Origin of the sequence: Ochrobactrum sp. WV_118_8, assembly GCF_039631535.1 — a bacterium.
GTDB classification, from domain to species: domain Bacteria; phylum Pseudomonadota; class Alphaproteobacteria; order Rhizobiales; family Rhizobiaceae; genus Brucella; species Brucella anthropi.
In genome coordinates, this window is sequence record NZ_JBDIUZ010000001.1 from 2,675,001 (window position 1) to 2,789,431 (window position 114,431).

Genomic DNA, 114,431 nt, shown 5'->3' on the forward strand with positions numbered 1-114,431 from the left:
GGTTCGGTCATCGGCACAGTTCCCTCTCTTTCTGTCGCGACCATCAAGGAAGCTATCGACGCTTCCGCAAAGGCTTTCCCGGCATGGGCCGCCAAGACCGCCAAGGAGCGCACAGCGATCCTGCGTAAATGGTTCGATCTCATCGTTGCCAATGCCGACGATATCGCTCTTATCATGACGTCGGAACAGGGCAAGCCGCTTGCTGAGGCACGCGGCGAAGTTCTCTATGCGGCATCATTCATCGAATGGTTCGCCGAAGAGGCAAAGCGCGTCTATGGAGACACTATCCCTGCCCCGCAGGCGGGACAGCGCCTGACGGTCATCCGCCAGCCGGTCGGCGTCACCGCTGCAATCACGCCATGGAACTTCCCGGCAGCGATGATTACCCGCAAGGCAGCCCCTGCCCTTGCGGCCGGTTGCACCATGATCGTGCGCCCCGCCGACCTCACGCCGCTGACGGCACTGGCGCTTGGCGTTCTTGCCGAAAAGGCAGGCATTCCGGCTGGCGTTCTCCAGATCGTTACCGGCAAGGCGCGTGAAATTGGTGCCGAACTGACAAGCAATGATATTGTGCGCAAGCTCTCCTTCACCGGCTCGACGGAAGTCGGACGCCTGCTGATGGCGCAATGCGCCCCGACCATCAAGCGCATCTCGCTGGAACTTGGCGGCAATGCGCCGTTCATCGTGTTCGACGATGCTGATCTGGACGCCGCCGTCGACGGTGCCATGATTTCCAAATACCGCAATGCGGGCCAGACCTGTGTCTGCGCCAACCGCATCTATGTGCAGCGCGGGATCTACGACAAGTTCGCCGAGAAGCTCGCGGCCAAGGTCAAGGAACTCAAGGTCGGCAATGGCACAGAACCGGGTGTCGTCATCGGCCCAATGATCGAACCGAAGGCCATCACCAAGGTCAAGGCACATATTGACGATGCCGTATCCAAGGGCGCGAAGCTCATCACCGGCGGTAAAGAACTGGGCGGCCTGTTCTTCGAACCGGGCGTGCTGACGGGCGTAACGCCTGACATGATCGTAGCCAAGGAAGAAACTTTCGGCCCGCTGGCCCCACTCTTCGCCTTCGACACGGAAGAAGAAGTCATCGCCATGGCCAATGATACGATCTTCGGTCTGGCGGCTTATTTCTATACGGAGAATTTCAGCCGCGCGATCCGCGTCAGCGAAGGACTGGAATACGGCATGGTTGGTCACAATACCGGGCTCATTTCCAACGAAGTCGCGCCCTTTGGCGGCGTGAAGCAGTCAGGCCTCGGTCGTGAAGGCTCCAAATACGGCATCGAGGAATATCTCGAGACCAAATATATCTGCAGCGCCTACAAGCGTTAAAAACCGCAGTTTTCCATACCGTTCCCTGGAAAGCAGTGTCAAAAAAGATGGCGCGCATTGTTCGCGCCATCTTTTTTATTTATAGACGGTGCAACTACTAATATGGCTTCCGCCAAAGATAATCCGGAAAATATATGCTGCGCCGCCTTTACGACTGGACGATTTCGCTTGCCGCAAGAAAATCCGCCGAATGGTGGCTCGCCATCATCGCCTTTGTAGAAAGCTCGGTCTTTCTTGTCCCCGCCGACGTCCTGTTTCTGCCGATGGCGCTTGCCCGCCCCGAACGCGCCTGGCGTTATGCCTTCATCGCAACAGTGGCTTCCGTCCTTGGCGGCATTGCGGGCTGGTATCTCGGCTATCATGCCTACGAGCAGATCGCCAAACCGGTACTCGAGATGTACGGCAAGCTCGACACGTTCGAGCAATTGCGCGGTACAACCAGCGCCGACACCATTCTATTGATGCTGATCACCTCCGGCCTTGCACATCTGCCGCCGATCAAGGTGGTGACGATCCTGTCCGGTGCAGCTGGCATCAATATCTGGCTCTTCATCGCATCGGCCATCGTTGCGCGCGGTGCACGTTTCTATTTTCTCGCCTGGCTGCTGCGCCGTTATGGCGAACCAATCCGCGATTTCATCGAAAAGCGCCTTGGCCTGATCGCAAGTCTCGTGGCTGTCGTCCTGATCGCGCTCTTTTTTGCTGTGAAATATCTTCACGCCTGAGCGGTTCGCCCAAACTCGGTCAAAATAAATTGCTTGGAGACAAGCAAGCAGTTTGCCTTAAGAATAAGAGAGCCTTTTCAAGGAATCCCATATGGCGTTTGCACTCAATAATCCGGTCGGCAAAACACAGGCATGGACCGCAGGCATCATGACCATCGGTCTTGCCGCAACTGTCGGCACGGCACTGGGCTTCGAGCATCTGGCTGGCTTCATGCCCTGCAAGCTCTGCCTCGAACAGCGCACGCCTTACTATATCGGCGTTCCGGTTCTGGCTGCAGCTTGGGTCTCCTACGGCCTGAAATGGCCCCCGATCCTGACGCGCGGTCTTATCCTGATCGGCGCACTCTTGATGACCTTCGGGCTGGCGCTTGCCATCTATCATACCGGCGTTGAACTGAAATACTGGCCGGGACCGGTTGATTGCAGTGCCGCGACAATGAAAGTCACGCTGGATGCAGGCAATCTCCTGAGCGACCTCAATTCGACGCGTCCGCCCGCATGCGACAGCGCGCCGGGCCACTTCCTCGGCCTGTCCTTTGCCGGATGGAACGTCGTCGCAAGCCTGCTCTTTGCAGCTATCGGCTACTACGGCGCTTTTGCGAAAAGTGGGAAGTAAAAGCGGGAAACTATAGGGATTAGGGCTCCAGTTCGACATCCCAGTATAGAAAATCGAGCCAGCTATCGTGCAGATGGTTGGGTGGGAAAAGGCGGCCGTTATTGTGCAAGTCCTGCACAGTCGGCATGGCTGGCTTCTGGCGCGGCCACATATGCGCGACGGCGGGCATCATTCCGCCCTTGCGCAGATTGCATGGTGAACAGGCGGCGACCACATTTTCCCACGTCGTCTCGCCGCCATGGCAACGCGGGGTAACGTGATCGAAGGTCAGGTCATGCGGCGAGCCGCAATACTGGCACTCGAAACGATCACGCAAAAAGACGTTGAAACGCGTGAACGCAGGATAGCGCGGCGGCTTCACATAATCCTTCAGGCAAATCACGCTCGGAACGCGCATGGAGAACGATGGTGAGGAAACGATGTGATCGTATTCCGCCACAATGTTCACGCGTTCGAGAAACACCGCCTTGATCGCATCCTGCCAGGACCAGAGCGACAGGGGATAATAGCTGAGCGGACGATAATCAGCGTTCAGAACCAGCGCGGGCAAGCCACTGGTCGAGACGGTTCTGGGCGAGACGGCAACAGTCAAGGGCGCACCTCCTTCAGAGCAACTCCGAAAAAGGGCGAAATGGCTCTCCATGCGGAATTGCGCTTTCATCGAAGCGCCGCGCGTCCATTTGGGCGCAACAACGACGCTCCAACCTTCCACGCATCGGTCCAAAAATCGAAATCGATTTTTGAAAAGCCCGATGCGTATTCTCAAATAATTAGAGCACCTTTGTGCGCCCCATAGGGCGCACGGCGCTCTAAGGACGGGACTGCAATCAGCAGAAAATCAAGCTTCCGCGAATCGAAATTCCGTCATCAGCCGATGCGGATAATGTAAGCCCGACGTGACAGGATTGTGAAGCGGAAACGCATTTATGCTTCGGGAAACACGCAAGTTTTACAGCAGCATCTATAAAAGTGGCGCCGCTTCACGTCCCTTGATCGCCGCATAATAAGCCCAGAACAATCGCGCCGCCACGCCGCGCCATGGCGCCCAGTCTTCCGTCAGCTTGCGAAGGGCAACAGCATCGGGCCGGATCTCATGGGCAAAGGCGTGGCCAACAGCCGTCTGCAACGCCACATCACCCGCCGGAAACACGTCCGGATGACCGGCAGCAAACAGAAGATAGACCTCCGCCGTCCACGGGCCGATGCCCTTGATGGCCGTCAGTGCCGCGATCGCTTCTTCGGCAGGCAGATCGCAAAGCCCATGCAGGTCGATTGCCCCTTCTGTCAAAGCTTCACTCAAGGCAAACAGCGTTCTCTGCTTGGGACGCGAGAGACCAGCAAAACGCCAAGCCTCCTCTCCGCCCGCAATATAGGTTTCGGGCGTCAGCGGATCGATGGTCTGTTTCAGCCGGGCCCAGATCGCGGCGGCACTGGCCGTCGAAACCTGTTGTGCGACAATGATGGATGCCAGACTTTCAAATCCGGGTTCGGACCGGCGCAGCGGCACCGCATGGGACCGGCTGCGAATATCGGCCAGCCGAATATCAGCGAGAACCAGAGCCTCCAGCCCCGCCTCAATATCGCTCAATGTATCGATCCGCCGCATCGCACAGCCTTTCATTCTCTCGGTGCACAACGTACCAATGGAATCAGATGACATTCAACTGACACCGGCAACTGACATTGAAAACACCATGACCGCACCTGTGTTCCGCTTTGCTCCGAGTCCCAATGGCCAGCTTCACCTTGGCCATGCCTATTCCGCTCTTCTGAACGCAGATATGGCCAAAAAGAGCAACGGGCGCTTCCTGCTGCGCATGGAAGATATCGACACAGCACGCTGTACGCCTGCGCTGGAACAAGGCATTTACGACGATCTCCGCTGGCTTGGCCTGACATGGGAAACCCCTGTGCGTCGCCAGTCGGAACATTTCGGCGAATATCGCAACGCCTTGACCAAACTTGCCGACAAGGGCCTTGTCTATCCGGCCTTCCTCAGCCGGGGCGAAGTTCGCGAGCGGATCGGCGAAGCTTTCGCCAAGGGCAAGGACTGGCCTTCCGACCCGGATGGAACACCGCTCTATCCGCAAAGCGAGCGCGATCTGACCGAAAAGGAACAAATGGAGCGTATCGCCTCGGGCATGTCCTATGCCTGGCGGCTCAATATGGAGAAAGCGCTTGGGGCGCTTGTCGCCGCAGGTGAATCATTGTTCTGGAACGAAAGCGGCGCGGGACCGGATGGCGAGACCGGTCGCGTGAACGCCGATCCAGCGCAATGGGGCGACGTGGTGATTGCCCGCAAGGACACGCCAACCAGCTATCACCTCTCCGTTGTCGTGGACGATGCCTTGCAGGGCATCACCCACGTTGTGCGCGGGCACGATCTGTTTCACGCGACATCCGTGCACCGGCTGCTGCAGAAGCTGCTCGGCCTGCCCGAGCCTCTTTATCACCATCACGATCTGGTGCTGGGCGACGACGGGATGAAACTGTCGAAAAGCCGCCAGGATACAGCGCTCGCATCATTGCGCGAACAAGGCTTTACGCCCGACGATATTCGCGCCAAGTTGTCCCTATAAAAGCTATTTTCGCCGCAGCGTCACAGATGATGTGCCCACGCACCGATTGACGAAAGCACACCAAAGCGGTTCAAAGGCAACATGATAGCTGGCACTGAAGAGTGCCGGCGGTAGATTTGTTTATTTTGAAGGAGGCATAGCCATGGTTTCTCAGAAAGCCGGTAATTACGTTGAGATAGAAGGCTTGCGCGTTGCCCCTGAACTGGTGGAATTTCTGGCCAAGGAAGCTGCTCCCGGAACCGGTGTGGAGCCGGAAAAGTTCTGGAAGGGCTTTGCCGCCATCATCCGCGATCTCGCACCGAAGAACCGCGCCCTCCTTGCCAAGCGTGACGAACTGCAGGCCAAGATCGATGCCTGGTACAAGCAGAACCGCGACGAGGGCTACAGCCAGGCGGATTACCAGCAGTTCCTGAAGGACATCGGCTATCTCCTGCCGGAAGGCGGTGAGTTCTCGGTTTCGACCACCAATGTCGATCCGGAAATCACCCATATCGCTGGCCCGCAGCTTGTCGTTCCGGTGATGAATGCCCGCTACGCGCTCAACGCCGCTAATGCGCGCTGGGGTTCGCTCTATGATGCGCTCTACGGCACCGACGCGATTTCCGATGCCGACGGCGCGGAAAAGGGCAAGGGCTACAATCCGAAGCGTGGCGAAAAGGTCATCGCCTGGGCGAAAAACTTCCTCGATGAAAGCGCGCCGCTTGCCACCGGCAACTGGGCCAATGTCGCCGGTCTCGCCGTCAAGGACGGCAAACTTGAAATCAAGCTGACCGACGGTTCGGCAACGGCGCTGAAGGATGCCAACCAGTTCAAGGGTTATAATGGCGACGCAGCCGCCCCGACCAATGTACTGCTGGCCAAGAACAACATGCATGTCGACATCGTCGTCAATGCGGACCATCCGATCGGCAAGACCGATCCGGCCCATATTGCCGATGTGGTTCTGGAATCTGCCGTCAGCACGATTCAGGATTGCGAAGATTCGATTGCTGCCGTCGATGCCGAAGACAAGGTTGCGGTTTATCGCAACTGGCTCGGCCTGATGAACGGCAAGCTGGAAGACACGTTCGAGAAGAACGGCAAGCAGATGACCCGCCGCCTCAATGGCGACCGCAGCTACAAGGCTGCGGACGGTTCCACGCTGTCGCTCAAGGGCCGCTCCCTGATGCTGGTGCGCAATGTCGGCCACCTCATGACCAATCCGGCGATCATTGATGCCGACGGCCATGAAGTGCCGGAAGGTATCATGGATGCAGCCTTCACCAGCCTGATCGCGCTGCACGATATCGGCCCCAATGGTCGCCACATGAATTCGCGCGAAGGCTCGGTCTATATCGTCAAGCCGAAGATGCACGGGCCGGAAGAAGTGGCTTTCGCCAACGAAATCTTCACCCGGACCGAAGAAATGCTCGGCATGAAGCCGAACACGCTCAAAATCGGCATCATGGACGAGGAACGCCGCACCACGGTTAACCTCAAGGAAGCGATCCGCGCTGCCAAGGAACGCGTCGTCTTCATCAATACCGGCTTCCTTGACCGCACCGGCGACGAGATCCATACCTCGATGGAAGCAGGCCCGATGATCCGCAAGGGCGATATGAAGCAGGCCGCTTGGATCGGTGCTTACGAACAGTGGAATGTCGATATCGGTCTCGAATGCGGCCTTTCCGGCCATGCGCAGATTGGCAAGGGCATGTGGGCCATGCCGGACCTGATGGCAGCCATGCTGGAACAGAAAATCGCCCATCCGAAGGCCGGAGCGAATACCGCATGGGTGCCGTCGCCGACCGCTGCCACCCTCCACGCGACCCACTATCATCAGGTGGATGTTGCTGCCGTTCAGGCAAAGCTGAAGAGCCGTCCGCGCGCCAAGCTCGACGACATTCTGTCGGTGCCGGTTGCAACCCGCCCGAACTGGACGCCGGAAGACATCCAGCACGAAATCGACAATAACGCGCAGGGCATTCTGGGTTACGTCGTACGCTGGGTCGATCAGGGCGTTGGCTGCTCGAAGGTTCCGGACATCAACAATGTCGGCCTGATGGAAGACCGCGCAACGCTGCGCATCTCCGCACAGCACATCGCCAACTGGCTCTATCATGGCGTCGTTTCGGAAGCCCAAGTGATGGAAACCATGAAGCGCATGGCAGCCGTCGTCGACAGGCAGAACGAAGGCGATGCCCTCTATCGCCCGATGGCCGCTGACTTCGACAAGTCGATTGCCTTCCAGGCCGCCTGCGATCTGGTCTTCAAGGGCCGCGAGCAGCCGAACGGCTACACCGAACCAGTCCTGCATCGCCGCCGTCTGGAGCTGAAAGCTCAAGGGTGATTCTTTTCACTTGCAAATGATCGGATACGGCGGGAGAAATCCCGCCGTTTTCTTGTTCAATAAGGTTCTGAAATGACCCTCCTCATCCGCCACGCGACGGAAACCGATCTCCCTGCCCTGCTCGCCATCTATAATGATGCAGTTCAGAACACGCTCGCCATCTGGAATGAAACGCTCGTCGATCTGGAAAACCGTCGCGAATGGCTCAAAGCCCGTAATCGCGATGGCTTTCCGGTGCTGGTTGCCGAGCGTGAAAGTCAGGTCGTTGGCTATGCGAGCTATGGCCCGTTTCGCCCGTTCGAGGGTTTCCGCCATTCCTCCGAACTTTCGATCTATGTGGCAAGCGATGCACGCGGCGGCAGCATCGGACGCGCCCTCCTGACCGAGCTTGTGGAAGAAGCGCGCGAGCGCAAGGTACATGTGCTGATTGCCGGTATCGAAGCGGGCAATGCCGCTTCCATCGCGCTGCATAAATCGCAGGGCTTTGAGGATTGCGGCACGCTGAAACAGGTCGGCCAGAAATTCGGGCGCTGGCTTGATCTTACCTTCATGCAGAAAATTCTTTGATTGAAAAAGGGCCGCTTTCGCGGCCCCTCTCATTAGTTCGGCTGTGGAACCGCAGTCCCGACCGACAGCTCCGTCAGACCGATTTCGCCTTCGACCTGATCGCTGCGGGCCATCAGGTAAAGACCAAGGCCACAGGTCAGGGCAGCGATGAACACCAGATACCAGGCGTGTGCCATCGGATTGACCGCCAGAAGCGACGTCACGATCACCGGCGTCAGACCACCAAAGACTGCATAGGAAACATTGTAGGAAAACGACAGACCCGAGAAGCGAACCGGCGCCGGGAATGCGCGTACCATCACATAAGGCACTGCACCAACCATGCCGACCGAAAGCCCCATCACCGCGTAAAGTGCAAACAGGACCGGCAGGGAAACCGCCGCATAGGTGTAGAACACGAAAGTCGCAACACCGAAGAAAATGCCTGCAACAGCAAAGAAGCGCCCGCTGCCAATGCGATCGACAATCGCGCCTGCGCTCACAGTTCCAAACATCAGGAACAGTGTGCCGAAGCTTGTGGCAGCAAGCGACTGCAAAGGCGTGTAGCCATAAAGTTTCTGCAGGAAAGTTGCGGTCATCAGCGTGGTGACCACGATGCCTGCCGACAATATCCATGTCAGCAGCACCGAAATGATAACGCCATGCATGTGGTTGCGCAGAACAGTGCCGAGCGGCAGCTTATCCTTGAGCAGATGGCTGTTCTTCATCTCGGTGAAGATCGGCGTTTCAGCCAGCCAGCGGCGCAGATAAACGGCAAACAGGCCGAAGATACCGCCAATGAAAAACGGAATGCGCCATGCATAAGCCGCCAGTTCTTCCGGCGTGAAAATCCAGTTGATGGCGGTCGCAATAAGCGAGCCGATCATGATGCCAAGCGTGAGGCCAGAGCACAGGAAACCGCACGCCATGCCGACACGATTGGCAGGCACATGCTCGGCCACGAAGGTCCATGCGCCCGGAACTTCACCGCCAATGGCGGCACCCTGCAACATGCGGAAGACGATCAGCAGGATCGGCGCGCCAACGCCCAGCGTTGCATAGGTCGGCAGGCAGGCCATGGCCAGTGTCGAGATCGACATCAGAAACACCGAGAAGGCGAAGACGCGCTTGCGGCCGAACTTGTCACCGAAATGCGCCAGTACAATGCCACCGATGGGCCGCACCAGATAACCGGCTGCGAAAATACCGAACGTCTGGATCAGCACCAGCCAGTCGGGCATATCAGGTGGAAAAAACAGATGGCCGATGACGCTCGCAAAGAACACGAAAATGATGAAATCATAAAACTCCAGCGCACCGCCAAGGGCCGAAAGGCCGAGCGTGCGGAAATCCTGCCGGTTAAGCGGACGGGGACTGTTGCTTGCGTGGAGATTCGTCGATGCCATCGATTCGATTCTTTTCTGGTGGTTTACGCAGTGGGGCCGATCTTTTCGGGTGGGTTTTAATGCGCCAATTGTGCATGCACTGCAAGGCTTGACTTCCAGATGTCGAAGCCTATTTTAGAACTATTCTAAACTTTGGATTCCCGAAATGCTCAGCCGATTCTTCCGCAACGACCGTCGCCCTTTCGATTCGCTTTCCGAACAGGAAATTCTGGCGCTTGCCATATCTTCCGAAGAGGACGATGCACGCATCTATCTCGCCTATGCCGACGGCTTGCGTGACGAGTTTCCGCAATCGGCGAAAATCTTCGAACAGATGGCGGCAGAAGAACACGGACATCGCGATGCGCTGATCGAACGCCACAAAGCCCGCTTTGGCGACCGGATTCCGCTGATCCGCCGCGAGCATGTCAGCGGCTATTACGATCGCAAGCCGGACTGGCTGGTGCGTCCGCTTGGCATCGACAAGGTGCGTGAAGCTGCATCGGAAATGGAGGAACAGGCCTATCGATTCTATGTCGAGGCGGCCAAGCGCGTCAGCGATGCAGACACCCGCAAATTGCTGGGCGACCTTGCCCAGCAGGAAAAGCAGCATGAAGCCAAGGCCGAGTCACTGGAACACACACTGACGCCGGACGATGTGCAGGATGAGGAGCGCGCCGCCGAGCGCAAGCAGTTCATCCTCACCTATGTCCAACCCGGGCTTGCTGGCCTGATGGACGGATCGGTTTCAACGCTTGCCCCGATCTTCGCCGCCGCCTTTGCGACCCAGGATACCTGGCAGACCTTTCTGGTCGGCCTGTCCGCCTCGGTCGGTGCCGGTATTTCGATGGGCTTCACCGAAGCCATCCACGATGACGGCAAGCTCTCGGGCCGAGGCTCGCCGATCAAGCGCGGCCTGTCCTGCGGCATCATGACGACGCTGGGCGGCCTTGGCCATACCCTGCCCTATCTGATCAAGGATTTCTGGACCGCCACAAGCATCGCAGCGATTCTGGTCTTCTTCGAACTCTGGGCCATCGCCTTCATCCAGAACCGCTATATGGAAACACCGTTCCTCCGCTCTGTGCTTCAGGTGGTTCTGGGCGGTGGCCTCGTGCTGGCGGCAGGTATATTGATCGGGAACGCCTAAACCGTCACAGCATCCTGCGGTCGGGAAATCGGTTCTTCGAAAGTCTCGATCGCAATGCGGCCTTGCCGGGAAACGGTGACAAAACTGTTTGCCGGCACCGCCATCCAGTTGGCGGCTTCACCGTCCAGCGGCTCCGACACCACGCATATGCCGGACGATCCGCCAAGTGTCGCGGTATAAAGCGTCGGCGCGAAAGCATCGGTGGCATAGCGGATCGCGTAAAGCTGATTCCCGTCGGAAAACGCCGCAGTCAGCCGCAGAAATGGCGGCACACCGCCGCGAACTGCTTCCTCGACAACCGTTGCCACCATGCGCTTCATGGCCAGCACTGGATCAGTGTCGAGGCCGAATTCCAGCATCAGCAGGAAGATCAGTTCCGAATCGGTTGCGCCATGCTTCTGGCCATAGACGTCGTCGCTCAGATGGCTTTCCAGCCTGCGACGCAGCCGGTCGAAATGACCGATCTGGCCGTTATGCATGAAGCTCCAGCGTCCGGAAACGAAGGGATGGCAGTTGGAACGGCTGGTCAGCCCGCCGGTCGAGGCCCGCACATGCGCAAGGAAAAGGCGCGACTGAATTTGCCGCGCAAGGCTGCGAAGATTCTGGTCGGACCATGCGGGCAGAATATCCCGATAAAGGCCCGGTTCATCGCGATTGCCATACCAGGCAACGCCGAAGCCGTCGCCATTGGTACGTGTTTTGGCTTCATGCGCATCGTGGCTTTGCGCCACGAGCGAATGGCAGGGAGACGATATGATGTCTTCCAGATAGGTTTCAGGTCCGAGATAGGCGGCCCAACGACACATTTGCGATCCGGTACTTACCGGCCCCGGTTATGCGTCCGCTCATAAAGCTGGCGAACGATTGTGCTCGCCGTCTTCTCGAACAAAAATGGCAAAATTGCATGGATCAGTGCCGCAAAGGCCGCACAAAAAAGCTTGAACGAAAAACGTCCGGCAAAGGCCATATGTTCGAAATAGGTCTCGTCAACCGACTGAGGGTGTTCGGTGAAGAGGCGCGTGATGCGAGTGGTCATTGGAAATACTCCCGTCAATGAGTAAGTTGTTCCCGTTATACGGCGCATATCGCGCCTTTCTGGAAAATCATTCTAGCAAATGCATCTGAGATGAAATCTCAAAATATCCTTGATAATTACTATCTATTGGGACAATCATCCCATCATGAAACCATCACTGGACGAAATTGATCGAAGAATCCTGGATCAGCTGCAAATCGATGGCACCCTGTCCGTTGATTCTCTCTCCGAGCGGGTACACTTATCGCGCAATGCCTGCTGGCGCCGGGTCAAGCGCATGGAGGATGAGGGGATCATCAAGGCGCGCGTCGCTTTGGTCGATGCCGAGATGGCCGGTTGCGGCCTGTCCGTCTTCATTCTCGTACGCACGTCGAGCCACGATCCCGACTGGCTGACGAAATTTCGCGGTGCCATGGGGCGCTTTCCGGAGATCGTCGGAGTTTATCGCATGACCGGCGATCTGGACTACGTGCTTAAGGCGCGTGTTTCCGACGTCAAGGCCTATGACCGGCTTTATCAGCGACTGATTGCCAGCGTTCCCCTGTCAGATGTTTCGGCTTCATTCGTCATGGAAGAGATCAAGGAAACGACCGCCGTGCCGTTGGAGCGGGATTAAATCCCTCGCGGAGGGCAACTCATCGTGTAAAAGCATGATCCTGTGCCGCACTATCATTGCAAAACAGCAAATAGACGGTACACCTTTCATTGGTTTTCACGTATGAGCGTCGCCAATTTAGAGCGCATCCTGAAAAGTGTGAAACGGTTTCAGACAAGATGCGCGATGAAACAATGTTCCGCAAGAAAGGCCCCCTCATGACCGTAGCATCCGCACAAGCGCCAACGCTCGGCATCATCCGCCTCGAACATGCGAAAGGCCTCGAACTCCCGGCCTATGAGACAACGGGTTCGGCTGGCATGGACCTGCGGGCAGCCGTTGCCGAAGATCGCCAGATCGTTCTCCTGCCGGGACGTCGCACGCTGGTGCCGACAGGGCTGATCTTCGAAATTCCCGAAGGTTTTGAAGTGCAGATTCGTCCGCGCTCGGGCCTTGCCTTCAAGAACGGCATCACCTGCCTCAATACGCCCGGCACCATCGATTCCGATTATCGTGGCGAGGTGAAGGTTCTTCTCATCAATCTGGGCGATGACGATTTCCGCATCGAACGCGGTATGCGTATTGCACAGGCTGTTTTCGCACCAGTCGTCCAGCCGAAGATTGAAGAGCGCGCCCAAGTAACCGAGACGGCGCGCGGCGCTGGCGGCTTCGGTTCGACCGGCACGGCATAAACGGACAAATCGCACGAAAAAGCCCGGCTCAGCCGGGCTTTTTTATTGCCGATTTCTTATTGCGTCAGAGCCGCGCGCTGGCAAAGTACGCCAGTAACCTGAACGTCGGCTTGTCCAATCTTGACCCCGAGCATATCCAGCACCCCGAAAAGCAGGCCATCCACCACCGGGCCCAAAGGCGTTAGCAAGGTGCCTAGGAGCTGGGTAAGCCCACTCAAGGGCAGAGGCAAAGGCAGCAATCCTATCAAAACGACCTCGAGATCAAGCCCCTTTACCAGCCCGACAAAAAGCGACCCCACGAGCTGGTTGGTCCCCACGGTTTTGATCCGTTTGGCGGCAATATCGGCAGGAGTAAAGGTCACAATTTCCTGCTTAGGATTGCCAAGCGGCAATTCAACACGTCCGCGAAGCTCGGCTATGTCCAGAGGTCCCAATTTCACTACGGCGATCGCCGTCTTCTTGACGGTCGGCGTTTTGCTGAAATTCTTCATCAAATCGATATCGGTATCGCCAAGATAGACACCGGCCACGCCCGGTTTAACACCAAGTTTTACCGTGGCACTTCCGGGTCCCTGCGGGCAGCTTATACTTTTGAGTTCGGCTTCACCGCTCGCCACGTCAATAAAGATCGGCACGTGAACATTGGCCAGATAGGAAACAATACCGTTATTGCCGACCTCAAGTTCCAGAAGCAGGCGTATCTGTGCAGTGCGGACCAAAGCACCTACCCCTCCAACAGTGAAGAACGGGGTCTTTTGTGCTGGCTCTCCAACGGCAATGTCCAGTTTAAGCGTAAGCACACCAGGCAAGCTTAGCCCAGGACCAAGCTTGATTTGATTGTTTCCCCCCAACATTGCCGCTGCGGTTATCATCTGCAGCACGTTAGCGGTGATATTGTAGTTATTAGATGATCCGAGCGATGCGTCGGCTATTGATCCAAGGCCTAGCAATTTTCCAACCGGTAGCTTCGTGTTAAGCGCACCGGCGTTCTACCCGAGAAGGGTCAGAGCAGCCTTTGCTGCTGGATTACTCGTTGTGACCTCCGCCATAACGCTTGCCAGCATCCCGACTGAAACATCCGTGTTTAGCAGCTGGTTATAGGTCCCGGCCGTCAATCCCACCTTTGGAGCCAGCTTGTCCAGAAAGCCGAGCAGATTGATATCGGTTGCCGCGAGTGCATTGTAATCAACAAGCTTCAGATTGAGGGTGGTCCCCAACAAGCCACCGAGAAGTCCGTTCAACACACTCTGATCGGTATTCAGGCTCAACAGTCGCGAACCGATCGAAAATGCCGCCTCCGCCTTTGTCGCCGCCATGCCGGTCGCGCCAAGTGCGGGCCGATTGATGAATGCCTGTCCGAAATAGAGATTGCCCGGACGCGCCAGCCGGACGCGAACCGCATCGGGACTGGTGCCGCCGGCGACAAAACGCTTCTCAACCGCACGACTTTTATCGGGGAAATAATTGCCCTTCTCCACCCAGACACGCGTCTTGTTGTCGGTCTTTCCGTTGACGACGGACGGATCGTAAGCGCCGGTCATCAGCACCGGATCAAGACCGTTCGCCCGTAATTGCCGCAGTACCGCATCATTAGCTTGCGAAAGGGAAGCCGCACCGGCAACGGCGGCAAAATCCGCCATGCTCTGCAGCTGGCGCCGCTCCAGAAACAGCGAACTTGTGTCCACGCTGAAAGCCGCCACCGCCAGAAATATGGGGGATACCAGCGCCGCCATTGTCGCCAGATTGCCGCCCCGCGCACGCAGGAAACGCGATACCAGACCCCGCATATCGAATACCCCCACCCTGTGTCAGATTCCGCCAAGCCTTATCGTCGATGCCCTTGTAATGGTCGTGTCTGGAAGCGGCAGCCCCGTCATCAGGTTCCAGATCGGCAGGTTTTGCACATTGTAGCGGATCGTCACCGTGAACTGGTTCGGATCGGACTGGGCATTGTCGACACTCACCTGCATCTTGGCTGGATCGATCAGTGAATATTTTGCCGCGTTTTTCTGGATGTAGGTTGTCGCCAGCGTCAACCGCTCCGGGGGATCGATACCCGCCAGCGCCGTCCGCGTGGCATCTGCCGCAAGCTGCTGGACGGCATTCGCCACGCCCAGATAAAGGCCGAAGGCGATCATACCCATCAGGATCAGAAGAAAAACCGGCGCCAATATTGCGAATTCGACCGCTGCCGTGCCGCTTTTATTTCGCTTGAAAAATAACAATGAAGGTATTCTTCGATGCAGGTTTGAAAACCTGTCCGATATGAATAAAAACCTTTTTCGCCCCATAATAAGGTAAGCCATTTGCCCTCCCGTCAAAGAGCATTGAAACCTTATTCCCATGTCAATTCGAAGCAACATGCATCATGCATGCGCCGACCATCCGCCTTTGCGGACAGGTCACGTTTTAAATTCTTCCATCTACTTTCAGATGTGATTTCCCGATCTTATTTAATCAGGAGATAATTTAAGAACACTTAATTACTTTAAGAATCCTGTTTTATTTTGCGACTTCCAAAAGAATAACTGCAAGTTGTATATTGGTGCCAACTTGGTTCTCTTCATCGCTTGCTTTCGCACCATGACCGGAAGGAACCAGAGGCATCCATCCCTTTGTGTCACCAACAATTATTGCATGACAAATAATTAAGATGAAATCCTGAGCGGAGAAGCATAGATATCCCGTTAGCAATCCATAGTGGGCAAGTATTGTCTCGCTTTGGTTGTATGCGACAGAGAATTGGCGGGACATATTGATAAATCTCCGGAGATCGGAGGTTCTGAAAGTTAGAGGGTTTGACGGTGCTTACATCTTCCGATTCTTCCAAAACCGGGCAGCGAACAGCACCTTCGCAGAAGCGCGCGCGCAGCAAGGCGCGCCGCTGGTGGCTCTGGCTTCCCGTCGCGGCAATCGTGGCCGGCGCGGGCTGGTATTTTTACGGCTCTGGTGAAGCTGGAGGCCAGAAAACGAGCTATCTCGCCGAAACGGTCACGCGCGGCGATATCGAAAACGCGATTACCGCTGTCGGCACACTCAGCGCGCTGCGCAGCATCAATGTCGGCGCGCAGGTTTCGGGCCAGCTCAAAAGCGTGAAAGTCGAAGTCGGCGATCAGGTCAAGCAGGGCGAGCTTATCGCCGAAATCGATCCATCGCCCTTTGAGAAGAAGGTGGAGATATCAAGCGCCCAGCTCGACAATCTCAAGGCACAGCTTCTCAGCAAGCAAGCTCAGCTTACCCTGAAAAAGGCCAATGCGGCACGCCAGCGCTCGCTTCTGGCCACACGCGGCGTATCGCAATCCACCGTCGATCAGGCTGATGCCGACCTCGCCATGGCCGATGCGGATGTGAAGGCGCTCGGCGCGCAAATCCGCCAGCAGGAAGCCCAACTTGCCAGCGACAAGGTCGATCTCGGCTACACCAAGATTTACAGCCCCATGGAAGGCACGGTCGTCGATCAGGCCGCCAAGGAAGGCGAAACGCTGAATGCCGTGCAGAGCGCGCCGACCATTGTTACCGTGGCCGATCTCAAGGTCATGACGGTGGAAGCGCAGGTTTCGGAAGCCGACATCGGCAGGCTGAAACCCGGAATGCCGGTCTATTTCACCCTGCTTGGCCAGCCGGAGAAGCGCTTTACCGGCACGCTGCGCCAGATCAAGCCGACGCCTGCGACCGAGAACAATGTCGTGCTCTATTATGCACTGTTCGACGTTCCGAACCCGACCGGCGAGCTGATGATCAACATGAGCACACAGGTCTATTTCATTCTCGATGAGGCGAAGGACGTGTTGATCGTCCCCTCGTCGGCGCTGAACTACAAGCGCAAAGGCCCCCAGAACCAGAGAGGCAAGCCGCAGATTTCGGTCAAGGTCGTCAGCGACAACGGTTCGATCACCGAACGCCAGGTTCAGATCGGCGTGCGCAATCGCGTGCAGACAGAGATCAAAAGCGGCCTTGAGGAAGGCGACAAGGTCGTCGTCACCAGCGCGTCCAGCGGAGCTGAAGCCGCGGCAGGACAGCGTGGCCGCAGGCCCGGCATGCGCCTGTTCTGATGAGCCGTCTCATGACCGAAAATCCCGTAACTGACACGCCCCTCATCAGACTGGATGATATCCGCAAGACCTATCACAATGGCGACCTTGCTGTTGAGGTGTTGCACGGCATCACGCTCGATATTCAGGCTGGAGAGTTCGTCGCGATCATGGGCGCGTCGGGCTCCGGCAAATCGACGCTGATGAACATTCTGGGCTGTCTCGACAGCCCGAGCGGCGGACAATATCTGCTCGACGGCGAAGACGTCTCGACACTGGATGCCGATGCGCTGGCAGCATTGCGTCGCCGAACCTTTGGCTTCGTCTTCCAGAGCTACAACCTCATCTCGACCTCGACCGCGCAGGAAAACGTCGAAGTGCCCGCGATCTATGCAGGCCTGCCCGCATCGGAGCGCCATGCGCGTGCCGCCGAACTGCTCAACTCGCTGAAACTCGGTGACCGCCTCGATCATCGCCCGAACCAGCTTTCCGGCGGCCAGCAGCAGCGCGTTTCCATCGCCCGTGCACTCATGAATGGCGGGCGCATCATTCTTGCCGACGAGCCGACAGGCGCACTCGACAGCCAGAGCGGCGAAGATGTGATGGAACTGCTGCGCTCCATGCACGCGCAGGGTCATACCGTCATCGTCATCACACATGCCCGCGAAGTGGCCGAACGCGCCGACCGGCTGATCGAAATCCGCGACGGCCAGATCCTTTCGGATACGGTAAAACGAGCTATTCCCGATACGCAGGCGCCGTTCCGGTTGCGGGAGAGCCTTGAAGGCAGTTCCGCCCGCATCGCCGATATTTCGGAAGCGGTGAAGATGGCGATGCGCGCCTTGCGGGCCAACATCTTCCGGACGATCCTTACCCTCCTCGGCATTATCATCGGCGTCAGTTCCGTGGTGACGATGCTCGCCATCGGCACCGGTGCGCAAAACTCGATTCTCGACCGCATCAATGCGATGGGCACCGATCTCATTCTGGTACGTCCGTCCATGGCAGGCTTCCGGGGAACAGGCTCGATAGCGACACTGGTTCCCGAAGATGCCACCGCCATTCTGGAACTGCCGAACATCAGAACCGCGGTCCCCGAAGTCACCGGCACCGTGACGCTGCGGCGTGGCAATGTCGACTACCAGTCACAGGCAAACGGCACTGTCCCTGCCTTTTCCGAAGCCAAATCGTGGAAGGTTGCCACCGGCGACTTCATCAGCCAGAGCGATCTGGACAACTATGCGCCGGTCGCAGTGCTGGGTAAAACGGTCGTCAACACCCTGTTCCCCGACGGCAGCAATCCCATCGGCCAATATATCCTGATTCAGAAGATTCCCTTTCAGGTGATCGGAACCCTGGAGCCAAAGGGTGCAGGCTTTGGCGGCTCGGATCAGGACGACGTGGTGATAGTGCCGCTTTCCACCGGCAATCTGCGGCTGTTCGGCCAGAAATACGTGCGCACCATCACGGTGCAGGTGAAGGATTCCGACCTCATCAACACGACGCAGGAACAGATTCAGGACCTGCTCGACCAGCGCCACAAGAAGCAGGACACGATGATAACCAACATGTCCTCCATCCGCGAGGATGCGACGGCGATGGGCAATACGATGACGCTGTTTCTGGGGTCGGTCGCAGCAATCTCGCTTCTGGTCGGCGGCATCGGCGTCATGAACATCATGCTGGTAAGCGTGACGGAGCGCACCCGCGAGATCGGCGTGCGGATGGCGACCGGCGCAAGACGGCGCGATATTCTGCTGCAGTTCATTACCGAAGCGCTGACCGTCTCGGCAATTGGCGGTGCATTTGGCGTCGTGATCGGACTGGGCGCTGCTGCCGTCGCAGGCTGGGCCGGGCTTTCAGTCGGCTACAGCTTGGGACCCGTCCTGCTGGCCTTCGCCTGTGCTTTCGCCACTGGCCTGATCTTCGGTTTCCTGCCTGCGCGCAAGGCTTCTCGCCTGCTCCCGGCTGTGGCACTGTCTTCTGAATAGAAAAACACTCATTGGGAGGCAGTGCAGCGATGATTCTCCTGAAGCGAGGCCTCTCCGTCGCAGCCATAGCGCTCGCTGCTATAGCTGCGCTGACGCAGCCCGGCCGCACGGAGACCTGCAACCGCCAAACCTTTGAAAGTACAAACTACATCATCTGCGATGCAAAGGCGGACGGCACAGGCTTGCATCTGTTCTGGAAAAATTCCGACGATGAGCCCTATCGCAATTTTTCGAAAATAGCCGACGCTGCCGCAAGCCGCGGTGAGACACTGGTTTTCGCGCTCAATGCCGGAATGTATCAGCCTGATTTTTCGCCGATGGGTCTCTACGTCGAAAATGGCCGTGAGCTTCGCCCGGCAAGCAAGACGACACCTGTTCGTGGGTCCGGGCCCGTACCGAACTTTTACAAGAAGCCGAACGGCATCTTCTACCTCGGCGACAAGGGTGCCGAAATCCTGCCGACAGGCCGTTTTCTGAAACAAAAGATCAAGCCGCAACTGGCCACCCAGTCCGGGCCGATGCTGGTTATCCGCAACCGGATCAATCCGATTTTCATCGTCGGCTCAACCGACAAGACCCGGCGCAGCGGTGTCGGCATTTGCAGTGGCGGCGCGATCCGATTCGCGGTCAGCGAAGACGCGGTCAATTTCCACGATTTCGCAAAATTGTTTCGAAACCATCTCCAATGCCCCAATGCCCTGTTTCTCGACGGCGGTGGCGGCGCTGGTATTTACGTTCCAGCGCTGGGACGGAATGATGTCTCGTGGCACGGCGGTTACGGCCCGATCTTCGGGTTGATCGAATGAGGGCGGTCAAATTTCCGAATCATCGAGAATGCGGGAGAGCGTGCTTCGTCCGAGCATGCTCATGGCCGGATTGCTGACACGATAATACCAGACCAGCCCCATCGCCTGTTGAAACGCCCAGGCCGCGCCGCGTTTCCATTCGAAATCACCAGATTGAAGATGCTTGCGCAGAATATTGCGTCGCTCCCTATCGAAAAGATGCCAGGCTGCGACAAGGTCCAGCGCCGGATCGGCGGGTCCGAAGCCACCGCTATCGAGCACACCGACCAAATGTCCGTCGCGCGCAAGGAGGTTTCCCGGAATGAGATCGCAATGGCTCATTACGTCAGCACCACTGGATGGCAATGCGCGCAGTTGCTTCCATTTCCAGCGAAGGCGCGCTACATCCAGCAGGCCTTCGCTGTTCCTGAAACACGTCTCAATCCACTCATCATGATCCGTCAGATCGCCGCCTCTGCCAGTTCCTGAAAAAGAACGGCCTTTGGTATCGGCCAGACGAAGTGAAGCAATGAGATTTGCAATATCCAGCGCAAAATTGTTGGAAGTGGAAAGCCCATCAGGCGTGGCAACATCCCCTTCAATCCAGCTCTGCATCATCCAGGGCATGGGATAGTTGCGAGCGGGGTGGCCGATGCCCATTGGCTGAGGCGCCGGTACGGGCGAATGTTGTGCAAATTCCGCCATGGCAGCAGCTTCGTTCCGCAATATCTTTGCATATTCAGCCGGGTTCGTTGCCTGTAGGGGAAATCTTGCAGCGATATTCGATCCGACGCGGAAAATTGCGTTGACCGTACCCGTCATCTCCAGCTTCTCCACCTTCTCGCGACCATATTGTGGGAACTGGTCGGCGATCAGCACACGCACGAGGTCGGCATCAATATGAAGTTGGTCTGGATGCATCATGTCCCATCGATAGGACCGTGGGGCGGCAAAGGCAATGCGATCCATAGTTTGCCATGGACAAAACAAAGGCCGATCTGATTTTCAGACCGGCCTTTCAGATAACACATTCTGCATTGCTTACTTGAACAGCAGCGGCAAGGTGATTGGCATACGCGCCTTGGCAATGGCTGCCGGCGGGGCAGGCACAGGCGAAGCTCGACGCGCTGCTTCAAGTGCAAGCTGATCAACCTCCGAATTACCGGACGAACCGGCCAGCTTGACCGAAAGCACGTTGCCAGACGGATCAATCACAAAGTTGATGACCACGCGTCCTTTGGCGTTGCGTGCCTTGCGCTGCATGAAACGCGTGTTACGCGCCATATGAGCATTCATCTTCGCCTGCCATTTGTTGGAGGCGACGCCCGCCGACGCAGAATTCTCGCCACGACGGTTCGCAGCAGCCTTCTCGCCCGCATCTGCATCCATGCGCGGCGCAGCAGCCTGACGGGTTTCTGGCGCCTTCTCGGCCTTCTTGGGCTTGGGCTTCTCGACCTTGGGTTGCTTCGGCTTTTCCGGTTTCGGCTTCTCAACCTTTTTCGGTTCTGGCTTCGGCTCCGGCTTGGGTTCCGGTTTCACTTCCGGCTTTTCGACCGGCAACGGAACAGCCACTTCGGGCTTTTCTGCCTCGACCACATCCGGAATGACTTCTTCCGGTTCCTGAACGGCCTGTGGTTCCGGCTCAGGTTCGGGCGGTTTCACCTCTTCCGGTTCAGGTGGTGTCGGTTCTTCCTGCACCGGTTCTGGCTGCGGGGCCGGTTCCGGCTCTGCCTGTTCCTGCGGTGCTTCAGCCGTTTCCGGCTGGGCTTCTTCCGCAACCTGTTCTTCCATCGGCGCTTCCGGCTCCGGCGCAAGTTCCACCACCATGGCGGCAACCTGCGAACCGTCAGGCTGATCCTGCTCCTGCGCCATATGGATGGCATAGGCACCGGCAGCATGAACGGTCAGAACGAGAATACCCGCACCGAGCCAGCGCCCCGCATCATGCCAAAAGGAATGATGATGAGTGTCAGCCGAAGCCACCTTTACAGGAGGATGGTCGGGCGGAAGTGCGTTCATTGCGCTGCTCCCTGCGCTGCGGGAGTTTGCGAGGTGGGGGCCGGTTGCGCAGGCACACTGGCAGGTGCGGCTCCGCTCTGATCCGCACCGACGGTTTCAAGACCGACCAGTGCAATCTTCAGATAACCGGCTTCCCGCAGAAGATTCATCACACGCATCAATTCGCCATAGCCGACATTCTTGTCGGCGCGCAGGAAGATACGCGCTTCCTTGTTTTTTTCGGACAGACCGTCCAGCGCCACACCAAGGCGCTCGCGGGCAACGGTGTCATTGCCGACACTGATGCTGAGATCGTCCTTCAGGGTCACATAAAGCGGCTTGTCGGGACGGGGTGCAGGCGCTGCCGTCGAGGCAGGCAGATCCACCTTCACATCCACAGTCGCCAGAGGCGCTGCCACCATGAAAATGATGAGCAGAACCAACATGACGTCGATGAATGGCGTCACATTGATCTCGTGGTTCAGCTCGAGATCGTCACCGCCGCCTTCGCGAACTTTACCAGCCATGGCGCCTACTCCGCTGCGTGCAGCGTGCCTTCACGCACACCGGCCGTTCTGAAATCCAGATCGCGGCTGACAAGGCGCTCGACCCCTGCCGAAGCATCGGCCAGCAGCGACCGGTAGCCGGTGATGGAACGGGCGAACACATTGTAGATAACCACAGCAGGGATAGCTGCGACGAGACCGATGGCAGTTGCAAGCAAGGCTTCGGCAATACCCGGCGCCACGACGGCGAGGTTCGTCGTCTGCGCCTGGCTGATATTGATGAACGAATTCATGATGCCCCAGACCGTGCCGAACAGACCGACAAACGGCGCAACCGAACCGATGGTCGCAAGAATGCCAGTACCCTTGGAAAGACGGCGTCCGGCCTTGGCCTCGATACGCGACAGGCGCGAGGAAACACGCTCCTTGAGGCCTTCGCCACCGGCGCGCGCCAGCGCAGGACCCGACAAGCGCACCTCATCTTCTGCAGCACGGACCAAAACTGCACCCGGTCCCTTTGCACCGTCCAACGCATGGACTGCTTCGGCAAGCGTTGCCGAATGACCGATAACTTTCAATGCCTTGGTAGCACGGCGGCGCGCACCGGCCAGTTCAAGCGTCTTAGCGACCCAGACCGTCCATGTGGCAAGCGAAGCGATCGCGAGACCAATCATCACAGCCTTCACGACCCAGTCGGCAGCCATGAACATGCCCCATGGCGAAAGATCGTGCGGGAGGATCAAACCGTTCTCGCTTTCGACAGGTGCAGCAGCAGGCGCAGCTGTCTGGGACTGGATCAGTTCAGGCGAAGGTGCCGTAGCCGGTGTGGTTGCTGCCGGGGCAGACGCTCCCGGTTCGTTCGCAGGCGCCGGAGCAGCGACAGGCGCTGTATTGGCTGGTGCGGAACTGGAAGGCGCCTCTGCGGCGGGGGCGGCCGGGGCATTCGTCGATGGGGTTACGTCCTGGGCCAATGCAGAAGCCGCACCCAGCAAGCCGATGCCCATCGCCGCAGCCATGAAGCCTTTTCGCCAGAAACCAGTCATTTTGATCGCCTTTTGATTGTTCAAATCCGCGAGCACATGACTAAACCCTCATGCAGGCCGTCGCGCCGCTTGTTGGGCCTCTTCTTAACTCCCAATAACATGATGGCGCAAGTCATGTTTTCATTTTAAGGGCATTTTCGTCTTGCAATCCAAGGATTAGCGAACATTTTTCGCCTCTCGGCTTTTTGCCAGTTGCACATTCGTGCCAAATCAGACCTGATATGGTTAACCGCAGCGCTTGAGGATTGGATTTAAGAACAAATTCCGGGTGCTCGGGAGGAAATGCAATTTCGGCCAAGCCGGAATCCGGAGGACACGCCTATGATGCTCAAGGATATCCAGACACTTGAACATGCGGCCCGTACTGCAATGGCAGGAAATGATGATCCGCTGCCGGTACAACAGCGTTCGCTGAAGCCATCACATGTAGGACTGGCCTTTATCATGCTGGCCGGTGCGGCTTACCTGATACTGGCCTGATGCTGGCTTGAGCCAGAAATTTTCAACTCAAAAGCGTTGTTTGCCCCATTTTTGCCACTGAAAAGACGCGGGTTTCACAATTTTGACGTTTGAATAACACAGATTTTGAGCGGAACGGAAACCGTTTCCCCTCGTTTTTTCTCCTGTAGACGGTGAGATTGCCTCTCGCCTTCGGTTTGCCTTAATTACCGACAGGAGTTTCCATGAAAAGACTTCTCGCCTCGACGGCTCTTGCCGCGCTGATTGCCTTGCCCGCCTTCGCGCAGGGTGGTTCACCGATCTTCTCCGACGAGAAACAGGAAAAGCCGATTGCCAGCGAGAACGGATATTTCGTGGCGTCCCCCGGCCAGCTTCTGGTGTCAGGTTTCATCGGACAGGCGGTTTATAACGGCCCATCCAACGATGCCGCGAATATCGGGACGGTCAATGACATGATCCTCGGTGCCGATGGCAGTCCGCAGGCGGTGGTGATCGGGGTCGGCGGCTTTCTCGGTGTCGGGGAGAAGAATGTCGCAATCGGCTTCGATCACGTGTCATGGGTGGTTCGTGAAGACGGCAAGCGCTGGCTGATCGTGGACGCCACCAAGGAACAGCTCGAAAAGGCGCCGGCATTCGACCGCAGCGCAGCTTTCGAAGCAGATGGCGTACCGCGCGCCGAACCGCCAGCCGCCGAAAAGACCATTACCACGCAGAAGGCGGACAGGATCATGCCTGATGGCATGAAGCCGGTTCCCTCCGAGGGACTAAGTGCGGACAAGCTCATCGGAGCCACGGTTTTCGGTGCGGATGAAACGAAGATCGGAACGGTCGGCGATGTCCTGATGACCGCCGACGGGCAGACAGAGGCATTCGTTGTCGACGTGGGCGGTTTCCTTGGCATCAATTCCAAGCCGGTGGCCGTTTCCATCGCCAATCTCGACGTTGCGACCGGCAAGGACGACAAGCTGAACGTCTTCACGCAGTTCACCAAGGAACAGCTGCAGGCACAGTCCGCCTATTCGGACGAAGCCTACAAGAAGGACCCGGAAGGCACGATCCTTCATGGCGAAGCGGAGTAAGGCTTCACGATATTTGCGGAGGCATTATCTGTAGTGCTTCCGCACTTTCCCGCCATTTACCCTGCCATTTACCATGACTTGCAACAACCGGCTGGTCTTGTTGCCGCTGATGGCTTGGCATGCAACCATTAAGCCAGCCGCACGTTATCCAAACGATAACCAGAGACTGAACAGGAGAGCTGATATGGCGCGTGCATCCGCGAAAACGAGCAAGATCGAAGAAAAGATCGAGGAAGCGCTGACCGATGCCAGCACGGAAGACCTGCAGGCCCAGGTCGAGCAGCTGAAGGAAGATATCGCTGCCATTGCGGCAACACTTGCCAATCTCGGTTCGCAGACCGTCCGCGACGCAAAACGCAGCGCGAAGGAAACCTACAAGAGCGCTTATATTCAGGGCGAGGACGCCATCGACGATTTGCGCAACAAGGCGCAGGATGTTGAAGCCCATCTGACGGCAACGGTGCGCGAACGCCCGATTGCCGCACTCGCCACTGCACTCGGCGTCGGCTATCTGCTGGCCCTGCTCTCGCGCCGCTGAGGCGGATCATGCTGAAAGCTCTCATGCCCCTATTGTCTGCGATGGCAGGCGAAGAACTGAAATTCGTCGCGGGTCAAACGAAACGTGCAGCGATTTTCGGTGCGGCCATCGCCGTCTTCGCAATCATCGCGATCACCTTTTTCTGCGTCGCCGCCTTTCTGGCGCTGGCGCAGAACTATGGCGGGCCGCTGGCGGCTCTCATTCTGGCTGCATTGTCGCTGATCGTGGCGCTTCTCATTCTCGCAGTCCTGAAAATTCAGGCTGCGTCCGAGGCCAAAAAGCGCAAGCAGAAAATGGAAGCGGACAAATCGGCGATGGTTGCAGCCGCAGCAATCGCGACCGTGCCTGCCATCCTCAAACGACCCATACTCGCTGCCGCCCTGCCGCTTGCAGGCATTGCTCTGGTCTCGCTGCTTTCTGACAAGAAAAAGCGCCCGCCGCAGAGCTGATAGCTTCACGCAAACGCAAAAACGCCGGCTTCAAGCCGGCGTTTTGTTTTCCGCCTTCACCACCAGCTTTATTTGCCAACCGGCATTTCGCCTTCTTCGGCTAGTGCTCTCATGAATCTAGTGGATTTTTCGAGTTTGACGTTTGAAACGAGATTCGTATCGGACGGGTATCAAACGTCAAATTCAATCCACTAGCGACGACAAGCGGACAATCACTCTGGTTCCGACACCATCATCGGTCTTGCAGTAGACGGGCTTTTCGCCGAACTGCATGCAAAGCTGTTCGATCACCAGCGTACCGAGACCGTTCTTCTCGCCGGATTTCTGCTGGTTCTTGTCGAAGCCCACACCGTCATCTTCCACGACCAGCACCGGGATAGCATCTTCACCCGGCTTCAGGCTGATCCGGATATGCCCTTCCGGACGTCCCTTGAAAGCATGCTTGATCGCGTTGGTGACAAGCTCGCCCAGAATGATGCCAATTGTCGTCACATCGCGCGCCTTCAGATCAAGCGGCGCGAAATCGGTCGAAAATTCGATCTTGCGATCCTGACCGATAGCGGTTCGGATATCGTTGATGACGGTTCCGAGAAAATCGTCGACGCGGGCCGATTCCATATCCTCGCCGAGACGCAAGCGCCGGTGCGCTGTCGATACCGTCTGGACGCGATCGCGAGCGGCGGCGAGAGCCGCGCGAGCATCCTCGCTGCGCGTCTGCCGCATCTGAAGGCCAAGCAGGGATGAAACGGTGGCCAATGAATTGCCGATGCGATGATTGGTGTCCTGCAGCAGAAGCTCGACCCGCTGGCGCTCCCGCTCGGCGATGCGGCGCTCGTGCTCAAGCTCGGCGGTCCGTTCCTGTACACGCTGTTCCAGCAATTGCTTTTCCGAACGCAGCGCCGTTTGCCCCTCGAACATCGACCGCGCATAACGCTGAACCCGGCTGAACAGCAGAAGCGCCAGCATGGCAGCTGAAGCCAGTGCCACGATAGACGTCGCCGTCATCCAGTAGCGCATGCGGTTGATCCGCTTGTTGCGTTCAAGAAGCTGTTGTTCTTCCGCATCGATGAACTGTGTGACTGTATTGGCAAGCTGATCCATCAGCACCTTGCCCTCATCGCCGCGCACTTTTTCAACCGCTGCCGCCACATCACCCGACTGGGCAAGATTGACCGTCTCGCGCACATCTTCCTGTTCGCGTTCGACCAGCGCGCGGATCTGCTGAACCCGCGCATCCTGCAGCGGGCTCTGGTCTGTCAGGGCTTCGAGGTCGGCAAGCGTCTTGTCGACGCTCAGAATCGTGTTGCGATACAGATCGAGATAAGTCTCATCCAGCGTCAGAAGATAGCCGCGACGGCTCATCTCGATATTGCTGGCAAGGCGCGCAACCTTGTCGACCTGCTGGCGCAAGGCATAATTGCGGGAAATATCGACGACCTGATGATTGACCCCGGACGACAGAAACAACGTCATGATGGCCGACAGCAGCACAAGGCCGAGCGAAACGATAACCGCAACCGGCTTCGATGACGATTGAAGCAGTTTTTGCAACAAGGCTGATGGCAAGAACGCAACCCACAAACAAACGATCACTTTGCCGACAGGAAATATCAGCAGCTGCTAACCTACAAGTGGCAGGATAAAAAGCAATCGTTGTGGGCGAAAACAGGCGAAGGTTTGAGGTTTTAGCGCGATAAGCCCCCCTTTCATGGGAAAGAGGGGCAATTGATCAAGTGTTATGCAAAGCTTCTCAAGGTCGCCCGCGATGAATCGGCATCCGGACCGTAGTCGCCTTCGCCTTCGATCTTGAGGATTTCCTGCAAGCGCGTGCGAGCACGGCTGACACGGCTCTTGATCGTGCCGACAGCACAGCCGCAGATTTCCGCAGCTTCCTCATAGGCAAAGCCCGAAGCGCCGATCAGAATGATCGCTTCGCGCTGATCGTCGGGCAATTGCTCTAATGCTGCGCGGAAATCCTGCAGATCAAGCGTACCATATTGCGAAGGATGCACGGCGAGCTGTTCGCTGAACACGCCATCCGTGTCCTGCACTTCGCGGCCACGCTTGCGCATCTGCGTGTAGAATTCATTGCGCAGGATGGTGAAAAGCCAGGCCTTCATATTGGTCCCCATTTCAAAGGACTCCTGCTTGGCCCATGCTTTCATGATCGTATCTTGTACGAGATCATCCGCCTTGTCGTGCTGTCCAATCAGCGACACCGCAAAGGCGCGCAGGCTCGGCAGCGATGACAGAAGCTCTCGCTTGAACTGTGCATTACTCTCAACCGACGGACCGGGTGCTGTGTTCACGCATACTCTCCTGTTCAGCCTGATCGAGTTTTTGGAGAAGATCGAGGAAGCGATCCGGGATCGTCTCATCCTGTATCGAGGTGTACAGTGCCTTTAGTTTCAATCCGACTTCACAATTTGGTCCTAGTATATCCTTCTGAACGCGACGGGACGACCTGACCCCGGCTCCGTTCATGTGAAGGTTCTCTTTTTCTGCCATATCTTGATCGTTCCGGGCTAAATGCCCTACCCTAGTAATCTAAGCCCCTGCTTGTCCGGGAAATGCGCGGCTTACCAAAAAGTTCCCTAATATATCTCCCAATCTCGGAACTTTTTTCAAAACGCCCCGTTTAGAGTACCATAATGCTGCGCTCAAAGCATGGGCGGGAGGGTTCTAGAACCGTGTCCGCCAATGTGCATTCAATGAACGAAAGCGGCAGTTGAGGAGTTGCAATACCATGACGTTATCGACGCGTATCGCGCCGCATCTTCCCTATCTCCGTCGTTTTTCTCGTGCTCTTACCGGCTCCCAGGCTTCCGGCGACGCTTATGTTGCGGCTGCCCTTGAAGCCCTGATTGCCGATGTGAGCATTTTTCCGGACGCCTCGTCCGACCGGATCGGCCTCTATCGCCTTTTCTGCGATCTTTATAAGACGGCCTCGGTTCGCGTACCGGAACCAGCATCGGAATTTGCATGGGAACAGCAGGCTGCAAGAAATCTTTCGCATATCGCGCCCCTTCCGCGACAGGCATTCCTGCTTGTGGCGGTGGAAGGTTTTTCCGACAAGGAAGCCGCCGAAATTCTCGAACTGGACGATGCTGAACTGAGCCGTGTTCTCTCGGCTGCATCGACCGAGATTTCGCGTCAGGTGGCAACGCGCATCATGATTATCGAGGACGAACCGCTGATCGCGATGGATATCGAGCAGATGGTAGAAAGTCTCGGCCATGAAGTCGTCGGCATTGCGCGCACCAAGGATGAGGCCCTGGCGCTCTACAAACAGGAAAAGCCGCGTATGGTTCTGGCTGATATCCAGCTGGCCGATGGAAGCTCGGGCATCGATGCAGTGAATGAAATCCTGCAGAACGACACGATCCCGGTCATTTTCATCACCGCTTTCCCGGAACGTCTGCTGACGGGCGAGCGCCCGGAACCGACCTTCCTCGTCACCAAGCCGTTCAATCCGGATATGGTGAAGGCGCTGATCAGCCAGGCACTCTTCTTCGAAGAAGCCTCGCAGGTCGCAGCTTAAATCCAAAGGTCATAAACTCCCGAAAGGCGGCAGCTTTCGGGAGTTTAATGTTGGCGCTTCAATACACCGCCAAATCACACCGCCTTAGGTCCTGACATGAGTATTTAGAGTTGTGAGCGCCTTAATTTACCCGGAAGCACGGAACCAACCTGGCCTGGATGTCGTTTCTCCTTCACACAATAAAAAGGAGACCGGACATGCTTTATTATGCGCTCGTATTTCTTGTGGTGGCACTCGTAGCAGGTGCGCTCGGTTTCGGCGGCATCGCTGGTGCGTCAGCCGGTATAGCGCAGATTCTGTTCTTCGTGTTCCTTGCTCTGCTCGTTATTTCGCTCATCGCTTCGGCGATCCGCAAGGCGTAACAGATATAAAATCAAAGGCTGTTTTTGACCTTCTGACTCACCAGCCTATATTGCTTCTTAATGAAATTAGCCGCCGCATCACGTCATGCGGCGGTTTATCGGTTCCAGAATTCGGGCCAGTTCAAGGATCACAAGACGATCACTCGATCGAGACCCGCCGGCCAGTCGATGAAATGGATGCCATGGCACGCAAATTTCCGCATAACTTTTCCGGAGCTTTTGCCGCTTTGCCAATGCGCGACCCAAATATTTGTTTCGTCGCATTCTCCTACGCAAAACCGCTTCGCACTTTTGCTGGAAATGCTCTGAATTCGGTTGCGGGATAATCGGGGCAGACATGACCGCTGGCGCAAAAGTTACCCTGCAAGAAACGGAACCTGACGCAGCCCGGCTGCGAGCCTTGCTGAGGGCCGTGCGCAACAGCAATGTCTGCGTTCTCTACCAGACACCCGATCTGATCTATTCCTGGGGGGAAAACATCCCGCTCTACTGGCAGGAAAAGTGGAAAATCGGTGGAAGTGACTGCGATTTCATTTTCTCCGTCACCTTGCACAAACTCGACGGCGCGAAACGCGCGGCGCTGGATACCGGCGAAGCGCAGAATGTGGAGATCGCCATCAATGATGGCGACAAGCTGCGCTGGATCGAATTTCACATCGACTGCGATCGTGACGATAACGGCAATATACTGGGCCTTGTCACCACGGCTATTGAAATCAGCGAACTGAAGCGACGCGAGCAGGTGCTGAAGACCCTCTTGCGTGAAGTCAGTCATCGCTCCAAGAACCTTCTGGCCATCGTGCAAAGCATTGCCAGCCAGACGGCACGCTTCACCGATTCCATCGACGACTTTCTGTTGAAGTTCCGCGGACGCATCCAGTCCCTATCCTATTCACAGGATCTGGTGACCGATTCGAACTGGCGCGGCGCACTGTTTCGCGATCTCGTGCATTCACAGGTCGAAAAATATATCGACGTCAGCGACGAACGCCTGAGCATCGATGGCGACAATCCCTATCTTTTCCCCGGTGCCGCACTGCATGTCGGCCTTGCACTGCATGAGCTGGTGGTCAATGCGACCTCCTTCGGCGGTCTTTCGATCCCTTATGGCCGGGTAAAGATTTCGGCGAAGGTCATCCATGTCGCCAGCGGCGATGACAGGCTGGAATTCCGCTGGGAAGAAACCAATCCAGCGATGCCCGAGGTTTTCGAGCACGATCCGCGCTTCGGCAGCGCCGTGCTGCAACGCATCGTCCCCGCCTCCGTCAATGGTCACGCCGATTATCGTATCGACGGAACCGGGGCCGTTTACTCGCTCGTCATCCCGACCGAACAGTTCGACGCCTGATCAGGCGATAGCTCCTCAACAGCCACAAAAAAAGCCGCCATGGTCAGACCTGGGCCTGAACCACGGCGGCTTGCTCTGAATTTGCGGAACGCCAGCTGCATAACGTTTGACGGTTAGCGCGGCATTCTCGCCGCTCGCCTCGTGCGGGGAGGTTGAGGCGAACTCTGAAGGCCGCGTTGTGGGGGCGGGGTCACGACCTTCATGCGCGCTTAACGCCGCAGAAGAAACTTGGTTCCGTCAGTTTCGTATTTTTTTGCAATAAAGTTCCAGCCGGTGATGCACAATCTCGTAACCGAGCGATCGGGCGATCTCTTCCTGCAGTTTTTCGATCTTGTCGGAGCGGAATTCCACCACATCGCCGGAATCCATATCGATGATGTGATCATGATGCGCGCCACTCGCCTGTTCGAAACGCGAAGGCCCTCCGGCGAAGGCGTGCCGGTGGATGGCACCGCGCTCTTCGAGAAGCTTCATCGTGCGATAGACAGTCGAAAGCGAGATGCTGCTGTCGATCTCGACCGCGCGGCGAAAAATCTCCAGCGCGTCGGGATGATCTTCCGTCTCGGTCAATATGTTCAGGATGATCCGGCGTGGTCGCGTGATGCGGACACCTGCCTGGCGCAGTTCCTGTTCATAATCGGGTTTCTTGTATGATTCACTCATGCCCCGATTATGCACCGTCGCACCGCCAGTTGCAAATTTTTGCAACTGGACCGACCGCGATCTCCCCAACCCATTCCTGTGAATGTACTTTAGTGACTAAGATCCACTAACCGTTCGAAATCGAACCCGACAGCCTTGTCGTTCAGATGGTATTGTCCCCTGCCCACCCGCACGAAAAGCGCGTTGCCTTCCGGTTGGTTGTCTGTGCAGTTTTCGGCAAGGAACGAGAAGTATCTGGAATAAGGCCAGCCTGGAGCAACCCGGCGCACATCTCTAGGCGAGAAAGGTTCGGAAAGAATACCTTTCACCCGGACAGCATTATGGATTTGAGGATAAATATTCGATCCATTTTTCCACATGCATTAACTTTATCACCAGCACACGCAACATTCATATCCCGCGAACACGGGATAATTGCAGATTTTTCGAATGTAACGTCCAGACTTCGCCACCAAAACGCTCATGTAATCATCTGTGATCTAGCGCTACTTTTTGTCTCCCGTTCTATTGCGAATGCGCTGTTTCGGATTGTGAAATACGCTTATCCGGTAACTATGGAGAAATTCATGAAAGCAAAAATCTTATTCTTTGGAATGGCAATTGCAGCTCTCACGTCTTTCGGTGCGATGGCCCAATCCAACGACAGCATCACTCAAAACCAAACGAAATTGCCGACACCATACAAGACCGCAAGTCTGCTGATAGCACCCGGGCAGTCCGGCCAATGCTATTATACCAGCGGTTCTGACTGCACAAAGCAATGTGACATGGGCATGTGTGTGAAATGCAAGAATGGCTATTACGCATGTACTAAATTTGATCCGCCTCCCCGCAAGAAGTGATCCCCTGTTTAGAGTTCCGCCATTGCGGAACTCTTCTCCCAAATCCACGAATGAAGGGCATGGAAAAATCAGAAAATGCTCAGATAGATGAGCGGGGACAGACAGAGGAAGAGGGCGATGAACGCAACAAAACTGCGCCGATAAAACAGACCCCAAAGGCCGAAGACTATCGCCACAGGCGCAGTATAGATGCTGAATATGACAAGATATCCATCATCGCCGACGCCGAAAAGCACGATATAGAAGAATATGAGTGCCGTCGCAGCACCAAAAGCCAGCGACACCACAGCAGAAAAACACCAGTCCCGCTTGCGCACTAATCGGTGCGTACCCGCTTTATTCAGAGCCATTGCCAGTGATTGTCAGTCGGCTGGAGCAAGCACGGTAAAGAGCGCTGCTCCGTCGCGATCCAGCTCTTCGACTGCTACCGGATAGATGTCGCCTTCATGTGATTGGAGGCCGACCGTCGATGCCCCCATCGCATCGGATATTGCATCCTTGCTGCCCCAGAACTTGCCGCGCTTTGTGAGGTCCACGCCGTCATCGGGAATAGCGACGCTATATTCCACCGCACCTTTATCGATACCATCACAGATGAGGTTCGCCGATCCGGTCTTGATTGAAACGCTCATCGTTCCTCCGCGCCTGATTGATCTCTTGTCGGGATCGACCCTAACGCGCATCCGCAAAAGTGTAAAATACTGTCTCCGGAAGAAGTGATGGTACGCCCAAGGGGAATCGAACCCCTGTTTGCGCCGTGAGAGGGCGCCGTCCTGACCGCTAGACGATGGGCGCTTAAGCCATGTCGCTGATATAATCGCCAAAGAGAAAAAGTGCAATCCTCGAAGGGAGAAACAAACAAGGCGGCAATCATGCCGCCCTGATCAGCCTCTATCCGCTTCATAGCAGGGCGCTAAGATGCTAACGCTATCCACGCCCTGAAAATGTTCAATCGCCGCACGGGCTTAACCAAGTCTCGGTGAGTCAAACTCAACGCGACTTGGTATTATTCGACATTGCCGAGCTTGATGCGGCCGATGATGCGCGACTCGCGATAGTCATAGATGATGAGTTCCGTACCGCCATCCGGCAGCAGGGTTTCCAGCGAAAGTTCATTGCCGGAAAGGCTTTGCGAGAGAAGACGGGTGCCCGGCGTCAGGTTGATCTGCGATTCGATCAGCTTCGGCGGTTCCGGCTTTACCGGAGCGGAAGCGGCCTGTCCGGGAATATCGGAACGGGCTTCTTCCGCTGGCGGGGTTTCCGGCGCGCGATTGATCTTGTAGACAACGGCGACAAGCACGGCCATAAGACCGATCAGCATGACACCGATGGAGACGGCCAGAAGCCGGATCATTTTGCGGCGCACACGTTCCATGGCTGGATCAAGCGCGGGCTCAGCCTGTTCATCCGGGTAATAGCCCTGCTGATAGTCCTGATAGCCTGAATCCTGATGATTCTGGTATCTCGGATAGTGTGGATCCTGCATTCAACGACTCCGGTTCGAACTTCGCCATGTTATGGCGTGTGGCGCGTGATAGAGCATTTTGCAGCCAAATGGAAACATTTGACGTCGCATAATGCGGTAAAACCAAGAGATAGAGCAGTTCTGACGATTTCGTTAAAACAGGCTCGCTCTCATAGAGGCCCATTCTCTTAAAGGAAAGACACGAGTGAAAGAGCTTACGACCGACTCCGACGCCACAGGCAAGCGTCTCGACCAGTGGCTGGCCGCAGCATTGGGGCCGGAACTCTCGCGCAGCCGCGTTCAATCCCTTATTGCCGATGGCCATGTGACCATCGACGGCGCACCCGCCCGTGAAGCCAAGCAGAAGCTGCGCGAGGGCATGACAATCGCCATCGTACTGCCTGAGCCGGAACCAGCCGAACCGATCGCCGAGAACATACCGCTCGATATTCTTTACGAGGATGATGATCTCATCGTGATCAACAAACCCGCCGGGCTTGTCGTTCACCCAGGCAACGGCAACTGGACGGGAACACTCGTCAATGCCCTTATATATCATTGTGGCGATAGCTTGTCGGGCATCGGTGGAATTCGCCGCCCCGGCATCGTTCATCGTCTCGACAAGGACACGAGCGGCGTCATGGTCGTGGCCAAGAATGACCGTTCACATCGGCATTTGAGCGAACAATTTGCCGACCATGGCCGCACCGGCGATCTGGAACGCGCCTATCTCGCACTCGTCTGGGGCATGACAGAGCGCCCGCAGGGCTTCATCGATGCGCATCTTGGACGCTCGCATCGCGACCGCACCAAGCAGGCCGTGGTCAATGAAGAGCGCGAGGATGCCCGACACGCCATCACCCATTATGTGACGGTCGAAAAATTCGCCCCCCTTGAAGATGCAACCGCACTGGCCTCGCTCGTCGAATGCCGCCTTGAGACCGGTCGCACCCACCAGATCCGCGTGCACATGGCGCATATCGGCCATCCGCTTGTCGGCGACATGGACTATGGCAGCGCTTACAAGACCAAGGCCAACAAGCTGCCGGAACCGTTGAAAGAGGCCGTGCGCGGTTTCCACCGGCAGGCACTGCATGCCTGGCTGCTCGCCTTCACCCATCCGGCCACGGAGGAACTGATGCGTTTCGAAGCGCCGGTACCGGAAGATATGGAGCACCTTCTGGAAAATTTCCGGAAGCATTCTATATAATACTGGCAACTATCGTGGTTGGCCGAAAGGATGGATAGCTGATAAACAACAGGCTGTTTCCATCGTCAAGATCGGGGGCGCGGCTGCAGTGAAAGCCGCTCTCTTGCCGCAAAAAACAATTCATTTCAGACCAAAGCGCATCCCGAAAAGTGGGAACCGGTTTTCGGGACAAGATGCGCGCAAAATAAAAAGACAGGGTATTTTCTGTGTTTCGGGAAATGCAGAAGATACTCCAGCCACGCAACCTTTGGCCCCGAGCAGCGTTCACATTGTAGTGACAGATTGTTTCATGAGTTAAAGGATCGTGTTTTCGCCAAAATCATGCCTATATATGAGGGCTCGCGAGAGGGAAGTGCAGGAGGCAGCCCCCGCGACAGGTTCGCCAAACGGGAACCTGAAATTATAAAGGAGGGTGCTCTATGGCCCAGATGAATCTCCCAAGCATCACGTCCGGTGACGGTGGCCTTACCCGTTATCTGGAAGAAATTCGTCGCTTTCCCATGCTTGAGCCGCAGGAAGAATACATGCTGGCCAAGCGCTACCACGAACATACCGATCCCAAGGCCGCCCACAGGCTGGTGACAAGCCACCTGCGTCTCGTGGCCAAGATCGCCATGGGCTATCGCGGCTACGGCCTGCCGATTGGTGAAGTAATTTCCGAAGGCAATGTCGGCCTCATGCAGGCCGTGAAGCGTTTCGAACCTGAACGCGGTTTCCGTCTTGCCACCTATGCCATGTGGTGGATCAAGGCCTCGATCCAGGAATATATCCTGCGCTCGTGGAGCCTTGTGAAGATGGGCACGACCGCCAATCAGAAGCGCCTGTTCTTCAATCTGCGCAAGATGAAGAGCAAGATTCAGGCGCTCGATGATGGCGATCTTAACCCGGATCAGGTCAAGCAGATCGCGACCAAGCTCAAGGTCAGCGAAGACGAAGTGGTTTCCATGAACCGCCGTCTGTCCGGTGACGCGTCGCTGAATGCGCCCCTGCGCGCTTCGGAAGGCGAATCCGGCGAATGGCAGGACTGGCTGGTCGATGACAGCAGCAGCCAGGAGCAGGTTCTGATCGAGCAGGACGAGCTGGAAAACCGCCGCTCCATGCTCGAACAGGCGATGGATACGCTGAATGACCGTGAACGCCGCATTTTCGAGGCGCGCCGCCTCTCGGACGACCCGATGACGCTGGAAGACCTTTCCAGCGAGTTCGGTATCAGCCGCGAACGCGTGCGCCAGATCGAAGTGCGTGCGTTTGAAAAGGTGCAGGCTGCGGTGAAGGCCGCTGCCTACAAGCAGCAGAAGGCGCTGAACCATGTCGAGGAAGCGCACGCCTAAAGTCACAAGGCACCAAACCGACGCTGACAAGTTCTTTCTGCCGCAGACGGACAACCGTTCTGCGGCAGAATTATTTGGGCGTTACTGAGCCCCCTCGCCTTTGGCGAGTTCAAATCCTTCATCTATCCAGCCTGTCAGCCCGCCCGCCATGATCTTGACCGGCCGGTCGAGATTGGCGAGCCGCAAGGCGCCACGCGCCGCGCCATTGCAATGCGGTCCTGCACAATAAGTGACGAAAATCGTTTCCTGCGACCATTCCGCCATCTTGGACGCTATAATCTTGCCGTGCGGCAGATTGATTGCGCCCGGAATATGCGCCTCTGCAAAATGCACAGGGCTACGCACGTCGAGAAGCACGAAATCGGCTCCTTTGGACAAGGCATCGTGCACGTCCCAGCAATCCGTCTCGAATGTGAATTCGGCTGCGAAATGATCCCGCGCCAATGCGCTAGGCGCTGGCGGGATGGCAGTTACGGCTGATTTCCTGTCGGTCTTTGTCACACTATCCATGGGCGATCTCCTTTGTCTTCGGAAAGATTGTCGCCCATTTTCCAATTCACTTGCAATTGGCGTGATTGACAATATACGTAAAGATAATGACAAACCAGATACCAGACCTTAAAGGCCCACTCGTCGTAGCGCTTCTCTATGACCGGCTTTGCACCTTTGAATTCGGCATAGTCGCCGAAATCTTTGGCCTGCCCCGCCCGGAAATGGGACCGGGATGGTATCGCTTCGCCAGTTGCCCAATTGAAGACGGCCCGTTGCGTGCACATGGCGGGTTCGTCATCACGCCCGATGGCGGTCCCGATCTCATTGACGAGGCCGACATCATCATTATTCCGGGCTGGAAAGGTGCAGACGTTCCGGTGCCGGAAGCCATCAGCGAAAGGCTGCGACACGCGCACCAGCGCGGAGCGCGCCTCGCCTCCATCTGTTCAGGGGCTTTCGTCCTGGCTGCGACGGGACTGCTCGACGGTGGCACCGCCACCACGCACTGGCGCTATGCCGACGCGCTGCGTAACAAACATCCCGCAATAGATGTCGATGATGCGTCGCTCTATCGCGAACATGATCGCATCTTCACTTCGGCCGGCAGCGCAGCCGGAATAGACCTCCTCATCGAAATCGTTCGACAGGATTTCGGAGCCGCCGCCGCAAATTCCGTTGCCCGGCGGCTGGTCATGCCCGCTCACCGCACGGGTGGACAGGCACAGTTTCTCGAACGTCCGGTCACAAGGCGCGAAGGCACCACAATCAGCCCGGTTCTGGACAGGATGCGTGCCGATCTTGCCGCGGAATGGACAATCGAGCGCATGGCGGCTGCGTGCCGGATGAGCCCACGCACATTCCTGCGGCGCTTTACTGAGGCAACCGGCGCCACGCCCGGCGACTGGCTCACCATGGAGCGTATTGCGGCTGCCAGGGAATTGCTCTCTCAGGGACAGGCGAGCATTGACGATGTTGCTGCTTCAGTCGGCTTTGGAAGCGCGCACACGCTTCGCCATCATTTCCGTCAGAAGATCGGGATCAGTCCGGCGGAATATCGCAGGCGGTTCCTCGCGGAAACTGTCATCCAAGCAATATAAAACCGTCAAACAACTGTAATGGATTGGCTTTAGGGACGAGGGCGTGTTTCACCCTGGAGCGGGCCAGTTGAAACGGATTCGTCGGAACCGCTCCAGCCTTTTGTTTTTACGCATGTCTTGTCCCGAAACCGGTTCCCACTTTCGGGAGACATGCTCTAGCCCGAAGGTCATCCCATGAAAAAGCTCCTGCTCGCCGCAGCTCTTGCGCTTACCGCTGCCACCGCCGCATCTGCTTCCGAATATGTCTCCTTCCTCGATTATCCGCAGAAGGAACAGGACGGGACGGAGTTCTTCACAGCCATCGAAATCCCGCAAGGCAGCTTCACCAAATATGAAATCGATGACAAGACCGGTCACATCATCGTCGATCGCTACCAGTCCATGCCTGTCATCTATCCGGCCAATTACGGCTCGATCACCAGCACGCTTGCTGGCGATGGCGATCCGCTCGACGCGCTCATCTATACGCGTGAGCCGATCGTTCCCGGCGCGATCATCAAGGTTCGTCCCATCGGCGTCCTGAAGATGATCGATGGTGGCGACCAGGACGACAAGATCGTCGCCGTCCCGACCACGGACATCGATCCGACCTATGACAACATCAAGGAAATCACCGATCTGCCGAAGATCGAACAGCAGCGTCTCGAAGCTTTCTTCCGCGTCTACAAGCAGTTGCCGGAAGGCCGTAAGGTCGTTGAACTGGGCGGTTTCGACAGCGCCGAAGCAGCCCGAAACGAAATCGCCAAGGCCATCAAGGCTTTCGCTGAAAAGAAGTAACCGGCACTATCTCGGCTTGCGTCAAAATAAAAAAGGCCGCTCAAAGCGGCCTTTTTCTGTTTCGATATGTAAGACTAGTTCGTGCCGAGCACGTCGTTGAACGCCTTCTCGCCCGGCACGCCCTTTTCAAGGCTGATAAGGGCGCGGCGACCGTTGCGGTAGGAGATCGGAATATCGATCCACTGCAGGCGGCGCATCAGTGAAAGATTGGTGTCCTGCGCCGTGCGGGCGTCGTTCAGCCACACGATAAAGAAGTTGTCGCCGATCTTCGACGGCACGGCGATCAGCGGATTGCCTGCCGCCTGTTCCGTGTCCTTGAAGGTAATGCGCTGTACATTGTCCACGACGCCACCGGTAAACCCTTCTGGCACGGTGAAGACCAGCTCGATCAGATGGCTCGCCGGGATGGACTGATCCGTATTCTTGCGGATGGTCATCTTCAGCTCGACCTTGCTGGTCGGCATTGTAACGGTCGCGCGGACTGCCGGTTCAGCAGGCTTGCCGTCTTCCGGGCTTTCCTCGATCGTCGACCAGACCACATTGCCGCGCTCGACCGAATCCGAACCGGCGCCACCGCGTTCTTCATAAAGAAGCGCCTGCTGGCCGACGGCAACGGTCTGGTTCTGTCCGGGCTGCGCTCCGTTCTGCGTATTCGTTTCAGCGGGCGCAGGCGTGGAAGCAGCGGTCGACGTACCCTCGCCGATTCCGTTTGCAGCACCGGCAGATCCACTATCGGTTTCGCTGCCATCCGGCATCAGCCGCTGCGTCATTTTCGGTTCGCCTGCAGGCTGCTGCGGCTGTTCCGGTGTCTGCTCGCCACCCGTTGTCGCCGTGTTGGTGTCGGCTGGCGGAGTCGTCGAATCTTCGGGATGCGTCCCGGTATCGGAACCGGTCACAGGCGCATCGCTGCGTCCAAGGCTCGACGCCAGTTCCTGAATCTTGTCCTTGTTGGCCCAGACCGCATAGCCAGCACCGCCGAGAACCAGAACGGCGACCAGAGCTGCAATCAGCCCCTTATAGGAACGCTGCTCCTTCTTGGAGGTGCGTTCGATATATTCGCTGCGACGGGCCTGCGCCTTTTCCTTGGCGCGGTCCAGTTTCCAGTCGTCGCTGCGCTCGGCTGCAAAGGCCGGTGCGTCATCATCTTCACTGGAGAAATTGTCGCGACGCTCATCGCGCGGTGCACTGGAGAATGCGGGTTCGTCATCATCTTCATGCGACTGCGCGCGCTCTGCTGCGTCCTGATTCGCCTCCTGCAGGAAATCTTCCAGCGCATCCTCGACCGGCTCTTCCGGTACGGCGGCTGGCGGCGCATAAAAGGCTTCAACCTCGGCAATGGCATCTTCGAGAATATTGCGCTGGCGGACAGCGACAGCCTGCGAGGCATTTGCCGTAACAAGCTTTTGCTCGATCGTTGCGCGCGCTTTCGCGTAAACGCGCTGGCGCAATTCGGGCGATTTGTCCGCCTGCGCATCGATCGTCTTTTTCAGTACCGCTACAAAATCCGCCATTCCGTCTTACCCGGTTTCCGCCCGTCCAGATGAACAATAAGCACAGGATGCAATAAATGTCCCAATAATCACAATAATCAAGGGAAAGCAAAGTCTCTGGCTACGATTTAGCGAAGACTTTCAAAATGATGCGGTGAAATAGTGGCAAAATTCACCCTGATGCGAAGCTTTGTACGGCCCATTGCGTTCTTTGTACAACGGTCGAAACAAAATCGGAGCAGCTTCCGGAAAAGCTGCTCCGAACATATCGCTCATTGACTGCAAACAATCAGTCGTGGAACGGATCAGTGACGAGGATCGTGTCCTCGCGTTCCGGGCTGGTGGAGAGCATCGCCACCGGCGCGCCGATCAGTTCTTCGATGTGACGGACGTATTTGACAGCCTGCGCCGGAAGATCATTCCACGAACGCGCACCGGCGGTCGTTTCGGACCAGCCCGGCAGCGTTTCATAGATCGGCTTGACGCGTGCCTGCGCGCCCATGGAGGACGGCAGATAGTCGATGCGCTTGCCGTCGAGTTCATAGGCGACGCAGATCTTGATTTCGTCCAGACCATCGAGAACATCGAGCTTGGTGAGCGCAATGCCGGTGATGCCGGAAGTACGAACCGTCTGGCGCACAATGACGGCATCGAACCAGCCGCAGCGGCGCTTGCGACCCGTCACCACGCCAAATTCATGGCCCTTGGTACCGAGGAATTCGCCGATCTCGTCGTTCAGTTCGGTCGGGAACGGACCTTCGCCAACGCGGGTCGTGTAAGCCTTGGTGATGCCGAGCACATAACCGATGGCCGTCGGGCCGAGGCCCGAACCGGCGGCAGCCTGACCGGCAACCGTGTTGGAGGACGTCACGAACGGATACGTGCCGTGGTCGTTGTCGAGCAGTGCGCCCTGCGCGCCTTCGAACAGGATGCGGTCGCCCGCCTTGCGACGTTCGTCGAGAACGCGCCAGACCTGATCGATATAGGGCAGAATCTGATCGGCAACCGAGGTCAGTTCGGTCAAAATGGTTTCAACCGCAATTTCCTCAAGACCCATGCCGCGACGCAGCAGATTGTGGTGCGCGAGCAGACGTTCGACCTTTGGCTGCAGCGTTTCCGGCTCGGCCAGATCGATCACGCGGATGGCGCGACGGCCGACCTTGTCTTCGTAGGCTGGGCCAATGCCGCGCTTGGTCGTGCCGATCTTGAGACCCGAATTGGAGCCTTCGCGCATGGCGTCGAGATCGCGATGGATGGAAAGGATGAGCGGAGCGTTTTCAGCAATACGCAGCACATCCGGGTTGATGTCGATACCCTGTGCGCGCAGCTTCTCGGTTTCAGCAACGAAATGATGCGGATCGACAACGACACCGTTGCCAATGACGCTCAGCTTGCCGCGCACGAGGCCGGATGGCAGCAGCGAAAGCTTGTAGCTGACGCCGTCGATAACAAGCGTATGACCTGCGTTATGACCACCCTGGTAGCGCACGATGACATCGGCGCGTTCGGACAGCCAGTCAACGATCTTACCCTTGCCCTCATCGCCCCATTGCGATCCGACGACAACCACATTTGCCATTGAAGAAACTCCTTGGCTTCTATTTGAAAATCCAAGGATCGAAGCGGCCCGGTCATCGCCAGTTGAGGCTACAGGGTGCTGATCCCTCGTCTCTATACAGATTGAAACGGGATTGCGCGACTCTTTCGTGCAAGAATTTGCTATTTTTGAACAGCCGTCGGAAACGGAGGGCGCTTAGGTCGCTTGAGATTCCGTTTATTGCGTGGCGAAAATGGTGGGATTTGAGACCCGGAGCGGAATGTACATTCAAGCATAGTCCCGAAAAGTTGCAGATTTTTCGGACAAGACTATGCGTCCAGGAGATGTACATGAGCACCGGAAGCGAAAAATCACGCCATTTGCAGACCGTCAGAAACGGAATATCCGCGACCTAGCCGGCGCGGACCATATAGAGTGCATCATCCGAATAGCTCTTGAGCTTTTCCTCAAGCGCCGGAAGATCGCGGACGACAAAGCCCTTCTTTTCCCAGAAGCCTTGCGAGCCGTTGACTGCAACGAGAGACATGGTAACGAAGCCGTCGCGTTCGGCTTGCGTGGCCATCAGTTCCACGACACGTGTGGCAGCACCGCTGGAACGGGCATCAGGCAGAAGCGCGATATCGTGGATATAGTAGGTGTTGGTATCATCCGGCAGTTCGCCCAGAACGGCGTTGAGAGCCGGAACCGTATCGAGCTTCCACGGATGGCTGATACCATAACCAAGGATTTCAGTATCACGGGCGAGCACGAAGCAGCCCGCCGGATAGAGTTTGAAGCGGTCCCGGAAGACCGCCTCATCTTCAAAGAAGTCGAGATGGACAACATTAGCAACCGCAGTCACGCCCGCAATATCCTGCTCGTGCATGCGCCGCCATTCCGGCTGTACCATCTCTTCAACCATTTTCTCAAACTTCTCCGACGTTGAACTCAAGCGGTGTTGCCGCCTTGATTGCCTCTTGAGCCGTCAGTTCGTCAAGTGCTGCCTGTGGAATCTGTTCATCCACATAGAGCATGGCGATCGCATCGCCACCCGGATGGTCACGTCCGAGCGAGAAGTTTGCGATGTTGATATTGTGCTTGCCGCAGATCGTGCCAAGCAGGCCGATCATGCCCGGAACGTCCTTGTTGGTGACGTAAAGCATGTGCGGGCCGACCTCGGCATCGAGATTGATTCCCTTGATCTGGATGAAACGCGCCTTGCCGTCCGAGAAGCAGGTTCCGGCGATGGAGCGTTCACGCAAGGTGGTCTTCACCGTCAGCTTGATATAGCCGTCGAAGATACCGGACTTGTCGCGCTTGACTTCCGAAACGATGATGCCGCGTTCCTTCACCATGATCGGTGCGGAAACCATGTTGACGTCGGCGACCTGCGGACGGATGAGACCGGCCAGAGCCGCACTCAGCAATGCGCGCGTGTTCATCGTGGCGGTGGAACCGTCGAACAGCACTTCCACTTCCTGGATCGGCTCATCCGTGACCTGACCGACGAAAGCGCCAAGCACATCGGCAAGTTTTACGAACGGCTTGAGGCGCGGCGCTTCTTCCGCCGTGATCGACGGCATGTTGATCGCGTTGGAAACGGCGCCCTTCACGAGATAGTCCGACATCTGTTCGGCCACCTGAAGCGCAACATTTTCCTGCGCTTCCGAGGTCGATGCACCGAGATGCGGCGTGCAGACGACATTGGGCAGCGAGAAAAGTTCGTTTTCCGTCGCCGGTTCCGTTTCGTAAACGTCTATACCGGCACCGGCCACATGGCCGGATTTCAGCGCTGCCACCAGATCCTTTTCCACGATCAGGCCACCGCGGGCGCAATTGACGATACGCACACCCGGCTTTGTCTTGGCAAGGTTTTCCGCATTGATGATATTGCGGGTCTTGTCGGTCAATGGCGTGTGCAGCGTGATGAAATCGGCGCGGGCAAGCAGTTCGTCAAGCTCGACCTTTTCAACGCCCAGTTCCTGCGCACGAGATTCGGACAGGAACGGATCGAAAGCCACCACATGCATCTTCAGGCCGATGGCCCGGGTCGCGACAATCGAACCGATATTGCCGCAACCGACGACACCCAGCGTCTTGCCGGTGATTTCCACGCCCATGAAGCGGTTCTTTTCCCACTTGCCTGCGCGGGTGGATGTGTCGGCTTCCGGCAATTGCCGCGCCACGGCGAACATCAGCGCAATGGCATGTTCGGCAGTGGTGATCGAATTGCCGAAGGGCGTGTTCATCACGATGATACCGCGGCGCGAAGCCGCCGGAATATCGACATTGTCCACGCCGATACCGGCGCGACCGACGACCTTGAGTTTCTTGGCAGCTGCAATCAGCTTTTCCGTGACCTTGGTGGCCGAACGGATCGCCAGACCGTCATAATCGCCGATGACTTCGAGAAGCTTGTCCTTGTCCTTGCCGAGATCAGGCAGGTAATCGACTTCCACGCCGCGATCCTTGAAAATCTGGACGGCAGTGGGCGAAAGCTTATCGGATACGAGAACGCGAGGTGCCATGGAGGCCTCCTTCAAACATTTTCAGACCAAACATTTCCTGTAAACACAGACCGATCTGCTTCAGGAAATGCTATGAATAATGGGGGATGCGGACCGTGGCCGCCCCAACGCGGACCACGGCGTCATGCACGAAATGCTCAGGCAGCAGCTTTCAGCGCAGCCTTCTGCGTTGCAAAAGCCCAATCCAGCCAATGCGTCAGCGCTTCCAGATCGGAAGTTTCCACCGTGGCACCGGCCCAGATGCGCAGACCCGAAGGTGCATCGCGATAGGCGCCGATGTCATAGGCAACGCCCTCCTTGTCGAGCGCAGTGACAATGCCCTTGGCAAAAGCGGCCTGCTCGTCGGCAGACAAGGCCGTCACTTCCGGATCAACAATCGTAAGGCAGACGGAAGTGTTCGAACGCGTTTCCGGCTTCACGGCCAGATTGGCAATCCACGGCGTCTTTGCGACAAAGCCGTCGAGAACTGCAAAATTCGCATCGGCGCGCGCAACCAGTGCATCGAGACCGCCAAGCGATTTCGCCCATTTCAGCGCATCGAGATAGTCTTCCACACAGAGCATGGACGGCGTGTTGATGGTTTCGCCGACGAAGATGCCTTCGATCAGCTTGCCGCCCTTGGTCATGCGGAAAATCTTCGGCAACGGCCAAGCAGGCTTGTAGCTTTCCAGACGTTCGACAGCACGCGGGCTGAGGATCAGGATGCCGTGTGCACCCTCACCGCCCAGAACCTTCTGCCAGGAGAAGGTTACGACGTCGAGTTTCGGAAAATCGAGGCGTTGCGCGAAAGCGGCAGATGTTGCATCGCAGAAGGTCAGGCCCTTGCGGTCTGCCGGAATGAAATCGCCATTCGGGACGCGCGCACCGGACGTGGTGCCGTTCCAGGTGAAGACCACATCGCGGTCGAAATCGACCTGCGAAAAATCGACAATCTCACCATAAGGCGCGTCGAAGGTGCGAACATCTTCGAGCTTGAGCTGTTTGGTCACATCCGTGACCCAGCCCGAACCGAAGCTTTCCCACGCGACCATATCGACGCCGCGTGCGCCGAGCATGGACCACAGCGCCATCTCGACAGCGCCGGTGTCGGAAGCAGGCACGATACCGATACGGTAATCGGCAGGCACCTGCAGCACTTCGCGGGTAAGATCGATGGCCTCTTTGAGCTTTGTCTTGCCGATTTTCGCACGGTGCGAACGGCCAAGCGCCGCATCGACCAGCGCATTCAGCGACCAGCCGGGACGTTTTGCACAGGGACCGGATGAAAAATTAGGATTAGCCGGGCGAACTGCCGGCTTCGCAATCGTCGTCATGTTGTTTCTATCCTCTCAGATAGCACGCGTCTCGTTGGGGAGACGTGGCCCACTTACTGGGATAGCTGAAAGCGCATTTTTCATCAATACGCCTTTCTGGGAATATTTTTATCCAACCCGCCCGAATTGCTTCGGGCGGGTAGAATTTCGTTATCGCGTCGCTGTCTTCGTTTCAGACGGCTCTTCTTCCATGCGCGCATAATAGCTCGCAATCAGCGCACCGGAGATATTGTGCCAGACACTGAAAACGGCGCTCGGCACAGCCGCCAGCGGCGAGAAATGCGCATTGGCGAGCGCCGCGCCAAGGCCACTGTTCTGCATCCCGACCTCGATGCTGATCGCCTTGCGCTTGGCAAGCGACAGACCCGCGAAACGCGCTGCGAAATAGCCTAGAACCAGACCGAAGCTGTTATGCAGAACGACAACCGCGAAGATCAGCAGGCCGGACTGGGCGATAGCGGCCTTGTTGACAGCCACGACGGCGGAAACGATGAGCACAATGCCGATGACTGACACGAGCGGCAACATGGGCACAGCCGCCTTGACCAAACCCGGCACCAGCTTTTGCAGGATGAAACCCAGCGCCAGAGGCAGGAGAATCACCTTCACGATGCTGATGAACATGCTCATCGCATCGACCGGCAGATATTGGCTGGCGAAGAACCAGACCAGGAAAGGCGTCACGAGAGGCGCCAGCAAGGTCGTGACGCTCGTGCAGGCCACGCTTAATGCCACGTCGCCCTTCGACAGATAGGTCATGACGTTGCTGGCCGTTCCACCGGGGCAGCAACCGACCAGAATAACGCCCGCAGCCACTTCCGGTGACATCGGGATGATACGCGTCAGCAACACGGCGAGAAGCGGCATGATGATGAACTGGGCCAGCACACCGATGGCGACCTCGAAAGGTCGTTTGGCGACTTCCGCAAAATCCTTGCCGGAAATGGTCAGACCCATCCCGAACATGATGATGCCGAGCAGAACCACGATCCATGGCGCAAATACGCTGAACGTAGACGGCAGAACAAAGCCGAGAATGGCAAAGACAATGACCCAGATGGCAAAAGTCCGGCCTACGAAATCTGAAAATGCTGCAATTGCTTTCATAACCCTCCCCTTTTCAGGAAACGCGCTCGACGCGTTCTTTCACCTGTAAGGATTCGGGTCGCATATGAAAACGAAAAATTCGACGCAACTAAAACAATAAACTGCAAAGCGGGCCGAAAGGCCCGCTGCAATTATAGCGGGGCGCTAAGATGCTAACACATCACGCCCTAAAAATGCTCAATTACCGCACGGGCTTAGCCAAGTCTCGATGAGTCAAACTCAATGAGACTTGGTATTACCAGGTCGTGAAGCGCACACCGGCGCGCAGCTGATGGGACTGAATATCCTTGTCGCTGAGCGTGAGGCCTGCAGCACTTGCAATATCAGCACCCTCGATGACCCCATAACGATAGCCGATATCAAGCTTGATGTTGGATGCCACGTCGATGCCCACACCCGCCATCAGCGCCCAGGCGAGACGATAATCATCGTCGGTCTTGTAGTTACCATAGGCCGTATCAATGGAATAGCGCACATTGGCGAACCCAAGGCCTGCACCGAGATAAGGTGTGAAGCCGTAATAATTGCCGAGATCGACATAGGCGTTGGCCATCATGTCCCAGCTACGAACATCGACGTCCAGATCGTCGAAGCTCTGCTTGGAATAGCCGAGCGTCACGTCGCCGCGCAGATTATCCGTGAACTGATAACCGACACCGACGGACGGCACGACATTCTTGTCCAGATCATAGCTTTGCGATGCGCTCCAGAAAGATGTCTCTGTCTGAACCTTGACCTTGGAGGAGAGATTGTAGCCGATATCGCCGCGCAGATACCAACCGGACCCGACCTCGACCGGCTGCTGCACCGGAGCGCCCGGTTCGTAGCTGATCATATCAAGATCGGCGGCAAAAGACTGCGATGCGACGCATAATCCGGCCAGCAAAGCAGCCGACGAACAGAAAGCACGCCATTGCATAGACATGATGATATCCCCGCTTATGAATGTATCATCATGTATGAATGAACATGGTTAAGATCGCATAAATACAGGGATATGTTTACTGTACTTCTAAACAAATAAGGCCCGGATGACCGGGCCTTATTTTCATCGCGCGATTTGCAATTACTTGTAAACGGGACCGTCTACGATGGTCGAAACCTGCTGCGGAGCATAGGCCGGGCCTGCACCGCCGAACATATAGCGCAGGCCGACGCGCACATCATGCACGTTCATGCCGTTGTCGTATCCGTCACCGATCCACTGATTGCCTTCAAACATCTTGCCGCCATTGATATGGCGATAGCGATAGCCCGCATCGAGCTTGAGGTTCTGTGTGAGATCGACCGACGCACCGGCCATGAGCGCGTAGGTAAAGCGCCAGTTGGCAGCACCTTCCTGCGTACCACCATAGCGAACATCGTCCAGATCGCCCCACTTCACCCGCGTTCCACCAATGCCAGCGCCGACATAAGGCGTGAAGCCGGCAAAATTGCCGAGATCAACATAGGCATTGGCCAGAATGGAGAGAGCCGAGAAGCGACCGCGCTCGTCGGAAGCGCAGTTGATGTCACCGTTACAGGCCGAACCATAAGTGTGGCCATCAAACTTGGCGCGGGTCATGTAGTCTACCGTCAGATCGGTACGGAAATAATCCGTCACCTGATAACCGACACCGCCGCCCACGAGGAACGACCCCTTGAGATCGCCATAAAGCGTGTTGCTGCCGAAGGTCGGCGAGCCGCCGCCGCAAGTCGCGCAATTATCGATGGTCGCGTAGTCGGCATCCTTGAACTTGGCCTTGGAGTAACCGATATCGCCACGCAAATACCAGCCACCAACGGCAGGCGGAACGACAACGACTTCCGGAACTTCAGGAACTGGCTCCAGTATGTCGGCCGCAAAAGCGACGGGCGCTGCAGCCATCAGGGCAACCGATGCCGCCACACCGGCAAAAAGAGCTTTCGTAAAACTTTTCATATGTCTGCCCCATCGGAGAATCGCGCCGCTGAAAGCGACGGGTACGGATGTTTGAGGGGAGACTATTCGGCAAAAGTTAAATACAACTTAACCTTGTTTTTTTACCAAGTTCATTAACACTCGCTAATGTATAAAATGCACTCCAAACGCAAAAGGCGCGGGACAAAACCCGCGCCTTTGCTCGCATTATCTTTAAAGTCATCAGGCCGCAGCGCTGCCCTCGGACGAGATCACGTCGATGATATCGTTGACGACCTTTTCCACCAGACCACGATCATCGCCTTCTGCCATGACGCGGATAAGTGGCTCCGTGCCGGATGGGCGGATAACCAGACGGCCCTGAACGCCAAGACGCTCGGTAGCTTCGTCAATTGCGCTTTTCACGCGCTTGTTCTCCAGCGGCTTGCCGCCCGAGGTACGAACATTCTTCAAAAGCTGCGGCACCGGATCAAACTTGCGGCAGATTTCACTGATCGGCTTGCCCTGCTCCTGCGCGACGGCAAGGATCTGCAATGCCGAGATGAGACCATCGCCCGTCGTCGCATAATCGGACAGAACGATATGGCCGGACTGCTCGCCACCGACGTTGAAGCCATGTTCGCGCATGTGTTCGACCACATAGCGGTCGCCCACCTTGGTGCGGGCCAGCGTCAGATGACGGTCGGCAAGGAAGCGCTCCAGTCCAAGGTTGGACATGACGGTTGCCACGATGCCGCCGCCTTCGAGACGATCGCTTGCAGCCCAGCTTTCAGCGATCACGGCCATCAGCTGGTCGCCATCAATGACGGTACCGTTTTCATCGACCAACAGCACACGGTCCGCATCGCCATCCAGCGCGATGCCGACATCGGCGCGCACTTCGTGAACCTTCTTCATCAGGCCGATCGGATGCGTCGAACCGCAATCCTCGTTGATGTTGATGCCGTTTGGCTCGTTGTTGATGGTGATGACTTCCGCACCCAGCTCCCACAGGGCAGCAGGGGCAACCTTGTAACCAGCGCCATTGGCACAATCGACAACAATGCGCAGGCCGTTCAGGTCGATATTGCGCGGCAGTGTACGCTTCGCGAATTCGATATAGCGATAGATGTCGCCGTCGACGCGCTTGGCGCGGCCGACATCACCGTGGCTGGCCAGATAAGGGGTCAGATCACCATCGATCATCGCCTCGATCTTCAGCTCGATCTCGTCAGAAAGCTTGAAACCATCCGGACCAAAAAGCTTGATGCCATTGTCATAAAATGGATTGTGCGATGCGGAAATCATAACGCCGATATCGGCACGCAGCGAGCGGCAGAGCATTGCAACGGCAGGTGTCGGGATCGGGCCAAGCAGGAAAACATCCATACCGGCAGCGGTAAAACCGGCCACCAGCGCGTTTTCGAGCATATAGCCCGAACGTCGCGTATCCTTGCCGATCACAACGCGCGAAGTCTGGCCCTTGCGGCGGAAGATGTGACCGACAGCCATACCGACTTTCATGGCAACTTCCGGTGTCATCGGGAAGCTGTTTGCCTGTCCGCGAATGCCATCGGTTCCAAAATATTTCCGTGTCATCTGTTTCGCCTTGCGCTGAGCCATGAACCGCTCTCTATCTTCAAATATATGCCGCCTGAATTGATCGGCGAGCAATGGCTGCCGGTTGCCGGACAGCATATTTTCGCTGTTCTTAACGCGAAAACACCCACAAATGCAATTTCGCCTTTTGCGGCAGGTTTAACGTTCCCACGTCCTAAGTCGTAATCTGACGCAATATGATGCGCCGAAATCCTTAATGAGCCTTTGCGGTAAGCCCAAACAAAGCCAGATAACAAGAAAGCCGGGACAAGCCCGGCTTTCTTGGTTTCGCTTTCAGGCAGCTTATTGCGGCTGCGGCTCCATACCCGGTTCGTTGCCAGGCTCGCTGCCCTTGCGCTTGCGCGGGCTTCCAGCCTTCGGCACACCCGAACCACGCGACGGCGTATCGTTGCCCTGATCGCGCGACGGCTTGTTGCCCGCAATCAGTTCCTTGATCTCGTCGCCGGACAGCGTTTCATATTCGAGCAGACCCTCGGCAAGCGCGATCCAGTCCTTCTTCTTCTTGGTCAGGATGCGGGTCGCCTCGGCATAAGCCTCGTCGATCAGACGGCGCACTTCGGCGTCGATGATCTGCGCGGTTTCTTCCGAAATATTCTGCGTACGGGACACCGAATGGCCAAGGAAGACTTCTTCCTGATTGTCGCCATAGGCCACGCGGCCAAGCTTGTCGGAATAGCCCCACTGGGTCACCATCGAGCGGGCAAGCTTGGTGGCCTGCTGGATATCGGAGGAAGCACCGGAAGTGATGTTTTCCTTGCCGAACTTCAGCTCTTCGGCCACACGACCGCCCATCATGATGGCAAGACGCGATACCATCCAGGTATAGGTGGCCGAATAACGGTCGCCTTCCGGAAGCTGCATCACCATGCCGAGCGCACGACCGCGCGGAATGATCGTTGCCTTGTGGACCGGATCAGCCTTCGGCACGTTGATCGCAACGATGGCATGACCGGCTTCATGATAGGCCGTATTGGCCTTTTCTTCCTGCGTCATGGCGGAGCGGCGTTCCGCACCCATCATGATCTTGTCCTTGGCGTCTTCGAATTCCTGCATGGTCACAAGGCGCTTGTTGCGGCGCGCGGCCATGAGGGCAGCTTCGTTGACGAGGTTGGCGAGATCGGCACCGGAGAAGCCCGGCGTGCCACGTGCGACAACCCTGAGATCGACATTGGGTGCAAGCGGCACATTGCGCACATGCACTTTGAGGATCTGTTCGCGACCGACGATATCCGGATTCGGAACCACAACCTGACGGTCGAAACGGCCCGGACGCAAGAGCGCGGGATCGAGAACGTCGGGTCGGTTGGTCGCCGCGATCAGGATGATCGATTCGTTGGCTTCAAAACCGTCCATCTCGACCAGCAACTGGTTGAGGGTCTGTTCGCGTTCGTCATTACCGCCGCCGAGACCAGCGCCGCGATGACGACCGACGGCATCGATTTCGTCGATGAAGATGATGCAAGGCGCATTCTTCTTGGCCTGTTCGAACATGTCACGGACACGGCTCGCGCCGACGCCGACGAACATTTCAACGAAGTCCGAACCGGAAATGGTGAAGAACGGCACATTCGCTTCGCCTGCAACAGAGCGCGCCAGAAGCGTCTTACCGGTGCCGGGAGGGCCCACGAGCAGCACGCCACGCGGAATCTTGCCGCCGAGACGCTGGAACTTCTGCGGATCGCGCAGGAATTCGACGATTTCTTCAAGATCCTGCTTGGCTTCGTCCACACCGGCGACGTCCTGGAAAGTCACGCGGCCATGTGCTTCCGTCAGAAGCTTGGCCTTGGACTTGCCGAAGCCCATCGCACCGCGCGAGCCACCCTGCATCTGGCGCATGAAGAAAATCCATACGCCGAGGATCAGGATCATCGGAAGCCACGACAGGAGAATGCCGATCAGCGAGCTGGAACCGTCGGTTTCAGGGCGCGCAGTAATCGCGACATCCTTGCTTTCAAGGCGCGAAACAAGACCCGTATCGCCCGGCGAATAGGTCTGGAAGGTCGAGCCATTATCAGCAAACGTACCGCTGATCCGCTGGCCGGTAATCGTGACCGATTTCACGCGACCGTTGGAAACGTCGTCAATAAACTGCGAATAGGAAACTTCACGGGAATTGGAGCGCTGACCTGGGCTTTGGAACAGGTTGAACAGCGCGATCAAAAGAAGAGCAATGATCGCCCAAAGGGCGAAGTTGCGATAGTTCGGATTCATATCGGGTCCAATCGATACCACGGCCATTCCGCGGGCACGGAACGATGTTTCGGTCTAACATAGGATCGAAGGATGGCCTTGCCAAGGCGCGTTCGACCCCGCATCCTCGATTCTTCTCACTCTGGTTTACAAAAATTAGGACATTTCCGCGCAGATACGTCCGATGCGGGCTTCCATGGCCCTTGCAAGGTCGAAATCATGCCCCGGCAATACGTGATCGAAGATCGCAAAATGCCGTTCGATATGAATGTCTTGCAGAAAGTTTCCGTCGGATAGGAAAGGTAAAGCGAAAAGCCTGCCATCTCTGTAAAGAGCCGGCGAAACCAGCAAGGCCTCACGTTTTCGAGATTCGATTTCGATATTCTGCGACTTCAGGAAGTCGGCAAGTTCCTGCCGTCCCGGTGCAGCGAGCTCAAAATCCATCATGCCTTCGTTCAAGAAACGGAATCGGCCGTCCCAGACAATTGGCTTGTCCGGCTCCAGATGGAGCTTTGGCAGATTGCGTTTTTCACGAAGAAACCGATGCGATGAGCCACTGTCGCCGCGCTCGATGAGGGCGCCGAATACGGTCAGGCGATGCGTGTCATCATCTCCAGACAGAACCCGTTCAATGCGCGACCGCTCGCTATCGCCCGGCAGGAAACGGCGTCCGCCAGCGATGGCCGCAAGCAATCCTGCGAAGAGACGTCTCACATTGTCAGGAAGCACGGCGTAGAGCTGCGGATCGACAAGCAGGGTCCCGGCAGCATCTACACGCAAGCTCGCCGGATCGCCCAGCGCAGCAATCAAGGCAGCATTGTCCCGCTCACGCGCCGCTCCAGCCTCGGCAATCTGATCGAGAACCACCTGTCTGTCAGCCTCGGCGGCAATGCCCAGACGAATTCTCGGTCGTTCATATTCGGTGTTGGCATTGCTGGGATCATCCACCCAATTGATACCCCTGCTCCGCAATTCATCGCGCAGTGTCTGCCGGGAAACGGAAAGCAGAGGACGATCAAGTTCAACCGAGCCTTCGAGCCCAAGACCGTCCAGCAACGAGCGCAACGACATGGCCGCAAGCCCCCGCGCCTCGGCGTGGGCGCTACGCTCCTTGCGCATCAGAAAGGTCTCGATCTGGTCGTCCTGCGTATGGCCGGTGACAATGAAGGCTCCGCCAACATCCCGCGCGGCCTGCACCAGCAACCGGTAGCGCGCCGTCCGCGCAGCAGCGGCAAGCCCGCTTGTGGGCTTGGCCTCGTCCCAGACGAGAATGCGGTGTTCAATCCCGTATTGCCGGCAAAGCAGCCCGACATTTTCGGCTTCGGCCTTCGATTCGGCGCGCAGTTGATGATCCACCGTCACAGCAATCAGCCGGGGTGGGTTCTGGAGCATGACCATATAATCCCGGAGGAGGAAAAGCAGGCCGAGAGAATCGCTGCCGCCCGAAACGGCGGCTATGACGGCCTTGGCCTGCTCAAATCCGAATGGCTCGAATAATTTGGAAATATTGCTTGGGCTAAGCCCCACGAAATAACTCCGCAATCAGCACTTTGCGCGGCTGCGCTCATCGGCAACGCGCTTCAATATCGCGGGCGCTGCCTTGGGGTAACGTTCTGGAATCTGCGCGAAGGTGGCGCAGGCGACATCGCGATTGTCCATCTTTTCAAGCGTCATGCCGAGCTTGAACATGTTTTCCGGCGCGCGTTTCGAATCGGGATAATCGCGCTGCGTATCAATGAATACCGTCGCCGCTTCCGGATAACGGCCCTGACCGTAAAGCGATTCTCCGAGCCAGAAGCGTGCTTCCGCCGTATTGGGATCAGCCGGATAACGCTTCACATGCTCGCGGAAGCCGGTTTCGGCTGCCTTGTAATCGCCCGACATCAGATACTGATAGGAAGCCTGATAGAGCGAACTGGGATTATCGTCCGTCGGAAGGGATGCGACCGTATCGCCTGCAGCATTTCCTCCCGACGTGGCGCCGGGTGCTGCACCCGGCTGTGCCGTGCGCGGTGTGGCATCAAACGTTTCGCCGATTACATTGCCATTGGCGTCGAACCGGATGGAACCCAACGACTGCGGCGGCTCGCCACGTTCCGGTCCACCCTGTGCGGGTGCGTTCGAACCAATAGCCATGGAATCGGCGCCAGAAGACTGGTTGGCCGCAGTCTGCGAAGAAGCGTTGTATCCACCGTTCTTGGGGGCGCTTCCGGAAACCCCGCCATCGAGGTTTCCGTTATTGCCCTGACTAGTCCCTTGGCTGGAACCGGCATCGGCGAGCGACGTGTCGCCGCCAGCCTGCTGCACTTCCGCATCGGCGCGTTTGCCGGTTTCCAGAAACTGGAAGCGGCCTTCGTTTGCTTCCTGCATCTTCTGCATCTGATCCTGCATTTCGAGGATCTGGAAGTTCATGGCTTCCGCGCGCGCACCCAGCGCATCTGCTATCGCAGCGGGGTTGCCCATGCCCTGCGCGCAGAGATCGGCGCCCGGCGATGCTGCCGCGGGAGCCGCTTGAGCTGCACCACTGGAAGCAGGCGAGGTTACGCCGTTCTTCTTTTCCAGTTCTTCAAACCGGAATTCATTGTCTTCCTGCGTCTTTTGCAACTGATTATCGGTGAACGAAATCTGGGCATCCACGTCCTCGACCTTTCCGGTCAGGTTGCGCACCAGTTCCTGCTGCAGGCCGGGGCTTTGATAGCCGCCGCCCTGACCGCCGCCGCTGCCATTATCACGCATGGCATCATCGAGAATTGCCGTCGAACCGATGCTGACATCATTCTGGGCGCCGCCACGCCCCTTCTCCAAGGCCTGAAAACGCGCTTCGTTGTCGCGCTGGATTTTCAGCATCTTGTCGCGAAGCTGCAAGATCCGCGCATAGGACTGGGCGTTTTGATGTGCCAGATTGCAGACCTGCTGCGAAAACTGATCGCCGCCGGGAGCACCTGCCTGCGCGAGCTGAATCCCCCCTTGCGAAGAAACAGATGCCGCCAGAACCGGAGCACTCACCAAAAGCGGCAGCATGGCAATTGCCAGCGTCACTTTCCTCATTGGTTTCCTCATTCCCTTTTGCCCCTGCTAATTCATCCATCCGATTCACCCATCCAATTCGGGGCGAACACGATGATCGAGTGCCGCGCCTGAACAGACGCTGAACATGATTGCCGCACGATCAGCTCCGCTTTTAGAGCATTTCCCGCAAAAGTGCGAAGCGGTTTTGCGTCGGATAATGCGAAAAGCGAAGGCCTTTTGACGCTCACTATGACAAGTGCGACTTCGGCCAAAGTTTGTCGAAACGACCAAACAGGCGGTCAAAAACGAAAAAAGCGGCTCGAAAGCCGCTTTTCCGTAACACTGTCAGGTGCCCGCAGATTAGCTGCCTGCACCGTTGAGAACGGTGACGGCACGACGGTTCTGCGACCAGCACGAGTCGGCATCGCAAACTGCGACCGGACGTTCGTTACCGTAGGAGATGGTGCGCATACGGTTGGTCGGGACGCCACGCGAAGCGAGGAAGTCGCGGGTAGCAGCTGCACGGCGCTGGCCGAGAGCAAGGTTATATTCACGCGTACCGCGTTCGTCGGCATGGCCTTCGACCGTGATCGAGTACTGCGGATAACGCTGCAGCCACTGGGCCTGCTTGGAAAGCGTCTGCTGTGCATCGGCGCGGATCAGCGAAGAATCGAGATCGAAGAAGATGCGGTCGCCAACATTGACCGTGAAGTCCTGCGAGGAACCCGGCGTTGCAGCGCCTGCACCGAGACCCAGATCACCGGCATTGTTCGGAAGGTTCTTCTTGGACGCACAACCGGCAACGGCGAGCGACATGAAAAGGGCAATAGCGATCGGGCTACGTGCAATCGACTGGATACGGCGCATGGGCCGGAGCTCCTTAAGATTTGATGTTCCTGCGTAACCATCCAATAATCATATTGAGGTTAAGACAGGCTCAAGAAGTATGGTTAATATTTTCTTGCGGCCAGATGCAACCGGCGATTTCCGGCAGCAGTTCTGGTGTTAGCCCTTGGGGGCAAAATACGGCAGAAACACGGCTTCCTGGCAATGATTGTGGCAATTTGAGCATTTCCTGCAAAAGTGCGAAGCGGTTTTGCGTGAGGATAATGCGATAAAACAAGGAGATAGAACGGTTTCCCGTTTCCGCTTGAACCGGAACCGTTCTATCCATGAAAAAGGCGCGAAACCGGAGTTTCGCGCCTTCACTTTCCATAACTATCCGCGAATCCGCTATTCGAGCAGCGGCGACCAGGCCGGATCGGATGCGAAGTTCGGCGTCTGGATCTGGCGCTCGTTGCGACCGGTCAGGTCGATGGTGAAGAGCTTCGGACCGCCTGCACCCGCCGCCTTGCGGAAGAACATCAGCACGCGACCGTTCGGAGCCCAGGTCGGGCCTTCATTGTGGAAGCCCGAGGTCAGCAGGCGTTCGCCCGAACCGTCAGTTTTCATCACACCAATGGAGAACTGGCCCTGTGACTGCTTGGTGAAGGCGATGAGATCACCGCGCGGAGACCAAACCGGCGTGGAATAGCTGCCGTCACCGGCCGAGATACGGCGCGGATTGGAGCCATCAGCACCCATGACATAGAGCTGCGGACGTCCACCACGGTCGGAGGAGAAAACAATCTGCGATCCGTCCGGTGAATAGGACGCGCTCGTATCGATAGCCTGGCTGTTGGTCAGGCGCGTGGTCGAACGATTGCGCAGGTCCATCGTATAGATATTGGCACTGCCGTCGTCCTGAAGCAGGCTCATCACAACCTTCTGGCCATCGGGCGAGAAACGCGGAGCAATGGTCATGCCGGGGAAATTGCCGACGAGTTCACGCTGGCCGGTTTCGAGCTGCAGCAGATACACCTTCGGCGAACCGCCTTCGAACGACATATAGGTGACTTCCTGACGGTTCGGCGAGAAACGCGGCGTCAGCGAAATGGCGCGACCGTCGGAAATGTAACGCACATTGGCGCCGTCCTGATCCATGATGGCAAGACGCTTCACACGCTTCTGTGCCGGGCCGGATTCATCGACGAAAACAACACGCGTATCGAAGTAGCCCTTTTCACCGGTCAGGCGCTCATAGATGGCGTCAGCGATGATATGGGCGACGCGGCGCCAGTTGTCCGGCGTGGTGAAGAACTGCTGGCCGATCATCTGCTGGCCACCAAACGTATCCCACAGGCGGAACTCAGCCTTGAGACGGCCATCCGGCTGTTTGGTGATGCGGCCCGTGACAAGCGCCTGCGCATTGATGACCTTCCAGTCCTCGAAACGCGGAGCCGCGTCCGGATTGGAGATCTTCTCGATGAAGGCGCCCTTGTCGATCGGTGCAAAAAGACCAGACCGCTCAAGATCGGCCGCGATGACCGACGTGATATTCGGTCCGAGCTGATCAGCCGAAAGGAAATCGGTGATGGCGATCGGCAACGGCTCGATCACCCCCTTGTTGATGTTGATTTCCACGACGGCGCGCGCCGGCATGGTGCAGACAAGGCTTGCGGCAATCATACACGCGAAAGCCGAAAAGACCGTCCGGATCTTTGTATTGATGATGCCGATTTTCATGTCTTCTGGGACCTCTTTGTCCTTGCAGTAAGTTGGTTGGCGACCGGAAACCCGGTCAGAACATTTCGCTCGGGTCGAAGTTGACGATCACTTCCGACCATGAATCATATTTGTCGACTGGCAGATTGTACGGCGCGCAGCGTGCGACAGCGCGCTTGGCGCTCTCGGCTGCTGCACGACCAACACCATCGCCGCCCCCACCCGATGTCACTTCCGGAGAGCCCTGAATGGAGCCATCCTGATTCAGCTTCATCTTGACGGTCACGACCAGTCCCGGCGCGTCGGCCACACCGGCAGGCACGTTCCAGCATTTGGAAATCGCACCGCGCAACGCATCCATTTCGCTCTGGCTGAGCTTGGAGCCGCCAGTATTCTTCTTGCCGCCCAGCGATGCCTGATCGGTGGAACGCTTGGCTCCGCCGCCTGCCGCCTTCTGCTTGTTCAGAAGGGCAGCAACCTCATCGGCAATCGCATCATTCTTCGATTTCGAAGTCTGAGCGGCGTTCTGCGTCGGCTTCTTGTCTTCCGTCGGTTTGCGGTCCGGCGTCTTTGCTGTCTGCGCCTGCGGCGGCTTCGGCTTGGCGTCGGGCGCTGGCACCTTGTCCGGCAGCTTCGGCGTTTCAGCGTCAGGGGTTTCCGCCTGTTTTTCGATGGCTTCAGCCACCGGATCAGGCTTCACTTCCTGCTTTTCTTCCGGCTTGGCCTGAACTTCCGTCGCCGGAACCGGCGTTGGCTTGGTCTCAGGCTTCTGTTCCGGTTTCGGATCAGGCTTCGGTTCCGGCTTTTTTACCGGTTCCGGTTGCGCCTTGGGTTCTTCCGCCGCCTCGATTGGCTTCGCCTTTGCATCGGGCTTTGGCGGTGTCTGGGTATCGATATCCTGATCGCCAAAATTCTCGGCGTTTGGAACAGTCTGCGGTTTGGTTGTCGGCACAGGAGCCGACTTTTCCTTCATGGGCGCAGTCTTTTCGCCCTGCTGGATTTGCGTCATCGACTCGATCGGTACGATATCAACCGGGAACGATTCCGAATCCTGCACGTCGAAAGCCTTCGGCGAGGAAAACGAAACCACTGCCAGCGCGACCGCAACGGCATGCAAGGCAACAGAAGATGTCAGGCCAGCCTTCATGATGGCGTCAGCTATCCTGCTCCTGGAGGGTCACAAGGCCGATATTCTTGAAACCGGCGGCGGAAATGCGGGCCATGACTTTCATGACGGTGCCGTAATCGGCAGCCTTGTCACCACGCACGAAAATGCGCTCTTCATAGCCCGTCTTGGCGATAGCCTGGAGTTTCGGCACCACTTCATCAATCGGAATTTCGGTTTCCTGCAGGAAGATCTTGCCTTCGCTGTTGACCGAAACAGTGATCGGCTGCGTATCGGCATTCATCGCCTTGGCCTGCGTATCGGGCAGGTCAATCGGCACGCCAACCGTCAGCAGCGGCGCGGAGACCATAAAGATGATGAGGAGAACGAGCATCACGTCGACGAATGGCGTCACGTTGATTTCGCTCATCAATGCCTTCTTGCGGCCGCGCCTGCGGCGCCCGCCCGACTGCATTCCCTGATTTCCTACCGACATGCCCATTGCAAGATTCCCGAAGGCTGAAACTACACTCGATGCTTGAAGCCGCTTAATTACGCGGCGTCAGCTTCTCATCAATTTGGCGCGACAGTATGGCGGAAAATTCATCCGCAAAACCTTCCAGCCGTCCGCCGATCTTACCTGCATCCGCCGACAGCTTGTTGTAGGCAATAACGGCAGGAATAGCGGCGAGAAGACCGATTGCCGTTGCCAGAAGCGCTTCGGCAATACCCGGCGCCACAACGGCAAGACTGGTGTTCTTGGAAGCGGCGATTGCCTGGAACGAGGTCATGATACCGACAACCGTACCAAACAGACCGATGAAGGGGGCTGCAGAGCCGATGGTCGCCAGAAAGCCCAGACGCGAGTCGAGCTTTTCACTTTCGCGCGCCAGCGCGACATCCATGGCCTTGTCGATACGCATCTGCAGGCCAATGGGCGAGCGAGCGCCCTTCTCGAATGATTTCTTCCACTCACGCATCGCGGCCATGAAGATGGACGCCATGCCGGTGGTACGGCGTTCGCCGAGATTGCGATAGAGTTCCTCCAGCGACTGGCCGGACCAGAACGTCTGCTCGAAGCGATCAATCGCGCGCCGTGCCCGTCCGTAAGCAATCGTCTTGTCCACGATGATAGCCCAAGTCCAGATCGAGGCGAACAACAGGCCAAGCATAACCAGCTTGACGACCCAGTTCGCCTGCATGAACAGGCCCCAGAGGGTAACATCGGCGGCGGGGGCCGCTAACGCAACATTTTCCATCGATCTACCGTCCTCGAATCCAAACGCCCGGCCACATGACCGGGCGGTATCGCAAATCCGTTACTCAACGTCTGAAAACAGACGCTCCAAACCTGCGCAGCTTTTCAACTTGAAGCCGTACCTGCCCGACGAGCGGCCGACACTTCGCACCGCAACCGCCATTCCGGATTTCAACTTTAAATCCATCACGCGCTTGTTACGGTTAATTTTGGTGAAAGGAAGGCGCTGCGCTTCAAGCCTGCCTCTCCACCGATTCCGTCAGGGTGATTAATGGAATATTATGGTTAAAGATGCGTTAGCATTCGCCCAAATAGGTATATTTGCCGCTAGCGCATCGAATTCCGCACGAACATGCCAGTGAAGACCGTCATTGGAGCGGTCCTGGGACTCAGTTCTTGCGGTTGTTGGTGAAAGCTTCCCGCCATTCGTCGGGAATGCGGCGCGGATGGCCTTCTTTGGTTATCATCACGGCCTCTACCTTCGCCTCCGAAAGCAGACGCTCCCCGCAGGTAATTTTCTGCGCCATGATGACCCGCGCGCCGCGAATTTCGCTGACGCGGGTTTCAATCAGAATAAGATCATCCATCTTCGCGGGCGATTTGTAATCGATCTCCATGCGGCGAACGACCCAGACCATTTCTTCACCGAGCGCGCCCTCAGCCAATTCGATATGATGAACGTCCTGCAAACGCAGGAAATCCGTGCGTCCGCGTTCGTAGAATTCCAGATAGCGACCGTGATAGACGAAGCCGGAAAAATCCGTATCGGCATAATAGATGCGCGCATAGAGCAGATGCACGCCGTCTTTCAGTTCGCCAGCCACAGCAGCCTGCGCCGATTGTTCCTGTCGTTCCGTCATTCGTCTTCCATGAAGAGGCCGTATTGCGACTGCTGGATGATTTCGGCAGGCGCGGGCAATCCGAGATGCTGCCATGCGATGGCCGTCAAAACGCGGCCGCGTGGCGTGCGCTGCAGGAAACCCTGCTGGATCAGATAGGGTTCGATAATGTCTTCAATTGCGTCACGCGGCTCAGACAGGCCGGCGGCAATGGTTTCGATCCCCACCGGACCGCCCCCGAAATTGCGTGCGATAATATTGAGGTAACGCCGGTCGAGCTGATCCAGCCCGCGGTTGTCCACTTCAAGGCGTGACAGCGCCTCATCAGCGATCTTGCGATCGATGACATCGGCGCCGGCGACCAGCGCGAAATCGCGCACGCGACGCAACAACCGTCCGGCAATACGTGGTGTGCCGCGTGAACGGCGGGCGACTTCCAGCGCACCATCCGGCGAAATACCCATCTGCATGATGCGCGCACCACGCCGCACGATATATTCCAGTTCCTCGACCGTATAGAAATTGAGCCGTGTCGGAATGCCGAAGCGATCCCGTAACGGCGTGGTCAGAAGCCCGAGACGGGTCGTTGCCGCAACCAGCGTAAATTTCGCAAGATCGATCTTCACCGAACGTGCCGCCGGTCCCTCGCCGATAATCAAGTCGAGCTGGAAATCCTCCATGGCTGGATAGAGGATTTCCTCCACTGCCGGGCTGAGACGATGGATTTCATCGATGAACAGAACGTCGCGCTCTTCCAGATTGGTTAGCAGAGCCGCAAGATCGCCCGCCTTGGCAATAACCGGGCCGGATGTGGAGCGGAAATTGACGCCCAGTTCCTTGGCCATGATCTGCGCCAGCGTCGTCTTGCCGAGACCCGGAGGGCCAACGAACAGGACGTGGTCAAGCGCCTCGCCACGCACTTTGGCGGCCTCGATAAAGACTTTCAGATTTGCGCGCGCTGCCGCCTGCCCGACAAAATCATCAAGCGTCTGCGGGCGCAGCGTATTGTCTTCGTCTACGCGTCTGTCAGCATCAATGAGAGGGTTGCGGTCGCTCATGCCATCCTCCTCGCATGAACATATCGCTCAGGCAAGTAAATCACCGCGACAATTCCTTCAGACCCAGGCGGATGAGCTTGGCCGAATCGGCATTCTCCCCCGCTTCCTTCAAGGCCGCGGCGACAGCATTGGCGGCCTGATCACGCGAGTAGCCGAGATTGGAAAGCGCCGACACCGCATCGGCAACCGGCGCCGGGGCAGCGCCCGCGCCAAGTTCCTGTTTGAGCCCGATCGTGCCGCTCGCATCACCGGCGAAGGCAGGCGCCTTGTTCTTGAGTTCGGTCACGATGCGCTCAGCAACCTTCTTGCCGACACCCGGCGCGCGCGAAACCATGGCGATGTCGCGCAGTGCAATTGCATTGGCGAGTTCCGACGGCGACAACGTGCCGAGCACGGCGAGAGCCACCTTGGCGCCAACGCCCTGCACATTCTGCAACAGGCGGAACCATTCGCGCTCAAGCTGATTGGCAAAGCCATAAAGGCGGATCATGTCTTCGCGAACATAGGTTTCGATAAACAGGATGGCCGCCTCGCCCGCACCGCCCAGATTGCCGAGCGTGCGCGCCGAACAAAACGCAACATAGCCGACACCATGCACGTCGATGACGGCATGATCCTCGGCAATTTCATCGATCACACCCTTGAGCTTACCGATCATGGCCACCTACGCGATAAGTTGTTGCAACCGGCGCGCACTTGCGATGCTTTGCCGGTGATGCGCATGACAAATGGCAATGGCCAAAGCATCGGCGGCATCGCTCGTATCGAACGATGCGCGCGGCATCAGCACTTTCACCATCATATGGATTTGCTGTTTTTCACCGTGTCCAACGCCGATTACAGCCTTCTTCACGGCATTCGGCGCATATTCGGCAACGGGCAGTCCAGCCTGCGCGGGAGCCAACAAGGCAATGCCGCGCGCCTGACCGAGCTTCAGCGTCGCCGTTGCATCCTTGTTGACGAAGGTGTGTTCAACCGCCGCCTCATGCGGCATATATTCATGCAGGACTTTGGAAAGACCTTCATGCAGCTGGCAGAGGCGCGATGCAAGATCCATCTCGGCATTCGAGGTCACAGTCCCCGAACCGATGAAATGCAGTGAATTGCCCAACGATTCGACAATGCCCCAGCCGGTACGGCGCAGGCCCGGATCGATACCAATGATGCGAATCGTTTCTTTCATAAGCGAACCCTATCCTCAGACGGATTCACTTGACAGCAGAAAAGTGAACAAAAGAGAAACATGCGCCACGAAGGGCGCACATGATCGATCGTTATGAAGCGCCAAAAGCAGTTTTGAGCAATACGATCTGTTCGGAAACCGGATTGCCACGTGGGACGCCCTGCAGCGAGACCACTTCACCGTAAACTTCGCGGTCCATACGGCGCACACGCGCCTGAAGGCGCATGGAACGTTCGACCAGCTCCATGAATGCTGCAGGCAGTTCGGACCAGCCTTGTGCGATTTCACCCGCCGATGGCGTATCAAGACGCACCTTGGCTTTCTCGGCTGCAACCTGCTGACGGGTCATTTCACCGTTCCGCGCCGCGCGCTGGAGCAGCAACCACGAAGCAACCTGCATCAGGCGCGTGGTCAGACGCATCGATTCGGCGGCATAGAGCGTCGCAGCCACACGCGAAAGATTGCGCGCATCCTCACGGCCTTCGCCGTCGAGATAGCTTGCCGCTTCCTCGACCATATCCATGCCTTCTGCATAGATCGGCTTGAACGAATCCGAGAAAACCATGCGCTCTGCGAGGCTGATCATATTGCTCGGCATCTGGCTCTGTTCGCTAATCACTGCTCTGCCACCTTGCATGACCGCCTGTATCGGCGGCCCATTCCGTTGCCGTATTCGTCCAGTGGGATATGCCAGACGGATACGAATGAAACCATTGAACCGCTGTTCGACCATGGGGGAGGCTGAGACGGAACAGCTGTGCTAAACAAGTCCACGATAAACTGCACCTTCATACACCGTCGCGCAAGTTTATGTTTAACATTCGGTTAACATTTTCAGAGGCTTTTGACGAAAGCTTGTAAATAGAACGGATTGGGCAGTTGTTCCGTTCCGCGCGCCTGCATGTGGAAATCGATATTCCCCCGATATGCAGCAAAAAGCGCACAAAAAAAGAGCCGCAATGGCGGCTCTCAGGAGTTTAACAGGGAGGCGTCAAACAGAGTGGCTAAACCACTCGGTAAGAATCCAGCCGAACTGGATGTAAACCATTTAACATTCTTAAGATTAATGAATGGTTAATTTCTGCGTAGCGCTGTGGATAATCTCACGCAATCCGGCACTTTTCACTCAAAGAAAAGCCGCCCGAAATGGGCGGCTGATCAGTAGTGGTTAATAGCGCTGCATCGCAGGCTTGGAGTTTGACGCAACCTGCATCTTGACGGGTTCGGCAGCAGGAACAGCGGGCTTTGCCGAAACGGGAGACCCCTTCTTGCCCCAACCGATGGTTGGCAGCCATTCCAGATAATAGGCCAGTGCGAACTGCATCACGATACCGGTTGCGATCAGCAAAGTGTCATAAGGCAGGCCGCCCGGGTTCACGAGCTTCATCACCTGCGCAACCATTGCCAGCAGCGTACCGGCAATGAAGACCGGCAGCGAATGCTTGCCGAGAACGGCGAGAGGATTATCCGGCGCCGTCCGGGCAATATTGTTCAGCGTCGGAACGACGGCGATGAGATAGGCAATCGCCAGCACGTGCAGCAGACGCGGACCCGACAGGAAAGTCTTGTCGAAGCCGGTAAGAACCATGGGCAGGCCCATCGACGCGTCGATGCCCCAAAGCGGAATACGCACCCATGCCAGCGCCAGCACCAGATAGCCAACGGCAAGGCCGATCAGCAGCGGATGCTTCGGCAGCTCGCCACCGCGACGTACATGAATCACGCCTGCAATACCGATTGCAAACAGGAACTGCCACGACAGCGGATTGAGGAACCAGACGCCTTCGGTCGGATAATTTACCGGCGCAACGTGATAGAGGCCTGACAGGAACCAGACCGTGCCGGAAACACCGAGCATGAGCGGCAGGCTGATGCGCGCCAGCAGAAGCAGGATCGGAGTCAAAACCAGCATCACGGCATACATCGACAAAATGTTGTTATAGCCGAGCTGGTGACCCATCGTGACGATGCCGAACAGCGCTTCGACCGGGTGCTTGACCAGCGGCGCGATGTTGATCTGCGTAAGCAACTCCGAACGCTTCAGGAAGATAGCGGCAGCGGCGAAAATGGCGATGGTCGCCATGGTCGTCATGATGTGCGTCGTATAGAGCACACCAGCGCGGCGCCACATTTTCAGCGACAGAAGCAGGCGATTGCCGGGAGCGAATTTAGATCCATAGGCAAGCGCCACAGCCATGCCGGAAATCAGCACGAAAGCTTCAGCCGAATCGGAGAAGCCCAGATTCTTGTGCGTGAAATGCTCGTAGATCGTGCCGGGCACATGGTTGATGAAGATCGTTAGCAGCGCGAGCGCACGAAACACGTCGATGCGCGTGTCGCGCATTTTCGTCGGTTGTGCGGGCATCGCTTCTCTAGCGGTCGCAATATTCATTTACCAGCCTGCCTATCTTTGAAGGAAAGTGCCTGCACTTGGGATTGCGAGCCTTTCCACTTTTCTTCGTGTCATTCCGGATGGGTGCCGGAACAGTTTCACACGTTCTGCCGGAGCGTTCAGCGCCCGGTCTTGGTGTGGCTTATATACGCGTTAATCCCGGCAGAACCGGGTTGGTTCCGATCAACTTTCGTTCCAGTGGATAACATTATGCCAGCCCGGACAGGCGCGGGCCCGAGAAGGTTTCGCCAATGAATACTTGCCGAAGCCCGGTTGCGTCGCATAAATGCGACAAAACAAATAGATAGAGCCTCGCTTCCGTTTCCGGTAAACAGAACGCCTCTATTGCCCGAATTCCATCACGTTTTTCCCGTTAGGCTTGGCTCATGAACACGCCCGCTCACCAGACTGAAACCGAACGCTGCCGCATCGTGCTGGTTGCGCCTCCACTTGCCGACGGCGCGGCCCTCGCAAAGCTTTTGACGGCTGCGCTCTCGGGCGGCGACGTTGCAAGCGTCATTCTCGACACCGGCGATCTCGACGAAGCCACTTTTCAGGCCGCAGCTGAAAAGGTCATCCCCGTCATTCAGGAAAAAGGCGCCGCCGCGCTTATCCTGAACGATACGCGCATCGCGGGTCGCGTCGGTGCAGATGGCGTTCATATCGAAGGCAAGGCTGCCGATCTGGCAGATGCGATCGAAAAACATACGCCGAAGATGATCGTCGGCACCGGCAATCTGCGCGACCGCCATGGCGCAATGGAAATCGGCGAGTTGCAGCCCGATTATGTTTTCTTCGGCAAGATCGGTGCGGATAACAAGCCGGATGCCCATCCGCGCAACCTGTCGCTGGCCGAATGGTGGTCGCAGATGGTGGAAATTCCCAGCATCGCGCAAGCCGGAAGCACGCTGGAAAGCATCATCCCCGCAGCCGAAACCGGAGCGGATTTCGTTGCGCTCGGTCGGGCGGTCTTCGACGCCGAAGACCCTGCAAAAGCTGTCGCGGAAGCCAACCGGCTTCTCGATGAGAACGCGCCACGCTTTGAAAACTGATCCCTTCATCAAGGTCTTGCCGATGCCCATGAAGAACAAATTTCTTCTCGCTGCCATTTTGACAATCGCGCTGCCGGTCCTGCCTGCTCTGGCAGCGGGCGAGCCGGTGCGCGGTCAAAAGAACAGCCATCAGGGCGATCGTCAGGATAAGAAAGCCGACAAGCCTGCCAAGCCGGTGATGCTGCCGCAACCGGCAACGACCGAACCGATGCCCCACATCGACCCAAGCCGTTTCGGCGACAAACCGGCAGACGAGGCTTTCGGTGCATTTCAGCGTGGCCTTTATCTGACCGCTTTCAATCTGGCCAAGCCACAGGCTGAAAAGGGCGATCCGGCATCGCAGACACTCATTGCAGAAATTTATGCGCGCGGCCTTGGCATCCCCGCCAACCAGAAACTGGCGGCGGAATGGTACGAGAAAGCAGCCAATAACGGTGTTGTAGAAGCGCAGTTCCGCTATGCCGCACTTCTGCTTCAGGGCACCTACGCCAGGAAAGACCCCGTCAAGGCAGAGGAACTGATGAAGAAGGCTGCCGAGGGTGGCAATGCCATGGCGCAGTTCAACTACGGCCAGATGCTGATGGAAAAAACGCCGGGCAAGCCGGGCATCGATCTCGCCTTCCCGTGGTTCGAGAAGGCGGCCGGGGCCACGCTGGCCGATGCACAATATGCACTCAGCCAGATTTATGCCAACGGTACCCCGACCATCCCCCGCGACGACAAGAAAGCGCGCGTCTATCTCCTGCTTGCTGCCGCACAGGGTTATGATACGGCGCAGTTCGATCTGGGCCGCTGGCTGATTGAGGGCCGCGGTGGCGACCGCGACTACGAACAGGGGTTTGGCTGGATGCGTCTTGGCGCACAGCGCGGCATGGTGATGGCACAGGCCTGGCTCGCCCGCCTCTATCGCGATGGCATCGGCACAGAAGGCGATCTCGTCAAAGCAGCGGCCTGGTATATTGTTGCCCAGCGCGCCGGTTTTCGCTCACCAGACCTCAACGACATGATGGACGGACTGGCTGATGACCAGATTAAACAGGCCATAGAAACCGCCAACAATCTGCGCGTCCGCTGATTTTTGGGCGAATTTTGAGGCTGGATTGGCTCTCTTTTCGCGCTCAGGCTTGCGCCAAGCGCCTTTTTATGGTCTTGAGACGCCGATTATCGTGGTTCGAGTATAAGGCAGGTGCGCAATCTCCGGAATAATGCCGGACGGTTGCCTTTTCGTCGTCATGCGTCGAACCGCACATGGTTTCACATTTTCATTCCGGATCAAGCTCATGAAGATCAATGGTAACGAAATCCGCCCCGGCAATGTCATCGAACATGCTGGCGGCCTGTGGGTTGCGGTCAAGACCAACGCCGTCAAGCCTGGCAAGGGCGGCGCTTATAATCAGGTCGAACTGAAGAACCTCATCAACGGCACCAAGCTCAACGAACGTTTCCGCGCTGCAGAAACCGTCGAGCGCGTTCGTCTGGAACAGAAGGATTTCTCGTTCCTCTACGAACAGGGCGAAGCGCTGATCTTCATGGACACCGAATCCTACGAACAGCTTGAGCTGGCCAAGGATTTCGTCGGTGACCGTGCCGCTTTCCTGCAGGACGGCATGATGGTTACTGTCGAACTATATGAAGAAAAGCCGATCGGTATCCGCCTTCCGGATCAGGTCACGCTTGCCATCACCGAAGCCGATCCGGTCGTCAAGGGCCAGACCGCTGCTTCGTCCTACAAGCCGGCTGTGCTTGAAAACGGTATCCGCATCCTCGTTCCACCGTTCATCGCATCCGGCGAACGCGTGATCGTTGATACCAACGAACTTACCTACGTCAGCCGCGCTTAATACGAAAAACGAGATTTGTGGTGCCTGGATCAGGCACCACTTTATCCATGTCGCAAAGATTGCGACCGTTCTTTCTCAGATCGCTCAATTCCTCGACCTCCACCGAATGTGTTTCGGTTCGGATGTTCGACATTCTGTTTATGATTAACTGCTTGATCCCTTTCAAAAATCCACGCTTCGGGATCGTGCTTACAAGGACAATGAAATGGCCCGCTCAGCCCTTCTCAACGTTATGGTACAGGCCGCTATGAAGGCCGGCCGCAGCCTCGCTCGCGATTTTGGTGAAGTCCAGAATCTTCAGGTTTCTCTCAAGGGCCCCGGCGACTATGTCAGCCAGGCAGACCGCCGCGCCGAACAGATCATCTATACGGAATTGAGCCGCGCCCGCCCGGATTATGGCTTCCTGATGGAAGAATCCGGCGAGGTTGAATCCAAGGACGGACAGCACCGCTGGCTGATCGATCCTCTCGACGGCACCACAAATTTCCTGCACGGCATTCCAGTTTTCGCAGTCTCCATCGCTCTCGAGCGTCAGGGGCAGATCGTCGCCGGCGTCATCTACAATCCGGCCATGGATGAGCTTTACACCGCAGAGCGCGGCGGCGGCGCATTCCTCAATGACCGTCGCCTGCGCGTCGCATCGCGCAACAAGCTGGTCGATTCCGTTATCGGCACGGGTATCCCGCATCTGGGTCGCGGCCATCACGGGCATTATCTGGTCGAACTGCGCAATGTCATGGCCGAAACCGCAGGCATTCGCCGCATGGGCGCTGTTGCACTCGACCTCGCCTATGTTGCAGGCGGCCGTCTGGATGGTTTCTGGGAAGATGGCATGCATCCGTGGGATCTCGGCGCAGGCATTCTTATGATCCGCGAAGCCGGTGGTTTCGTCTCGGACAAGAATGGCGGTCAGGACATTTTCGGCACCAAGACCATCGTTGCAGGCAATGAAATCATTCAGAAGGCATTGCTGAAAACGATCAACAAACCGATCTAAAAAAGACCTGCTGCTTTGTCGATCCAATGGTTTGTTTCACCTGGGTCATCTCCAGCAGTCTAAAAACAAGGCCGAGCGCTTAAATGGCTCGGCCTTTTTATTGATTTAGAGCGTATCTATAGAAAATTATGCTACAGTTGGCCGAGAAACTTGCCCAGAGCCTCAAGTATATTCCCAAGAATATTCCACCAATTCATGCTTAGTCCCTCTCACAAAGTTGAGTGTACGAAGCAATAATTATCAAAATTAGAAAACTTAAAAATAGCAACTTATAATTTATTTATTACCATCAATTATATAGGTATATATAAGAAATAAATTATATTAAGATCACGGGATTTAATATTATAAACTTTCTGCTCTACGATATTCAGACCATCCCGCGAGCCTGACAGCACACTCCACAAATCCGCGTAATTTTCTTGTTCCAATGATTCCGCTTCACGAATTAATGAAGTAGGCTTCTTTTCAAACACGCGACCATGGAGCGGAACGCATGAGCGATTTGAGAGTTTCCCGGGACCGTCTGGACGAGGGACGCGATTACGACCCCTACCGCCTGTCGAGCCCGCGCATTGTCATTCTCTCCATGGCGATCTTCCTTATTATCGTGGCTTTTCTGGCCGCGATCCTGATGCGACAGATCCATACGTTCTTCGTCACCAATCCCGGCCTTAACGGCCTGATACTCCTGGTGCTTCTCATCGGTATTCTGCTGGCCTTCGGACAGGTGCTGCGGCTTCTGCCAGAGATTCGCTGGGTCAACTCATTCCGCGACGGTGACCGCGACGGCACCACGCGACCGCCCGTCCTGCTTGCACCGATGCGGGCTTTGATCGGCCGCCGCCAGTCGATGGCGCTTTCCACTGCCTCCATGCGTTCGATCCTCGATTCCATCGCGACACGTCTTGATGAAAGCCGGGATATATCGCGCTATCTGATCGGGCTTCTGGTCTTTCTCGGCCTGCTCGGAACCTTCTGGGGCCTTCTGGAGACGGTTGGTTCCATCGGGCGCACCATCCAGACCCTCGACCCGAATTCAGGAAGCACCGGCGACGTTCTCGATGCGTTGAAGGCAGGCTTGCAGGCTCCGCTTTCCGGTATGGGCACAGCCTTCTCGTCTTCGCTGTTCGGTCTTTCCGGCTCGCTGATTCTCGGCTTCCTCGACCTTCAGGCGGGCCGCGCGCAAAATCGTTTCTATACAGAACTGGAAAACTGGCTTTCCTCCGTCACCGATCTCGGTTCCGATATCGGTGCCGACCAGAACGGAGGCACGGAAGAAATCCGCGTTCTGGCCGACCGATTGCAGAACCTGCATGGCGGCGACGCATCCACGCAGCGCACCACGGCAGCGCTGGCCAATCTTGCCGAAGGCATACAGGGCCTCGTCAAGAACATGCGCAGCGAGCAGCAGATCATGCGCGACTGGGTGGAAAAACAAGCGGACGAGCAGAAGGCTATCCGCCAGACGCTTGATCGTCTCACCAAGGCCATCGGCGAGCGCTCGCACGACCGCAAATCCGATCGCACGGACAAGGCGGAGTAAGCAGCCATGTCCCTCGCCCGCAACCGCCGCTCCCAGAGGCATGTCGATTACTGGCCGGGCTTCGTCGATGCCCTGACGACGCTGCTGCTCGCAATCATGTTCCTGCTTACCGTCTTCGTGCTGGCGCAATTCCTGCTCAGCCGCGAGGTGAACAACAAGGATAGCGTTCTCGCACGACTCAATAGCCAGATACAGGAACTGACACAGCTTCTGTCGCTGGAGCGCAGCAATTCGCAGGATATGCAGGACACCATCGCCAATCTGCAGGCTTCGCTGTCCAGCACGGAAAGCGAGCGTTCACGTCTGCAAAGCCTTTTGAACGAAGGCAGCGGCGCAGGTGCTGCCGCTGAAAAGCGCGCTGGCGAACTGTCCGAAAGCCTTGATGCCGAAAAGCAGGTCAGCGCTCGTGCACTCAGTCAGGTGGAACTGCTGAACCAGCAGATTTCAGCCCTTCGCCGCCAGATCGCAGCACTTGAAGATGCGCTCAACGCTTCAGAAAGTCGCGACCGCGAATCGAACGCCAAGATCGCCGATCTCGGTCGCCGCCTGAATGTCGCATTGGCGCAGCGTGTGCAGGAGCTGAACCGCTATCGTTCCGACTTCTTCGGACGCCTGCGTGAAATCCTGTCGGACAAGGAGAATATCCGTATCGTCGGCGACCGCTTCGTCTTCCAGTCGGAAGTTCTTTTCCCGACAGGCTCGGCGGATATCAATCCTGCCGGTCAGGACGAGATGAAGAAACTTGCCGACGCGGTGATCCAGCTTAATCAGGAAATCCCGGATGACATCAACTGGGTACTGCGTGTCGACGGTCACACAGATAATGTGCCTCTGACTGGCACGGGACGCTTCCGCGACAACTGGGAGCTTTCGTCAGCCCGCGCAACCGCAGTGGTCAAATTCCTGATCGCCAATGGCGTCCCCGCCAACCGGCTCGTTGCAGCAGGTTTCGGGGAATATCAGCCTCTCGACGCCTCCGACACAGCCGATGCCCGATCCAAGAACCGGCGCATCGAGCTGAAGCTGACCGAACGATAAGAAGGAATAACGGGGGCAACGCCCCCCGTTTCACTTCGCAGCGAAGGCTCCAGCGCCCGCCTCGAATTGCAGCTTGGCGAGACGGGCATAGATGCCGCCCTTCTCGACAAGGCTTTGATGTGTGCCTTCTTCGACAATATGGCCATGGTCGAGCACCAGAATGCGGTCGGCCTTGAGCACGGTCGCAAGCCGGTGCGCGACGACAAGCGTCGTGCGATCAGCCATCAGACTGTCCAGGGCCTTTTGCACAAGCATCTCGCTTTCAGCATCAAGCGCCGATGTCGCTTCATCAAGAAGAAGGATGGGCGCAGCACGCAAGATTGCCCGCGCAATGGCGATGCGCTGGCGCTGCCCCCCTGAAAGCGTCACACCGCGTTCGCCGACTTCCGTGTCATAGCCCTTGTCGAGCGCCATGATGAAATCATGCGCAAGGGCTGCCTTTGCCGCTGCCACAATCTCCTCGTCGCTCGCTCCGGGTCTACCGAAGGCGATGTTTTCGCGCACGCTGGTGGCGAAAATCGCCACATCCTGCGGCACGGTTGAGATGCGCGCCCGAACGGCCTGCGGGTCAGCATCAGGCAAAGCCACGCCGTCGATCAGGATCTTGCCTGACTGCGGATCGTAATAGCGCATGACGAGCGCGAAGATCGTGCTCTTGCCTGCACCCGAGGGACCGACAATCGCAACAGTCTCGCCGGGCTTCACGGTGAAGCTGACGCCATTGAGCGACGGTGCATCTGGCCGCGTCGGATAGGAAAAATGCACGGAATCGAACACGACCTCACCGCGTGGCGGCACCGGCATGGCAACAGGTTTCAAAGGCGCGGCAATACCCGGCTGCTCGTCCAGAATTTCGACAAGCCGCTCCGTAGCCCCTGCTGCCTGCGCCAGTTCCCCACCCACTTCTGACAAGGCACCGAAGGAGCTGCCTGCGAACACGGCATAAAGCACGAATTGACCGAGCGTACCGGCAGACATCGTGCCGGCCAGCACATCACGCGAACCGAACCAGAGCACCGCAACAATGCTGGAGAAGATCAGGAAAATGGCAAAAGCCGTCAGGATTGCACGCGCCTGAATGGAGGAACGCGCCGCCTGAAAGGCTTTTTCTACCGCGCTGCCAAAACGCCCGACCACCATATTCTCGTTGGTGAAAGCCTGCAGCGTGCGCATCGCGCCGATCTGTTCGCTGGCATAGGCATTGGCCTTCGCCAGCATGTCCTGCGTCATACGGGAACGGCGACGCACCGAGCGTCCGAAGGCGATCAGGGGCACAACGATGATCGGGATGGCAGCAATGACCAGCGCAGAAAGCTTCGGGCTGGTCACGACCATCATCGCCAGCGCGCCGACACCCAGAATCATGTTGCGCAGCGCGACAGAGGCCGTAGCGCCCACCACCGACTTGATCTGCGTCGTGTCGGACGACAGGCGCGAAACGATTTCACCCGACTGTGACCGGTCGAAGAATTCCGGCGAAAGCGCCGTCACATGCGAAAAGACCGCATTGCGCAAATCCGCGACCACTCGCTCGCCGAGCGAGATCACGAAGAAATAGCGCAGGCCCGATGCCAGCGCGAGAATGAGCGCCAGCAACACGAGCATGCCGAAGTAATTATTAACGAAGATCGCATTCGATCCCGTAAAGCCATGGTCGATCATGCGACGCAGCGCGACGGGCACGGCAAGGGTCGTTACAGCGGCCAGCACCAGCGAAAAGAGCGCGCCTGCAACCAGGACCTTATAGGGTGCCAGAAACGGCAAAACTCTCTTCAGCGGCTTCAGCGTGCGGCGTTTGCGGCCATCTTCTGCAGTCAATTCGTGATTCATATCAATTTCAGTATCCCGGTCGGCCATTCTTGTGTTTGCGCCCTTGTTATTGCCGTGCGCCTGATGTATAGGCTCGCCAACCCTTTTGGAAGCCGTTGCCTGTAGGTAATGGGTCTTCATATCTGCCATTGGGCGAAAGTGCCGCAGTTTCGATAGTCAAGGCTGCGCTTTTCACCCCAGACTTTCAGGATTGAGAAGATGAAAGCCAATATCCATCCCGACTACCACACCATCAAGGTCGTGATGACCGATGGCACCGAATACATGACCCGTTCGACCTGGGGCAAAGAAGGCGATACGATGAACCTCGATATCGACCCGACCACCCATCCAGCCTGGACGGGCGGTTCGCAGACCCTGCTCGATCGCGGTGGTCGCGTTACGAAGTTCAAGAACCGTTTCGGCAATCTCGGCATCTAATCCGATATTGCATCTGGTTGAAAAGCCCCGCCTCGGCGGGGTTTTTTTATGCCTGAATTTCATTCATCAGGGCACAAAAAAACTCCCGGATAACCGGGAGTTTTGCATCATTGTTGTGAGCACGAGAAATCAGGCGCTCAGCTTTTCCATCACTTCGTCGCTGACTTCGAAGTTCGTGTAGACGTTCTGCACGTCGTCATCGTCTTCGAGCACGTTGAGAAGCTTGAGAACCGAACGCGCCTTTTCCTCGTCCAGCTCGGTATTGGTCTGCGGCTTCCAGATCGTCTTGATCGATTCGGCTTCACCGAGAGCAGCTTCCAGAGCCTTCGACACTTCGCCGATATCTTCGAACGCGCAGATGATGACGTGTTCTTCTTCACCGGACTGCACATCGTCAGCACCGGCTTCGATGGCCGCTTCCATAACCTTGTCGGCGTCGCCGACGGAGGACTTGTAGACGATTTCGCCAACACGGTCGAACATGAAGGACACCGAACCGGTTTCGCCCAGCGCACCGCCCGACTTCGTGAAGGCTGCACGCACATTCGATGCCGTGCGGTTACGATTGTCCGTCAGTGCTTCCACGATAACCGATACGCCGCCGGGGCCACGGCCCTCGTAGCGCACTTCATCATAATTCTCGCCGTCATTACCGGCAGCCTTCTTGATGGCGCGCTCGATATTGTCCTTCGGCATGGACTGCGCCTTGGCGTTCTGGATCGCCAGACGCAGGCGCGGGTTCATCGTCGGGTCAGGCAGACCCTGCTTGGCAGCGACGGTGATTTCGCGTCCGAGCTTGGAAAACATTTTCGACCGCACCGCATCCTGACGACCCTTGCGGTGCATGATATTCTTAAACTGTGAATGGCCGGCCATGGCACCCCTGTTCTGTTTAAAATGCTGTGCACGGAGAAAGCGTCACGCATGAAACAGAGATCAAGCAGAGAAGGGCCGCAGGTTGGGCCACAGTGCTTTCCGTGCAGAATGGCGGCGTTATAAGGAATTCAGGCCCATTCGTCCAGCAAAAGCGCCGCTGCCCCCCGAATCTCTGTCAACAAAAGCAATATTGCTCGACCCGTCAGGCAAAGCGGATTATCTATAAATTCATGATTCAGCCCGTCCAGAACACCCCCAGCGAAACCATCGCAGCCCGTATCAGCCGCATTCTCGCCGACCGCATCATCGCCGGTGAGATCGAGCCCGGCACGAAACTGCGACAGGATCACATTGCCGAAGAGTTCGAGACCAGCCATGTGCCGGTGCGCGAAGCATTCCGGCGACTGGAGGCTCAGGGGCTTGCCGTTTCCGAACCTCGGCGTGGCGTTCGGGTTGCATCGTTCGACATCGGCGAAATCAGGGAAGTGGCGGAAATGCGGGCCGCTCTGGAAGTCCTGGCGCTACGCCATGCCGCGCCCCATATCACGCAGGCAACGCTCGATGCCGCAGAGCAGGCCACGCTGGAAGGCGACAAGTCACGCGATGTCAGAAGCTGGGAAGACGCCAACCGCCGTTTCCACCGGCTCATCCTCGAACCGTGCAAGATGCCGCGCCTGCTTGCGGCTATCGATGATCTTCACGCTGCCAGCGCCCGGTTTCTCTTCGCCACCTGGCGGTCGGAGTGGGAAACCCGCACCGACCACGACCATCGTGCCATATTGCGGGCGCTGCGCCAGAACGATGTCGAGAGCGCAGTCACTATCCTCGCCCGGCATGTGCAATGGATCGGGCACCGTCCGGTCAAGACCGCATCGGGCAAGACGCGCGATTCGTTTGCGATTGTCGGCTGATCAGGCGATTGCACAGATAAGCATCTTATTTTCGGCGTCCCCATTCCAGGCTGTAGTGACGGATTATTCGCACAGATTTTCATCTGCACGACCGGGTCTCTGCCGCGACTCCCACAGCAACACGCCATGCTGCCTGTTCCGCCTCTTGCGTTTATCGTCAGGAGCTTTAAGAAGATATAGATCGAATCTCAATTTTATCTATAATTTGAGGAAGCCATGACGACCATCACCCAGACGCGCCCATCCTTCAGCCCGCTCAATCTGGAATCCCGTTCCCCTGCAATGCGCCTTGCAGCCGTTGCGCTTGGCACGCTGGTTCTCGCCGTCTCGTCGCAGATCGAAGTTCCGATGATTCCGGTCCCGATCACACTGCAGACCCTGATCGTTCCGCTGATCGGCGCGCTTTATGGCTGGCGTCTTGGCATGGCCACGGTTCTGGCCTGGCTCGGCGAAGCCATGCTCGGACTTCCGGTCCTTGCAGGCGGCGCTGGTGGTCTTCCGCATTTCGCAGGCCCGACCGCAGGCTATCTCGTTTCCTTCCCGATCATCGCGGCGCTGACCGGCTATCTGGCCGAACGCGGCTGGAACGGTAACCGCGTCGGCCTCGCCTTCGTTTCGTTCCTTGCCGCCAATGTGGTCTGCCTTGCTCTTGGCGCAGCCTGGCTGTCCAGCATCATTGGCGTTGAAAAGGCCGTTGCCTTCGGCGTGACGCCGTTCCTCGTCGGCGCCCTCATCAAGTCGGCTCTCGGCGCTGCGATCCTCAAGGCCATCGCCCGCGACGGCAAGGCCTGATCTGCCAGGTGACAGTACGCCTGCGCGGCCATCATCTCCTGTGCATGCTGACTTATGTCGGCAAAGGCTACAGCCCGGCTTTCGTCGAAAACTACGACAGGATTGCCGGGCGGCTCAGCAAAGGTGAAGAGATTTTTCTGGTCGATGGCCCTGACGACATTTGTGCGCCCCTGCTCTGCGGGGGCGATTGCCATTGTTACGAAGCGAGTGTTCGCGAGCGCGACCGGCTGGCATTGGAGGCCGTAGGCGAACTTCTCGGCCAGACGCTTTCCACGCAGAACCGTTTCGGGCTCGACGCAGAGCGGCTTGCCGTAATGCGCAGCGCTTTTGCAGAAGGCACATTACGCAAAGCCTGCGAGCGTTGCGAATGGTCGAACCTCTGCACGAGAATTGCCACAACAGACCAGTTTCACGGCGTTAAAATAACAAGGCCACCCGCCTCAGGATGAAATGGGTGGCCTTGTTGTATCTGGCTTTTACTGTTGGTTTTTGCGCTTTCGCCGCGCCAGCATGTTGAGCGCTTCGACCAGCGCTGAGAAGCCCATAGCAGCGTAGATATAGCCCTTCGGCACGTGGAAGCCGAAACCATCAGCAATCAGCGTCATACCGATCATCAGCAGGAAGCCCAGCGCCAGCATGACGATGGTTGGGTTCGCCGCGATGAACCGCGAAAGCGGATCGGCTGCAAGCAGCATGACAGTAACGGCTGCGACCACGGCAATGACCATAATGGCGATCTCGTCGGTCATGCCGACGGCGGTGATGATCGAATCGACCGAGAAAACCAGATCAAGGATCAGGATCTGCACGATGGCGGCACCCATGGTGAGCTGAGCCACCTTGCCGCCGATGTTTTCCTTGCCATCATCGGGATCGACCGTGTGGTGAATTTCCTTGGTCGCCTTCCAAACAAGAAACAGGCCACCGGCAATCAGGATGATGTCACGCCAGGAGAAGCCATGGCCAAACGCCTCGAAGATCGGATCCTTGAGCTGGACGATGATCGAGATCGTGAAAAGAAGCGCCAGGCGCAGGATGAGCGCCGCGCCAATGCCGATGCGGCGGGCGCGCGCCTGCTGCGAGGCGGGCAGCTTGTTGGTAAGGATCGAGATGAAGATCAGATTGTCGATACCTAGGACGACTTCCATCGTCACCAGCGTAACCAGCGCGGCCCAGCCGGCGGGGGTCGAAAGAAATCCCAGATACTCGGCAAAAAAATCCATTGAGTTGCGTCCCCTTGCAAAAAAACTCGTTGCAAGGAGATAGTAGTCTGGAAAATCCATTCAACTGGCAGAAAGCTGCCAGATTAAAATAGCGGCCTAATTATAGATAACATCATACTTCAAGCTAAAATAAGACGTTATCGCCAGAATGCCGGAATGGTTTCCTCCAGATGCGCACCGATGCGCAAGGGAGCGGCCTTTTCTGCAAGCCCCGTGCGATCCGAAATCTCTATGCCCACACCGCAGACGGTAGCCGGACCATTCGCCGCTTCGAACCGTCCTTTGGGCACTTTCGACAGGAAGCGGTTGAGTGGTTCCTCCTTATCCATGCCCAGTGAGGAATCATAATCACCGCACATGCCTGCATCAGACATATAGGCTGTGCCATTGCGTAATATCTGGCAGTCGGCGGTCGGGACATGCGTGTGAGTCCCGACAACAGCGCTGGCGCGACCATCGACAAAATGACCGAAACACTGCTTTTCGCTCGTCGCTTCAGCATGGAAATCGAAGAACACGGCATCGGCTTGTTCCCCAAGGGGACAGGCTTCCAGAATTTTCTCGGCCGCGATGAACGGATCATCGAGATCGGGATGCATGAACACCCGGCCCATGACGTTTGACACGAGAACGCGGGCGCCATTTTTGGCGATATAAAGCCCCTCACCTTTTCCGGCTGTGCCTTTCGGGAAGTTTGCCGGGCGCAGAAAGCGGTCTTCGCGCTTGGAGAAATCCAGCGCCTCGCGCTGATCCCACACGTGGTTGCCGGTCGTGACAACGTCGGCGCCAGCACGAATGGTATCGTGGAAAATCTCTTCCGTAATGCCAAAACCGCCCGCGGCGTTCTCGCCGTTGACGATTACGAAGTCCAGCTTCAGATCGGAAATCAGCCCCGGCAGTTTTTCATATACCGCGGTGCGGCCCGACCGGCCCACCATATCACCAAGAAAAAGCAATCTCATGAGAATGCCTTATAAACTTGCGCCAAGCGAACGCAAGCCGATCAGGGCATTTTGCAGTCAGGCGGAATTGCCTGACCTCGCATAAATGCAGGAGAAAAAACTAATGCATGTCCCCCAAAAGCGCGAACCGGTTTTGGGAGACATGCATGAAAACAAAATTTAGAGCGGCAGCTCGGTTCCAACCGGGCGCAAGCCGCTCTCGGTCAGGATCTGGTTGAGCGCGATATCATGCGGCTCATTTGGCACATGCTCGACTTCCTGGCAGTCGAAAGCCATGCCGATCAAAAGCGGCTGCAGACCGCGTTCGGTGAACCGCGCCAGCGCGCGGTCGTAGTGTCCTGCACCATAGCCAAGTCGATGCCCACGCTGATCAAAACCTGCAAGTGGCATCAACAGGATCGCAGGATCGACAATCGGCGCATCTGCTCCCGGCCCCATCGTGCCGAAACCCGTCTGACGCAATCTGGCATCAGGCAGATATTCACGAAAGGCAATCGTTTCCTTGTCCAGAACAACGGGGAGGCAAAGCCGGGCACCCTTGGCGCGAAGCGCCGATAATAATGGGCGTGGGTCGATTTCGGAACGGATCGGCCAATAACCAGCAATCAAGGTGCCTTTGGGAACGTCAATTGCAGCTTCACCTTTTTTGGCTGCCGCCAGCGAAGCCTCGTAATGAAAACGCGGATCAAGCGCATCACGGACCGCCAGAACCTTGCGTCTAAGCTCCTGCTTTTCCAGACCGGGGCTGCGCTCCGTTGCCGTCATTCCAAGCCACTCCCTGCTGCCGTTTTTCACCATGCAGTGGAACCGCAAAGAGCCAATCCGTCAAGTGATCCCGCCCGCGCCATACGCGATCTTCTCCGAGCGGTCACGAATGACATTCAAAACAACGCCGTGGAAGTCATTGAGGAACAGTTTGCCCCACAGGTCACAGTAAAAATCGATCGGCGTGGCGATCTGATAATGGGTCGTCAGCGTGAGACGTGTGTGACCATTCGTGAGAGGCTCAAGACGATAATCACCCTGCGCAAGCTTCAGATAGGTGCTGTCGACCTTGATATGCGCTTCCACCTCGGGCGGTATGGAGCCAGGGCCGAAGCGGAAATCCCACGCCAGAAGCCGATTTTCTTCCCATTGCGTGACGATTTCCTGAAAGTTGACGCCATGCGTCCACTGCAAGTCGCGTACCGCTCCAACACCAGTGCCGTTCAGCCTTGCATCCACCGGCTGCGGCACGCCAAGAACGCCATGGCTGAATGTCCACGACAGTTCGTCCGGTCGCACATTGCGGATTTCAACCGTCTGCTGCCAGACGACTTCCGGCGGCGCTGCGATCTCGATCACCGTGGTTACAGCGCCATCATGCGGGGTGTAGGACATCTGAAGTTCGGCTGGCAGAACGAGCAGCGGCAGCGCAATCACCAGCGTCGTGGTGCGACGCGAACGAAATTGCCGGATGATCCACAAGGTCACCGTCGAACCGAGCGCCGAGAACACCATGAAAAACGGAGCGGCCATGGCCACGCAAATTCCTGCTTCATGGAAAAAGACCATGCTGATAACGACAAGCCCGGCGATGATAGCCCATCCCATACGGACATGCCGCCACAGGCTTTTTTGCGCACGCGGGTCGGAAAGGCTCGAAGCAAGGCTGGCAACAGCCATCGGTAACAGCATCAGGCCCGCAATGACGGGCATCGCATCCGCATATTGGCCCGACCAGATCATGACATAGAGCAGAAGGCCGTAGACGAATGCGATGGGTACCGCGACGGCCAGTCTTTCCGATGAATCGGGCGATGCAGTTTCAGGAGATTTCATCAAGATACGCAAATCGTTGGAGCTTTGCGCATGTTTACGAACAAATTGTCCGTTAGATCAAGCTCATAGCTATCCTGCGACAGCCAGAGGAAAAGAAAGCGGCGACCACGACGACCGATGGTAGTGATTGATCCCGGGAACCTACAAAGTAGGTGGGCGCCATATGCGAAAGCCCGCAAGCCTTCACAGGGACAGCTCCCTTAGAGATCAATAAGGCCCCGGGGATGCTGTTACACCTGTCGGGAAGCGCAGTTCGCCAAGGCCCAATATAGTACCTGCCCGATGGGAACGCCAGTGGCTTACACCGGCTTAACAGGAAAACTTTTCAGAAAAATCTGGACGAAGTTCAGCTGTTCCGTGGCGCAATGCGCGAAGCCACCTGCTCGATGCGCGACGCCACATCCGACAGCATGCCTGTCAAGGCGGCATCGTTGCTATCAGCGCGACCAAGCGCTTCATCACGTGCACGGCGCAGCGTTTCAACTTCGCTTTCCAGACCGTTGATACGTTTCTGCATCTCGGCCATTTCGTCCATCACCATGATCCCGGCCATGACGGTCAGGCGCAGATCGCCTATCTCCCCGAAGGACGTTTTGAGATGCGTGACATATTGATCGAAACGGTCGGCAAGCCCGGACAGATGTTCTTCCTGTCCTTCGTCGCAGGCCATGCGGTAGGCCTTGCCATCAATGGTAACGGTTACGGTCGCTATGGTAGCCTCCTATCGGTCCAGAACGGCGCGGATTGTCTCCATCGCAGTCACAAGGCGGCGTGAAACCTCGCGATTAGCAGCTTCCAGCCGCTCGGCGCGCGCTTCCGACTGATCGAGTTCCTGGGCGAGACGGCTGCGATCCGCATTCATACGCTGCACCTCCTCCTCGGCCTCGGCGAAGTCGCCTTCTTTGTCCAGCCGCAGATCGACCGCTTGTTCAAGCGTATTGAGTGCCTTTTCCAGCCGTTCCAAGACTTGCCTGAGGGTCGTTTCGGGTGCCATCCATATCCTTTCCAATGCCAATTCGCGGGCCAACTTATGGGGATCGAATCGCGCCTGCGGGACGGGCATCTTTGAAAAGATTGTAATAATCACCCGCCCGATAAGCAACAAATGAGGGGCGCATCTAAACGTTCATGCACCGTTATCGGTGCAAAAACGGCTTTTCGGTGATTGTTCTACAGCTTTCCACACAACTCAATCGATTAGTCGCGGACAGTTTATTGCCCAAAAGTCATCGGTTTATTGACTCCTTATACGCAGGTGCTATGTGTCCCGATGCCTTCTGGAGCGTGATCCCGAAACGCATGAAGCCGTTTTGGACACGGATCGTGCTCAGGCAAAAGGCATCGCCGCAACCCCGTTAACCCCTCCCAAGGAAAGACGGCTGAGACCATGACCAATTCCGACAAACAAAACCAGATGGCCAACGCGATCCGCTTCCTCTCTATGGACGCGGTAGAGAAAGCCAATTCGGGCCATCCCGGCCTGCCGATGGGTGCAGCCGATATAGCGACGACGCTTTATACCCGTTTTCTCTCGCACGACCCGCAGAACCCGCACTGGCCGGATCGCGACCGTTTCGTGCTCTCCGCAGGCCACGGCTCGATGCTGCTCTATTCGCTGCTCTATCTTTCGGGCTACGAAGACATCACCATCGACGAGATCAAGAATTTCCGTCAGCTCGGTTCGCGCACCGCAGGCCATCCGGAATATGGTCACGCCGCCGGTATCGAGACGACGACCGGCCCGCTCGGACAGGGCATCGCCAATGCCGTCGGCATGGCACTTTCCGAACGTATCCTCAATGCACAGTTCGGCGACAGCCTCGTCAACCATTACACCTATGTGATTGCCGGTGACGGCTGCCTCATGGAAGGCATCAGCCAGGAAGCCATCGCGCTTGCCGGTCATCTGAAGCTGAACAAGCTGATCGTGTTCTGGGATGACAACAACATCTCGATCGACGGCCCGGTCACGCTTTCCGACAATACCAATCAGCCAGCCCGTTTTGCCGCTTCCGGCTGGAACACCATGGCTGTTGATGGTCACGATCAGGATGCGATTGCCAAGGCAATCGAACTGGCCAAGGTTTCCGACAAGCCGACGCTCATCGCCTGCAAGACGACCATCGGCTTCGGCGCACCAAACAAGGCTGGCACCAACAAGGTGCATGGCTCGCCGCTCGGTGCTGAAGAAATCGCTGCAACCCGCAAGGCGCTCGGCTGGAGTGCTGAACCCTTCGTCGTTCCGGCAGAAGTGCTGGACGGCTGGCGCGTTGCCGGTCTGAATGCCGCCAGGAAGCGTCAGGAATGGGAAAAGCGCTTTGCTGCCGTCGACGCGGACACCCGCGCTGAATTCGAACGCCGGATGCGTGGCGACCTGCCTTCCAACTTCGATGCAACCATCATCGAATACAAGAAGAAGCTGTCCGCAGACAAGCCGAAGGTCGCAACCCGCAAGTCTTCGGAAATGGCACTGGAAGTCATCAATGGTGTCGTGCCGGAAACCATCGGCGGCTCCGCCGATCTCACCGGTTCGAACAACACCAAGACGAGCCAGACCAAGGCCATAACGCCGGAAGACTACGGCCAGCGTTACGTCCATTACGGTATCCGTGAGCACGGCATGGCAGCAGCCATGAACGGCATGACGCTGCATGGCGGGCTGATCCCTTACGGCGGCACCTTCCTGACCTTCTCGGATTATTGCCGTCCGGCCATGCGCCTTTCCTCGCTGATGGGCATCCGCGTCGTTTACGTGATGACGCATGACTCCATCGGTCTTGGTGAAGACGGCCCGACCCACCAGCCGGTAGAACAGCTTGCCGCCTTGCGCGCCATTCCGAACCATAATGTGTTCCGCCCTGCCGACGCTGTCGAAGCGGCTGAATGCTGGCAGATTGCCCTGCAATCGAAGAAGACGCCATCGACGATGGCTCTGACTCGCCAGAACCTGCCAACGGTTCGTACCGAGCATCGCGACGAAAACCTTTCGGCTTTCGGCGCCTATGAACTTGCTGCGGCAAGCAAGGATGCCAAGGTGACGATCTTCGCGACCGGTTCGGAAGTGGAAATCGCACTCAAGGCCCGCGACCTGCTGGAAAGCAAAGGCATTGCCACCCGTGTCGTTTCGGTTCCTTGCTTCGAGCTTTTCGAACAGCAGAGCGATGCCTACAAGACCGCGACCATCGGCAATGCGCCGGTCAAGGTGGCGATCGAAGCGGCAATCTCACTCGGCTGGGAACGCTTCATCGGCGAGAACGGCATATTCATCGGCATGAAGGGCTTCGGCGCTTCGGGCGAGATCAACGATCTTTACAAGCATTTCGGCATCACGGCAGAACATGCCGCCGAAGCTGCGGAGAAGAAGCTCAACGCCGCATGATTTTAAGAACGCCGGCGTCGTAAAAACGCCGGCGTTTGAGTTTCCATTCCAGTCCGGTCGGACGAATCCTGTTCGATTTGTCCGTTCCGACGGAGTTTTGAAGCACTGCATGTGCAGTACCCTATCGGGAGATTAAGAGAAAATGGCAGTTCGCGTCGCAATTAACGGTTTTGGCCGCATCGGCCGCAACATCCTTCGCGCCATCGTCGAGTCGGGCCGCACCGATATTCAGGTCGTGGCTATCAACGACCTCGGCCCGGTCGAAACCAACGCACATCTTCTGCGTTATGACAGCGTTCATGGCCGTTTCCCCAAGGAAGTTAAGGTTGCAGGCGACACCATCGACGTCGGCTACGGCCCGATCAAGGTTCATGCTGTCCGCAACCCGGCTGAACTGCCGTGGAAGGAAGAAGGCGTCGACATCGCTCTGGAATGCACCGGCATCTTCACCTCGCGCGACAAGGCTGCGCTTCATCTTGAAGCTGGTGCAAAGCGCGTCATCGTTTCGGCTCCTGCCGACGGCGCGGACCTGACTGTCGTCTATGGCGTCAACCATGACAAGCTGACCAAGGACCATCTGGTCATTTCGAACGCTTCGTGCACCACCAACTGCCTTGCACCGGTGGCTCAGGTTCTCAACGATGCTATCGGCATCGAAAAGGGCTTCATGACCACGATCCACTCCTACACGGGCGACCAGCCGACGCTGGACACCATGCATAAGGATCTCTACCGCGCGCGCGCAGCAGCTCTTTCGATGATCCCGACCTCGACGGGCGCAGCCAAGGCTGTCGGCCTCGTTCTGCCGGAACTGAAGGGCAAGCTCGACGGCGTTGCCATCCGCGTTCCGACCCCGAACGTCTCGGTTGTCGACCTGACCTTCATCGCCAAGCGCGCAACGACCGTCGATGAAGTCAACAACGCGATCCGTGAAGCCGCCAATGGCCGCCTCAAGGGTATCCTCGGCTACACAGATGAGCCACTCGTCTCGCACGACTTCAACCACGACTCCCATTCCTCGGTCTTCCACACGGACCAGACCAAGGTCATGGAAGGCACCATGGTGCGCATCCTGTCGTGGTACGACAATGAGTGGGGCTTCTCCAGCCGCATGGGCGATACCGCTGTCGCCTTTGGCAAGCTGATCTAAGCTCCGACCATGTTTCGCGCCCTTCTCCCCACCGTTGCGCGCTGGCGTCCGCTGGAAGGAGAAGGGCTCGAACATCTCAATATCGGCCCTGCAGGCCGCACGATCCGTGCTGAAAGCGTGGTGATTGGCGACCGCGGAGACAATCCCTACGGCGTGCGCTACAGCATCGACTGCAACAGCGTCTGGCATGTCCTCCATTTCCTGATCGAAACTACAGCCGGGCACCGGCTGGAGCTTGTTTCCGACGGCGACGGTCGCTGGAGCACGATGGCTGGCGATGCCTTGCCCGAGTTCGATGGCTGCATCGATATCGATCTGGCAGGAACGCCCTTCACCAACACGCTGCCCATCCGCCGCCTTGGCCTCACACCGGAAAGCGGCACCGTTCAGCTCGACATGCTTTACGTGCCGTTCGACAGTTTCCGTCCGCTGCGCGACCAGCAGCGTTATACCTGCCTTGAGGAAGGGCGGCGCTATCGCTACGAGGCTGCCGACCGCACCTTCACCGCCGAATTGCCCGTCGACGAGGACGGGCTTGTCACCGATTATCCAACCCTTTTCCGGCGCCTGCCTGTTTGAGCTCTCCTGCTCCACCGGCACCCGAAAGACAGTTCTGGGAGAAAGATCATGAGTTTCCGCACTCTCGACGATGCTGACGTCAAGTCCAAGCGCGTACTGGTCCGCGTTGACCTCAACGTGCCGATGGCAAATGGCGAAGTCACCGACCTGACCCGTATCGAGCGTATCGTTCCAACCATTGCCGAGCTTTCCAGGAAAGGCGCAAAGGTAATTCTGCTCGCTCATTTCGGTCGCCCCAAGGGCGTTGCTTCGGACGAAAATTCGCTGAAGCATGTCGTGAAGCCGCTCTCCAAGGTGCTTGGACACGGTGTCCATTTTGCCGAAGACTGCATCGGCGAGCACGCCAAGGCCGCCGTCGATGCACTGAAGGACGGCGATGTCCTGCTTCTGGAAAACACCCGTTTCCACAAGGGCGAGGAAAAGAACGATCCGGAATTCGTCGCGGCTCTGGCAGCCAATGGCGATCTTTATGTGAACGACGCGTTTTCGGCTGCCCACCGCGCCCATGCTTCGACCGAAGGCCTCGCACACGTCCTGCCCGCCTATGCGGGTCGCGGCATGCAGGCCGAGCTTGAAGCGCTGGAAAAGGGCCTTGGCAATCCGGCTCGTCCGGTTGTCGCCATCGTCGGTGGCGCAAAGGTTTCGACCAAGCTCGACCTCTTGTCCAACCTGATCGAAAAGGTTGATGCGCTCGTTATCGGCGGCGGCATGGCCAATACTTTCCTGGCAGCACAGGGACACGATGTCGGCAAATCGCTCTGCGAGCATGAGCTGGCCCACACCGCCCGCGAAATCATGGCCAAGGCCGAAACCACCAAATGCGCGATCATCCTTCCGGTCGATGCTGTCGTGGGCTGGCACTTTGTAGCCGACACGCCGAACAAGACCTATGGAGTCGATGCAGTTCCAAGCGACGGCATGATTCTCGATGCCGGAGCACTCTCGACCGATCTGATCGCCTCGGCCATCGATGATGCGGCCACGCTTGTCTGGAACGGTCCGCTCGGTGCGTTCGAACTGCGTCCGTTCGACGCCGCGACGGTCAAGACCGCAAAACACGTCGCCGCCCGCACCAAGGCTGGCAAGCTGGTTTCGGTCGGCGGCGGCGGCGATACGGTCGCAGCCCTCAATCATGCTGGCGTGGCCGACGACTTCACCTATATCTCGACCGCAGGCGGCGCCTTCCTCGAATGGATGGAAGGCAAGCCCCTCCCCGGCGTTGATGTGCTGAAGAAGTAGAGCATTTCCAGCAAAAGCGTGAAGCGGTTTTGCACGGAAGAATGTATAAGAACAAATAAAGCCCCGAATTTCCGGGGCTTTTTCTTTCATGCTTTGGGGGTTAGCTTCAGGAGACGTCCCGGATTGTCATCCTCTATCAGCCAGATGGCCCCGTCGGGACCGACAGCCACATCGCGGATACGGTTTTCCATTTCAAAGCGCTCGGCTTCGTCCGCCTTGCCATCCTTGTCGATCACGACACGCACCAGCGACATGACCGAAAGCCCTCCGATCAAAGCCGAGCCGCGCCATTCGGGGAACATGTCTCCCTCGTAAAAGGCAAGCCCGGCCGGAGCGATAACCGGCGTCCAGTACACCAATGGCGGCTCGAATTCCGGACGTGTGCTATGGCGCGGGATCGGTCTGCCGCTATAATTGTCGCCATTGGAAACAACAGGCCAGCCATAATTAAGACCGGGCTTGATGAGATTGAACTCGTCACCGCCACGCGGGCCCATCTCGTGCTCCCAGAGCTTTCCATCGGGGCCGAAGGCCAGTCCGTACGGGTTGCGATGGCCGGTTGACCAGGTCAATGCCCGTACACCTCCCGCATCCGCGTGCGGATTATCCTTCGGTACGGAACCATCGAGATTCATGCGGAGAATTTTCCCCATGGGAGCCTCATCGTCCTGCGCGGTTGCAGGCAACATGCGGTCGCCGACGGAAAGGAACAGGTGCTTGCCGTCCGGCGCAAATGCAATAATGCCACCCGGCTGTCCGCCGCGAGCCACCGCACCCTGTTTCCAGATCGTGGTCTTGCCCTGCAGCGCTGCCTTGCCGTCACCTTCATCCAGCACAGCGCGCACCAGAACGACACTGCTGCCGTTCTTCGCCGGTTCGTTATAGGAGAAGTAGACTGCCTTACCCTTTTCGAAATCCGGGGCAGGCGCAATATCGAGCAGGCCATTCTGGCCACTGAATGCCACTTCCGGCACACCATCGACAGCAGTTTTGTCACCCGATTGCGTGACGATGAAAATCTTGCCGCCCTTCTCCGTCAATAAAAGTCTGCCATCGGGCAGAAAGGCGATAGCCCAGGGCGTATCGAATTCGGCAACCGACGTTCCAGTAAACGGAGCACTTGCTTCGGCCTTCCTGCCACCGGCATTGATGCTCTCAGCCGAAACATCCAGCACCGGCAGGGCAACCATTGATGCTGCCAGAACAAACGGCAGGCTCAAAACGGCGCGTCGCATATCTCCTCCTCAAATCTGGACAATGGAAAACAGGCGAGGTTTTTCTCACTGGTTTCTTACATGGGGGTTGAGAGGCGGATATCAAAACGAGTTTCGGGAAAAACCTGAGATAACCAATCTGACCGCTCGTAAGATAACTTGTCTCATCTAAACCGTTTGAAAAATCTTTCAAACGTTTCAATGACTTGCGCTCTTCATAGTTTTAACCAACACTCCCTCATCGCTTTGATAGAAGGAGCATTGCATATGACTGAACGTCTTGAGGATATTGCGATTGCACTGGTGGCGGCAGGAAAAGGCATTCTCGCTGCCGACGAAAGTTCGGGCACCATCAAGAAGCGCTTTGACACAATCCATCTCGCATCGACGGAAGACACGCGCCGCGACTATCGCGAGATGCTGTTCCGCTCGGACGAAGCGATGAAGAACTATATTTCGGGCGTCATTCTCTATGACGAAACCATAAGACAGAAGGCCAAGGACGGTACACCGCTTGTCGAAATCATCCGAAGGGCGGGGTCGATTCCGGGCATCAAGGTCGATGCGGGTTCGAAGCCGCTAGCGGGCTTCGAAGGTGAAACGATCACAGAGGGGCTGGACGGTCTGCGCGAACGGCTCAATGAATATTACGCACTTGGCGCCCGTTTCGCCAAATGGCGCGCAGTGATCTCAATTTCCGATGGCCTGCCCAGCTGGGGCGCGGTGAAACAGAATGCACAGGCGCTCGCCCGCTATGCAGCGCTTTGCCAGGAAGCAAACATCGTCCCTATCGTTGAGCCGGAAGTATTGATGGACGGCCAGCCGGGCGATCACACCATCGACCGTTGTTATGACGTGACGGAATGGGTTCTCAAGACGGTGTTTACGGAACTTTACGATGCTCGCGTTCGGCTGGAAGGCATGATCCTGAAGCCGAATATGATCATCGACGGCAAAAAGGCACGCAAGGCTTCCGTCGAGGAAGTGGCGGAGAAAACTGTCCGCTGTTTCCGCAACACGGTTCCGGCAGCAGTGCCCGGTATTGCTTTCCTTTCCGGCGGTCAGACCGGTGAGGAAGCGACCGCCCACCTTTCTGCGATGAATGCGAGCTTCGACATGCCGTGGAAAATGACTTTCTCCTATGGCCGTGCACTGCAGGCGGCAGCGCTGGACGCCTGGGGCGGTAAGGATGAAAACATCGCTGCCGGTCAGCGGGCTTTTGCCCATCGAGCAAAGATGAACGGTCTGGCTGCCACCGGCGGCTGGAAAAAAGATCTCGAGAAAGCAGCCTGATTTACTACTGAATAGCAAAGAGCCCGGTTTACAACCGGGCCTTTGTTGTCGGAATCAAGTTCCGCGAATTGCATCTAGCTGTTTCAATGCATTACGATTCCTCGCCGCATCCGCCAATTCGAGACTGACAACGCGGCGACCAACTGGCCATAAAGAGATGGCAGCCAGTTTAAATGCCTGAAGACCGAATGGAATACCAATGATCGTCAGGCAATTGAAAATGCCCGCAATGATGTAGCCAAAGAAAAGGGTAATGCCGAACGTAAATGCCCAAAGAATATTAAAGATAAAGCCAATAGTGCCTGTTGCAGCAGTCGTGGCGGAAAGTTCCTTACCATCCAACTCCCGTACATGAACTACGGTCTTTCCAAATGGAAAAGCTGACATCTTGGCCATCTCAAGCGCAGCACGTGTAAGTGGCAGTCCGACAATGGAGATTGCAAAAACAACCGCCCCCATAAGCCAGACCAGCGCCAGTATAGCGCCACCGAATACAAACCAGATAACGTTGCCGACAAAACGCATTTCATAATCCCCGCTCTAAATGCAGTCTCACTAACTGGTGCTATGACAAATAAAAGCGGGCGCAACAATTCCCCAAAATCGGGTCGAAATTATTAGTTATTAAATTTAATCAAACATCACGGAGATGGAATCCGACTGCCAGTGCCATGGCAAATATTGCGAACGCTGCGATCTTCCAGAAATCGCCGCGCTGCTTCAGCCCCGGCAGGCCAAGCGGTTTGATGATGTGCAGTCCCATCAGAAGAACAAGCAGCACAGGTAGGATTTTGGTCACAAATCACCTCTCTGCCTCCTTGTGACGCAGACAGGCCGTCGCTGCAAGATGCGTGCAACAGACACAACCCTTTTACCGACAAGGTTCCATCTTCATCTTAAGTTTCATGGACGAGCCGCCGCCGGGCGGCGTAAACTGCATGCGGAGGTGATGAAAAGCGCATGGAGGAGATAGACCAAAACAGGTCGATCTTGCGCTTTCATCAGCAGACTAATCAGGAAGCGACAACCGCCCGACGGGTGGCGTTGCGCGTGCTTCTGGGAGGAAGAGCATGACTTCAAAATATGCCGAAACCTATGCCGCATGGCAGGCCGATCCTGAACGCTTCTGGGCTGAAGCGGCGCAGGCAATCGACTGGTTCAAGCCATGGGACCAGGTTTTTGCGGGCGACGAAGGTGTCTATGGACGTTGGTTCAAGGGTGCGCAGTGCAACACCTGCTATAATGCGCTCGACCGCCATGTCGCCAAAGGGCGCGGTGAACAGGTTGCACTCATCTATGAAAGCCCTGTCACCGGCAAGGTGCGCAAATTCACTTATCGCGAACTGCTGGAAGAAGTGGAAGCGCTGTCCGCCGTCATGCTCGACAATGGTGTATCGAAAGGCGACCGCGTTCTGATCTATATGCCGATGGTTCCCGAAGCGGCTGTCGCCATGTTGGCATCGGCCCGTATCGGTGCCGTCCATTCCGTCGTCTTCGGCGGATTTGCCGCCACTGAACTCGCAACCCGTATTGACGACGCCAAGCCTGTGATGATCATCGCCGGATCCTGCGGTATCGAGCCTACCCGCATCGTGCCCTATCAGGCCATGCTCGATAAGGCGATTTCACTTGCGCAGCACAAAGTCGATCATTGCATCATATTGCAGCGCGAGCAGCACCGGCACGAACCAGTGGCAGGACGTGACCTCGACTATCGCGAGGCCGTTGATGCCGCGCGCGGTCGTCATGTTCCCTGCACGCCGGTTGATGCTACCGACCCGCTTTACGTACTCTACACGTCCGGCACGACCGGCGAGCCGAAAGGCGTCGTGCGCGACAACGGCGGACACATGGTGGCGCTTGACTGGTCCATGAAGAATGTCTTCGGCGTGGAACCGGGACAAGTATGGTGGGCCGCATCCGATGTGGGTTGGGTGGTTGGCCATTCCTACATCGTTTATGCCCCGTTGATCCATGGCGCGACCAGTATCCTGTTCGAAGGCAAGCCTGTCGGCACACCCGATGCTGGCACCTACTGGCGCATCATCGCCGAACATGGCGTTGAAGTAATGTTCACCGCACCAACGGCGCTGCGTGCAATCAAGAAAGACGACGCGGACGGCAATTTCGTACGTCACTACGACCTTTCAAAGTTCCGCGCCCTTTATCTCGCTGGCGAACGCGCCGATCCCGACACGATCCACTGGGCAGAAAATCTGCTGGGCCGCCCGGTGATCGATCACTGGTGGCAGACGGAAAGCGGCTGGCCGATGGTCGCCAATCCGCTCGGCCTCGGTCTTCTGGAAACCAAATACGGCTCACCCGCTGTCTGTCTTCCGGGTTACGATATCCGCGTGCTGGACGATGAAGGCCACGAAGTCGAGCGCGGCCAGCTCGGGAATGTTCTCATCAAGCTGCCCCTGCCGCCCGGTTGCCTGCCAACACTCTGGAACGCCGATGAGCGTTTCCGCAAAGCCTATCTGAACGAGTTCCCCGGCTACTATAAAACCGCCGATGCCGGCTACATGGATGAAGATGGCTATCTCTACATCATGAGCCGCACTGACGACATCATCAATGTCGCTGGCCATCGCCTGTCGACCGGGGCGATGGAGGAGGTACTCTCCAGCCATCCCGATGTTGCCGAATGCGCTGTGCTTGGAATTTCCGACCCGGTTAAAGGTCAGGTGCCTTGCGGCTTCCTCGTGCTGAAATCCAACATCGACCGCGATCCGCAAGAGGTCGAGAAGGAATGCGTCAGCATGGTGCGTGACGTCATCGGACCCGTTGCAGCCTTCCGGCTGGCGCTGACCGTAAAGCGTCTGCCCAAGACGCGGTCCGGCAAGATTCTACGGTCAACCATTCAGAAGATTGCCGACGGTGAGGAATGGAAGATGCCGGCCACAATCGATGATCCGGCTATTCTGGACGAAATCAGCACCGTTCTGCGCGAGCGTCACACCGGTCTCGCCTTCGCCTGATCTTAACCGTCCCGACTATTGACCGGCGGTTTCCGCCGGTCCACTCTCCATGCAAATTGGAGATCGATCATGCAATTAGAAGGCAAGGTGGCAATTGTCACCGGCGCTGCCCGCGGTATTGGCTATGCCATAGCAAAGCGCTTCCTGATGGATGGCGCAAGCGTAGTCCTGTCCGATATCGACAACGCCGCCGCCATGCGTGCAGCCAAGGATCTGGAGCAATTCGGCCCGGTTCGCCATATGGCGGCGGATGTGGGGGATAAGCTCGATGTCCACAATCTCCTGACCTTCACCATCACCAATCTGGGTGAGGTTGATATTCTCGTCAACAACGCGGGTATCGTGCATCAGGCGGATTTCCTTGACCTCAAGGAAGAGGATTTTGACCGTGTCATGCGTGTCAATCTCAAAGGCGCGTTTCTGTGCGGACAGGCCGTGGCAAAACGCATGGTGGAGCGAGTCGAATCGGGCGGTGATCCAGGCACGATCATCAACATGTCATCTGTCAACGCAATCTTCGGTCTACCGGAACAGCTTGCCTATTCCGTTTCCAAGGGCGGATTGAACCAGCTGACACGTACCATGGCAGTAGCGCTCGCCCGTTGGGGGATTCGCGTCAATGCCATCGGCCCCGGCTCCATCGAGACCGACATGCTTTCCGCCGTAAACACAGACGCCGATGCCCGCAACAGGATTTTATCAAGAACACCACTCGGTCGCATAGGCCAAGCCTCTGAAATTGCTTCGATAGCGTCGTTTCTGGCATCGCGGGATGCGAGCTATGTAACAGGCCAGACCATCTATGCGGATGGTGGACGCCTGCCCCTCAGCTATACAGCAGCACCACGCTATAAGGCATGATGTTGCGGCTTCGCTATATTAGGAAGATAATGAAATAAGGATTTGCTCCTGACAGAAAGCTGTCAGGAGGGGTGTGCGATACTGCGTATCCAAGGATGAGGGAGATTTCACCATGGCACTCGCAATCGCACCATTGATCGCAGTTTTGAAGGAATACAGGCGCAGGCATGATGAACGCCGTCGTTTCATTCGCACCGAGCGTGTGATCGACGGACTGCCGAAAGACCTGCGCAAGGATCTGGGCTGGCCGGATCGCTATCTGGAACAGCGTAACACCAAATACTGCAACGGAGAATAGAACGGAATGCGCCGTGCAGACCGCCTTTTCCAGATTGTTCAGCACCTGCGCGGTGGCAGGCTCGTCACCGCGCGCCAGCTGGCCGAGCGGCTGGAAGTCTCCGAACGCACCATCTATCGCGATATTTCCGATCTGCAGTCGACTGGCGTCCCCATCGATGGCGAAGCCGGTGTCGGCTATATTCTGCGGCAGGGCTTCGAACTCCCGCCGCTTATGTTCACGCGCGATGAAATCGTCGCTCTGGTTGCCGGGGCGCGCCTCATCCGCGCCTGGGGCGGCGTTTCCATGGCGCGTGGTGCAGAAGAGGCTCTGGTGAAGATCGAAGCTGTTCTGCCCAAGGAAGAACGCGCGCGCATCACGAGCACCCAGATACATGCGCCAACTGCCCGCATCAGCATGGACGAACGCCGCATCATCGACGCGGTGGAACGCGCCGTCGATCAGGGCAATGTACTCAATATCCGCTATCGAGATCTGGAATCGCGCGAAAGCGAGCGTGATATTCGCCCGCTTGGTCTGTGGTTCTGGGGTAAGGTCTGGACGGTTATCGGCTGGTGCGAATTGCGCAATGCTTTCCGCACATTCCGGACCGACCGTATCGTTGAGGCCAGCGACGCAGGCCGCCTCTTCCGGGCCGAACGCGGCAAAACGCTGGGCGATTTCTACCGCCTCATGGAACTGAGCGAATATAACGCTTTTAAAGACTGATCATTGCCTTCCAAGCCCAAGATGACCGCTAAGCCGTTTTGGGACTGGCTCTTCTACCGCTTTCCGAGCAGAATGAATTGTATGAACTTTCAAATGAGTTCGGTTCTGAAGCGATCTGGCTAACGTTGACGGTCGACAGATATGGCAAAATGCCCGTTCGGTTGATCTTTGAACCCGCGTCCTTGCTGCTGTTTCTACCGGTGTCACACTCAGAATATGTGGAACGGCTCTGCTTCGCACGCCGATATGCTTGAAGCAGATCGACGCGCGAAACTAGAGAGGAATTTTTGAACCCGGCTTATTTCGTCAGAGCGGCAATGCGATCAAGAGCGCTTCCAAAACCTTTGAGCGAGACCTTGAAAGCGACTGGCTGGCTGGGTTCAAGTGCGGTGGCAGTGATATTGAGATTAGCTGCCGTCTTGAGCTTACCGACTTGCTTGGCATCGAAAGAAAGTGGCGCCAGACAACCCTGCGGCAGGCAGGTCGAGAAGGTGAGCGCCGGTGCTTCTCCCTCGTCGATCTTCAATGTGGCGCCCTTCGCCAGATTCAATCCAAACGGCATCAAAAGCACGCCTTCAACCTTGCCGCCAGCGACATTGCGCAGTTCGACCGTCAGGACACGCTGGCCAGTCTGGGAGGAGTTCTGCATCTGGTTCATGATGCAGTTTGTGCTCTCTTTCTGCGCCTGGCAGGAGATGGACCAGTCCTGATAGGTTTCTGTGAGGGTGCTGGCGCCTCCGGGTAACGGCGCTGCGGAAGCTGTTGCCGTGAGAGCCAAGAATGCGGCGGCGGAGAAGAACGAATAACGATAGTTCATAGAAATGCCTTTGTGAAAATATTGTTTTGATGCGCCCCTGTAATGAATGCCAGGGACACTTGATTGTTTTCATCGCATACAGACGATGGTGGAAGTTCCATGCGACTGGCGAATGGGTTAGGGCGCGTTTCGATTTGATCGATTCAGATCGACACTTTGTTTATTTTAAAGCGCATCTTGTCCGAAAGCCGCTTCACACTTTTCGAGATACGCTCTAATTGACAGTAGCTTTCGTTTGCCCACGCAGTTGCTCAATCTGGGCTGTGATCTTGCTCAAATCCTCGTTGAGGAAGTCCTGCTCACGCTGGCGCAGCCATTGGTCCAGTTCCGGCTTGGTCGCTTGAGACGGCGCATTAGCGGCATTCAGCAGAAGAAGCGGAAAGGTTTCCTTGAGGAACTTTTCCCGGGCGCCACCCTTCTTTTCATCTATGGCGCAAACCATCGAGATCGCCGCATTGGCTATCGCCTCGGTTGCTTGCAGACGCGCTGCAAGGTTCAGAATCAATTGATGAAGGTGTTCAATATCGGTCATGGTTTTATCCTGACTGGCTGGTGTTGTATTCAAGTATGGAAATCAATCCGCGGCCCCGCGCAACCTTGTCCGTTGCGATGATCACGCTCTCAATACAGGGCACCCCGTACTACGCGATGCTAACGATGCCGGCCGTGCTGATGCCTGCGAACTACAGCAAAGCTTTCGGCGTAGGCAACTGTCCAGAAATATCCTCGATCAGAGGGGCAAATGCCGGCAGTACAAATCTTGGATATGGTCAGGCGCGTGCCAGGCCGCCACCTCAGATCGACGAACGGCTCGGACCGGATAAGGTCATCTCCCGCGTCAACAAAGGTCGCCATCGGTCTTTCCTTTCTGGCATTCAAAGTGAGGCTCCCAGTCCTCCATTAGAGTTTCGGGAGCCTCAGATTGCAGAGCTCGTAGCCCAAGCCTGGGTCTTACCACTTCAACTTGAAGCCGACGGTTGCCTTAAGAGCATAGCTGTCAGCGAAGTGATTGAGCGAGGTGTTGATCGAGCCCTCACCATAGACGGCGTATTTCTGGTCCGCCCATGCATAGGTGCCACCGGCGCCGATGCCTGCCCAGGTCTTGTCATTGTCGGTGTCGATATCAACACCGGCCACGTTGATACGCATTCCGCCAAGGAAGGACTGGTAAAGGTTGGCGACACCATAGACCGAGGTGTTGACCATGAGGCCGTCTTCACCCGTCCAGTCGTTGCGGTAGTTTGCAGCAAGGCCAAGACGCGCCGTCAGGCTGTTTGAATTGTCGAGGCCGACCCGGTTGCCCATAATGTCCTGGAAAGCGTCCGCATCCAGCGACGACCACATCAGCTGCGCCTGCGGCGTCAGCGACCAATGATCATCAATGGCGACACGCTGGCCTGCTTCCACACTCATGGCATAACCGAAAGCCTTCGCGCCGGTAGCCAGTGCCGAATTCATGTCATCGGAAGACAGGTCATTATCGAACCAGGTAAGCTGGCCCTGCGTGTCTACATAGAAGCCATTGTTGCCATACCAGGTCGCTGTTGCACCAAGGCTCCAGGCCCGCGTGTCGGTATAGCCGTCACCGAAGAACGAGCTGGTATTGCCATGGGCCGTACCGTACTGCCCGGTGATGCCAGCAACCAGTTTTCCGTTGTCATCCTCGTAGAACTGACCGTCAACGCCTGCCTGCATGATGAAGGTGTTGATGTCCTGCTTCATGCCGGTGACGCTTTGCGGTTCAAGCCGGTTATGCGCTCCTTCGATACGCGCCCAGATGCCATTTCCGTCGACCATGGCGCCGTTCGTCTGGCCGTCGCCATTCTCGCCCGTCCAGTACCGGTTGCCCACACGTTCCTGCAAGGTCGGCAACTTGTTCAAGGCCTGCATGTTCTGGCCGTACCCCTGATAGACCGGCACACCAGCGCCATAACGGGGACCATTGTTGTCTGGGTTGTTTGGTTCCGTATCACCATAACGGCTCACGAGATACCAGTTGCCATCCTTGTTACCGCTGCCCGATCCTTGCTGCAGCGTATAGGCATAGGCGCCAGCCCAGATAGCCTTCTTGTTATCCTTGGTTGTGTAATCGCTGACAAGCGAGAAGGTACCATTAGACTGCCCGGCGACATCGACAACTTCGATACCGTTGACCGTCTGGCCACCAAGCCCACCACGATTGACCACTTGCAGATTGGTAGTGCCTGAGGTGTCACCAGCAACCTTCAATCTGTCGGTCTTGGAGTTGTCGTCACCAAGCACCGTGTTGATGACGAGGGTGCCATTGGAGCCGGTGTAGTTACCAGCTACCGTCAAAGTGGTTCCGGCTGTCATGTCACTCAGAGTAACAGTGCCACCATTGTCGAGGGAGACCACAGTCGTATCGTACCCGCCAATATCCAGCGTCCCGTTGCGCGTCGTCGTATAGGCCGATGCAGAACTGAATGCACCTTGGCTTCCCTGCGCCAGCGTCCCCTGCTTGACAAGCGTTGCACCGGTATACTGGTTGGAACCAGTGAGCGTCAGGTCAGCCGCACCGGATTTGGTGAAGCTGCCAGTGCCGGACAATACGCCGCTATAGGTCGAGTCCGCAGCTTCATTGACGGTGAAGGTTCCTGAGCCAATGTTGACCGCTCCGGCCCCACTGAGACCGCCAACCGTGTTGCTGGTACTTCCGAGATCTACTTTGCCATTATCCCCGACAGTCAGGACCCCGGTGCCGAAAGCATTGTCACTGCCCGCCTTTACGGTACCGCTGTTGACCGTCAGCCCGCCGCTGAAGCTGTTGTTTCCGCTCAACGTCAAAATTGTATTCGCACCGTCCTGAGTGACCTTGCCACCGCCGGCAATATTTCCGGCGAAATTGTAGTCACTCCCCTGCTTGAAGGACAACGTTCCCTCTCCGTTAACATCATTGGCAACTGTCACGTCACCTTTTATGTCACCCGAATTGGTTCCGTCACCAAGCTGGAGCACACCGTTGCTGACGGTTGTTCCGCCGGTATAGGTGTTCTGTCCGGTAAGGATCAGTTTGCCGAGTTCGGTTTTATCGAGACCCTGGTTGCCGGTGAGCACAGAGCCGATGGTTGCAGTCATCGCGGCACCATCGACGGTTCCATCGCCAACCGCAATGATCGGCGCTCCCGTCGTGCTCGTCAGGTTGAGAGAGCCGCCATTAATCACATAACCATCGACAACGAAGCGCATACCGGCCGTGTTAACCTGTCCAGCAGTGTCATCGACAGTGACATTACCCTTTTTGCCACCGAAGAAAGCGAATGAGCCATCATCGAAAGGCGCAAGCACACTGGCCTTATCGTCGGACCAGTTTTTATTGGTCGCGCTCCAGGTACCATCACCTCCGACAATGTTACCACTTTCGATATCGGCGATAGTCCCTTCCCCGTTCCAGTACTGAACCTTTGCACCATAGGTGTTCACGATATAGACTGAGCCAGTATAGGCGGTCACGACCGACATACGGTCCTTCGCCGCCTGTCCACCCGGTACGGTACCGAACGAAAGGCCATCATCCGTCAGGGTGCCATCATAGGTGAACAGCTTGTAGGTCCCTGGACCGAAACCACCAGTATTGACCACATCGAGGGTGCCATCCATCGTCAGATTGCCATCCACATGGAAAGCAGCCTGCTGGGACACGCTGCCCCACTGGACGCTGGTTGTGCTATTGGCGGCGAGAGTCAGGTCACCTCCGACAGTCAGTGTCTGCCCGCCTTTACCGTAGAGCGTTCCGCTTGCCACATCGACATTGCCATCGATCTTGCCAGCACCGCCAACTCCGGCTGTGCTGTTGACGAGATTGACATTGCCGCCCAGTTCACTGTCGACCTGCAGATAGCCGTTGTTGACAGACGCAATTCCGGTAGCGGCACTTGCGTCACCATTGATGATCAGCTTGCCGCTTCCGTCCTTGGTCCAATCCGTAGTTCCGGTCATCTTACCGGCCAATGTCAGGTCTGCATCATTCTGGAATGTCGCTGCAGCGTCATCCAGAACCACATCACGGCTCATCGTGAACTGCGCGGTATTCTGCAATGTGCCATTCTTGATTGTCAGAGAACCGCTTTTATTACCCATATTCGCGTCAGCAGAAACCGCCAGCGTTCCGCTGTTGATTGTGGTGCCACCGCTATAGGTGTTGGTGCCTTTCAATGTCAGCGTGTCACTGCCGGACTGTTCGACATTACCAAAACCGCTAATCGTTCCCGAAAAAATCGGATTATCCGACATGTTGAAGACAAGCGTGCCCTTGTTGCTTGCATCCGCACCGGTATCGACATTGCCCTGGATTTTGCCGCTTGTCCCACCATTGCCAAGCTGAAGCGTACCACCGGCTATGGTCGTACCGCCAGCATAAGTGTTGTCCTTGGCCAGAACCAGTGTTCCAGCCCCGCTCTTCGTCAGGCCACCAGTACCGGAAACGGCACTGTTGACAGTCGTGTCATTGGCCGTGTCATCGGTTTCGATCGTACCGTTACCTGCGCCGAGAGCAATGGCGCGGGTACTGGAAAAGCCCTGGCTGTACTTGAGCGTCCCGCCATCAATAGTAACCTGACCACTGACATCGCCGAGGTTGTTTTCAGCACTAACCGAAAGCGTTCCCGCCGTGATCGATGTACCGCCGCTGTAGGTATTAGCCTGGTTAAGAACAGTTTCGCCCGTGCCTTTTTGCGCAAACTGACCGGCGCCTGAGATCACGCCACCGAAGGTGAACGTTCCAGTCTTGTTGACTGCAAATGTTGCCTTGTCCGGTCCATTTGCATCGACGGAAACACCCCCAACCGTGTCTATAGTGCCACCGTTGCCGAGCTCCAGCGAGCCCTGTAAAACATCTGTTCCACCGCTATAGGTGTTGGCACCCGTCAGTACCAGAGTGCCATAGTCGGTTTTCTGCAAGCCTTCGGTACCAGCAATCGGCGCTGCAATCGTGGCCGTCATGGTCTTGCCGGCTTCGGTTGCATCCCCTACACGAATGATGGGTTTGTCAGGCGACGGAGCGTTCGGGTCGTGAGCAAGTGTGATAGGATTTGTGCCGGTAAGGCTATATCCATCCACCTGGAACTGCATACCGGAGGCCTGAATACCTGCATCGACAGCTACTGTTCCCGGCGTGTCACCGAAAATGGCAAACTCGTAGTTATTCCAGGTGCCTGTAATATCTGAATCGGTTGCATCATGCCAACTGATATCCGTCTGGTTCCATGTTCCGTTGCCACCTTTCCAGGTATTCAGCACGGCACCAGCTGCATTCATAATGTTTATCTGCTTGTTGTCGTCGTCATAAACAATATGGGCATCGGATGACTGGCCACCGGGAACAGTGCCTATCGTCAGCCCTGTGCCAGTTTTGGTATATCCATTCTGATAATCGAACAGGCGATAAGACCCAGGACCGAAACCGCCAAAATCCTCGATATCGACGGTACTGCCGTTCAAGGCAAGCGCACCTTGAACATTGAACAGACCGTTGCTGTTGCTGTTGGGAGCTCCGTAGGCAACTGCTATCGTGCTGCCTGCCTGCATGGTCAGACCACCACCGAAGGTCAGTGTCGCACCGTCCTGCCCCTTCAGCGTTCCCGCCACTGTGGTATTGCCACCGATCGTGCCGCTGCCGGCAAGAGTTCCACCCGTTGCGACAGTAACTGTCGATGCTGCGCTGCCAAGGGTGCCGTTCACATAGAGACTTCCAGCGGTAACATTCGTTGTCCCTTCGAAACCACTGCTGTCACCTATAAGCGTCGATGAGCCCGCACCTTTCTGCTCGAGCACGCCGTTACCGCTTAAGACATTGCTGAAATCAATATTGGTATTGGCGGCGGCGTCGAAAGCGAGCGTGCCGTTGTTCGTTACATCACCTGCGAGAGCACCATTTGTGGTTCCGTCGCCAATCTGCAACGTTCCGCCATTATCAATGGTCGTACCGCCGTCGAGGTTTACGGAACCTGTCAGAACTGTCGTTCCTACACCAGCCTGCTCCAGTTTCCCGCTTCCAGAGATATCACCTCCATAAGTCAGTGTATCGCGGTTGAAGATCAGAGTACCGCTATTTTCGATATTGCCAGCAATAGTACCACTCAGACCGTCATCGCTGCCGATCTGCAATGTTCCCTGCGCAATGGATGTTCCACCACTATAGGTATTGGTTCCCGAAAGCGTAAGCTTGCCTGCGCCGATTTTGGTCAGTCCGCCCGTACCGGTAATGTTGCCCGACAGCTCTGGACTGGTCAGCAAGGTGTCGATTGTGCCACCCCCGGCCTGGAGGGTAACATCGCGATCCGACTTGAAACCGCTGCCAGTGATCTGAAGCTCGCCACCATTGAAGGAGAGTTTGCTCGATGCATCGCCCAGATTGTCATCGCTGCCAACCTGCAGCACACCGTCATTTATAGATGTATTGCCCTTATAGGTGTTGACGCTGTCAAGTACCAGCGTGCCTTCACCCGTCTTCGTGAGGCCGCCATCGCCGCTGATCACCTTGCTGATCGTCGATGTTCCCTCATCGGCCTGGATCGTCGCATCCCCGTTCAGCGTGAAAGCGCGGTCCATTGTAACACTGTTCGCAAGATCAAGCGTGGTGCCGCCAGCCATGGTGACAGAACCGCTCGCCGCACCAAGATTGGCATCGGCACTGATCTGCAGAATACCGTCGTTGATCGTCGTGCCGCCAGCATAGGTGTTGGTCCCGGACAGCGTAAGCGTGCCGCTACCTGTCTTCGTCAGACCACCGGTACCGGAGACAACAGCAGCAAGCGTGTTGCTGTTTGTTCCGGTGTCGATCGTACCACCGGCATTGAGAGTAACAGCATGGCTGAACGCGAAGGAATCCGTTAACTGGAGGGTCGCATTATTGGCAATCGTCAGCCCACCGGTGCCCAGATTGTCATCTTCGCTGATGGCAAGCGTGCCGGCTGTGATCGAGGTGCCGCCACTATAGGCGTTTTGACCGGAAAGGGTGATGGTGGTACCCGTTCCCGATTGAACGACCGAACCCGTTCCGGAAATGACTCCCGCAAACTCTTGATCTGCACCGCTGCTAAATTCGAGAGTGCCATCATTTTTGACATCCCCCGTTATCCAGCCAGCACCGCTGAGACGGAACGTACCCGCCTTGATGAAGGTGTTGCCGCTGTAGGAATTGCCGGCATTTGTCAGAACGAGTGTTCCAGAGCCATCTTTAATCAGTTCGCCAGCGCCGGAGATGATACCATCAAGTGTGCCGGTATTGCCCTGGGTGTCGATCACTCCTCCCGCTTCGTTGATCGTCATGGCTCTTGCAGTCGCAACGTCAGCGGACAACTGTAGTGTTCCACCGTTGAAAGTGACCGTCCCACTGACTGCACCAAGATTTGCATCTTTGCTGATCTGGACGATACCGCCGTCAAGGAACGTACCCTTATAGGTATTGGTCCCTGCAAGAACGAGCGTGCCGGCGCCGGACTTGTGCAATTCGCCACCACCGACGACACCGTTCAGTGTGCTGGTACCCGCCATAGTATCAATGGTGGAGCCCGTTGTTCCCAGTGTAATGCCTCTGGCGCTCGTCACGCCCTGGCTGAACTGCAGTTCGGCTTCAGTTTCAATCTTGACGGCTCCCGTAGCTAGACCAAGATTGGCATCATCCGAAATCTGCAGGATACCCGCCTTGATGTCGGTTCCACCTTGATAGTCATTGGTTCCGCCAAGAACCAGAGTACCCGTTCCAGCCTTGTTCAAGGCGCCGGTTCCGGTCAGCTTTCCAGTGAGCGTATTGATGCCGTCATCAAAAACATCAATCGTGCTGTTGGCATTGGTGAGTTTGATGCCACGCGCGGTATCGAAGCTCTCATCCAGACGCAGGGTCGCATCACCGATGATAATGCTGTTGCTGACATCCTGGCCAAAGTTCGCATCTTCAAAAACCGCCAGCGTACCGCCATCAATTTCGGTATCGCCGGTATAAGTGTTGGTGCCGGTTAGAGTAAGTGTGCCGGAACCGGTCTTGGTAAGCTTGCCTCCGTCGATCACGCCCGAAATCGAATTGTCATTCCCTTTCGTATCAATTGTCGCCCCGGTGCCGTCAAGCGTCAGGTCGTGCGTCATGATGAAAGCATCACCAAACTGCAACGTCGCATCCTTGACATACAAATGACTATCGGGATTTCCCAGATTGCTATTATCGCTGATCTGCAAGGTGCCAGCATTCACATGCAAATTGCCGGTGAACGTATTGTCACCGCCTAGAACAAGTGTTCCCGTGCCCAACTTGTTGAATTGCCCGGTGCCGCCAATGACACCTGTGATCGTGTCGGTAAAAGTGCCTGTATTGATAGTGCCGCCAGAAGCGCCAATCGTATAACCTCGCGTCGATGACAGATTTGCGCCAAACTCGAGTGTGCCGCCATTGATATTGACGGCACCTGCAACATCACCCAGATTATTCTCGGCAGTAACGATCAGACTGCCGCCCAGAATATCCGTCCCACCGCTATAGGTGTTGGTTCCGGTGAGTGTGGTTGCTCCACTGCCTTGCTGCACCAGCTTTCCGCGACCAGAGATTGTATTGCCGAGCGTAAAACTGTTAGTATGATTGATCGCGAGGATGGCATCCTCGTCCTCGTCCGACTTTCCTATCTCGATGTCTCCGAGGACACTGCCGGTCGTTCCCGCATTTCCAAGCTGAAGCGTGCCAGCCTGAATGGTCGTCTGGCCCGTGTAATCATTATCTGCCGCGAGTATCAGAGTACCCAGATCGGTTTTTTCCATGCCATTTGTGCCGGAAAGAACAGATTCAATGGTAGCGACGGTGTTCCCCGTGACACCAGTGCCCACGCGGATGATCGGCGCATCAGTAGAGCCACTATCAAGCGTCAGCCCGTCCCCCGTGACTGTATAGTGGCTGGTTACAAATTGCATACCTGCCGTTGTAACAGCGCCGCTGACCGTTACCGTGCCCGCTTGACCGGAGAAGATAGCATAGTGAGCAGCGTTCCACCCAGAATGCAGGCCGCCATTTTCATTTGTCCAGTTTGTTGTCGCCGCGTCCCATGTACCATCGCCGCCGGTCAGCGATGCGCCACTGCTTACGACAGAACCATCCCAGTAACCAAGGTCCATTCCTGCAGAATTCGTAAGATGGATATCATTGGTATCGTAATTGAATGTAATATCTCCAGCCGCTACATCTTGCGGAAGAGTACCCACTTGCAATGTTCCGGTATATGTTCCGGTTACGCTGAACAACTTGTACTCGCCAGGACCGAAACCACCGAGAGAGCTGATATTCACGATATTGTCGTTCAAGGTGAGATTGCCGCCAACCGTGAACAGTGCAGCCGTACTCGTATCTGCTATGCCGTAGGACACATTCAGCACACCTCCCGAAGCAAGCGTGAGATTTTTTTGGAATGTAAGCTGTGATTCTTGCGTCCCTACAAGTATGCCGCCACTGTTGATCGTGGTATCGCCGCCGATGGTGCCCGTACCGCCAAGCGATGCACCGCTCGCAACCGTAACAGTTCCCGTACCGAGTTGCCCGTCAACGACAAGCCCACCGGCGCTCACCGTCGTGGCGCCAGAGAAGTCCGAATTGTCTCCGCTAACAGTAAGGTTACCCGTACCCTTCTTTTCCAGAATACCTGTGCCGCTCAGGACATGGGTGAAATCAATATTATTGCTGCGGTCGACAATCAATTTACTGTTGTTGACAATATCACCGTTAATGGAGCCGGTGCCACCGCCATTGCCAATCTGAAGCGTACCCGCCGAAATGGTCGTCTTACCCGAATAATCATTGTCGCCGGTGACTGTCAGCTTGCCCGCACCGCGTTTATCAAACGTACCCGAACCACTGATCTTATTGCCAAAGGAAAAATCATCCGAACGATCCACGACAAGCGCCGATTTGTTCAGGATGTCACCACTCAGACTTCCGCCCGTACTACCGGCACCGAGCTGCAGCGTACCGCTTTCAATCGTCGTTAGACCAGTAAAGGTGTTTGCACCCGTCAGAATGAGTGTGCCAGCACCGCTTTGCTTCAACGAACCTGTGCCGGTGATTGTGCCAGAGTACGTGTAGGAATCGGAACGATCGAACGCCAGAGTGCCGCTGTTGGTGACATTATCGGATATGGCGCCGGTTGCGGTGCCGTTGCCAACCTGCAGCACACCACGCTCAATCACAGTATTGCCGGTATAGGTGTTTGCACCAGTCAGAATTGTAGTGCCAGTGCCGCTTTGTTTCAGTGTACCGGAACCGCTGATCACTCCTGAGAATGTGCTTGAGTCGCTGCGGTTGAACGCCAGAGTTGCGTTGTTGACAACATTTCCCGTGATCGATCCAGCAGCCGCCCCGCTACCGAGCTGCAATGTACCTGCGGAAATTGTCGTGCCACCACTGTAAGTATTGGCGCCCGTCAGAACCAGCGTTCCGCTGCCCGTTTTGGTCAGCTTGCCTGCACCGCTTACAACACCGCTGAGCGTATCCGCATCGGCACCCGTATCGATCGTGCCGTTGTTGCTGGTGATGCTGAATGCGCGTGCGGATGTAATCGTACCTGCAAGGCTGAGCGTGCCGCCATCCAGTGTCACCTTGCCGGTTGTCGCACCAAGCTTGGCATCGCTGGCGACCTGCAGTGTGCCACCGCTGATGGTCGTCCCGCCGGAATAGCTGTTCGTACCGTCGAGAATGAGCGTACCGGTTCCACTCTTGACCACCGAGCCAGTACCACTGATGCTGCCGGAATAGGTCTTGTTGTCGCTGCGGTTAAAGTTCAATGCACCGTTGTTCGTGACCGCGTTGCTGGCAAGCCAGCCAGTCGTACCGCCATTGCCGACTTGCAGAGTGCCCGCGGAAATCGTTGTTGCGCCCGTATAGGTGCTATCGCCCGTAAGCGTCAGCGTTCCGGCACCCGATTTGGTGAGGGAGCCGCCGCCGCTGATCACGCCAGCATAAGCCAAATCATTGGAGCGATTGAAAACCACCGAACCGCTATTGGCTATATTGCTTGCTATCGAACCCGTTGTGCCACCACCGCCGATCTGCAACACGCCTGCGGTAACTGTCGTCAGCCCCGTCGCGCTGTCAGCGCCGGTCAGAATCATCGTGCCCGCGCCCGTCTTCGTCAGCTTGCCAGCGCCACTGATCGCGCCTGAAAAAGTGCTGCTGCCAGTGACCGTTTCGATCGTGCCGCCGCCAGCGCCAAGCGTCACGGCGCGCGCATTGTCGAAGGCGGACGAAAGACGCAGCGTGCCGCCGTTGAAGTTCAGACCGCCAGAGACGGCGCCAAGATTACCATTCGAACCGGCAACCAGGGTGCCGCCATTGATACTCGTGCCACCCGTATATTGATTGGTTCCAGACAGAACCAATGTGCCAGCACCAATCTTGGTCAGAGCACCGCCCGCGCCAAGATTCTGGGCAACAGTGAAAGTATTGCCCGCTGCATTTATGTCCAGCGTACCACCGCCTGCACCCCATGTGATACCGCGAGCCGTTGAGGTATACGTCGTCCCGGTAATCTGAAGCGTACCGCCATTGAACGTCAGTCCACCTGTCGTCGCCCCGAGGGCGGAGTCGGCAGCAACGGAGAGAACACCACCTTTTAAAGTCGTTCCGCCTGAATAGGTATTTGCTCCCGTCAGCGTGATCGTGCCAGTGCCGGCGCGCGTCAATCCACCTGTGCCGGAAATAATACCGCCGTAACTTGTCGACGCAGAACCGTCGATCGTGAGCATATTTGCGCCCAGAACGACTTTACCGGTTGTTCCCTCCAGCGAGCCTATCGAAAAATCGGTGGTACGCGTACTGCCGCTTATATCAAACGCACTGTTCGCTCCGTCAGTCTTGACCCGTGCACCGGCCGCCGTAGCCGCCCCGGTGAATGAAAGCGTGCCTGAAGCTTGAGCAAGCAGCCTGGTGTCTGTTGCCGCAGTGGTGCCTTTGAATTCGACCGCCCCATTATTGCCTGCAATCACCGTCCATGCATTGGCTCCGAGCGTGATGGCAGACGCGGTGGCGAAATTTATTCCGTCGAATGTAATTTTTGCGTCAGTGCCATATGTCCCGAATGCAGCCGAGTTATCACCCAAAATTGACATGGTTCCCGGCAGGGCAGTAGTGGTGCTTCCGCCCGTGAATGTTTCGGTGGCACCATTTTCCACGAGAACACCATAAGCGGACGCCCCCGTCGTGGATATCGAAGTCGACGCGTCCATCGTAACGCTTGAGCCAGCATCCTTGATCCAGATACCATGTCCATTACCGGACACAGTCGAGATAGTGACGTTTTTGAGAGTAATGCTGGCCCCAGAGTTAACCACGACTGCTTGTGCCCTAGCTGCCCCCGTCGCCTTTGTTTCAATCTGCGTTCCGGTGGCAGTGATTGAACTGCCTGCTCCGGTCGCATAAAGGCCAAAGCCGCTCGTGCCTTCCGTCGAAACGGTCGCGCTACCAATTGTAAGTTGCCCACCGCCGCTTACAGTGACACCTCTCTTGCCATCGGACTTAGCTGTAATCGTGACACCATCACCGATTGTTGCAGCTTTTCCGCCTGCAATAACCACGGCATCCCCCCCGGTGGCCGTAATCTGAGTAGTGGCGCCCGTGATCGAAAGGGAGGAGCCCGCATTCTTGCCAGTATAATAAACTGCGGTTGCAGCACCTGTGGTTATGGTGCTGTCTTTAATTGTCAGCACCCCTTCTTCACCATAAGCACCATAGGCACCTGCTGTCGTGATAGAGCTGCCATTGGATAAAGTCAGGCTACCGGCATTATTCACACGGACACCGTAGGCTGTATTGCCAGTTGTACTGATGGTAACCTTATTTAAGTTGGCCACCCCCGCCGCCTGAGAAGACAGTACCCCTCCACCGCCCGTAGTACTTTGAGAATTGATCACAACATTCGTTAGATTTAGGGTACCGTTGTCTGCGAATCCAGCATAAGCATCCGCTCCAGAGACAGTAAATGTACCGCCAGTAACGATCGTCTTGCCTCCACTACGTGCGCCAGCAGCTGTACTTGATGAACCCGTCGTTATGACAGTGACGTCAGTGGCATTCAGAACGGAATTGGCCCCCCTTGCATACAAGCCCCAAGCATCCACCCCGCCTGTCGTGATTTTGTTATTGCCAGGAGCAGTGATCGTAGTCCCATTATCAACTCGAAACCCATCGGCACCGTCAGCCGTCGTAGTAATGGTGTCACCGGCATTCAGGTTCGTATTCTTCACCCCCGCCGTATAGTCCGTCGCTGCCGCCCGGTGGCTGCTTAGTGCCAGTCCCGAAACAGAGAGCGCCAGTACCAGCGCCACCTGCGCCAAAAGACTGCCGCCACGCCCTACCCCGCTTTCGACTGCTCCGCCCGCCTGCCCCAAGGCAAAGGCGCGCTCCCAAGGAGCATGTTCAATTCCACGCATCGACATCTCGTTCCAACGCTCCTGAGAAACGCGGGTCTGGGTGTTTTCGTCGCGGAATTTTCCAGCAAAGCAGCAATCGTTCATGCCGTAAGGCCCCTTGGCAAAGCGCGTTGCAACGCGCAAAAAAGACATCTCTAATCAACACTATAGTGAAACATCATTTTCCAGCTCATAATAAAAGGCGGAATCATGGTCACTATTTTTAAAATAATCCCGTTATTTCATCAAAGGATGCTAGCAGTCAATGCCTTAAAAAGCCGTTTAAGCTCTATTATATTTTACTTATACTTATAAAATATCTATGTATATTATAATTTTCTTTTATATTGCGCAGATGTTGGGGGGGGGACAGGGTGCGTGCGCCTGAAAATGCGAAGTGCTCATACCGGTATATCAACCACAGGCTGATTTCTTATCTTGATCCGATTAGAGCGCGTTTCGATCAGACTGGTTCAGATCGGCGCTTTTCTTAACAAGGCGTGGCAGGACGCTCTGCTGATGCCTTGAAAAACTCGATTGCCACAACACCCATTGCCGGAAGCAAGGCCGCAGCTTGAGCCAACAAAAAAGCCCGGCTATGAAGCCGGGCTTTTTTGCATCTCGGTAAAACGGTTTCCCGTCCCGACTATTCTTCTTCGTCTTCGTCCGGCGTCGAGCTCTTGAGCGAAGAGAGCTTGGCGAAAACCTTGTCCGCGTCGAGCTCTTCTTCTGCAGGCTGTTCGTCACGATAGTCGAAATTCTCGGTCGCGGAGGCCGGCAGCAAAGTGCTATCCGATTCCGGTGTTGCCGGACGGTTGCGGGAGGCGCGTTCGACTTCGATGTCGAGATCGATCTGCGAGCAAAGGCCAAGCGTTACCGGGTCCATCGCCGTCAGATTTGCCGAGTTCCAGTGCGAACGATTGCGAATCTGTTCGATGGTCGACTTGGTCGTACCGATCAGACGTGAAACTTGGGCATCCTTCAGCTCGGGGTGATTGCGCACCAGCCAGAGAATCGCATTCGGGCGATCCTGACGCTTGGAAAGCGGCGTGTAACGCGGGCCCTTGCGCTTGGCTTCCGGCACGCGAACCTTCGGTTCGGAAAGCTTCAGGCGATAATATGGATCCTTTTCACCCTTCGCGATCTCTTCGCGCGAAATCTGACCCGTGATGACCGGGTCCAGACCCTTGATGCCCTGAGAGGCTTCACCGTCGGCAATAGCCTTCACTTCCAGCGGGTGCAGCTTGCAGAAAGCGGCAATCTGGTCAAAAGACAGCGCCGTATTATCGACAAGCCAAACGGCCGTTGCCTTCGGCATAAGAAGCTGGGTGGCCATTAGATATAATCCTTCTGTTCGTCCGCTCCGGTGGCGCGGGACGTGGGCAAAACCACAATTTCCGGGAAATCACGGCCTATATATCGTTTTTTTGTCGCCAGAGCAAGAATGGCTCTGAAGCTTAAGCGATATCGAGCACAATCTTGCCAATATGCCTTCCCTCCTCCATGCGTTCATGCGCACGCCAGGCATCTTTCAGCGAAAAGATCATGTCCATCACCGGCGCGACGCGTCGTTGCGCCAGAAGCGGCCAGACTTTTGTCTCCAGTTCCCGCGCAATGCCAGCCTTGAAGTCAACCGGTCGCGGACGCAGCGTGGAGCCGGTATGGGTCAGACGCTTGGTCATCAATATTGCGAAATTGGCCGTGGCCTTCGCGCCGTTGAGAAAAGCAATCTGCACGATGCGGCCATCCTCGGCTGCAGCCTTGTAATTGCGGTCAACATAATCGCCGCCGACCATATCGAGAATCACATTGGCGCCTTTGCCCCTGGTCACTTCCTTTACGACCTCGACAAAATCCTCTTGCCCGTAATTGATGGCGCGATCTGCTCCGAGTTTCAGGCAGGCTTCGCATTTTTCTTTCGAGCCCGCCGTTGCAATGACGGTCGCACCAAATGCCTTTGCAAGCTGGATAGCCGTCGTGCCGATACCGGACGAGCCGCCGTGGACCAGAAAAACCTCGCCCTTCCTCAGCCCGCCGCGCTCGAACACATTGTGCCAGACGGTGAAGAAAGTTTCAGGGATCGCCGCCGCTTCGATGTAGCCATAGCCGGCAGGCAAGGGCAGTGCGTTGGTTTCATGCGCGACTGCATATTCAGCGTAGCCGCCGCCCGCCAGCAGTGCGACCACCTGATCGCCGGTCTTGAACCGCTTGACGCCGCTGCCCATGGCAACAATGTCACCGGCAATCTCCAGTCCCGGAATATCCGATGCGCCGGGTGGCGGCGCATATTGTCCCTGTCGCTGCAGGACGTCCGGTCGGTTAACCCCGGCTGCGCGTACCCGCACCAGAATTTCACCTTCCTTGGGTTCAGGCACCGAACGCTGAACGGGTCGAAGCATATGGGCTCCGCCCGGTTCGGAGATTTCGATAGCAGTCATCTGGGAAGGCAAGTCGGCCATCATATTCAAAACTCCATTCAGATTTCTGGCCCTACGCATCGTCGCAGAAATGCCGCACGGCGGATGCAAGACGTCACGTTAGGGAAATCGTCATCGATTTTCTCAAATATATATGCGACGATTCAAGGTGTTAAATCTTTTCTGAGCCATCATTGACCACGGAGGACGGCTATGAGCGGTTTCGATGAGGATGTGGTAAAGCCCCGCAACAGCGTGGCGCTAAGCGAAGAGGAGCTATCGCTGCTTTCGGTCATCGAGATCGACCAGCGCATAGCCCTGCTGCAATCCGAAATAGAGCGATTGAAGACAGAACGCCTCAAGAAGGGCGATAGCCGCGCTGCGGCAGAAGCATTGTTTCGATAGGAATGGGGTCGTCAACGGAAATGGATACCGGAGCACGCAGCCGGAACCATTTCCGGGCGACGCGCTTTAGGAACAACAATCATTGATCTCAGCGATCACTCATCAGCCTCAGCACTGACAATTCGGCTTCAGACTTCGGGAATAGAGTTTTGCGCATTTACATTCAGGTTCTGGCCCTCCTCTGCGGCACAGCCTTCCTTCTCATAGCTTCAGGACTTCACGGTCTTCTATTGCCGCTGCGCGGCGGTGTGGAAGGTTTCTCAGTGGCATCGCTCGGCATGCTCGGCACGACCTGGGCAGGCGGCTTCGTTGCCGGTTGTCTGTTCGCACCGCGTCTTGTGCGCCGCGTCGGTCATGTACGGGCATTCGGTTGCTTTGCCGCATCAGCTGCGGTCATCGCCCTGCTTTCCGGCATCTTCGTGGATGCCACGATCTGGGTGATCCTGCGCGCCTTCACCGGTTTTTCGATGGCTGGCGCCTTCATGGTCATTGAAAGCTGGTTGAATGAGCGTGCGACCAACGAATCGCGCGGCAAGATTTTCGGTATGTACATGATGGTCAACTACGGAGCCACCATGTCCGGCCAGATGCTGGTAGCGGCAGGTGACGTACGCTCCGATCATCTGTTCATGATAAGCGGCATATTCTTCTGCCTGGCTCTCATCCCGACCGCGATCTCCACAGCCGTCAGCCCCAAACCACTGACGGAAGTGCAGCTTGATCTCAAGGCGCTCTACAATAACTCACCTGCAGCTTTCGTAGGTTGCATCCTGATCGGCATCGCCAATGGCGCCTGGGGTACGCTCGGAGCTGTCTTCGGTGCGAAGTCCGGCATTTCTACAACCGAAATCGCCTTGATGGTCAGTGTCACCATTGCAGCTGGTGCCTTGATGCAGATTCCGATCGGACGCATTTCCGACCTGGTCGACCGGCGTTTCGTGCTGGCAAGCGTTGCGGCGCTGGCGGCACTGGTTGGCCTCATCGCCTTCCTCGTCGCTCCGTCCAGCGGTCCTGTCATCATCACGATGACCGGATGCTATGGCGCACTTGCCTATGCACTTTATCCCGTTGCCGTCGCCCACGCCAACGATCATGCGACATCGGAAAGCTTTGTGAAAGTATCGAGCGGGCTTTTGCTGCTTTATGGCTTCGGCACGATGCTCGGACCACTGCTGGCAGCAGCAGCCATGGATATTTTCTGGCCATCCGGCCTCTTCGCCATCACCATGCTCGCGCATATTTCCATCACCGGCTATGCGTTGTTCCGTTCCCGCAAGCGTGCATCCGTCCCGAAAGAAGAGAAAGACCAGTTCAAGAGCATGCCTTCCGAACGTGGGGCAACACCGGAAGCGCTGAACCTCGATCCAAGAGCTGAGACAGAAGGGTGACGGGCGCTGAAAATGACCGTCGATAAATAGAGCCGGTTAAATAGTTGAAACAATATGTTCGGCGGCTGTGTCACAGCCGCCAATACTGAATTTTGGCATCTTCGCTTTGGAATGCAAACTGCATCCACGACAAAGAAATACCAGCTCGCCAGAGCCGTTCGGTCTCCAATGTCGATGGCTTGAGACGCCTTATCAAACCGCGATCTAAGCGCGGCTTCCCTGTTAGTGACGTGTTACCTGGGATCTCAGTTTTTCAATCTGGTCCTTGAGCATAAGCTTCTTGCGCTTGAGAGATGCAACGTGCAGGTCGTCCATTGCCGGTGACGCTATGGCTTCGGAAATTTCCTGCTCCAGAGCGCCGTGCTTTTTTTCGAGCGTGGCAAGATGGGACTCGATAGCCATCATCAGATCTCCTTTGGTTGATTTCCCTTATTTACGGAACAGCGCAGACCTCGTTTGTCCGTTTACCCGTTATCCCGTCATTCAACCTGCATGAACGCCCGGCACACCTCCTGTATTCCGGGCCAAACACGCAGTCCCGGCTGCCAAGGATACGGTATATTTGTCGCCTTCGACAGCCGCCGTCCATGACAGAACCATGACAGTTTGGCATGAGTTTGGTGCAAAGTCGATTTTGTCGTGGTAGCATTTTCCTGACGCGAAAAATGTGATAAGGGCTTCGCCGGAAACGGGCTGACGCCGCACCTTTTATGGTTTGGCGCGGCCCGTAAAATTATTCAACAGAACGGGGCACCGCATGTCCGATCAGGAACAGGCCGAAATCAGATTGGCCGTCGCACGACTGAAACAGGAACACGCGGATTTCGATGCTGCCATAAACGCCATGATAGCGGTTGGCTGCGACCAATTGCGCGTCCAGCGCATGAAGAAGAAAAAACTCGCAATCAAGGACAAGCTGCAGGAGATGGAAGATCGGGTGAT

Annotated in this window: 109 protein-coding genes, 1 tRNA gene and 1 other RNA gene (2 of these 111 cut by a window edge); 46 read left to right on the forward strand and 65 right to left on the reverse strand. The window is 56.7% G+C overall.

The genetic code is table 11. From position 1 onward, the window contains the following. The 3 genes from ABDF71_RS13000 to ABDF71_RS13010 form a co-directional block, all read left to right on the forward strand. Positions 1-1,344: the 3' portion of an NAD-dependent succinate-semialdehyde dehydrogenase gene (locus ABDF71_RS13000; RefSeq protein ID WP_010661317.1), read on the forward strand. Its footprint begins 108 nt before the window's first position; only the last 1,344 of its 1,452 coding nucleotides appear in the window; the start codon falls outside the window, past its left edge; it ends in the stop codon at positions 1,342-1,344. Between the two features lie 134 nt (positions 1,345-1,478). After that, on the forward strand, positions 1,479-2,069 hold the full coding sequence (locus ABDF71_RS13005; RefSeq protein ID WP_010661318.1) for a YqaA family protein: 591 nt from the start codon (positions 1,479-1,481) through the stop codon (positions 2,067-2,069). Between the two features lie 91 nt (positions 2,070-2,160). After that, positions 2,161-2,685, forward strand: a complete 525-nt coding sequence (locus ABDF71_RS13010) for a disulfide bond formation protein B (RefSeq protein ID WP_012091378.1) — start codon at positions 2,161-2,163, stop codon at positions 2,683-2,685. Positions 2,686-2,704: 19 nt separating this feature from the next. Here the strand turns inward: ABDF71_RS13010 and ABDF71_RS13015 are convergent, their stop codons facing one another. Then, positions 2,705-3,277, reverse strand: a complete 573-nt coding sequence (locus tag ABDF71_RS13015; protein WP_010661320.1) for an HNH endonuclease — start codon at positions 3,275-3,277, stop codon at positions 2,705-2,707. Between the two features lie 369 nt (positions 3,278-3,646). Next, entirely contained in the window at positions 3,647-4,291 is a 645-nt protein-coding gene (locus tag ABDF71_RS13020; RefSeq protein WP_500061669.1) for a DNA-3-methyladenine glycosylase family protein, read from the reverse strand. Positions 4,292-4,379: 88 nt separating this feature from the next. On the opposite strand from ABDF71_RS13020, the gene gluQRS reads away from it, so the two are divergent. From gluQRS to ABDF71_RS13035, 3 genes are all read left to right on the forward strand, one after another. Next, positions 4,380-5,264, forward strand: a complete 885-nt coding sequence (gene gluQRS / locus ABDF71_RS13025) for a tRNA glutamyl-Q(34) synthetase GluQRS (RefSeq protein ID WP_010661322.1) — start codon at positions 4,380-4,382, stop codon at positions 5,262-5,264. A gap of 142 nt (positions 5,265-5,406) precedes the next feature. Then, positions 5,407-7,593, forward strand: coding sequence for a malate synthase G (locus ABDF71_RS13030; protein ID WP_500061609.1), 2,187 nt, complete (start codon positions 5,407-5,409; stop codon positions 7,591-7,593). A gap of 72 nt (positions 7,594-7,665) precedes the next feature. Next, on the forward strand, positions 7,666-8,160 hold the full coding sequence (locus ABDF71_RS13035) for a GNAT family N-acetyltransferase (protein WP_151664480.1): 495 nt from the start codon (positions 7,666-7,668) through the stop codon (positions 8,158-8,160). Between the two features lie 32 nt (positions 8,161-8,192). Here the strand turns inward: ABDF71_RS13035 and ABDF71_RS13040 are convergent, their stop codons facing one another. Next, complete coding sequence (locus ABDF71_RS13040; protein WP_151616393.1) at positions 8,193-9,545, reverse strand: MFS transporter; 1,353 nt, start codon at positions 9,543-9,545, stop codon at positions 8,193-8,195. Positions 9,546-9,690: 145 nt separating this feature from the next. Here ABDF71_RS13040 and mbfA point away from each other — a divergent pair, with 145 nt between their 5' ends. Further along, positions 9,691-10,674: an iron exporter MbfA gene (mbfA, locus tag ABDF71_RS13045; protein WP_010661326.1), complete on the forward strand. Its 984-nt coding sequence runs from the start codon at positions 9,691-9,693 to the stop codon at positions 10,672-10,674. On the opposite strand, the gene ABDF71_RS13050 is transcribed toward mbfA, so the two are convergent. Further along, a complete protein-coding gene (locus ABDF71_RS13050) occupies positions 10,671-11,480 on the reverse strand; it encodes a class II glutamine amidotransferase (protein WP_010661327.1) in 810 nt (269 codons plus the stop codon). The genes mbfA and ABDF71_RS13050 overlap by 4 nt on opposite strands. A 14-nt stretch (positions 11,481-11,494) precedes the next feature. Beyond that, complete coding sequence (locus ABDF71_RS13055) at positions 11,495-11,710, reverse strand: DUF6356 family protein (RefSeq protein WP_006473246.1); 216 nt, start codon at positions 11,708-11,710, stop codon at positions 11,495-11,497. Positions 11,711-11,855: 145 nt separating this feature from the next. Between ABDF71_RS13055 and ABDF71_RS13060 the strand changes: the two genes are divergently transcribed. Further along, positions 11,856-12,326, forward strand: a complete 471-nt coding sequence (locus ABDF71_RS13060) for an Lrp/AsnC family transcriptional regulator (protein ID WP_010661328.1) — start codon at positions 11,856-11,858, stop codon at positions 12,324-12,326. 197 nt (positions 12,327-12,523) lie between these two features. Then, a complete protein-coding gene (gene dut / locus ABDF71_RS13065; RefSeq protein ID WP_010661329.1) occupies positions 12,524-12,997 on the forward strand; it encodes a dUTP diphosphatase in 474 nt (157 codons plus the stop codon). A 56-nt stretch (positions 12,998-13,053) separates the two neighbouring features. Here dut and ABDF71_RS13070 read toward each other — a convergent pair whose 3' ends face one another. From ABDF71_RS13070 to ABDF71_RS13085, 4 genes are all read right to left on the reverse strand, one after another. After that, positions 13,054-13,869: a Tad domain-containing protein gene (locus ABDF71_RS13070; protein WP_235918697.1), complete on the reverse strand. Its 816-nt coding sequence runs from the start codon at positions 13,867-13,869 to the stop codon at positions 13,054-13,056. Between the two features lie 117 nt (positions 13,870-13,986). Next, a complete protein-coding gene (locus tag ABDF71_RS13075; protein ID WP_500061610.1) occupies positions 13,987-14,784 on the reverse strand; it encodes a TadG family pilus assembly protein in 798 nt (265 codons plus the stop codon). A gap of 21 nt (positions 14,785-14,805) precedes the next feature. After that, entirely contained in the window at positions 14,806-15,222 is a 417-nt protein-coding gene (locus ABDF71_RS13080; protein WP_192800276.1) for a TadE/TadG family type IV pilus assembly protein, read from the reverse strand. 277 nt (positions 15,223-15,499) lie between these two features. After that, positions 15,500-15,751 (reverse strand): hypothetical protein, encoded by a 252-nt coding sequence (locus ABDF71_RS13085; protein WP_010661332.1) that lies wholly within the window; start codon positions 15,749-15,751, stop codon positions 15,500-15,502. Positions 15,752-15,801: 50 nt separating this feature from the next. On the opposite strand from ABDF71_RS13085, the gene ABDF71_RS13090 reads away from it, so the two are divergent. The 3 genes from ABDF71_RS13090 to ABDF71_RS13100 are packed head-to-tail and all read left to right on the forward strand — an operon-like array spanning position 15,802 to position 19,825. Next, positions 15,802-17,049, forward strand: coding sequence for an efflux RND transporter periplasmic adaptor subunit (locus ABDF71_RS13090; RefSeq protein ID WP_151664250.1), 1,248 nt, complete (start codon positions 15,802-15,804; stop codon positions 17,047-17,049). Further along, positions 17,049-19,019, forward strand: a complete 1,971-nt coding sequence (locus ABDF71_RS13095; protein ID WP_151616388.1) for a MacB family efflux pump subunit — start codon at positions 17,049-17,051, stop codon at positions 19,017-19,019. The genes ABDF71_RS13090 and ABDF71_RS13095 overlap by 1 nt, the downstream gene beginning before the upstream one ends. A 29-nt stretch (positions 19,020-19,048) precedes the next feature. Next, on the forward strand, positions 19,049-19,825 hold the full coding sequence (locus ABDF71_RS13100) for a phosphodiester glycosidase family protein (RefSeq protein ID WP_151664249.1): 777 nt from the start codon (positions 19,049-19,051) through the stop codon (positions 19,823-19,825). 6 nt (positions 19,826-19,831) lie between these two features. Here ABDF71_RS13100 and ABDF71_RS13105 read toward each other — a convergent pair whose 3' ends face one another. The 4 genes from ABDF71_RS13105 to exbB all read right to left on the reverse strand — a co-directional run bounded on the left by ABDF71_RS13105 (position 19,832) and on the right by exbB (position 23,351). Beyond that, positions 19,832-20,728 carry an aminoglycoside phosphotransferase family protein gene (locus tag ABDF71_RS13105; RefSeq protein ID WP_192800275.1) on the reverse strand — a complete coding sequence of 299 codons (897 nt, stop codon included), beginning with the start codon at positions 20,726-20,728 and terminating at the stop codon, positions 19,832-19,834. A 117-nt stretch (positions 20,729-20,845) separates the two neighbouring features. Continuing rightward, complete coding sequence (locus tag ABDF71_RS13110; RefSeq protein ID WP_010661337.1) at positions 20,846-21,823, reverse strand: energy transducer TonB family protein; 978 nt, start codon at positions 21,821-21,823, stop codon at positions 20,846-20,848. Further along, entirely contained in the window at positions 21,820-22,329 is a 510-nt protein-coding gene (gene exbD, locus ABDF71_RS13115; RefSeq protein ID WP_010661338.1) for a TonB system transport protein ExbD, read from the reverse strand. The genes ABDF71_RS13110 and exbD overlap by 4 nt, the downstream gene beginning before the upstream one ends. Before the next feature lie 5 nt (positions 22,330-22,334). Further along, positions 22,335-23,351, reverse strand: coding sequence for a tonB-system energizer ExbB (gene exbB / locus ABDF71_RS13120; protein ID WP_012091362.1), 1,017 nt, complete (start codon positions 23,349-23,351; stop codon positions 22,335-22,337). Between the two features lie 321 nt (positions 23,352-23,672). Between exbB and ABDF71_RS13125 the strand changes: the two genes are divergently transcribed. The 4 genes from ABDF71_RS13125 (at position 23,673) to ABDF71_RS13140 (ending at position 25,876) form a co-directional block, all read left to right on the forward strand. Further along, positions 23,673-23,831 carry a hypothetical protein gene (locus ABDF71_RS13125; RefSeq protein ID WP_167375580.1) on the forward strand — a complete coding sequence of 53 codons (159 nt, stop codon included), beginning with the start codon at positions 23,673-23,675 and terminating at the stop codon, positions 23,829-23,831. A gap of 203 nt (positions 23,832-24,034) precedes the next feature. Continuing rightward, positions 24,035-24,889, forward strand: coding sequence for a PRC-barrel domain-containing protein (locus ABDF71_RS13130; protein WP_010661341.1), 855 nt, complete (start codon positions 24,035-24,037; stop codon positions 24,887-24,889). Positions 24,890-25,073: 184 nt separating this feature from the next. After that, a complete protein-coding gene (locus ABDF71_RS13135) occupies positions 25,074-25,427 on the forward strand; it encodes an ElaB/YgaM/YqjD family protein (RefSeq protein ID WP_500061611.1) in 354 nt (117 codons plus the stop codon). A gap of 8 nt (positions 25,428-25,435) precedes the next feature. Then, complete coding sequence (locus tag ABDF71_RS13140; protein WP_029929576.1) at positions 25,436-25,876, forward strand: phage holin family protein; 441 nt, start codon at positions 25,436-25,438, stop codon at positions 25,874-25,876. A gap of 183 nt (positions 25,877-26,059) precedes the next feature. Here ABDF71_RS13140 and ABDF71_RS13145 read toward each other — a convergent pair whose 3' ends face one another. The 3 genes from ABDF71_RS13145 to ABDF71_RS13155 all read right to left on the reverse strand — a co-directional run bounded on the left by ABDF71_RS13145 (position 26,060) and on the right by ABDF71_RS13155 (position 28,384). Further along, complete coding sequence (locus ABDF71_RS13145) at positions 26,060-27,442, reverse strand: sensor histidine kinase (protein ID WP_151616384.1); 1,383 nt, start codon at positions 27,440-27,442, stop codon at positions 26,060-26,062. A 170-nt stretch (positions 27,443-27,612) separates the two neighbouring features. Further along, a complete protein-coding gene (locus ABDF71_RS13150) occupies positions 27,613-28,185 on the reverse strand; it encodes an RNA polymerase sigma factor (RefSeq protein ID WP_010661345.1) in 573 nt (190 codons plus the stop codon). Further along, positions 28,157-28,384: a NepR family anti-sigma factor gene (locus ABDF71_RS13155; RefSeq protein ID WP_012091358.1), complete on the reverse strand. Its 228-nt coding sequence runs from the start codon at positions 28,382-28,384 to the stop codon at positions 28,157-28,159. Before ABDF71_RS13155 ends, ABDF71_RS13150 begins: the two co-directional genes overlap by 29 nt. 238 nt (positions 28,385-28,622) lie before the next feature. Between ABDF71_RS13155 and ABDF71_RS13160 the strand changes: the two genes are divergently transcribed. The 3 genes from ABDF71_RS13160 to ABDF71_RS13170 all read left to right on the forward strand — a co-directional run bounded on the left by ABDF71_RS13160 (position 28,623) and on the right by ABDF71_RS13170 (position 31,127). Then, a complete protein-coding gene (locus tag ABDF71_RS13160; protein ID WP_061348055.1) occupies positions 28,623-29,417 on the forward strand; it encodes a response regulator in 795 nt (264 codons plus the stop codon). Positions 29,418-29,614: 197 nt separating this feature from the next. Next, the gene (locus tag ABDF71_RS13165; protein WP_006473348.1) at positions 29,615-29,779 is read left to right on the forward strand and encodes a DUF1328 domain-containing protein; all 165 of its coding nucleotides are present in this window, start codon (positions 29,615-29,617) and stop codon (positions 29,777-29,779) included. Between the two features lie 337 nt (positions 29,780-30,116). Beyond that, the gene (locus ABDF71_RS13170) at positions 30,117-31,127 is read left to right on the forward strand and encodes a sensor histidine kinase (protein ID WP_012091357.1); all 1,011 of its coding nucleotides are present in this window, start codon (positions 30,117-30,119) and stop codon (positions 31,125-31,127) included. 237 nt (positions 31,128-31,364) lie between these two features. Here ABDF71_RS13170 and ABDF71_RS13175 read toward each other — a convergent pair whose 3' ends face one another. Next, positions 31,365-31,790, reverse strand: coding sequence for a ferric uptake regulation protein (locus ABDF71_RS13175; protein WP_010661349.1), 426 nt, complete (start codon positions 31,788-31,790; stop codon positions 31,365-31,367). Between the two features lie 89 nt (positions 31,791-31,879). After that, a complete protein-coding gene (locus ABDF71_RS13180) occupies positions 31,880-32,149 on the reverse strand; it encodes a hypothetical protein (protein ID WP_071634167.1) in 270 nt (89 codons plus the stop codon). Positions 32,150-32,356: 207 nt separating this feature from the next. Here ABDF71_RS13180 and ABDF71_RS13185 point away from each other — a divergent pair, with 207 nt between their 5' ends. Continuing rightward, positions 32,357-32,632 (forward strand): hypothetical protein, encoded by a 276-nt coding sequence (locus ABDF71_RS13185; RefSeq protein ID WP_010661350.1) that lies wholly within the window; start codon positions 32,357-32,359, stop codon positions 32,630-32,632. Between the two features lie 68 nt (positions 32,633-32,700). On the opposite strand, the gene ABDF71_RS13190 is transcribed toward ABDF71_RS13185, so the two are convergent. The 4 genes from ABDF71_RS13190 to ABDF71_RS13205 form a co-directional block, all read right to left on the reverse strand. Beyond that, positions 32,701-32,982 (reverse strand): hypothetical protein, encoded by a 282-nt coding sequence (locus ABDF71_RS13190; protein ID WP_029929574.1) that lies wholly within the window; start codon positions 32,980-32,982, stop codon positions 32,701-32,703. 12 nt (positions 32,983-32,994) lie between these two features. Further along, positions 32,995-33,264 carry a hypothetical protein gene (locus ABDF71_RS13195; RefSeq protein ID WP_010661352.1) on the reverse strand — a complete coding sequence of 90 codons (270 nt, stop codon included), beginning with the start codon at positions 33,262-33,264 and terminating at the stop codon, positions 32,995-32,997. 88 nt (positions 33,265-33,352) lie between these two features. Next, positions 33,353-33,427 (reverse strand) — tRNA-Glu (locus tag ABDF71_RS13200). 211 nt (positions 33,428-33,638) lie between these two features. Then, positions 33,639-34,118, reverse strand: coding sequence for a hypothetical protein (locus ABDF71_RS13205; protein WP_010661353.1), 480 nt, complete (start codon positions 34,116-34,118; stop codon positions 33,639-33,641). A gap of 184 nt (positions 34,119-34,302) precedes the next feature. Between ABDF71_RS13205 and ABDF71_RS13210 the strand changes: the two genes are divergently transcribed. Then, complete coding sequence (locus ABDF71_RS13210) at positions 34,303-35,307, forward strand: RluA family pseudouridine synthase (RefSeq protein ID WP_036596404.1); 1,005 nt, start codon at positions 34,303-34,305, stop codon at positions 35,305-35,307. 419 nt (positions 35,308-35,726) lie between these two features. Then, entirely contained in the window at positions 35,727-36,638 is a 912-nt protein-coding gene (gene rpoH / locus ABDF71_RS13215) for an RNA polymerase sigma factor RpoH (RefSeq protein ID WP_010661355.1), read from the forward strand. Positions 36,639-36,719: 81 nt separating this feature from the next. Here the strand turns inward: rpoH and ABDF71_RS13220 are convergent, their stop codons facing one another. After that, positions 36,720-37,148, reverse strand: coding sequence for a rhodanese-like domain-containing protein (locus ABDF71_RS13220; RefSeq protein ID WP_151616379.1), 429 nt, complete (start codon positions 37,146-37,148; stop codon positions 36,720-36,722). Between the two features lie 86 nt (positions 37,149-37,234). On the opposite strand from ABDF71_RS13220, the gene ftrA reads away from it, so the two are divergent. Both ftrA and ABDF71_RS13230 read left to right on the forward strand, forming a co-directional pair. Continuing rightward, a complete protein-coding gene (gene ftrA, locus ABDF71_RS13225; protein ID WP_278526784.1) occupies positions 37,235-38,227 on the forward strand; it encodes a transcriptional regulator FtrA in 993 nt (330 codons plus the stop codon). 174 nt (positions 38,228-38,401) lie between these two features. Continuing rightward, entirely contained in the window at positions 38,402-39,004 is a 603-nt protein-coding gene (locus ABDF71_RS13230) for an inorganic diphosphatase (RefSeq protein ID WP_029929564.1), read from the forward strand. A 74-nt stretch (positions 39,005-39,078) separates the two neighbouring features. Here ABDF71_RS13230 and ABDF71_RS13235 read toward each other — a convergent pair whose 3' ends face one another. The 24 genes from ABDF71_RS13235 to ABDF71_RS13350 all read right to left on the reverse strand — a co-directional run bounded on the left by ABDF71_RS13235 (position 39,079) and on the right by ABDF71_RS13350 (position 66,056). After that, a complete protein-coding gene (locus ABDF71_RS13235) occupies positions 39,079-40,515 on the reverse strand; it encodes a transcriptional regulator (RefSeq protein ID WP_151664223.1) in 1,437 nt (478 codons plus the stop codon). A 268-nt stretch (positions 40,516-40,783) separates the two neighbouring features. Next, positions 40,784-42,073 (reverse strand): adenylosuccinate synthase, encoded by a 1,290-nt coding sequence (locus ABDF71_RS13240; RefSeq protein ID WP_010661360.1) that lies wholly within the window; start codon positions 42,071-42,073, stop codon positions 40,784-40,786. Between the two features lie 370 nt (positions 42,074-42,443). Further along, complete coding sequence (locus ABDF71_RS13245) at positions 42,444-42,953, reverse strand: GNAT family N-acetyltransferase (RefSeq protein WP_010661361.1); 510 nt, start codon at positions 42,951-42,953, stop codon at positions 42,444-42,446. A 4-nt stretch (positions 42,954-42,957) separates the two neighbouring features. Continuing rightward, positions 42,958-44,559: a phosphoglycerate dehydrogenase gene (gene serA, locus ABDF71_RS13250; RefSeq protein ID WP_029929559.1), complete on the reverse strand. Its 1,602-nt coding sequence runs from the start codon at positions 44,557-44,559 to the stop codon at positions 42,958-42,960. A gap of 137 nt (positions 44,560-44,696) precedes the next feature. Then, positions 44,697-45,872 (reverse strand): phosphoserine transaminase, encoded by a 1,176-nt coding sequence (locus tag ABDF71_RS13255; RefSeq protein ID WP_010661363.1) that lies wholly within the window; start codon positions 45,870-45,872, stop codon positions 44,697-44,699. Between the two features lie 150 nt (positions 45,873-46,022). Beyond that, positions 46,023-46,979 carry a bile acid:sodium symporter family protein gene (locus ABDF71_RS13260; protein WP_029929556.1) on the reverse strand — a complete coding sequence of 319 codons (957 nt, stop codon included), beginning with the start codon at positions 46,977-46,979 and terminating at the stop codon, positions 46,023-46,025. A 235-nt stretch (positions 46,980-47,214) separates the two neighbouring features. Then, complete coding sequence (locus ABDF71_RS13265) at positions 47,215-47,904, reverse strand: outer membrane protein (RefSeq protein WP_029929554.1); 690 nt, start codon at positions 47,902-47,904, stop codon at positions 47,215-47,217. Positions 47,905-48,045: 141 nt separating this feature from the next. Beyond that, positions 48,046-48,900, reverse strand: a complete 855-nt coding sequence (locus tag ABDF71_RS13270; protein ID WP_151616375.1) for an outer membrane protein — start codon at positions 48,898-48,900, stop codon at positions 48,046-48,048. Between the two features lie 201 nt (positions 48,901-49,101). Next, positions 49,102-50,457: a phosphoglucosamine mutase gene (gene glmM, locus ABDF71_RS13275; RefSeq protein WP_010661367.1), complete on the reverse strand. Its 1,356-nt coding sequence runs from the start codon at positions 50,455-50,457 to the stop codon at positions 49,102-49,104. Between the two features lie 303 nt (positions 50,458-50,760). Beyond that, positions 50,761-52,689 (reverse strand): ATP-dependent zinc metalloprotease FtsH, encoded by a 1,929-nt coding sequence (gene ftsH, locus ABDF71_RS13280; protein WP_010661368.1) that lies wholly within the window; start codon positions 52,687-52,689, stop codon positions 50,761-50,763. A gap of 135 nt (positions 52,690-52,824) precedes the next feature. Beyond that, positions 52,825-54,195 (reverse strand): tRNA lysidine(34) synthetase TilS, encoded by a 1,371-nt coding sequence (gene tilS, locus ABDF71_RS13285; protein ID WP_500061612.1) that lies wholly within the window; start codon positions 54,193-54,195, stop codon positions 52,825-52,827. 15 nt (positions 54,196-54,210) lie between these two features. Continuing rightward, on the reverse strand, positions 54,211-55,728 hold the full coding sequence (gene ybgF, locus ABDF71_RS13290) for a tol-pal system protein YbgF (RefSeq protein ID WP_500061613.1): 1,518 nt from the start codon (positions 55,726-55,728) through the stop codon (positions 54,211-54,213). A 309-nt stretch (positions 55,729-56,037) separates the two neighbouring features. Next, on the reverse strand, positions 56,038-56,544 hold the full coding sequence (pal, locus tag ABDF71_RS13295) for a peptidoglycan-associated lipoprotein Pal (RefSeq protein ID WP_010661371.1): 507 nt from the start codon (positions 56,542-56,544) through the stop codon (positions 56,038-56,040). Between the two features lie 70 nt (positions 56,545-56,614). Continuing rightward, the gene (locus ABDF71_RS13300) at positions 56,615-56,893 is read right to left on the reverse strand and encodes a hypothetical protein (protein WP_151616373.1); all 279 of its coding nucleotides are present in this window, start codon (positions 56,891-56,893) and stop codon (positions 56,615-56,617) included. 17 nt (positions 56,894-56,910) lie between these two features. Continuing rightward, a complete protein-coding gene (gene tolB / locus ABDF71_RS13305) occupies positions 56,911-58,242 on the reverse strand; it encodes a Tol-Pal system beta propeller repeat protein TolB (protein WP_010661373.1) in 1,332 nt (443 codons plus the stop codon). Between the two features lie 55 nt (positions 58,243-58,297). Then, positions 58,298-59,368: a cell envelope integrity protein TolA gene (tolA, locus tag ABDF71_RS13310; protein ID WP_010661374.1), complete on the reverse strand. Its 1,071-nt coding sequence runs from the start codon at positions 59,366-59,368 to the stop codon at positions 58,298-58,300. A gap of 7 nt (positions 59,369-59,375) precedes the next feature. Next, the gene (tolR, locus tag ABDF71_RS13315; protein ID WP_010661375.1) at positions 59,376-59,828 is read right to left on the reverse strand and encodes a protein TolR; all 453 of its coding nucleotides are present in this window, start codon (positions 59,826-59,828) and stop codon (positions 59,376-59,378) included. Positions 59,829-59,874: 46 nt separating this feature from the next. Continuing rightward, complete coding sequence (gene tolQ, locus ABDF71_RS13320; RefSeq protein ID WP_010661376.1) at positions 59,875-60,585, reverse strand: protein TolQ; 711 nt, start codon at positions 60,583-60,585, stop codon at positions 59,875-59,877. A gap of 388 nt (positions 60,586-60,973) precedes the next feature. After that, complete coding sequence (locus tag ABDF71_RS13325; protein WP_029929546.1) at positions 60,974-61,444, reverse strand: YbgC/FadM family acyl-CoA thioesterase; 471 nt, start codon at positions 61,442-61,444, stop codon at positions 60,974-60,976. Next, complete coding sequence (ruvB, locus tag ABDF71_RS13330) at positions 61,441-62,481, reverse strand: Holliday junction branch migration DNA helicase RuvB (RefSeq protein WP_010661378.1); 1,041 nt, start codon at positions 62,479-62,481, stop codon at positions 61,441-61,443. Before ruvB ends, ABDF71_RS13325 begins: the two co-directional genes overlap by 4 nt. Before the next feature lie 40 nt (positions 62,482-62,521). After that, positions 62,522-63,139: a Holliday junction branch migration protein RuvA gene (gene ruvA / locus ABDF71_RS13335; protein ID WP_010661379.1), complete on the reverse strand. Its 618-nt coding sequence runs from the start codon at positions 63,137-63,139 to the stop codon at positions 62,522-62,524. 6 nt (positions 63,140-63,145) lie between these two features. Beyond that, positions 63,146-63,664 (reverse strand): crossover junction endodeoxyribonuclease RuvC, encoded by a 519-nt coding sequence (gene ruvC, locus ABDF71_RS13340; protein WP_010661380.1) that lies wholly within the window; start codon positions 63,662-63,664, stop codon positions 63,146-63,148. Between the two features lie 91 nt (positions 63,665-63,755). Beyond that, positions 63,756-64,262 (reverse strand): protease adaptor protein RcdA, encoded by a 507-nt coding sequence (rcdA, locus tag ABDF71_RS13345; RefSeq protein ID WP_010661381.1) that lies wholly within the window; start codon positions 64,260-64,262, stop codon positions 63,756-63,758. Between the two features lie 570 nt (positions 64,263-64,832). Beyond that, a complete protein-coding gene (locus tag ABDF71_RS13350; RefSeq protein ID WP_437259851.1) occupies positions 64,833-66,056 on the reverse strand; it encodes an OpgC family protein in 1,224 nt (407 codons plus the stop codon). Positions 66,057-66,442: 386 nt separating this feature from the next. Between ABDF71_RS13350 and ABDF71_RS13355 the strand changes: the two genes are divergently transcribed. The 6 genes from ABDF71_RS13355 (at position 66,443) to ABDF71_RS13380 (ending at position 72,530) form a co-directional block, all read left to right on the forward strand. Then, on the forward strand, positions 66,443-67,108 hold the full coding sequence (locus tag ABDF71_RS13355; RefSeq protein ID WP_029929540.1) for a thiamine phosphate synthase: 666 nt from the start codon (positions 66,443-66,445) through the stop codon (positions 67,106-67,108). A gap of 28 nt (positions 67,109-67,136) precedes the next feature. Continuing rightward, on the forward strand, positions 67,137-68,183 hold the full coding sequence (locus ABDF71_RS13360) for a tetratricopeptide repeat protein (protein ID WP_500061614.1): 1,047 nt from the start codon (positions 67,137-67,139) through the stop codon (positions 68,181-68,183). Between the two features lie 205 nt (positions 68,184-68,388). Beyond that, a complete protein-coding gene (gene efp / locus ABDF71_RS13365; protein ID WP_010661385.1) occupies positions 68,389-68,949 on the forward strand; it encodes an elongation factor P in 561 nt (186 codons plus the stop codon). A 205-nt stretch (positions 68,950-69,154) separates the two neighbouring features. Next, positions 69,155-69,946, forward strand: coding sequence for an inositol monophosphatase family protein (locus tag ABDF71_RS13370; protein ID WP_010661386.1), 792 nt, complete (start codon positions 69,155-69,157; stop codon positions 69,944-69,946). Between the two features lie 496 nt (positions 69,947-70,442). Continuing rightward, positions 70,443-71,492: a MotA/TolQ/ExbB proton channel family protein gene (locus tag ABDF71_RS13375; protein ID WP_071633517.1), complete on the forward strand. Its 1,050-nt coding sequence runs from the start codon at positions 70,443-70,445 to the stop codon at positions 71,490-71,492. A gap of 6 nt (positions 71,493-71,498) precedes the next feature. After that, a complete protein-coding gene (locus ABDF71_RS13380) occupies positions 71,499-72,530 on the forward strand; it encodes a peptidoglycan -binding protein (protein ID WP_010661388.1) in 1,032 nt (343 codons plus the stop codon). A gap of 30 nt (positions 72,531-72,560) precedes the next feature. On the opposite strand, the gene ABDF71_RS13385 is transcribed toward ABDF71_RS13380, so the two are convergent. Then, the gene (locus ABDF71_RS13385) at positions 72,561-74,489 is read right to left on the reverse strand and encodes an ABC transporter transmembrane domain-containing protein (RefSeq protein WP_029376274.1); all 1,929 of its coding nucleotides are present in this window, start codon (positions 74,487-74,489) and stop codon (positions 72,561-72,563) included. A 69-nt stretch (positions 74,490-74,558) separates the two neighbouring features. Between ABDF71_RS13385 and rpmE the strand changes: the two genes are divergently transcribed. Then, positions 74,559-74,780, forward strand: coding sequence for a 50S ribosomal protein L31 (gene rpmE, locus ABDF71_RS13390; RefSeq protein WP_002964804.1), 222 nt, complete (start codon positions 74,559-74,561; stop codon positions 74,778-74,780). Positions 74,781-74,909: 129 nt separating this feature from the next. Here the strand turns inward: rpmE and ABDF71_RS13395 are convergent, their stop codons facing one another. Continuing rightward, positions 74,910-75,656, reverse strand: a complete 747-nt coding sequence (locus ABDF71_RS13395; RefSeq protein WP_010661390.1) for a YebC/PmpR family DNA-binding transcriptional regulator — start codon at positions 75,654-75,656, stop codon at positions 74,910-74,912. A gap of 230 nt (positions 75,657-75,886) precedes the next feature. Here ABDF71_RS13395 and ABDF71_RS13400 point away from each other — a divergent pair, with 230 nt between their 5' ends. The 3 genes from ABDF71_RS13400 to ABDF71_RS13410 all read left to right on the forward strand — a co-directional run bounded on the left by ABDF71_RS13400 (position 75,887) and on the right by ABDF71_RS13410 (position 77,808). Next, a complete protein-coding gene (locus ABDF71_RS13400) occupies positions 75,887-76,567 on the forward strand; it encodes a GntR family transcriptional regulator (RefSeq protein WP_500061615.1) in 681 nt (226 codons plus the stop codon). 216 nt (positions 76,568-76,783) lie between these two features. Then, positions 76,784-77,359 carry a biotin transporter BioY gene (locus ABDF71_RS13405; RefSeq protein WP_010661392.1) on the forward strand — a complete coding sequence of 192 codons (576 nt, stop codon included), beginning with the start codon at positions 76,784-76,786 and terminating at the stop codon, positions 77,357-77,359. Positions 77,360-77,367: 8 nt separating this feature from the next. Next, positions 77,368-77,808: a DUF1284 domain-containing protein gene (locus tag ABDF71_RS13410; RefSeq protein WP_500061616.1), complete on the forward strand. Its 441-nt coding sequence runs from the start codon at positions 77,368-77,370 to the stop codon at positions 77,806-77,808. Between the two features lie 27 nt (positions 77,809-77,835). Here the strand turns inward: ABDF71_RS13410 and ABDF71_RS13415 are convergent, their stop codons facing one another. The 7 genes from ABDF71_RS13415 to ABDF71_RS13445 form a co-directional block, all read right to left on the reverse strand. After that, positions 77,836-78,582, reverse strand: a complete 747-nt coding sequence (locus tag ABDF71_RS13415) for a TerC family protein (protein ID WP_433760787.1) — start codon at positions 78,580-78,582, stop codon at positions 77,836-77,838. 137 nt (positions 78,583-78,719) lie between these two features. Next, on the reverse strand, positions 78,720-79,544 hold the full coding sequence (locus ABDF71_RS13420; RefSeq protein WP_010661395.1) for a TIGR00282 family metallophosphoesterase: 825 nt from the start codon (positions 79,542-79,544) through the stop codon (positions 78,720-78,722). 159 nt (positions 79,545-79,703) lie between these two features. After that, positions 79,704-80,309 carry a 5-formyltetrahydrofolate cyclo-ligase gene (locus ABDF71_RS13425; protein ID WP_125300908.1) on the reverse strand — a complete coding sequence of 202 codons (606 nt, stop codon included), beginning with the start codon at positions 80,307-80,309 and terminating at the stop codon, positions 79,704-79,706. A 60-nt stretch (positions 80,310-80,369) separates the two neighbouring features. Continuing rightward, positions 80,370-81,365 (reverse strand): SRPBCC family protein, encoded by a 996-nt coding sequence (locus tag ABDF71_RS13430; protein ID WP_437259845.1) that lies wholly within the window; start codon positions 81,363-81,365, stop codon positions 80,370-80,372. A 99-nt stretch (positions 81,366-81,464) separates the two neighbouring features. After that, a non-coding RNA gene (gene ssrS, locus ABDF71_RS13435) (6S RNA) lies at positions 81,465-81,623 on the reverse strand. Between the two features lie 88 nt (positions 81,624-81,711). After that, positions 81,712-82,077, reverse strand: coding sequence for a cell division protein ZapA (locus ABDF71_RS13440; RefSeq protein WP_029376275.1), 366 nt, complete (start codon positions 82,075-82,077; stop codon positions 81,712-81,714). Between the two features lie 9 nt (positions 82,078-82,086). Further along, positions 82,087-82,359, reverse strand: a complete 273-nt coding sequence (locus tag ABDF71_RS13445; protein ID WP_010661399.1) for a DUF4164 domain-containing protein — start codon at positions 82,357-82,359, stop codon at positions 82,087-82,089. Positions 82,360-82,752: 393 nt separating this feature from the next. Here ABDF71_RS13445 and tkt point away from each other — a divergent pair, with 393 nt between their 5' ends. The 4 genes from tkt to ABDF71_RS13465 all read left to right on the forward strand — a co-directional run bounded on the left by tkt (position 82,753) and on the right by ABDF71_RS13465 (position 87,712). Continuing rightward, complete coding sequence (gene tkt / locus ABDF71_RS13450) at positions 82,753-84,744, forward strand: transketolase (RefSeq protein ID WP_010661400.1); 1,992 nt, start codon at positions 82,753-82,755, stop codon at positions 84,742-84,744. A 142-nt stretch (positions 84,745-84,886) separates the two neighbouring features. Then, on the forward strand, positions 84,887-85,894 hold the full coding sequence (gene gap, locus ABDF71_RS13455; protein ID WP_010661401.1) for a type I glyceraldehyde-3-phosphate dehydrogenase: 1,008 nt from the start codon (positions 84,887-84,889) through the stop codon (positions 85,892-85,894). 9 nt (positions 85,895-85,903) lie between these two features. After that, entirely contained in the window at positions 85,904-86,473 is a 570-nt protein-coding gene (locus ABDF71_RS13460) for a putative glycolipid-binding domain-containing protein (protein ID WP_010661402.1), read from the forward strand. A gap of 48 nt (positions 86,474-86,521) precedes the next feature. Beyond that, complete coding sequence (locus ABDF71_RS13465; protein WP_500061617.1) at positions 86,522-87,712, forward strand: phosphoglycerate kinase; 1,191 nt, start codon at positions 86,522-86,524, stop codon at positions 87,710-87,712. 86 nt (positions 87,713-87,798) lie between these two features. Here ABDF71_RS13465 and ABDF71_RS13470 read toward each other — a convergent pair whose 3' ends face one another. Continuing rightward, entirely contained in the window at positions 87,799-88,947 is a 1,149-nt protein-coding gene (locus ABDF71_RS13470) for a PQQ-dependent sugar dehydrogenase (protein ID WP_500061618.1), read from the reverse strand. 246 nt (positions 88,948-89,193) lie between these two features. Here ABDF71_RS13470 and ABDF71_RS13475 point away from each other — a divergent pair, with 246 nt between their 5' ends. Continuing rightward, positions 89,194-90,219 (forward strand): class I fructose-bisphosphate aldolase, encoded by a 1,026-nt coding sequence (locus ABDF71_RS13475; protein ID WP_500061619.1) that lies wholly within the window; start codon positions 89,194-89,196, stop codon positions 90,217-90,219. A 54-nt stretch (positions 90,220-90,273) separates the two neighbouring features. Here ABDF71_RS13475 and ABDF71_RS13480 read toward each other — a convergent pair whose 3' ends face one another. After that, positions 90,274-90,744 (reverse strand): YccF domain-containing protein, encoded by a 471-nt coding sequence (locus tag ABDF71_RS13480; protein ID WP_010661406.1) that lies wholly within the window; start codon positions 90,742-90,744, stop codon positions 90,274-90,276. Between the two features lie 109 nt (positions 90,745-90,853). Further along, positions 90,854-91,018, reverse strand: a complete 165-nt coding sequence (locus ABDF71_RS13485) for a hypothetical protein (protein ID WP_010661407.1) — start codon at positions 91,016-91,018, stop codon at positions 90,854-90,856. Between the two features lie 271 nt (positions 91,019-91,289). Here ABDF71_RS13485 and ABDF71_RS13490 point away from each other — a divergent pair, with 271 nt between their 5' ends. The 4 genes from ABDF71_RS13490 to ABDF71_RS13505 all read left to right on the forward strand — a co-directional run bounded on the left by ABDF71_RS13490 (position 91,290) and on the right by ABDF71_RS13505 (position 95,067). After that, entirely contained in the window at positions 91,290-93,200 is a 1,911-nt protein-coding gene (locus tag ABDF71_RS13490) for a propionyl-CoA synthetase (protein WP_500061620.1), read from the forward strand. 69 nt (positions 93,201-93,269) lie between these two features. After that, positions 93,270-94,061, forward strand: a complete 792-nt coding sequence (locus ABDF71_RS13495) for an SDR family NAD(P)-dependent oxidoreductase (RefSeq protein WP_010661409.1) — start codon at positions 93,270-93,272, stop codon at positions 94,059-94,061. A gap of 112 nt (positions 94,062-94,173) precedes the next feature. Continuing rightward, positions 94,174-94,359 carry a hypothetical protein gene (locus tag ABDF71_RS13500; RefSeq protein ID WP_012091315.1) on the forward strand — a complete coding sequence of 62 codons (186 nt, stop codon included), beginning with the start codon at positions 94,174-94,176 and terminating at the stop codon, positions 94,357-94,359. Positions 94,360-94,365: 6 nt separating this feature from the next. After that, positions 94,366-95,067, forward strand: a complete 702-nt coding sequence (locus tag ABDF71_RS13505) for a helix-turn-helix transcriptional regulator (RefSeq protein WP_010661411.1) — start codon at positions 94,366-94,368, stop codon at positions 95,065-95,067. Positions 95,068-95,365: 298 nt separating this feature from the next. Here ABDF71_RS13505 and ABDF71_RS13510 read toward each other — a convergent pair whose 3' ends face one another. From ABDF71_RS13510 to ABDF71_RS13530, 5 genes are all read right to left on the reverse strand, one after another. Further along, on the reverse strand, positions 95,366-95,884 hold the full coding sequence (locus ABDF71_RS13510; RefSeq protein ID WP_010661412.1) for an invasion associated locus B family protein: 519 nt from the start codon (positions 95,882-95,884) through the stop codon (positions 95,366-95,368). Positions 95,885-96,098: 214 nt separating this feature from the next. Then, positions 96,099-96,416, reverse strand: coding sequence for a hypothetical protein (locus ABDF71_RS13515; protein ID WP_010661413.1), 318 nt, complete (start codon positions 96,414-96,416; stop codon positions 96,099-96,101). Positions 96,417-96,835: 419 nt separating this feature from the next. Further along, positions 96,836-109,432 (reverse strand): autotransporter-associated beta strand repeat-containing protein, encoded by a 12,597-nt coding sequence (locus ABDF71_RS13520; RefSeq protein WP_500061621.1) that lies wholly within the window; start codon positions 109,430-109,432, stop codon positions 96,836-96,838. A gap of 493 nt (positions 109,433-109,925) precedes the next feature. Further along, complete coding sequence (locus ABDF71_RS13525) at positions 109,926-110,615, reverse strand: DUF1013 domain-containing protein (protein ID WP_029929518.1); 690 nt, start codon at positions 110,613-110,615, stop codon at positions 109,926-109,928. 121 nt (positions 110,616-110,736) lie between these two features. After that, positions 110,737-111,741 (reverse strand): NAD(P)H-quinone oxidoreductase, encoded by a 1,005-nt coding sequence (locus ABDF71_RS13530; RefSeq protein WP_029376277.1) that lies wholly within the window; start codon positions 111,739-111,741, stop codon positions 110,737-110,739. A 168-nt stretch (positions 111,742-111,909) separates the two neighbouring features. Between ABDF71_RS13530 and ABDF71_RS13535 the strand changes: the two genes are divergently transcribed. Further along, positions 111,910-112,101, forward strand: coding sequence for a DUF1192 family protein (locus ABDF71_RS13535; protein WP_010661417.1), 192 nt, complete (start codon positions 111,910-111,912; stop codon positions 112,099-112,101). 149 nt (positions 112,102-112,250) lie between these two features. Further along, complete coding sequence (locus tag ABDF71_RS13540) at positions 112,251-113,489, forward strand: MFS transporter (RefSeq protein ID WP_012091309.1); 1,239 nt, start codon at positions 112,251-112,253, stop codon at positions 113,487-113,489. A gap of 222 nt (positions 113,490-113,711) precedes the next feature. Here the strand turns inward: ABDF71_RS13540 and ABDF71_RS13545 are convergent, their stop codons facing one another. Next, on the reverse strand, positions 113,712-113,894 hold the full coding sequence (locus tag ABDF71_RS13545; RefSeq protein WP_012091308.1) for a YdcH family protein: 183 nt from the start codon (positions 113,892-113,894) through the stop codon (positions 113,712-113,714). 352 nt (positions 113,895-114,246) lie between these two features. Between ABDF71_RS13545 and ABDF71_RS13550 the strand changes: the two genes are divergently transcribed. After that, positions 114,247-114,431 carry the 5' portion of a YdcH family protein gene (locus tag ABDF71_RS13550; protein WP_006471281.1) on the forward strand. It continues 19 nt past the right edge of the window, so 185 of the gene's 204 nt are visible here — the first part of the coding sequence; the start codon lies at positions 114,247-114,249; its stop codon lies beyond the right edge, outside the window.

What these genes read in the sequence shown, in the direction of transcription:
- ABDF71_RS13005 (WP_010661318.1), top strand. Translation starts at nt 1,479, where the DNA reads ATGCTGCGCCGCCTTTACGACTGGACGATTTCGCTTGCCGCAAGAAAA.
- ABDF71_RS13010 (WP_012091378.1), top strand. Translation starts at nt 2,161, where the DNA reads ATGGCGTTTGCACTCAATAATCCGGTCGGCAAAACACAGGCATGGACC.
- ABDF71_RS13020 (WP_500061669.1), bottom strand. Translation starts at nt 4,291, where the DNA reads ATGCGGCGGATCGATACATTGAGCGATATTGAGGCGGGGCTGGAGGCT.
- gluQRS (WP_010661322.1), top strand. Translation starts at nt 4,380, where the DNA reads ATGACCGCACCTGTGTTCCGCTTTGCTCCGAGTCCCAATGGCCAGCTT.
- ABDF71_RS13030 (WP_500061609.1), top strand. Translation starts at nt 5,407, where the DNA reads ATGGTTTCTCAGAAAGCCGGTAATTACGTTGAGATAGAAGGCTTGCGC.
- ABDF71_RS13035 (WP_151664480.1), top strand. Translation starts at nt 7,666, where the DNA reads ATGACCCTCCTCATCCGCCACGCGACGGAAACCGATCTCCCTGCCCTG.
- ABDF71_RS13040 (WP_151616393.1), bottom strand. Translation starts at nt 9,545, where the DNA reads ATGGCATCGACGAATCTCCACGCAAGCAACAGTCCCCGTCCGCTTAAC.
- mbfA (WP_010661326.1), top strand. Translation starts at nt 9,691, where the DNA reads ATGCTCAGCCGATTCTTCCGCAACGACCGTCGCCCTTTCGATTCGCTT.
- ABDF71_RS13050 (WP_010661327.1), bottom strand. Translation starts at nt 11,480, where the DNA reads ATGTGTCGTTGGGCCGCCTATCTCGGACCTGAAACCTATCTGGAAGAC.
- ABDF71_RS13055 (WP_006473246.1), bottom strand. Translation starts at nt 11,710, where the DNA reads ATGACCACTCGCATCACGCGCCTCTTCACCGAACACCCTCAGTCGGTT.
- ABDF71_RS13060 (WP_010661328.1), top strand. Translation starts at nt 11,856, where the DNA reads ATGAAACCATCACTGGACGAAATTGATCGAAGAATCCTGGATCAGCTG.
- dut (WP_010661329.1), top strand. Translation starts at nt 12,524, where the DNA reads ATGACCGTAGCATCCGCACAAGCGCCAACGCTCGGCATCATCCGCCTC.
- ABDF71_RS13070 (WP_235918697.1), bottom strand. Translation starts at nt 13,869, where the DNA reads ATGATAACCGCAGCGGCAATGTTGGGGGGAAACAATCAAATCAAGCTT.
- ABDF71_RS13075 (WP_500061610.1), bottom strand. Translation starts at nt 14,784, where the DNA reads ATGCGGGGTCTGGTATCGCGTTTCCTGCGTGCGCGGGGCGGCAATCTG.
- ABDF71_RS13085 (WP_010661332.1), bottom strand. Translation starts at nt 15,751, where the DNA reads ATGTCCCGCCAATTCTCTGTCGCATACAACCAAAGCGAGACAATACTT.
- ABDF71_RS13095 (WP_151616388.1), top strand. Translation starts at nt 17,049, where the DNA reads ATGAGCCGTCTCATGACCGAAAATCCCGTAACTGACACGCCCCTCATC.
- ABDF71_RS13100 (WP_151664249.1), top strand. Translation starts at nt 19,049, where the DNA reads ATGATTCTCCTGAAGCGAGGCCTCTCCGTCGCAGCCATAGCGCTCGCT.
- ABDF71_RS13105 (WP_192800275.1), bottom strand. Translation starts at nt 20,728, where the DNA reads ATGATGCATCCAGACCAACTTCATATTGATGCCGACCTCGTGCGTGTG.
- ABDF71_RS13110 (WP_010661337.1), bottom strand. Translation starts at nt 21,823, where the DNA reads ATGAACGCACTTCCGCCCGACCATCCTCCTGTAAAGGTGGCTTCGGCT.
- exbD (WP_010661338.1), bottom strand. Translation starts at nt 22,329, where the DNA reads ATGGCTGGTAAAGTTCGCGAAGGCGGCGGTGACGATCTCGAGCTGAAC.
- exbB (WP_012091362.1), bottom strand. Translation starts at nt 23,351, where the DNA reads ATGACTGGTTTCTGGCGAAAAGGCTTCATGGCTGCGGCGATGGGCATC.
- ABDF71_RS13125 (WP_167375580.1), top strand. Translation starts at nt 23,673, where the DNA reads ATGATGCTCAAGGATATCCAGACACTTGAACATGCGGCCCGTACTGCA.
- ABDF71_RS13130 (WP_010661341.1), top strand. Translation starts at nt 24,035, where the DNA reads ATGAAAAGACTTCTCGCCTCGACGGCTCTTGCCGCGCTGATTGCCTTG.
- ABDF71_RS13135 (WP_500061611.1), top strand. Translation starts at nt 25,074, where the DNA reads ATGGCGCGTGCATCCGCGAAAACGAGCAAGATCGAAGAAAAGATCGAG.
- ABDF71_RS13140 (WP_029929576.1), top strand. Translation starts at nt 25,436, where the DNA reads ATGCTGAAAGCTCTCATGCCCCTATTGTCTGCGATGGCAGGCGAAGAA.
- ABDF71_RS13155 (WP_012091358.1), bottom strand. Translation starts at nt 28,384, where the DNA reads ATGGCAGAAAAAGAGAACCTTCACATGAACGGAGCCGGGGTCAGGTCG.
- ABDF71_RS13160 (WP_061348055.1), top strand. Translation starts at nt 28,623, where the DNA reads ATGACGTTATCGACGCGTATCGCGCCGCATCTTCCCTATCTCCGTCGT.
- ABDF71_RS13165 (WP_006473348.1), top strand. Translation starts at nt 29,615, where the DNA reads ATGCTTTATTATGCGCTCGTATTTCTTGTGGTGGCACTCGTAGCAGGT.
- ABDF71_RS13170 (WP_012091357.1), top strand. Translation starts at nt 30,117, where the DNA reads ATGACCGCTGGCGCAAAAGTTACCCTGCAAGAAACGGAACCTGACGCA.
- ABDF71_RS13175 (WP_010661349.1), bottom strand. Translation starts at nt 31,790, where the DNA reads ATGAGTGAATCATACAAGAAACCCGATTATGAACAGGAACTGCGCCAG.
- ABDF71_RS13180 (WP_071634167.1), bottom strand. Translation starts at nt 32,149, where the DNA reads ATGTGGAAAAATGGATCGAATATTTATCCTCAAATCCATAATGCTGTC.
- ABDF71_RS13185 (WP_010661350.1), top strand. Translation starts at nt 32,357, where the DNA reads ATGAAAGCAAAAATCTTATTCTTTGGAATGGCAATTGCAGCTCTCACG.
- ABDF71_RS13190 (WP_029929574.1), bottom strand. Translation starts at nt 32,982, where the DNA reads ATGGCTCTGAATAAAGCGGGTACGCACCGATTAGTGCGCAAGCGGGAC.
- ABDF71_RS13195 (WP_010661352.1), bottom strand. Translation starts at nt 33,264, where the DNA reads ATGAGCGTTTCAATCAAGACCGGATCGGCGAACCTCATCTGTGATGGT.
- ABDF71_RS13205 (WP_010661353.1), bottom strand. Translation starts at nt 34,118, where the DNA reads ATGCAGGATCCACACTATCCGAGATACCAGAATCATCAGGATTCAGGC.
- rpoH (WP_010661355.1), top strand. Translation starts at nt 35,727, where the DNA reads ATGGCCCAGATGAATCTCCCAAGCATCACGTCCGGTGACGGTGGCCTT.
- ABDF71_RS13220 (WP_151616379.1), bottom strand. Translation starts at nt 37,148, where the DNA reads ATGGATAGTGTGACAAAGACCGACAGGAAATCAGCCGTAACTGCCATC.
- ftrA (WP_278526784.1), top strand. Translation starts at nt 37,235, where the DNA reads ATGACAAACCAGATACCAGACCTTAAAGGCCCACTCGTCGTAGCGCTT.
- ABDF71_RS13230 (WP_029929564.1), top strand. Translation starts at nt 38,402, where the DNA reads ATGAAAAAGCTCCTGCTCGCCGCAGCTCTTGCGCTTACCGCTGCCACC.
- ABDF71_RS13235 (WP_151664223.1), bottom strand. Translation starts at nt 40,515, where the DNA reads ATGGCGGATTTTGTAGCGGTACTGAAAAAGACGATCGATGCGCAGGCG.
- ABDF71_RS13240 (WP_010661360.1), bottom strand. Translation starts at nt 42,073, where the DNA reads ATGGCAAATGTGGTTGTCGTCGGATCGCAATGGGGCGATGAGGGCAAG.
- ABDF71_RS13245 (WP_010661361.1), bottom strand. Translation starts at nt 42,953, where the DNA reads ATGGTTGAAGAGATGGTACAGCCGGAATGGCGGCGCATGCACGAGCAG.
- serA (WP_029929559.1), bottom strand. Translation starts at nt 44,559, where the DNA reads ATGGCACCTCGCGTTCTCGTATCCGATAAGCTTTCGCCCACTGCCGTC.
- ABDF71_RS13255 (WP_010661363.1), bottom strand. Translation starts at nt 45,872, where the DNA reads ATGACGACGATTGCGAAGCCGGCAGTTCGCCCGGCTAATCCTAATTTT.
- ABDF71_RS13260 (WP_029929556.1), bottom strand. Translation starts at nt 46,979, where the DNA reads ATGAAAGCAATTGCAGCATTTTCAGATTTCGTAGGCCGGACTTTTGCC.
- ABDF71_RS13265 (WP_029929554.1), bottom strand. Translation starts at nt 47,904, where the DNA reads ATGTCTATGCAATGGCGTGCTTTCTGTTCGTCGGCTGCTTTGCTGGCC.
- ABDF71_RS13270 (WP_151616375.1), bottom strand. Translation starts at nt 48,900, where the DNA reads ATGAAAAGTTTTACGAAAGCTCTTTTTGCCGGTGTGGCGGCATCGGTT.
- glmM (WP_010661367.1), bottom strand. Translation starts at nt 50,457, where the DNA reads ATGACACGGAAATATTTTGGAACCGATGGCATTCGCGGACAGGCAAAC.
- ftsH (WP_010661368.1), bottom strand. Translation starts at nt 52,689, where the DNA reads ATGAATCCGAACTATCGCAACTTCGCCCTTTGGGCGATCATTGCTCTT.
- ybgF (WP_500061613.1), bottom strand. Translation starts at nt 55,728, where the DNA reads ATGAGGAAACCAATGAGGAAAGTGACGCTGGCAATTGCCATGCTGCCG.
- pal (WP_010661371.1), bottom strand. Translation starts at nt 56,544, where the DNA reads ATGCGCCGTATCCAGTCGATTGCACGTAGCCCGATCGCTATTGCCCTT.
- ABDF71_RS13300 (WP_151616373.1), bottom strand. Translation starts at nt 56,893, where the DNA reads ATGGAAAGTGAAGGCGCGAAACTCCGGTTTCGCGCCTTTTTCATGGAT.
- tolB (WP_010661373.1), bottom strand. Translation starts at nt 58,242, where the DNA reads ATGAAAATCGGCATCATCAATACAAAGATCCGGACGGTCTTTTCGGCT.
- tolA (WP_010661374.1), bottom strand. Translation starts at nt 59,368, where the DNA reads ATGAAGGCTGGCCTGACATCTTCTGTTGCCTTGCATGCCGTTGCGGTC.
- tolR (WP_010661375.1), bottom strand. Translation starts at nt 59,828, where the DNA reads ATGGGCATGTCGGTAGGAAATCAGGGAATGCAGTCGGGCGGGCGCCGC.
- tolQ (WP_010661376.1), bottom strand. Translation starts at nt 60,585, where the DNA reads ATGGAAAATGTTGCGTTAGCGGCCCCCGCCGCCGATGTTACCCTCTGG.
- ABDF71_RS13325 (WP_029929546.1), bottom strand. Translation starts at nt 61,444, where the DNA reads ATGACGGAACGACAGGAACAATCGGCGCAGGCTGCTGTGGCTGGCGAA.
- ruvB (WP_010661378.1), bottom strand. Translation starts at nt 62,481, where the DNA reads ATGAGCGACCGCAACCCTCTCATTGATGCTGACAGACGCGTAGACGAA.
- ruvA (WP_010661379.1), bottom strand. Translation starts at nt 63,139, where the DNA reads ATGATCGGTAAGCTCAAGGGTGTGATCGATGAAATTGCCGAGGATCAT.
- ruvC (WP_010661380.1), bottom strand. Translation starts at nt 63,664, where the DNA reads ATGAAAGAAACGATTCGCATCATTGGTATCGATCCGGGCCTGCGCCGT.
- rcdA (WP_010661381.1), bottom strand. Translation starts at nt 64,262, where the DNA reads ATGCCGAGCAATATGATCAGCCTCGCAGAGCGCATGGTTTTCTCGGAT.
- ABDF71_RS13350 (WP_437259851.1), bottom strand. Translation starts at nt 66,056, where the DNA reads ATGAATATTGCGACCGCTAGAGAAGCGATGCCCGCACAACCGACGAAA.
- ABDF71_RS13355 (WP_029929540.1), top strand. Translation starts at nt 66,443, where the DNA reads ATGAACACGCCCGCTCACCAGACTGAAACCGAACGCTGCCGCATCGTG.
- ABDF71_RS13360 (WP_500061614.1), top strand. Translation starts at nt 67,137, where the DNA reads ATGAAGAACAAATTTCTTCTCGCTGCCATTTTGACAATCGCGCTGCCG.
- efp (WP_010661385.1), top strand. Translation starts at nt 68,389, where the DNA reads ATGAAGATCAATGGTAACGAAATCCGCCCCGGCAATGTCATCGAACAT.
- ABDF71_RS13370 (WP_010661386.1), top strand. Translation starts at nt 69,155, where the DNA reads ATGGCCCGCTCAGCCCTTCTCAACGTTATGGTACAGGCCGCTATGAAG.
- ABDF71_RS13375 (WP_071633517.1), top strand. Translation starts at nt 70,443, where the DNA reads ATGAGCGATTTGAGAGTTTCCCGGGACCGTCTGGACGAGGGACGCGAT.
- ABDF71_RS13380 (WP_010661388.1), top strand. Translation starts at nt 71,499, where the DNA reads ATGTCCCTCGCCCGCAACCGCCGCTCCCAGAGGCATGTCGATTACTGG.
- ABDF71_RS13385 (WP_029376274.1), bottom strand. Translation starts at nt 74,489, where the DNA reads ATGGCAGATATGAAGACCCATTACCTACAGGCAACGGCTTCCAAAAGG.
- rpmE (WP_002964804.1), top strand. Translation starts at nt 74,559, where the DNA reads ATGAAAGCCAATATCCATCCCGACTACCACACCATCAAGGTCGTGATG.
- ABDF71_RS13395 (WP_010661390.1), bottom strand. Translation starts at nt 75,656, where the DNA reads ATGGCCGGCCATTCACAGTTTAAGAATATCATGCACCGCAAGGGTCGT.
- ABDF71_RS13400 (WP_500061615.1), top strand. Translation starts at nt 75,887, where the DNA reads ATGATTCAGCCCGTCCAGAACACCCCCAGCGAAACCATCGCAGCCCGT.
- ABDF71_RS13405 (WP_010661392.1), top strand. Translation starts at nt 76,784, where the DNA reads ATGACGACCATCACCCAGACGCGCCCATCCTTCAGCCCGCTCAATCTG.
- ABDF71_RS13415 (WP_433760787.1), bottom strand. Translation starts at nt 78,582, where the DNA reads ATGGATTTTTTTGCCGAGTATCTGGGATTTCTTTCGACCCCCGCCGGC.
- ABDF71_RS13420 (WP_010661395.1), bottom strand. Translation starts at nt 79,544, where the DNA reads ATGAGATTGCTTTTTCTTGGTGATATGGTGGGCCGGTCGGGCCGCACC.
- ABDF71_RS13425 (WP_125300908.1), bottom strand. Translation starts at nt 80,309, where the DNA reads ATGACGGCAACGGAGCGCAGCCCCGGTCTGGAAAAGCAGGAGCTTAGA.
- ABDF71_RS13430 (WP_437259845.1), bottom strand. Translation starts at nt 81,365, where the DNA reads ATGAAATCTCCTGAAACTGCATCGCCCGATTCATCGGAAAGACTGGCC.
- ABDF71_RS13445 (WP_010661399.1), bottom strand. Translation starts at nt 82,359, where the DNA reads ATGGCACCCGAAACGACCCTCAGGCAAGTCTTGGAACGGCTGGAAAAG.
- tkt (WP_010661400.1), top strand. Translation starts at nt 82,753, where the DNA reads ATGACCAATTCCGACAAACAAAACCAGATGGCCAACGCGATCCGCTTC.
- gap (WP_010661401.1), top strand. Translation starts at nt 84,887, where the DNA reads ATGGCAGTTCGCGTCGCAATTAACGGTTTTGGCCGCATCGGCCGCAAC.
- ABDF71_RS13460 (WP_010661402.1), top strand. Translation starts at nt 85,904, where the DNA reads ATGTTTCGCGCCCTTCTCCCCACCGTTGCGCGCTGGCGTCCGCTGGAA.
- ABDF71_RS13465 (WP_500061617.1), top strand. Translation starts at nt 86,522, where the DNA reads ATGAGTTTCCGCACTCTCGACGATGCTGACGTCAAGTCCAAGCGCGTA.
- ABDF71_RS13470 (WP_500061618.1), bottom strand. Translation starts at nt 88,947, where the DNA reads ATGCGACGCGCCGTTTTGAGCCTGCCGTTTGTTCTGGCAGCATCAATG.
- ABDF71_RS13475 (WP_500061619.1), top strand. Translation starts at nt 89,194, where the DNA reads ATGACTGAACGTCTTGAGGATATTGCGATTGCACTGGTGGCGGCAGGA.
- ABDF71_RS13480 (WP_010661406.1), bottom strand. Translation starts at nt 90,744, where the DNA reads ATGCGTTTTGTCGGCAACGTTATCTGGTTTGTATTCGGTGGCGCTATA.
- ABDF71_RS13490 (WP_500061620.1), top strand. Translation starts at nt 91,290, where the DNA reads ATGACTTCAAAATATGCCGAAACCTATGCCGCATGGCAGGCCGATCCT.
- ABDF71_RS13495 (WP_010661409.1), top strand. Translation starts at nt 93,270, where the DNA reads ATGCAATTAGAAGGCAAGGTGGCAATTGTCACCGGCGCTGCCCGCGGT.
- ABDF71_RS13500 (WP_012091315.1), top strand. Translation starts at nt 94,174, where the DNA reads ATGGCACTCGCAATCGCACCATTGATCGCAGTTTTGAAGGAATACAGG.
- ABDF71_RS13505 (WP_010661411.1), top strand. Translation starts at nt 94,366, where the DNA reads ATGCGCCGTGCAGACCGCCTTTTCCAGATTGTTCAGCACCTGCGCGGT.
- ABDF71_RS13510 (WP_010661412.1), bottom strand. Translation starts at nt 95,884, where the DNA reads ATGAACTATCGTTATTCGTTCTTCTCCGCCGCCGCATTCTTGGCTCTC.
- ABDF71_RS13515 (WP_010661413.1), bottom strand. Translation starts at nt 96,416, where the DNA reads ATGACCGATATTGAACACCTTCATCAATTGATTCTGAACCTTGCAGCG.
- ABDF71_RS13520 (WP_500061621.1), bottom strand. Translation starts at nt 109,432, where the DNA reads ATGTCTTTTTTGCGCGTTGCAACGCGCTTTGCCAAGGGGCCTTACGGC.
- ABDF71_RS13525 (WP_029929518.1), bottom strand. Translation starts at nt 110,615, where the DNA reads ATGGCCACCCAGCTTCTTATGCCGAAGGCAACGGCCGTTTGGCTTGTC.
- ABDF71_RS13530 (WP_029376277.1), bottom strand. Translation starts at nt 111,741, where the DNA reads ATGATGGCCGACTTGCCTTCCCAGATGACTGCTATCGAAATCTCCGAA.
- ABDF71_RS13535 (WP_010661417.1), top strand. Translation starts at nt 111,910, where the DNA reads ATGAGCGGTTTCGATGAGGATGTGGTAAAGCCCCGCAACAGCGTGGCG.
- ABDF71_RS13545 (WP_012091308.1), bottom strand. Translation starts at nt 113,894, where the DNA reads ATGATGGCTATCGAGTCCCATCTTGCCACGCTCGAAAAAAAGCACGGC.